The following is a 115,343-nucleotide window of genomic DNA, read 5'->3' as shown; positions in this document are numbered from 1 at the left end:
TTAGTGATTAGCAACCTACCTACAACCCTCAATGCATCATTAACACAGGTACACTTAAACAATACAGTATTTGATTGGCATGGCACTATTGAGGTTGGCTTGTAAAGCTACTTGATCATTGCTTTTTTCTATCCATTTTTTCAGTTTAATTGTAACCACTTTTCGCCAATAGTTTTTGTAATAGTACTAATCGTGGACTGTGACACCCCTACACTCTGAAATAATGATTTGGCATGAGTCAGTTGATCCATAATTTCTTCAACCATGATTACTGTTTCTTTTGGGTTTATGCCCGCATGTTTCGCCATTAAAGCTAATGAGGATTTTTTTGGGGCAATACCATCCCCATTAAATGAGGTCATATGCTCACCAAAAGGTGTAGGGGAATAAACAACATCATAAAATGGTGACAACTTCCAATTATTAAAGTCATCACATAGATAAGAAAAATTCTTTGCATGATCGTCTTGATTACAGATCAGGTAATTAAAAAGCGCTCGTTGAATAAGGTTTTTTGCATCTTTCACTCCACACATAGCGCGTGTTGCTTTAACAAGGTCAACGTAATCAAGTGAAGGTTCGCGAAACGAAGCGTCAAGAAGGCCACTGGCGGATATCATATGAAGCCTTCCTTTGGTACCTACGCAATCAAATCTATTTTGGCGTAACCAAAATCTATCTTCATTTCCATTCAATAACTCAAACTTTGCAGTTTCAATACCACACCTGTTTGCTAATGTCATACAACAGAATTCAACAAGGCTTTCTTCATGTTTTAAGTAAAAATTATCTGAAGTGAGTTTTATCAAACAAGGCGTACCACTTACTCCTCGCTTAGTAGAATATGATCCATCTGACAACAATATGGCATTTATTTTAGGTCTTGCTCCACCAGAGCCGGCTGTATCCATTAAATGGTCAATTAACGCACTTTCAGTTCCTTCAAACTCTTCTACTGCCTGCTTACCAAGTTCCTGTATTGAAATATCGTCCTGCTTTTTGATATCGTCAAAATTGGTAGATGGTAGTAATATAAGGCACCTAGACAATTATCTCCAATAAAGGCAAGTCTTTCTAGTTGAGAGACAGTTTTAGGATCATACCCTCTTTGTCTAAAAATTCGGTCCATTAAGTAAAGTCCCCATCCGTCTGGCAAACTATCAGCAAATACACCGTGTAATTTTTTGTGTGGGGTAGATGGAGCCAGTTGCAGTCTTGTGGACTCGTCTAAAGTAAATGGGGCAATGTTTGAGTATTTTGCCAAGTAGTGTTCATCATACTGAAAATATATACCCGTATTATTTTCAGCGAGTTCGCCAACAGAAATTGTGCTTCCATTAGCAAGTCGTCGTTTGACGATAAGTTTATCTTTAAGCATTTTTGATCACTTCATCAATACTCTTTGGCATATCTATTTTTTGGGTGAGTTTTTGTAAATCAGATAACTTACCTAACGCAGCATACATCATTAAAAATTGTCGCAAAGACACCTCTCCCGTATTTTCAAATTTTCGAATAGTGCTATTAGGTACGCCTGTTTTTTCTGAGAAAGATCGAACACTATATCCTTTAGCTTGACGAGTTGCTTTCACAAAATGGCTAAGCTCTAATTGGAGTTCAAAAGGGGAAAGTAATGACAACATAATAAGTTCACTCACTTAAATTGGTCATTATTGTAGCAAATATAGGTTATAAAGCAAGATATTTGCTATTATTGTAGCAATATGGTCGATTTATTTTCTATCAGCTTTCGACATTTACCTATTTAATTATACACTTGGTTTTTGTGCAATAAGGTTTATCAGCGTTTCTTCTCTATCCTTTGGTGGTGCTATACCAAACCAGTTTTCTTTTATGGCGAGATCTTCCCGACTCCACCATAAAAAGGGATAAGATATTTTATCATCAGGTACATTAAACCCGCGTCACGCACTAAGGCTAAATATTCACTTGCTGTTTTTTGTACTTTCATTGGATGACGAAACAATAACTTAATGATAAATGAGTGAATATAGCGTTTTGTTGACTCAGCAAACAATAAAACCCCACCTGGTTTTAATATACGAAAAAACTCGCTGATGGCTTGTTCTTGATAGATTAAATGATGAAATGTTTGATGACAGAGTAACATATCAACTGAATTGTCTTCCAAATTTATCATTGAGCTTGAACAACAAACGTAGTCAACATTATGTAATTGCGCTATTTCAACTTCTTTTTTGGTTGCCTCAATCATCTCGGGATCAATGTCGATGGCAATAAGTTTATTTGGATTGAATCGATCATTTAACTTTTTAAGTGAGCGTCCATAACCTACACCTACATCCGCAATAACGTTATAGGTTGCAGTATCGTTATTCAACAAGGCAAGGTTAAATCGTCCATGGCAACTTCAAGCACGTAATTGGTCCAAGTATTACTACGTAAAAACCACTTACCAAAACTAGATTCAGGCACATGAGCTTGTGCTAAAACATTTTTCAATTGATTAATCCATTCGTTTGAATATTATTGATGTATTTATGCCGCCAAAGGCAAAGTTGTTGCTCATCACATATTGCGTATCAATCGTGCGACCATCACCGGTAATATAATCGAGTTCAGCACATTCTGGATCAATATTACTTAGGTTGATAGTGGGTAAAAACCAACCGTTGTTCATCATTGAAATACATGCCCAAGATTCTATCGCTCCGCAAGCACCTAAGGTATGACCTAAGTAACTTTTTAACGAACTAATAGGGGTATGACTTGATACAGCCATTGCCGTTGCATGAGTTTCGGCAATATCCCCCCTGTCTGTTGCGGTACCATGGGCATTAACGTAACCAATATCTTCAGCACTTACGTTAGCATCATTCATGGCTTCGGTAATTGCTTTAGCCATAGTTTCCTTAGTCGGTTGTGTTACATGTACTCCATCTGAATTTGTGCCGTAACCCACTATTTCAGCATAAATGTGAGCACCTCTGGCAACCGCATGTTCATATTCTTCAAGAATCAGTGTGCCGGCTCCTTCACCAATGACCAAACCATCACGATCCTTATCAAAAGGGCGAGGTGTTTCTTTCGGTTGAGAATTTTTTGTTGAGGTAGCGTAAAGGGTATCAAAAACAGCAACTTCACTTGGGCAAAGTTCTTCTCCTCCGCCGCCAATCATAATATCTTGTTTGCCAAATTTTATCGCCTCGTAAGCATAGCCTATGGCTTGAGAAGCTGAAGTACACGCAGAGCTTGTGGTGTAAACACGGCCTGATATGCCAAAAAACACCCCAATGTTAACGGCGGTAGTGTGGCTCATCATGCGAATATAACTGGTTGCGGTAACCCCTTGCATGTTGCCTGATTTTAGCAGGTCGCCAAAGGCCATAATAGGGTCGGTTGAACCAGTTGATGAGCCGTAAGCTACCCCCATTCGTCCTGATTTAAAAAACTCGCCCCCTAATAAATCGGCATCTTCAAGGGCAACTTCAGTCGCACGCGTGGCCATTAACGCAACGCGCCCCATTGAACGAACTTGTTTTCGGCTATAATGCGCAGGTTTAGTAAAATCTAAAATAGGCGCCGACAAGTGAGTATTTAACCCTTCGATGCTTTTTAGTTTTTCATCAATTTGAATGGCATTATTCTTTTTTCGTAAGTTATTTTCGAAATCTTGCCAATTATGTCCTAATGCCGTTATAGCCGACATTCCTGTTACAACAACACGTCTCATTTGTACAATAAGCCTCTTAGGAAATTAAATTTAATCACGTTAAACTTGAGCTATTTATAACTGCTCAGCTAAAAATTCTGCGGGATTTTCGGGTTGAAATACATTCACCCGTGCCGAAGCCACCTCTTGTTCATTAATGAATATAGCACAATCAAAGGCACTTAACCCCGATTCATCTTTATAGAGTAGCTTTACCTTTATTTGTAAAGCCATACCTAACTTAAAAATGGAATAGTCACATTTATACTTACGCGTACTCACTAAGAAGCCGATCTCTACAGGTCGGTTATTTACCAATTCATTTGCGTTTGCGTAAGCGGCAATACTTTGTGCCATATACTCTATACCAACATAGGCGGGTATACCTTGTAGTGCGGTATCAAACAGCAAACTTTGCTCTGTAATTAGCTGACAACAAGTCGCGCTGTTATCATCGTACTCAACTAATGAATCAAGTAATATCATCGGATGATCGTGAGGTAGTACCTGCTCTATGGTAAATTTTGTCATACCTTGTTTCGCCGTAGAAAGGTTTGTCATATTAGGCTCCAATGATAATACTGACATTATTGCCGCCAAAGGCAAATGAGTTTGATAAACAATATTTAAACGGCTTTGTACTCTGTTGACCTATCTGTGTCAATGCTATTTCTGCCAATGAAGGGTCTTTAGCATCATCCCAACAATGGGGGATAAAGTGTAAATTATTATCTTGCATCATCAGCCAACATAAGCCAATTTCCGTTGCGCCTGCTGCGCCTAACGTATGACCTATCATCCCTTTTACTGAGCTACAGGGTGTATCGCTACCAAAGAGTGCTTTAACGGCAATTGCTTCCATCGCATCATTTTTCGGGGTTGCTGTACCATGTAAGTTAATGTAATCAACATCATCTGGTTGAATACCCGCACTTTCAACGGCTTTACGCATTGCCATAATTGCCCCTTCACCTTCAGGGTGAGGCGCTGACATATGATGAGCATCACTTGATTCACCACAGCCTAACAGTTTTATACTGCCTTTATCTTTTCTTAAAACACACAAGGCAGCGGCTTCACCTAGATTAATACCATCTCGGTTTATACTTGATGGCTGACATATACCACTAGACGTTGAGTCAAGTGCGGCAAAACCATTTACTGTCATACCACATAAAGCATCAACGCCGCCGACTATGGCAGCATCAATAACACCAGAATGAATCAATTCTTTTGCTGTAACAAAGGCTTTAGCACTTGAAGAACATGCTGTTGAAATTGTAAAAGCAGGACCTTCAATTCCTAAGTCATCTGCAATAAATTCTGCTAAATTAAACATTTCTTGCATACGGTAATCATAATCATCAGGAAAATGTCCTGTTTCTAATTCGCCTTTTACCGCATTTTCACCTTCATAAATGCCAGAAGTACTGGTACCGACAATGACCCCTATTCGGTCAGAAGATAGCGTTGTTTTTAGATCCCTCACTTCTTCTTCAAGCGACTGCAAAGCAAGTTTAGCTAATTGATTATTACGTGTGTTAAAGTGTTTAGCTTTATCCGTAAGTATGGGTAGTTTATCTACCACAGCCCCCACAAATAGGGCTTCATCATTAGGAAGCGATGTGTTTTTAATAAGCCCACTGCGTTTACCTAACAACATATTTTGTTTAATGTCTTTTAAGTTACTGCCTAGCGGATTGACTAAGGCGAAGTCACTTAAATAAATATCAAGAGAATTGGTTTTATTCATTAACTTGCTCGATCGTTAATTGATAATGCTCAATCGCATTTATTAAGATTATTTTGTTTTCTAAATAGGTAACTTTAACAATAGTTTGCTCTGAATCTCGTATTTCTCTTACCCGTTCATTGGCACTGGTTTGGATAGTATGCAAACGATAATTTGGCAAAAGTCCTGCGTTAATCGATTCTTCAGGCCATTTAACTAACTGAATATCTCGTATTATACGCATTATCATGCTTTTATCGAATGCCATACTCGAAAAGCCCACTAATCCTTCTCTACTATGCCATTTTGCTTGAATAATAGGTAGGCCGCTAAAGGTCATAGCACCTAAGCTCAAGCTTTGCTCACTGGTTTCTATTTGCGTGAGTAACGTACGCTGTTCGTCTTGTTGAAACGTTAAGGTTTCTAAAAAAACTTTATTTTGTAATGATCTTGGTAATGCTTGCAGCTGATAAAACGACTGGTTTTGCGCATTAATATAAGTTGAAGAACACGAAAGCATACTAGCAAACGTTATTATTAATACAGCCCAACGGCAAACATTCAACAAAAACATCACTGATTTTCGTCACTTTCTTGGCAAATATCCACTAACGCCGCCGACCTACGCTCTGTTTTATTAACATAGGGGTTTTCTTGATCCCATGCATAACCTGCTAAAATAGAACAAATCATGGCTTTAACATCATTGTCATCTTTCTGGAAAAAAATCACATTCTGTAATTCAGTATCATACCAAGACATAACAAAGTGTTTAAAAACATCAACACCCGCTTTTAAATTATCCGCATACTCTTCCTGCCAAGAAACATCCTCACCTAACAATTGTTTATCTAATAAATTAGCCGCTAATGATGCAGAGTACATTGCAATCGTCACCCCTGACGAAAAAACAGGATCTAAAAATTCTCCCGCATTACCTAATAAAGCAAATCGGTCACCATATAACTGGGTAACATCAGATGAATAACCTTGCAGGGATCTTACTGGTGTTGTTTTCTTGGCTTTACTAAGTAACTTCGCTAAATAGGGCTCTTGTGCTAAAAAGTGATCAAATACTGCTTCGTTTGTTTGAGATTCGTCAAAATATTTAACATCACCCACTACCCCAAAACTTACGGTGCCATCTGAGAAGGGAATTAACCAATACCAAATATCGTCCATTTCAGGATGCACTGTTATTAGTATTTTATCCCTATCATAGCTTTCATCGCATATGCCATCTTCTAAGTGACAAAACACAGCGCGTCTGTCAGAGAGAGTACTCGGTAATTCTAATGATAATAATCTCGGAAGCACACGACCATAGCCACTGGCATCAAGTATGAATTTTGCTAAGAATTGACTAGTGCCTGCTTCATTTTTCACAGAAACTATCGCTGCTGCGTCGTTAAAATCAACCGCTGTGACTTCATGCTTATAACGAACATCTGCACCTAATTCTTTGGTTCTATCGGCAAGCAGTTTATCAAAATTAGCGCGTTTTACTTGAAACGTTGTACCTGCTCCTGAACTGAACTTTTTGCTAAAATCGAAATTTGAATGTTCGCCATTTCGATAAAAAGCTGCACCATCTTTGTATTGAAAGCCGAGGGCTTCAGCTTGCGATTGCACCGCATCTAGCATATTGGCTTCTTCAATAAACTGCATACATTGTGGTAATAAGCTTTCACCAATAGAAAAACGAGGGAATTCTTCTTTTTCTATAACAAGTACTTTCCAACCTTTTTGAACCAAAATACTAGCAGCAACGGCACCCGAAGGTCCTGCGCCAATGACAATTACATCAAACGATTCATTTACTGGCATTGTAACCTCTCTTTCCTGAAATTTTAGTCATGATGGGAGCAAATAGGAATGTGATCACTATTCCCAAGAATACGGTTTTTCCAAAGCTTGCTATAGCAGGGGTCGAACTAAAACTTAATACTGCAAACACAAAAATAGAACTTAAAGCTGACATTAGGGTGGTTTTTGTAATCAACACAGAAAACCCATGTTCCGCATAAAAAATTGAATAATCAAGTCCTAAAGCCAAAATAACCAATCCTGCTGCCAGGTTAAATAAGGTTAAGTTCCCTTGAGATATCGCGCTAATAGCCAATGCGATAGCAAAGGCACTTCTTTGTACTGCAACGCCATAACACGCTTTTTTAAACCCATAACGAAAATAAAAAATTGCCAAACCGGCTAAACAAGCGGCAATAAATATTGTGGCAAGTACCAATCTAAAGGTGCCTAATTCTGCTTCAGTGTCTGCAAGTTTATCGACAAAAGTTACATTTTCTAGCCCACTAAGCACATGCGATAACGTTTTTACATCGCGAATGCCTGCAAACTTAATGGTTGAATAAAAAGAGCCGTTATCCTGCCACCATAAAGGCTTAAATACTTTACCTATTGGGCTATCAAACCATTGGCTAGGTAATAAATATTGCTCTGTCGGTTTCACCACACCATGATGTTGACCAAGCATGTTATTTAACGCACTGAATTGGCCTTGTTGCTCGGCACTGTGTAGTAAGTCATTATTGCTTCGTTGCTGTTTAACAGAAGGCAACCACTTGCCACCGCTTGATAACTAGAGAATACATTATTAGCTTGTAATTCATTCAGTAAGATTATTGCCTTTTCTTCACTTTCGAGTAACTTTTGTTGAGTTGGCGCGCGTAACAGCAGGTATTGATTATCTAATTTTTGGCCAAGCATTTTTTTTACTTTTTGTTCATTTTTCATTAATTTTTCAGGTACTTGGTAAAAAGATTTCGCGTCATCTGAAAAGTGTGTATTAAACAATATAGCAATTGATATTAACAATAAAATCAATATGAACAATGAATAAGCTTGCCAGTTTTTCAACATGGCTTGATGTTTTTTATTGAGCAGTAAAAATAGGTTGTTCTGCTGTTTCTTCGAGTTATTTTGATTCTGTTGAAAATTAACGCGTTGATGCAAATAAGGGAATACTAACAACACCGTAATAAGTGCGCCAAATAAGCCAAAAATAGTAAACACCGCGATTTGCTTGAAAATTACAATAGGCACCACAACGAGTAACAAATACCCCAAAGCTGTTGTGACAAAGCTCAGAATCAATGATGAGGTAATATTTTTTAATGGCTTGGCAGCAACCGACGAAACATGTTGTAACTCAGTCAGACTGTGAAAACTATAGTCTGCCGCAATACCAATTAAGGTAACAGCAAACACCAGTGATAAAACATTCACTTCATCAAAAAATAAATTTAATCCTAAAAATCCATAAACAATACTGATAGCAATAAGAAAAACTGTACAAAATAAGGTGACAAACCGTCGGTAGGCAAAATAAATAAGTAACAAGGTTGCCAACACAGACAATCCCCCTAGCCATGTCATTTCAAACTGTGCTTGTTCGCTTGCCTCATAACTATAAAAAATGGCGCCTGTGCGAATATAATCTATTGCTTTATCGACAGTGACACCTTCAAATATATGATCAAGTTGCGAAACGATACTTTTAACCGTATTGAGGTTAAATGCCCCATCTGCCGTTTTCATCGTTACCAAAACATAGTGACTATTTTGATAACTCAACGTTAAATAGCCATCTGGTGTAATGGTGAGCTTGTTAGAAGGAAAAGGTGAGCGATTTAAAAAATTAGCTAAGGCCAAGGTAGGATCTTTATCGATAGTTTTAGCGACAATTTGGTCACCTAGTTGATTTAACAACTGAAATTGCAAATCAAAAATTTGCTTCTGCTCTTGTATCAAATAGTCTCTAAATACTGGGGTTAGCAGCTGTTGTTCAAAACCAAGATAACTGTCAATCAAGCTTTGCTGAGTCGGCACATTTTTTAATTGGGCGGAAACATTTTCAATTCCTTCAACATTTTCTAATTGTGTTACTAACTGTTCTGCGGCTTTAATTGCCTTGCTTTGGTCTGCATGACCGACAAGATAAAACAGACTGGTTGTTAAGTTTGACTCTATTTTTTTTGGATTGCTTGCCATTGATTGTCGTGATTAACAGAAAATAATGCAGTTAAGTTGGCATTAAAAACGATCGGCTTTTCAATGATGATGAACACCAAAAGCAATGCCAATACTAGACATTGCGCAAACCAAATATAGAGTTTATGGATTGATGACAAATTCACGGATATCATCATCTGAAAGTAGTTCAGTGGTTATCGTCAACTCAATTTCAGTCACATTATTCTGTGCATCCTTAATGCTAACAAAACGCTGTGCTTCGTCTTCATCAACACAAACACTCAGCTGAGTGATAGCTTGTGATAAAATCAAATCGTTTGGCGATAACTGCAAGCAGTTTTTTTCATCTAGTGAACTATGCCATTGTGATTGGCTAATGTCGCCCGTAAATACAGCACGTATTAACGTTTCTACACTGGCATGGCTTACCACTACTTGGTAATTAGAGGCATTTTTATCGGTTAGTTGCCAAATTTGGTCATCAACAATCACCAATTTGGAAAATACAGGTGATTGAACGTGCCAAATAACGCTGTTTTGATAAATTTTTAGTAAGCCTTTTGACACTATGGGGTTAGCAAGAAAGCTGAGATGTTTTTTTTGAGTAAAACGCGCAATCCCCTGCTTTATTTTTAACCTTGCAAGAAAACGTTCTAACCGAACATTTGATTCAATATCTGTTTGCTTATCACTGTGACTATTTATACTGGTTGTTTTTTCATTATGGCGGATTTCACTGCTTTCATTTGCCCATGGTGTTACTGAGAAAACAAATAGTGCAAACAATAAAATACGCAATAATAGTGTCATGATTATTGGCTTACATCAGTTAAGAAGGGTGCTAATTTTTCCAAAGAATATTGTCGATTCAAATTGCATTTCATTACTTTCAATGTTCACCGCTACTTGCACAGTATAGGCTTTTGTTAAAATTTGATTTGTTTCCGCATTAAAAATTCTATAAGAAATTTTTAATCGTGTTTCATATTCAACCGCGTTGCTTCAACACGAATTTTATTGCCAAATTCTGCTGATTGTACATATTTCAGTCGCATATCAACGATAGGCCACACATAACCCGAGTCTTCCATATCGTTATAATCGTAATTAAATTTGCGTAATAATTGGCAGCGAGCATCCTCAATATATTTAACATAGTTGCCATGCCACACAACACGCATAGCATCCACATCGTAAAATTGCACATCTATTTCATGGGCAACGGTTAATATACCTTTAACTTTCCTCATAAAGAGTCCGCGTTCGTTCTGAATATAATCAATTGTTTGACGTAAAATCATGTCGGTTGGGCGATCTTCTTCTAACAAATCAAAAAAGCTTGCTATGTCATCAATCATACACTGAACCTCTTGGGTTAATGAATCACGACAAAGTTCAGCATTGAGTATTCTGATACGGATACCTTGCACTGCGGCTAATAACGTTGCCGCTAATACTTGTTCTGTTAATTGCAATATTCTTAAACAATCTCTAGCCGCGATAGTACCCATACTTACTTTGTCTTGATTATGACATTCAGTTGAGCGCGAAAAAACACTTGCAGGCATCGTTAACTTTAATGCTTCTGCCGTCCATGCAGAACAGCCAATTTGAATCGCTTTAAAACCATGATTAATGTGCCTTCTTCCTCCTTGTGATGCGGTTAAGTTAGGTGGCAAACCATTATTCATTTTAATATCAACCAAGGTCGCTATTTGTCTATCCGCTAAATCAGCTAAATTAGCCACACAGTTTTTCATTGAGTCCATTGCCATGGCAATATGACCACCATAAAAATGCCCGCCATGGAGGATATGTTCACCAATGCCATCAATAATCGGATTGTCGTTAGCACTGTTTAATTCATTTTCAATCATACTTCTCAGCCAAGGTAGGCTGTCGGCTAAAACCCCGATAACATGCGGTGCACAACGAATTGAATATCTGTCTTGTAAGCGATGTGAGTTTCTTGGATGTTCATGATGATTCAAATCACCTTGAATCCACTTAGCAATTTGATTTTGCCCAGGGTGAGGTTTCACACTAAATAGAATATCATCAAAATGATTACTATTACCTTTTAAGGCTAAACTTGATAACGCGGTAATTCTCGCCATTAATTTAGTCGAGTATTCTGCACGTTTATAAGCTGTACAGGCCAGTGCAGTCATCACAGCTGTACCATTCATGATAGCTAAGCCTTCTTTTGGGCGTAGCTTAATTGGCGTTAAACCTTCTTGTTCAAACGCTTTAGCTGCAAGTACAATTTCACCTTTATAATAAGTATCACGTTCACCAATCAGTGTGCCGAAACATATGACAAAGGAGTTAGATCACCGCTTGCTCCTACCGAGCCTTCTTGTGGGATAACCGGTAAAATATTACGGTTAAGCAATTCAACTAATAGGTCTAATAAATTCCAACTGACTCCTGAATAACCGCGAGTTAAGGAGGCTAGTCGAGCGGCTAAAATAGCGCGAGATTGTTCAGGTGTAAAAAATTCACCTAGGCCACAACCATGAAAGCGTGTCAGGTGCATAGGTAATTCTTCAATCAGATCATAAGGTACTTCAAACATAACAGAATCACCATAACCTGTGGTTACTCCGTATATGTGCCCTTCTTCACTTAATATTTTTTCTAAAAACTTCACGCCCGAGTCGATGCGCTGTCTAAAGTCTCCTGCTTCAACCATGCAAGAAGGTGTTATCAGACAAAGATAATAAAATTAGCTTGTAGCCCTTGTCAAATATAGGTTTCATTATTTAACTTTATGCTTAATTGTTTCTTTATTTTTGTTTAGGTCACCACATAGGTCACACATTTATAGACTTTAGGTATTTAAATATAAAATATATTGAACATTGTTCTTATGCTTATTTAATCTAAAGAAAGAAGGTAAGTATCATTCTGTCAGAGCTAAAAGAGCGAAGAAACTCATTTAAATGATACAAGGGTGGACTGATTACCTTAATAGATTAAAAAGCAATAATCCAAAGTGTTAAATATCAAACAGCACCACTCGTAAAGTTTGGTGCTTTTTTGTATCTACTGCTCAATAGTTATGTGTAGGTGTATGTACTCATAAAAACCAGTAGATATGACTTTTAGTTGTACTTAACACTATTTTACTATCAGCTTATATAAAACTACGGGGGGATGGTGAACCACCTATGTGGCTTAAAGGAAGTACTTGTGTGGTAAAAAATGCAGACATACTTTTACATAGCGGTCTGTGTATGGTTATGCACTTAATTGGGAATGTGCCTAATTAGCCGTTATATAAAGTTTAAATTTGTGAGATTTCATAATAACTATGAGTATATTTCTTAGCTTTATTCTGTGTTAGTAATCAAGTCAGTGGTTGCTATAACGCCCACATGTTCTTCCTGAGTAGATAACAAAACAAGGGCAGGAGTAACCGTTGATTACCACTTAATAATTTTGGATTAATCGTAATTATTATTTGATAGCCGGCCTTTATTATTTCGACTTTAATACCCGCATAACCGACTTTGCATACATTACCGTCAAGGAATGCTTTATGACTTCAATTAGCCATAAGTCGGAAGTTACGGCTTAGTTTGAAAAGGAAAACTACTACCACGTAGAACGATATTTAGACAGAAAATCATCTTAATAGATAGTCCTTTCAGCCAACAAAAAAGACTTAAAGTGATACCCTAAGAATATAATAGTTAGTAGAAATATACCTAGTATCCACTAACTATTATAAAAAATCGCATGATTCCTTCATTATTTTGGGGTTATCATTCATCCACTTTTATAGGACAAATTTCTAAATAACCATTTTTTGCATATGGATTAGGTTGTAGTCTTTGGAGCAGCACCTTCTGGACAAACTAATGTTTGTTGATCTTTAAGGTATAACGGATGGTATGGACCAAAAGGAATTGGACTAACAAAGCGATAATTAGCTTGTCTTGCATATTCAGTGTAATCAGCTACCGCTGATTGAATTGCTGTAGAAATTAAGCTTACAACTGCCCCTAACGGACTTCCTCCTCCATCACCACCGCTCAGGTCAATCCTTACATCTCCACTAGATTCCCATAACGTCTTAGATGTCTTCGTTGACTTTATTTCAAACTCAATTGATACAGTTAGGTATGAAGTAAAAACCATATAGTTAATGTCCCATTTTACAATCTGGGTGAATAAAACAGCATCTGCCCCAAAATACTCATGAAATTTATCCAAAGGCATATCGTAAACTAGCTCTGTATCATAAACACCTTCTTGTTTTAATATTTCAGAAACTAGCTCATACGGAAAAGTATAGTACCCCTTAAATGCGATAGGCATCTCTATCGTTGTAGCATAATAATCTTTAGCATCAGCAGCTGTACTTAAATTGATCGGAGGCATGATCAATAATGAACGAGGTTTCTCATTGTACATTTCTGGGAATACTTCAATTTTAGGTAACTTTTTTGGGGGGCTCACACAACCAGACACCATAACAACAATCAAAGTAACCAATGCTATTTTTATCTTGTTAATCATCATCACTTCCCTGCACTTTAATTTTACTAATCAAATTATTCATAAATATAACAGATTCAGGGTATATACTCTTTTCTAGCTCAAAATAGCTAATTGCAGTCCTTGAATCATTTACCTTTAAATAAAGATAACCTAAATTGGCATACACTCCCGGAGGAACTCTAAGACTTTGTTCACCTGAACGCTGAATAACATCCTCTAATGTTACTTTCCATTCTTTCAAAGAGTTTTCTCCCACATCTCTTTTCATAGTATAGAATGTTTCAGAATACTCCCCGTATTCATACATTGGCTTAACTTTATTGGCACAGCCTGTAGCTAGTAAAGCTGCACACACAACCATCAATAATTTAGTTTTCATTATTTCTCCTTTATCTCTATTGTGAGATATTAAATTCTTTAGACTGACCATCACCCAGTAGCACAATCCTATCTACAACGATAACACCTGCCTTACGAACAACAACTCGCTGCTTGCCTGATGCGACCTTATATACATTACGCTCACCTAACTTATTAACTACAAAGGGTTCTCCACCCCCTACGGTAGCAGAAACACCTTGTGCGTTACCCGTAAAATAGACAAAAGAAGACTGTTCTGAGCTACGAACACCTTCGGTATAACCACAGGCCAAAAGAGTAGAAGCCAATAGAAGAGCTAAAGAGAATTTTAAAATTTTCATACAATAATCCTTTATTTACTTTCTTGAATGTAGAGTGATGTGAAATCACCAGAAGTAACATACTCACTAAAATCACCAGAAACTACCTCTGCTATGGAAACTTCACTTTGGGGGGTATCTCCCATAGACATTAACACTTCGATGTCACCAATGGATTTCCCTGGTAAAGTTATATACATGCCTGTTTGAGGATTTTTAACTTTCTTTCCTGACTTATACACAGTGAACTTAGAGCCCTGCGAAATATTCTGAGACTTACCACCAGAAATAATAAGGTTACCTTCGTCCTCTGATAATACATATGAACGCCAAGGCTTATCTAACATGTTCTCTATTACATTAGAAGCCAAGTCAGTAATCGCAGCATCAAGTACTTTATCGTTCAAAGAGCTATCGTAACCGACTTTATCCCCAACCCCCATGACAGTCCCTGCCTCTGAGAAGGCTACACCTTTACCTGACTCCGAATAAATTATTTGACCTGACGACACATCAATCAATCGGATATGAACTGTAGCATTTGCTTCCTGTTTTTTTACTCTCGAGAAAACACCAACATTACTTGTATTCTTACGCCCAAACTCAGAAATAGACCCAACAATCAAAAAGTCAGCCGCATTTTTCATGCTAGAAGTCTCACCCATCGATAATTCTTTTTCTATTTGTGCTAAATCTGCTCGCTCAAGCATAATGAAACGCTCAGTATCAAACAATTTAGCAGATAGGATATCCATCGCCTGCTTACCAATTCGGTCATTATTTTTGTCAACGAAAAAACTTTGACCATACTTAGTTTCATTAGTAAAACGACCGATAGCCACTTTACGCTTTAAATATTTTTTATTGATAACTTCCTGTTGTAACGTCTTGCTTACAGCAGAGTTATTATTCTCTGTATTGCTTACACTTGAATCTTTTACGGTTGCGCACCCCGTAAAGAGTAATACAGAAGATATTATTAAGAGTTTATTCATACATACATTCCTTAGTCTGCTTCAAATTAGTTCCATAATTAGAACTAATGATATATTCTGCCTAAATAAAAGTAATAAGTATAATGGATTCGTACTTAAGTTGATGTAAATCATTAAAATAAATGCTTTATCTGGTTCTTATTACAAGCTCAATATTAGTATGGGCATAGACCACTTTATGCTTTAGCAATGTATGACATAGCGGCTTATATACAATGCTAATATCTGCACCAAATTACACTACAGATTGGCTTGTAATGAAACTAGACACATAGTTATGTTTGGTAATACCATAGATCCCCTAGTTCAAATAAGTACCTACAGTGATCATCCAAGGCTGTACTCATAACTACGTACAATATCCACCACTCACCCGTAAACTCTTAACACTGACCGTCGCACCATGAGCAGAAATTGAGCAAACAAAAATACGAATAAGTGAGCTTGCGCAGCAAGTGAACGTAATGAGTATTGTAGTGAAGCGAAATGTTCTGTGAAATGGATGCGTAAGGTACAGTGTTAAAAAAGCCAAATGCTAATGAATAAAAATAAAAAACTTATACTTACTACTCTGTATATCAGCTGCTAACGGTATACATAACTACGGATATATCGAAAGAATGGATTACTATATTAGACGTCAACTAACTTGTCCGGTCGGCGTCAATTAACTTGGGCGGTATTTGAGTTTATTTTCATTGCTTGTTTTTTACGGTAGCTTTCTCCTTGTATTTGGTAGATATCACTGTGATGTACAAGTCGGTCTATAGCTGCAACAGTCATCATGTTGTCACCGAATATACTATCCCACTCACTGAAAGCTTGATTTGATGTGATCAACATACTGCCTCGTTCATATCGATGAGCAATCAATTCAAATAATACCTGACTTTCACTATCATTCTTCTTCACATAGCCAATATCATCCAAGATCAATAGCTCATATTTATCGAGTTTTCTTAAGGCATCATTCAAACCTAGTGTTTCTTTAGCACGTTGTAATTCTTGTACTATCGTCGTGCTAGTACTGAACTTAACTCGCACCGACTTTTCCAGTAATGAGTAACCTATCGCACACGCTAAGTGAGTTTTCCCTAAGCCACTTGCCCCAAACAGTAATACATTATGACCTTGTCTAACCCAATCTATTTGATTCGTTTTTTGTTTGATTTGTAGCGATGTTACCCCTTCGATTTCGTCAAAATCATATTGATGAAGCTGCTTACCTACGGGTAATTTACTCTCTTTAAGAAGCCGCTTTAAGCGACTCTCATGGCGATGATTCGCTTCAAGTTCGCATAACTCAGCAAGAAACAACTCAGGCTCCCATTGCTCTGACACGGCCTTTTGAGCGATAACTTCCCATTCTTTGGCTATCGCACTTAAGCGCAGCTCTTTCAACAATATTGGTAAGCTTTGAATGTTAGCCATGCATACCTCCAAGCAAGCTATCATAATCACTTATGTGATGTTGATGGCTGACAATATTAGGTACTGTAACCATACTAGGGCCAAACAATTTACGACACATATCAATCGATATACGTTTGCCTTGCTCATGGTTTTTCAGTACATAGCGGCCAAGGGCGTCTTCGCAATGATAGTTATGAGCGAGTAATAATAGATCAACCATATATCGGCAGTCTTTGTCACTAACGTGCTGCGCGGTTAACTGCTGCCACAATAAACTGAAATCACCTTCTGGTATTAAGTCTTCTCGTAACTGTGAATATTTGAAGGCATTGGGCTTTTTCGCCAGTGAGTGGATCACATGTTTATAGTCTACCGCGCGTGCTCGGTGCCCTTGGGCATAAATTCTGGGCAGTGATAAAGTCTCTTCATGACCAAGAAATAAAGCGAGCCGGGTATCATAAATATGAACCAGTAAACGATGACCAATAAGCCTGGAAGGTACGGTATATGTCACTCGTTTGATGCTGATAGTGCTACTGGATGTGACCTTAACATATTGCTCACTAAAATCGTTAGTACGGCGTTTTGGTAGCGCGGTTAAGTGCTTGCGCTCCTCATCAAAGCGTGTTTTACATTGACGATTGATTTTGGCGACAATTAGATCTACAAACGATTGATACTCGGTAATTGTCGCGAAGTCACGACTACCGCGTAAACGCAATTGCTGATCTACTTTTTGTTTTAAATGGCTATGAGCCACTTCAATCGCACCATTTTCATGCGCCACACCTTTATTATTGCGAGTCGCTATAACGCCATAATGTTTGCATAGTTTTTGATAACGTTCGGTTAAGGTTTCTTGTTCATAATGGTTATTGAATGCGGCACTTAAGCTATCCGTTCGATGTGTCTGTGGTACGCCACCACTGCGCCAAAAAGCATTTTGTAAGCCTGTGGAAAGTGACTCAAAGCTTTCTCCACTAAAGACAACCTGAGCATACGACCAACCACTAAACACTAACTTGTAATGAAAAAGTTTATGCTCAAAGGCTTCACCGGCAATGCTAATATTGAGCTTATTCATCCAGGTGTAATCCGATATCCCCATAAATCCTGGCATATACTTTTGACGAAAGATGACTTCTTGATCTGGCCCTTCAGTGGCTAGCCATTTTTTGACTCGACGTTGCAACGTGCGTAAATGGTTACGGCCGAACTTACCCGGCATAACGTTATCTAGCTGATCTAATAACGTTACAGGTTGAAGCTTAGGATCTGCTTTAAGTAGTGGAATAAGATGTAGTTCAAAGGCACCATCAAGGGGATCTTTTCGGGTTCGATATGCTCTAGGTTGCTTTGTTGTTGAATGTTGCCCTGTATCAATGCGACTGGCTGTGCGCTCTGACATCCCCGCTTGGGCGGCAGCTGTTGTTTGTTTATGGTCCTTACGATAAGACATATATAAATTAACCTGTTGTTTGGTTATGGGTTTTCCAGACATATCTTTCTCTGTTGAATTTGATATATCTGAAGTGTACCAAAACCAGACAAGCTAATTGTCGTGAACCGGCCAAGCTAATTGTCGCCTAATATTACTAGAAGCAAATCTACTAGTGTATTGAGTGACAACTCACACAACAAGCTTAAGCCCCATATTTACCCGTAGATTTGATGATAGGTAATCATTGATACTAACTACTGATAGTTAGCTACTGGTTATCAGCTTATCTAAAGATATTCTTATGGTTATTGTTCAGCAGACCCAAAACTACAGTTTCCTATTGGTTATTGAGTATCAGTAGCTATGGGTAAAGTAGGTAATAATATTGATAGCACCACACATACACGTAGTTAAGCTGATACACGCTTAGCAGACCCAAAACTACTGTTTCCTATTGATTATCGTTAGCGGCTCTTATAACTACTGCGGGGTATCTCTTAGTCCTGTATTAAATGCATGATTACTATCTTGTATAATATGTAATTAGTAGGGTTATGATTTTGATGATAGTTCTTTCCAGATGCTTACAACTTCTTGAAAGTCGTTATGAGGAATAAAAATGTATGGGTTAAGCATATAAATCCCTGGTTTAATTTGTTTCAAAATGCCTTTGGTCTCAAGCATTTTTCTATTTCGATTTTGGCTCATCTTAGTTTTTATGTTTTGATGCACTAAGTTACTCCTGCTCCTGTCTAAGATAATTAGATTTGGATTTTCGACTTTTCGTTTGTTATAGTGATTGTGCATACTTTGAGCTACTAGAATATCTTTTAAATCAACAAATAAGTCTTGTTGAGCTTTTGATAATTCACTGAACACTTTAAAAGCATCAACTACTACTTCCTCAGAGAATTTTGTTGTTGAAAGCCCATTACCTACTGTAATATAAGGCGGAGTTTTGCTAATTTTCTTTTTTTGATAAGTTGTAACAAGTTGCTCTCCGCGCTTTAAACTACTCACATTTTCTTTTAACTCGTTGTCCATAGACCCTCCAAATTATATAAAAATTATAGACTTACACACAAAAAACCTATAACCCTCATATACAAAAACATTATAAGTCACTGATTTAATAGTAATTATTATATTTATTTAAATAGTTAAAGAGATAAGGTAGTTAAACAATAGGTGTCTTTCTGTTTATTAAGGACAATAATTATTTTTTTCCCTTCTTTAATTCTTAATTTAATAACTTTAAAAATTTCTTTATATATATATATCTTTCTTTCTTTATATATCTCTTTTTTTATTAATATAGACTCTAATAAATTACTTTATTCTTTGTATACAAGTAGTTAATATAAATACCACCTATACAATTAATAGTTTATATAATTATTTACTATCAATAATATAGTTTTCATCAGTTTAAACACGAGATTAAATATGGTAAAAAAGCCTATTTATATATATTAAAAACACTTTTACTATATATTAGATAGCTTTTAAGAGATGAGGTTTGCTATATGAGTCAACAAAATAAGAATAAAAACGCTACTACATCAAAAAATGAGTACTGGAGAGACCCTAAACCTGCATACACAATGATTGGTACAGGGCAAACGACTAAAATGTTTCCTTCTGGAACAATTGATACTCTTTCTGTCATTGGCAGCCTAAATGAATCTCAACTTAAAATTTTTTTATATTTTAGAGATATGATAAAAATTAATAATCAGTTGGAATCAAAGTACCCTGATTCAAGAAGAAATTTAAATGAAGTCAGCCTTATATTGGACGACTCTTACACCAAAATGATAAAATCTCTAATGCAGCGTAATAACAACGTAAAGACACTAGTTGACAAGAATATTTTAAAAAAAGGGAAAAAGAAAAGTTACATGATTAACCCCTTCCTTTTAATCCCAAATAGAGAGTTCAAAAGGCATCTTGGTTTATGGCAATATTACCAATCAATAGACGTAGCTAAAGGAAAAACCTTAGATAATTTATTAGTTTACTTCGAATTAACTCTTGATGAATCAATCAAAAATATGGATGTGATAAATTTGTAAGCTACTTAGATCACGATGATATCAACTCCCTACGTGCTTTAAGCCACTTATAATCATCATAAGCGGCTTTTTCCTTGTTACTAACAATATGGTCCTAGTTGAAATTTTATTAGTTTAATATCTAACCTACAGAGCTCTATAGCAAGTACTTAAAAACTAGAACGAAATCCATTAGATAATTTAACCGCCAATGTTTAAATCACTGTTACAAACATTAAGCTATCAATGGAGTATTTTTATATCGTGGTTCAGCCTTTAGGGTTAATATAACGATGATTTAAAGCCATAAAACCTTTGAGTAATACCAATCTTCACCAAGACTTTAAATCACTCCTTTTCAACGAAATAACCTATACGATCTACAGTAGATTTAATAACTTCTCACTAACGGCTTTACCTGTAACCTTAAATAAAATTATGGGGTTCTGATCAGTATGATCAGGTTCGATTAATTTTATATGAGGTATTTTTTAATGTAACCTGAACATTTAACTGTCTTCTTGATACCTCACAAACAAAACAATAAACCAAACAAAACAATATGTTACTTATAATACACCTCGATGAAAGTGAAATTAGATTTATTAATATTCAGTAGATAAATTGCCTTACATAGTGGCTTTAAACTTACAATGCGTTTAAGTAGGTTTCATCAGCTGTCTCTTGTTGTTTCCCGATGAATCCTCTCACTAAAGCTTGTGTGCATTCACTGGCTTTATTAGGTGCTAGATGTGCATAGTTATCAATGGTTGTACTTATTTTTGAATGGGCCATCAATTTACTAACTGTGAATAGGTCAACGCCATTCATTACTAGCCGGCTAGCAAAGTTGTGACGAAGGGCATATATATGGAGCTTACTATCTACTCCACCAAGTTCTTTTATTCTTTTCCAATGCAGTGCAAACGCTTCTGTAGACATTCTGCCACCTTCATTTTGCTTAGATGGTGATGGAAAAACTAAACCACGACCTTTACCTTTTGATTGTTTTTTCCATTGAATTAAAACTTCTTCTAACTCGTTACTTATAGGAAAAGACCTTGGTTTAGTGTATTTATCACTGGTTTTCTCTATAACCTTTGTTATTGAGTGAGAAAACTGTAGATCAACTTCATTCCACCTTAAGCCATATACATCACCTGAACGAAATCCTGTAGTAAGTAACACCATCAAAAAAGGGCGCATCCAGTGAATATCGTCACACTCGTTCATCAGCTCAGCTTCTCTAAGCTCAACTCCATTAAGTAACCCTTGTATCTCTTCTTGGTGAAGGAATCGCCTTTTTCTTTAATATCATCATTATTTTCTTCAAAGGGCTTATTGAGGTGTTTGTCTATAATAGGATTTACTTTGATGATTTTTTGTTTCACTGCTAGATTAAGTAATGCTTTAAATGCAGCATAATTTCTTTGTATACCTGAGAATTTCGCGCCTTGCTTCTTTGCATTGCGAAACCATAGATCAACATCGTTGGGTGTTATTTCGCTCATAGGTTTATGAAACCAGTAGTTAAAGTGCTTTTTGATTCTTAGTAATGAACCTTGGCCATCTTTTTTACTATGTTGAACGTCTGTGTAGTAGCCATAATAAAAGTTCCCAACCGTACTACTCTCAAGTCTCGCTAACTCTAGTTTTCGTTTTCGTCTTTCCTCTAAAGGGTCTTTCTTATCTAAACCTTCACTAGCAATTAATAGGGCTTTATTCTTTGCTTGTTCAAGAGACATTACGCCATATTTACCTAATGTAATATCCTTACGCTTTCCTGTTGGAGAGCGAAACCTAACAACAAAAGCACAGCCTTTAGCTTTTTTCTTTAGGTGTAAACCATTTTCACCCCACAGCCTTTCATCACGAGTAGCTTTGTTGTTAAAGTCCTCAGCATTTTTCTGATTTAGTTTTTTATCTCGTGAATGGGTCACCATATGGGTCACCTAAATAGGTTTATTTAGGTGCTATTTGAGCATATACATAATAACGTGTAAATATGGTGATTCTGCTGTATCCCACGGCAAGTAACGGTCGTGGTTTGGTTCGTGGACAAATATATAATCGTAAAGGCGAGCTTGTCGCTTCAGATAAAGCAACAGGGTCTGATGATTTCGAGACATTAACAATATCTTCAATCGTTAAATTACCTTCACCAAATAAAATCTTTTTATTTTTAGGGGGGTCACTGATTGCTCTCCAAAGCTATTTCAACTTTTGTTCTAATATGCTGTTTATACTATGGTCATTTTTATTTTTTGGTATTATGCCAAAAATTAAAAAAGTTAAACCATTGGTATGGGGACTTTTGACAATAATATTCTAATCGTTGGGCATACTTTATTGCAAGCCCAGTAAAATATTCATTGCGTTCTTTTCTCTTCACTTTCTTCGGTTGCGCGAACTCTTCAATACAGGCTTTAAAACGGCCTTCTTCTTTCACACAAAACATTAAAAATACTGGGCATTCCATAATAGCAGCGAGTGCAAAAGGTCCTTTAGCAAAAGGGGCATCTTCACCCATAAAGGGGACTTGATAAACACTGTCAGGATTATTTACTGAAGTTCTATCGGCAAAGATAACTATTGCTTCACCGTCTTCAATTTTTTGTTTTAATTGAATAGAGTCTGCAGGACCAAAATTATTAATATGAATAAAGTTTATTGCCGCGTCTTTATTCACCTTCTTTAAAAAATTATTAAACGTTGGAGTATGCTCATTGTAGGTGATGACATTGAGTTTTCGCTTATGCTCACCTGAACTAAAAATAGCACGACAAACTTCCATATTGCCCAAATGCGCACTGAAAATAACCGCACCATTGGCGTTAAGTAAAGATTGATAAGCGTCTTTATTGACGATATCAATATCGTCAATATTCACTTTACCTAACCACGCATCAAATTTGTCCACAATGGCTAAACCAAAGTTATAGAAAACGCGAAAGCCTTTTCTAAACAGCTGCCCTTGCGTAAGGGTTATATTATGTTGGTGTTTATTAAGGTTACTTAAATAATGATGAATACTGTTTCGCGCAATACTGCCCGACAAGTAAAAATACACCATAACGGGAAACAAAATCACTTTAAATACCCAGTTTCCCAAGTATTTATGAATGAACACCAAAACCTCAATACCGAGCATTGAACCGCGTTCTTTAAATTTTGACCAATGTAGATCTTCTTTCTGACTCATAAACCTACCTTGATTATTTTTTTGATTGTTTTGATGATTGACTTGAAAATAATTTTCTTAAGACTAATTTGGGTAAACGCCACAGCATGCCAAAAAATAAACGTGTATGCATTTTACTAATCAGTACATTGTCTTTAAATGCATGAAAATGTGATGAACCAAATTCTGGGTAGTGTACTTTGGTTTTTACAAAACGCACGTTAACCCCTTGCCAAATCAATTTCACCATCACTTCAATATCAAAATCCATGCGCTTACCTAATGTTGCTGTGCTGATTAATGTTTTATATTCAGCAAGAGGATACACTCGATAGCCACACATGGTATCAATCACTTTAAACGACAAGGTTTCTAACGCTACCCAAAAATGGGTAATATAACGACCATAAAATCGGCCTTTAGAGATGGAGCTATCGTAGACGGGTTGACCACTGATAAGATCGTTAGGATGCTGCTCTGCTGCTTGAATAAACGCCTGTAAGTCGGTTAAATCATGTTGACCGTCGGCATCAACCTGCAAAGCATGGGTCATTTTTTTTTCGATAGCAGCAGCTAGGCCTGTTTGCATAGCAGCCCCCTTACCACCGTTGTCAACATGTTGAATTAACTGTACGTTGTCAAATTCTTGCGCTACTTGCTCTAATATCTCTTTTGTTGACGGTTGGCTACCATCATCAATAATAATAATAGGAAATGAATACTGAGTTAAGGCAATGACTGTGTCTCTAATAACAAGATCATGATTATAGCAGGGAATAACAAAGCAGCATTTCATTATTGATAAACAACCCGGCCAGACGAATGACTGCCATTTTCAGAACGATAACTAAAACTGAATTTGTGATCGTTTATTTTTTTAAGGCACAAATTAACTTGACTGTTAGGGGCGATAATCACTTGAAATTTTAAGGCATCAATAGCCTTATAGTCGCTCACTTGCATGTTAAAGTATTCATTTAAGTAATGTAAAGCCCAATGTACTTGTACTACGCCCGCTAAAATAGGTGCGTTAGGAAAATGACCAAAAATAATAAACATCCTCAGAAATACTTAACGACAAGGTTAATGTATCTTCATTGCGCTCTATGTGATCTACTTCTGGAAACATCACTTTGCTATTCAAAAACCTTCTCCATCACTAACTTGTTTAATTTACCCGATGAATTATAAGGTAAAGCAGGCAAATAACGAAATTTTTTTGGTATAGCGATAACTTCTAAATCATTCATTAAATGAGATTTTATTCGGCGATTAAAAACAAGATTTCGACTCTGATCTAACTCATTTTGAGCTTCTTCAGTTAAAACGACAGCAGCAACAATTTGCAAGCCTCGTTTAGTTAACAACGTTAAGCAGAAAGCATCGTCAATGAAATCAAGGGCTTTTAAGCAGTGTTGCACATGATCTAGTGATACCCTTTTCTCTTCAATTTTGATGATACGATCAACTCGTCCTAATAAATCAAAACTACCATCAGCGGCTATCTTTATTTGATCATCAGTGATATACCAACCGTCATGGTCAAAATAAGGCGACTTAAGCATTAAGCACTGACTGGTGTTTTGACAAGACAATTCAATATCGCCAAAAGGTAACCAACGATTACTTTGTCCTAGACATCGTTGTCGCCATGCGATACCACCTGTTTCGGTACTTCCATAAATTTCATTTGGGCTTTGCCCTAACTGTACGGCAAGTTGTCGACTTGCGTCATCACTTAACGGACCACCAGAAGAAAACAAGGTACTAATATTGTCACGCATCTCCATGTAAACATTGTCTTTGATTAACCGATGATAATGGGGCGGGCTACTCACTATTGCAATATTTTTCAGCTTATATTTATGATGGTCATAGCACAAATGTTCAGGATATTCATAAGGTTGTAGTAAAACATCGCGACTGAACCAAATAGGCCACATCAATTTGAATAAAAGCCCATAAATATGTTGATGAGATACCGTAGAAACAATGGTAGCGTTGCCAAGTTTATCGCCAAAACAATGTTCTAACTGCATTATTTCGTTCAGTAAATGTTGAAAAGTTTTGTTAATAGCTTTTGCATCACCGGTTGATCCAGAGGTGAAAAGCGTTATGTCAGTATTACTGGCAATACGTAACGGTGACGCTATGGGTAAGGTGCTTTGAGGGCAATAAGACACAACATTATCAGCAGCTAACGTGGGGATCAGTTCGGCTGCACCCGCAAAACCATCAGCCAATTCCATACACAGCTGTAACTGGTTAACAGTACCATTTTGCGGCAGAATAATTTTTTTATTCGCCGTTAATAAGCCAAAAAAAAGTACGGAAAATTGGTAGGCATTATCGCAATACAATAACCACGTTACCGCATCATTATTGGCAAAACATTGCCGATGATAATTAACTGAATTTAGCCATTGTGGAAAGTGAATATTTTGTTCAACAAAAAAGGTACTGGAATTAGGTAATGTAATTTGATTGGTCATTTTTCTTGAATTTTCGTCTAACTAGCCATTCGCACGCAAATATAACGCCCATAAGTAAATAAGAGATAATACCGTTATATAACGCCCAATATTCATCACTTTGAAATACGGTCCATAAAGCGATAAATCCATTTAGCATGAAAAAAGCGCACCACACCAAAGTAACCTTACGCGTATAAATAACGGCATTTTCAGTTAATTTGTCTGTAACACTCGCAATAAGTGTAATGACAGTGGCGGTTTAAAAAACGAGTATATAAAAACACTGAAAAAACTAAAATTAATAACAACAGGATACAATTTCAGCAACAAAGTTGAATTCGCAAACACATTAAAACTAAGAAGCAAAATAGCGTTAATGCCAACTATTTTAATTAATGGTATTGCCGTTTTCTTCTTAGAAAAAAATACTCTTATTAAGGTTAAAGACACTAAGAATAACGCAAGTATTGACGGTTCAAACCAGTTTAGCCCAACATAAACAATGAATGGGTATAAAAGAAAAACCAGTCCTAGCGCTATATTTTTTATCACTATTAGTTTTTCATCAACTATTTATTCATTCGTTGTGATTTTTTCAACAGCATCAATAATGTCTTTGACAGTTCTTACCTGTTTAAAATCTTCTGGTTCAATTTTTTTACCGGTAATTTCACGCAGTTTTACGACTAAGTCTACAGCATCGATACTATCTAGATCCATGTCTTCATATAAGTGTGCATCCATTGAAATATCATCTTCATCTATTTCAAACATGGTTACTAAAATATCACTTACCATTTTGTAAATATCGTTTCTATCTTTCATTTAAAATATATACCTAATTATCGGTTTTCAGCTATAAATTGACATAATGACGTCACGGAGTAAAAATGCTTTTTACTGTCTGCTGAGTCACCATCAATTTTAACATTGTACGCTTTTTTAATGGCAACACCCAACTCTAACGCATCAATTGAATCAAGACCTAATCCGTCAACAAATAAAGCTTCATCATCTGCTATATCTTCAGGTTCAATATCTTCTAGTTCTAAGGTTTCAATAATCAATTGTTTTACTTGGTTAATTAACTCTTTCATAAAAACTGAGTTCCTCATTATAATAGTTAAGTAAGTCTCTGGTAAGTGCTCTTACCGAATTTGAAACAACATCTGTGGCTACATATTTTTTAATTGATATTTCAGGTTTTACCACTAATTTAAACGTAAAACGACTTTCTGGCACCTGATACCAAGCCGGCTCTTTACTTAACGTTGTTGGCGTTACAAATAATAGTATAGGTGTCACGTCTGTATTAGTACGCAGTGCAATATTAGCAGCACCACGTTTAAATTTCATTTTCTCTCCGGGCGTGGTTCTCGTTCCTTCAGGAAAAACGATTAAATTATTTCCGTCATTAAAGGTGTTTTGGCAATCTTGCATGAACTTATCAGGATCAGCCTCGTTGTTAATATAACCCGTGTTACTAACAACCCCTCTTAAAAAAGGGTTTTTCCATAAGTCTGCCTTTACCACACAATCGGCATTTTCTATAATAGAAATCAGTACAACTACATCAATCAACGAAGGATGATTGGCAATAACAATAGTGCCCTTACTTGCTTTGAGTAACTCGCCATTTTCAATTTCTAACTTCATAATGCCCATTAACTGCATATACGCGATGAACATTTTAAAGGTTTTATGTACTACTTTCCGAGCACTTGCTCGACGCTGTTGCTCTTTACCTAGATAGATTAACCTTACTATTGGAAAAACCAGTAACGAAAGAATAACGCCACCAAAACCAAACAAAAAAAACGCAGATCCTGTTGCAAAAATACGCCAATAGCGATTGATCATACCTTACTCAAGTGCCACTGATAACGAGAAGAGTCAATGGCAACTTGCGACTCTGTACCGTATAGAAACGATAAAAAAACTAATGGTTGAAAAATACTTGAGCTAATCTTATTTTTTTGCGGTTTAAAGTTCAGAGTAAAAACGTACTCACTTTTTTGTCGTGTCAAAAGTAAAGCAACTGACATTGTTTTTTCTGCATCAGAGACATAAGAACTATATTTTTCTGGTACTATTTCATCGGTATAAACTACTAAAATTTTATCCAATTGCCGGCTTTCTAATTTTGCATAACCATCGACAAGTGCCATTAATAATGAGTCTTCACCGGCAGAGGTAGCCGTCATTGGTTGTTTATTATTAGAAAAAATACTATAAAGCCCCGCCACAGCATTATGAACAGACAAACCAAAATGTGTTGGAGATAAATCACTCTTTTTAGCAACATCTTCGATTAGTTTTGATGTTTTATGTAAATCACCATGCCTAGATGAAAAAACGCAAGGTAGCGTCTCTTTTTCATCGGCAAGCGTTTCAAGTACACACTGCATTGTTAATTTTGCAAATTTACTCAAACGCCGACGTTGCATCGCAGGAATTTCTTTAAGCCCGGGTAAGTCATCTTCATCTTTATACTGCATTTCACCTAATGCCCACTGCTGCCAGTCTTGACTTGTGCGTAAATTACCACACCAAGCAGAACATTTTTCAATATGAATTTCCACAGAGGCTGTCCTTGATGAGAATGAGATGCGAGTACATTGCAAGTATGAATGGTGCGAATTCTACCTAAGCCCCCAAGGCAATTCAACTAAATAGTGTTTTTCTTAAATAAAATTGTAAATTTTGCCACTAACGTCGGACATAATGACGTTAGCTGAGCATAAATGATAGATCTGACACTACGCTATTAAACCAGAGCAGATATTATCGATGGGCTAGAAGAACTTACCTATTCTATTTCTTCTTCACTAGGAAATGGCACTAAAAGTACCCGCATTGCAGGGCGCAATGCTAATAATATTGTTTCTTTATCAATGCTTGGATTAACTATTTTGCGTAGTAACAACCCGCTCATCATCGCAAAAATGACTTCAATACGGCTATTTATTTCTTTTATTTCAGCCATTTTAATTAAGCTACGTTCACCAACTAACAAACTGTACATTTTTTGACGAGCCTGAATATCTGATTCGCGTAACAAAGTAGCAACCTTGTCATTACGTGCTGCCTCTGCAAGCATTTCTATATCAAGCGCACCTTGGTTTATATCAAAATGATGATCAACGCCTTCATCTAAACCGTCAAGTAAAACAGTTACCAAATCACCGGGGGTATTTTCGAACTCTTGAAATATCGTAAATAATTCATCCATATCACGTTTTATAATTGACTCAATTATTGCTTCTTTACTGGCAAAATAATTATAAATATGTCCCGCACTCATTCCTGCCGTTCTAGAGATTTCAGCCATTCCTGCGCCATGGTATCCTTTGCGTCTAAAACAATCGGCCGCAGCACAAAGCACTTGCTCACGTCGAGCTTGAGCAACCGTTGGATCTGATTGTCTTTTAGATTTCTCTCTCATCATAACTCCGAAAAGGATAACTTTTCTATTGAACCTAAATATTATCACTAGCTTACCAAATTTTAACTTCTGATCTTATGTGTTAAATCAAAGAACTTAAGCTAGTGATACACTACTAATGTCATAACCTAATAGCTATTCACTTTGATGAATAGGTTGTTGCCAACCACCGCCAACTGCTTTATATAAACTAATTAGGCTAGTGATATAAGCTTGTTTACCACTAATGAGTTGTTGCCCAACACTATACCAATTACGTTGTGCATCTAGTACCTGCAAATAGCTGTCAACCCCTTTTTCAAAGCGCGCTTCAGAGAGCGCAAACGACTCTTGATTGCTTCGATATAAATCTTCAAGCGCACTTAATCGCTGCCTATAACCTTCTCTATCAACAAGCGCATCAGAAACCTCTTTAAACGCCTGTTGAATAACATGCTCATAAGTTGTTAAGGCAACTTCTTGTTTGGTTTGTGTAACCTCTAAATTTGCTTGATTACGACCCATATTAAATATAGGTATTGTAATTGACGGAATAAAACTCCATGTGCCAGTCCCGCCTGAAAACAAATTATCAAACTCAGCCGATGCAGTTCCTGCATTTGCAGTCAAAGTAATACTTGGAAAAAATGCAGCTTTAGCCACACCAATATTCGCATTGGCAGCTAACAAACGAAACTCTGCCGCTTTAATATCAGGACGTTGCTCAAGTAGCTCTGACGGTAATCCAACAGGCACATTAGGTAGGTTTAACACTTCATCTAAACTTTCAACGGGCAATAGCTCCGCTGAAACTGGCTTACCCACTAATAAATCAAGGGCATTTTTATCACGTTTTAATAAACGTTGATAATTAGCTATATCAACTTTTGCAGCGGCCACTGTGCTTTGAATTTGCGCTAACGTTAACTTTGATGCAGCACCAAGAGCATAGGTTTTTTCGGTTAAAGCCAATGAAGCCTGCTGACTTTCTAAGGTTTGCATCACAAGTGCTAACTGCGCTTTATCAGCAGCGTAATTTAACCAAGCACTTGCCAATTCAGAAATTAAACTAATTTTCACACTCATTTGAGTTTGTTCAGAGGCATACAAGGTTTGCAAGGCTTGATCTGATTGATTACGAATTTTACCCCATAAATCTAGCTCATATGCCGTCATTCCAACTGTAGCCGAATAACTCTCGTTGATTTGAGCATTACCCGTTGACGATAAATCAGCCGGTAAGCGTTGACGTGTACCCGATGCTGCAAAATCTATTGATGGATATAAGGCCGAGTCTTCAATTTGATAAAGCGCACGCACTTGCTGCACATTAAGTGCGGCCAATTGAATATCTTTATTATGAATCAAAGTTTGCTCGATTAGCTTTTGCAGTTTTTCATTAACAAAAAACTGCTGCCATTTTAAATCCGCTGTGTTTCCTTGTTCACTCTGTATGGCATAACTATCAGGTACTGGTAACACTAAATCTTCACGCTGTGGTGCCATTTGACAAGCACTCAGCATCATGACACTTAGGCTAGCTAAACTTAACACTTTTAATGTCATTTTGATTACTCCTGCGTCACAGTTTTATGTTTACCGGGGAAAACACGACGTACTAATACAAAAAATAATGGCACAAATACCACCACAATAATTGACGAAGCAAGTGTGCCACCAATCACTGAAATACCTAGCGCATTTTGTGCACCAGATCCAAGACTTGATGCAATAGCCAACGGTAATACACCACAAATAAAGGCCATCGAAGTCATCAAAATCGGGCGTAAGCGTAACTTAACAGCAGCAATGGCTGATTCAACTAATGGCATACCTTCATCCATTTTATGAATGGCAAATTCAACAATTAAAATAGCATTTTTAGATGCCAAACCTATGGTAGTTAAAAGGCCAACTTGTAGATAAATATCGTTCGATAAATTCCCGACAAAGGCTGCCATTGCCGCGCCGAAAACACCTAAAGGTACAATCATCATTACTGCTGCCGGCACCGACCAACTTTCATACAATGCTGCTAAACATAAAAACACCACTAATAACGATAACGCATATAACAATGGTGCTTGGCCACCACTTAAACGCTCTTCATACGAAATACCTGTCCATTCATAGGAAATTCCATTAGGTAACTGCTTAACCAACCTTTTTCCATTTCATCCATCGCTTGACCCGTACTGTAACCTGGCGCTGATGCTCCTTGAATTTCCATTGATGAAAAACTGTTATAGCGTTCAAGACGTGGCGAGCCATAAGTCCAATAAGAGTGAGCAAAGGCAGTAAACGGCACCATATCGCCATTACTATTACGTACATACCACTTATCTAAGTCTTCTGGCACCATACGAGACTCAGGCGTACCTTGTAAGTACACTTTTTTCACTCGACCACGGTCGATAAAGTCATTTACATAGCTACTACCCCATGCAGTAGACAAGGTATTATTAATGTCTTCTTGTGTCAGACCCAACGCTTGCGCTTTAGCTAAATCAATATCTAATTCAAGTTCTGGTTTATCCTCTTGGCCATTAGGACGAACGCCGCCTAATACAGGACTTTGTGAAGCCATGCCTAGTAGCATATTACGAGCCTGAAGTAGTTTGTCGTGACCCACCCTACACGGTCTTGCAAAAATAATGTGAAACCATTAGCTGTACCAAGTTCTACAACAGCAGGGGGTGGAAAGGCAAATACAAAAGCTTCTTTAATAGTAGAAAAATATCCCATCGCTTTACCCGCAACCGCACCTACAGATAAATCATCACGTTGACGTTCATCCCAGTGCTTTAATCCGACAAAACCAATAGCTGAATTTTGCCCAGAGCCTGCGAAACTAAACCCAATAACACTAAAAACAGATCGTACCGCTTCAGATTGATCTTCTAAGAAATGCTTTTCCATTTTCTTAACAACCTTTAATGTCTGTTCTGTCGTAGATCCTGCAGGTAAACTCACTTGGTTAAATAAAATACCTTGGTCTTCGTCTGGTAAGAATGCAGATGGCAGTTGTGAGAATATATAAATCATGCCACCAACGATTAAGCCATAACACAATAAATAACGTTTACTGTGTTTGATCATACGGCTTACAAAACTTTGAGCACCGCTATTGGTCTTATCAAAGCCGTTGTTAAAACCTATAAAAAATCGACCAATAAATGATGAATCATTATGAACATGACTTGGCTTTAACATTGTTGCACACAATGCCGGCGTTAAAATAAGTGCCACTAAAACAGACAAACTCATCGCGGTTACTAAGGTCACAGAAAACTGACGATAAATAACACCAGTAGAGCCGGCAAAGAACGCCATAGGTATAAATACCGCCGACAACACCATAGCAATACCAACTAGTGCACCCTTGATCTCATCCATCGACTTACGTGTTGCCTCAAGCGGTGACAGTTTTTCCTCTGTCATTACACGTTCAACATTTTCAACCACAACGATTGCATCATCAACTAACAAACCAATGGCTAATACCATAGCAAACATAGTTAAAGTATTAATTGAATAACCCAAAACATGCAATACAGCAAACGTACCTAAAAGTACCACAGGTACTGCAATAGTAGGAATTAGCGTTGCACGGAAATTTTGTAAAAATAAATACATGACTAAAAATACTAACACGACCGCTTCAATTAAAGTGCTTACTACTTTTTCAATGGATAATGAGACAAATGGTGTCGTGTCATAAGGTACAACCGAGGCTAATCCCTCAGGAAAAAAAGGCTCTAATTCAACTAAAGCTGCTTTTACCCCAAAGAGCGGTATCTAGCGCGTTTGCTCCACTGGCAAGCTTGATACCTAAACCTGACGCCGGTTTGCCATTATAGCGTGCCACAACCCCATAGCTTTCACCGCCAAGCTCAACTTTTGCAACATCACCTAAGCGAACAACTGAACCGTCTGCATTCGTTTTCACAAAAATATCTCTAAATTGCTCAGGCGTTTGTAAACGACTTTGCGCAGTGACTGTCGCATTGAGCTGTTGACCATCAATAGCAGGTAAAGCACCTAGCCGGCCTGCCGACACTTGAGCATTTTGCGCACTAATAGAGGCGCTAATATCGGAAGGTGTCAGTTTATATTTTTGCAGCATATTTGGATCTAACCAAATACGCATCGCATATTGCGAACCAAATAATTGTACTTCACCTACGCCATTCACCCGTGAGATGATATCTTGCACATTGGATGCAACATAATCACCAATGTCGATATTATTCATGCTGCCATTTTCTGAAACAAAACCAACAACCATTAAAAAGTTACGTGCTGATTTAGCCACAGCCACACCTTGGCGCTGTACTTCTAGAGGTAATAATGGCGTTGCTAATGCTAGTTTATTTTGTACTTGAACTTGCGCAATATCTGGATCGGTATCGGCATTAAAAGTCAGCGTTAACGTGGTTGAACCATTTGATTCAGACGTTGATGACATATACAACAAGCCATCTAACCCTTTCATTTTTTGCTCAATAACTTGTGTAACAGTGTCTTCTAAGGTACGTGCTGATGCACCAGGATAAGTCGCTTGAATACTGATTCTTTGGTGGTGCAATAGACGGATACTGAGCAATAGGTAAACCTTTAATTGCCAGTATTCCTGCTAGCATAACCACAATGGCCAGTACCCATGCAAAAATAGGTCGGTCGATAAAAAATCGTGACATTACAATGCTCCGTTATTGAATTTTAGCAATTGATTCGGTCAAGCACAGCATTAACAGTTGCACCTGGTGCTATTTTTTGTAAACCTTCAACAATCACTTGATCGCCATCGTTTAAACCACTTGTCACCAACCAATTAGCACCCACTGTTCGGTCAATTTCTAATACACGAGCTTCAACGGTATTGTTTTTACTAACCACCATAGCAGTAGGTTCACCTTTCGTATTGCGACTAACACCTCGCTGCGGCACTAAAATCGCATTCGCTTTAACCCCCTCAACAATCACAGCCCTAACATACATGCCTGGCAGTAATAGATTTTCTGGGTTTGGAAATTCGGCTCGCAAGGTAACAGAGCCAGTACTTGGATCAACAGTCACTTCAGAAAACTGTAATGTGCCTTTATGCGGATACGCAGAACCGTCTTCCATCGTTAATTCAACAGCAGAGTGAATTGCTAGATCCTTATCCGGCTCACCATTCGCAATGGCTTTTTTCAAACGCGTTAATTCACTGCTCGACTGGGTTAGGTCAATATAAATAGGATCAAGCTGAGTAACCGTTGCTAATGCGGTTGCTTGATTTGCATTTACTAAAGCCCCCGCTGTTACGCTAGACTTGCCAATTTGACCACTAATAGGCGACACAACCTTACTGTAGTTAAGGTTGATTTGTGCGGTTTTAAGCTGTGCTTTTGCTGTTAACAAATCCGCTTGTGTACTTTTATAATTGGCATTCGCTTCATCAAAGTCTTGTTGACTAACGGCTTTTATTGCTAATAAATCAGCATAACGTTCTGCTTTTGCTTTGGCATTAGCAATACTCGCTTGGGCTTTAGCTATAGCAGCTTCGCTAGTTGCTATTTGTGCTTCGAAAACCTCAGAGGCAATTTGATATAACGCTTGGCCCTTTTTAACCTCAGTACCTTCAGTAAATAAGCGAGTTTTTATAATGCCATTCACTTGTGGACGAATTTGCGCTACCTGTGATGCTGTCACTCGACCTGGCAGCTCCTTTGTTAGCATTAATGGTTGATTCGTTAATGTAATAACACCAACGGGGGTAGGTTGCGAAGCAGGGGCTTTTACCTGCTGATTTTGATCGCAACCAGATAAAAAAACTGCGCTTGCCAAAACGATGACAGTAAAAATATTCACGCGAGTACGTTGCATATAAACCAATCTCTTTTATTAAGTATGAACGTTCATTCTAATTTAATTGTTCAAATTTTCCAATACCGATCGACATTTTTTTTCAATAGGCTATTGCTACAAAATGTTTCAGTATTAATCAGCTAATTACGTTTTATATTAACCTGAATCTTGTTTAAGAAAATTGAACTAATTGCCTGTTCCGTGATCAGATCTTTCGACCAAAAAACATTCAATCACACAAGGAACAGGCATGAAGAATTTAGTTGAATTGTATTGCGATGTCGATGACTTTTGCAAAATATTTATTCCGCAATGGCAAAAACAATTACTGGAAGACGGAACCAAAAAACGTCAACGAACAGGGCAAATGACCACCAGTGAAGTTATGACAATAGTGGTTGGTTTTCACATGTCACATTATCGTGATTTTAAAAATTATTACCTCGGCCATGTATCCGCTTTTTATAAAGACGCCTTTCCAAACTTACTGAGTTATACACGTTTCCTAGCGGTCATGCCCCGGATTATTGCGCCAATGTGTGCTTACTTTTCAACACTTAAAGGAAAGCCTACAGGCATTGAATTTATTGATTCAACATCAATAAAAGTCTGTCACAATATTCGTATTCCAAGACATAAAACATTCAAAGGTGTTGCCCAACGAGGTAAAGGTACTATGGGGTGGTTCTATGGCTTCAAACTCCATTTAGTAGTAAACCACCTCGGTGAAATAGTGGCAGCTAAAGTGACTAGTGGCAATGTTCATGATACTCAACCAGTTAGTGAGTTAGCAGAACATTTACCAGATAAATTATATGGTGATAAAGGATATTTAAGTAAAGCTTTAGCGGCCGATTTGTTTGATAAAGGTGTGACACTGATCACCACTGTTAGGAAGAATATGAAAGCAAAAGCGATGTCATTATGGGATAGAGCCATGCTTTCAAAACGATTTATTATTGAGACCATAAATGACCAATTAAAGAATATTTCGTTCATCGAACACTCAAGACATCGTAGTGTTAATGGTTTTATGCTCAATTTACTCGCGGGATTAGTGGCTTATTGCTTAAAGAAAGATAAGCCATCCCTTAATATCAGTGATGTAGAGCTAAACTCTGTGGTCGTTGCTTAAGCAGATCTGGGGTTATATTAGAAAGTGTTAGTAGAGTTATATCTGTTTAAGTAGCACTTTCTCTTTTGAATCTATCACGATGGCAATTTTATAGCCCTGAAGATTAAGGCAAGTGACTGTATAGATAACACCATGCCAATGAATACTAGTTCGATCATGCATAAGCACAGCCGAGCAGTCGCATTGATATAAATCCGTTAATGGCCTTAGACTTGCTTTTGCTAAAGACTCTTTAACTGTCCATAGTTGATAAAAATCAGCCTCAATATTTTTTCTGGTTTTGATCAACGCCAATTCTGTCTTTGTACATATTTCTTTAGCTAATTCAGCAAAATTACGCTTTTTTATTTGCTCAATATCTATCCCTAATCTTAAGGGTTGATCACTTAAAATAATCGCCGCCATATCACCACTGTGCGTGATAGAAATTGCAAAAGTTTGTGACTTGTTATCTAAGATTAAGGTGGTGTAGTTAAAAATTTCATAAGCACGATTAAGTGTGCAATCAAAATGAGCCAATGCTTTGGAAAGTAAAGCCCTGCTTAATAACATTTGTTGTTGCTTGCGTTTACTTTTCATCAAAACATAGCGATGTGCTTCTTGCTCATTAAGCTGCGCCGCCAATAGGAAAATTGTTCATTAAACCACGGTGCTTCAATATTCGCTGAGAGTGCAATTATTGTCATTTAGACCCGACCATGCATTGGATAAAAAGGTAATTAAAAACTAGCATAAATTTTCCTATGAACATGCAATGAACAAATATACTAACTCAAATTCAACAAAAGTGGATATTGTACTTCTTTCTCTAATACAGATAACTCTTGAGGTGTGCCAATAAAATGATGCCATGTTTTAAGGGCTGCATCTGTATCTGATACCTTTTCAACCAACAATGCATGACATCGCCGCTCTTTATCATCAGTTTGCCAAATCACAATTATTGCTTGTTGGCAATGTCCCTGTAACATATCTGTTTCTGCCAACAAACTAGCTTTTAACAATGTGTTATGACTCGCGCCAATGAAGATATTAGGCCCTTGAATATTAAATTCTTTTGACAAATAAAAATTAGCAGCATTACCAACGGTAGCAATAAAATCATAAGGGCGAATAGCTTCTTTATTTTCCATAGCAAGTATTACTGACTGAAAAAGTTCAACCGACATATACTCTGCGCCACTGTACAAAGCTAATTGGGGTAACGTTTTGTTATTAGCCATTAACCGATACACAGCCGTTAAAGAAATCAACGTAACATTGTCTAAACGCCGTACTGAAAACCCTGTCTCATTTTTAACAACGTTTCTGACTTCTTTGTCTGACATTATTGTAGGAAAGCACACAACCTCATGGGCTTTTAGTATTAGTTTGCACATACTTAGCTTGGCTCCACTTTTTTAACAATCAACGCGGCATTATTGCCTCCAAAACCAAAATGATTAAATAACATAATTTTTGATTGTATTAATTCAGCAGCAGACTCAATAAAGGGTAACAACAGAGGGGCTGATTTATCCTCTTGATAAGTTAATTGTGGCAAGTAAGCATGGCGAATGCAGTGATCAAATAAAGCTAATTCAATGACACCACAAGCGCCTAATGTATGACCAATCAAGGATTTGAATCCGTATGATTTAGGTAACTGCGTGAATAATTTATTCAATGCATTACATTCTGCTAAATCACTTTTAATCGATGCGGTGCCATGAACTTTTATTAAATCAACATCATTTTGTACAATACTTGCATTTTGTAATGCTTGTTTTATCACCTCAACGATATGAGTACCTTCTTCTTCAGTGATTGTTAAACTGTGATCATCACAAGAAGAATAACCGCCAAGTATTTCCAATTGGGTATGTTCAGTGCAATGTTTCGACAGTAAAACCGCGCCAATTCCTTCACCTAAAATCAAGCCGTCTCGTGTAGCAGAAAAAGGCTTTACGCTTGTTTTACTAATTAAATCAAGTGAATCAAATCCATTAAGTGAAAGTCGGTTAAAAAATTCAAAGCCAATAACAATGACATTATCAATTTTACCTTGTTTGATAAAATTTGTTGCATAAAGCAAGGCATTAGCGCCAGAGGTACAAGCGGTATTAAAGGTGAAGTGCAATGAATGCAACGCATAGTGTTCAGCTAACAATTGCCCTATTTTATCTGTTTGAGACAACCATATCGCTTGGCTGCTATCAGGTTTTATACAGCCTATATCTAATGAAGTTGAACCAATAAATAACATGGTTTTGTTTAATTGTTTTGGCGTAAGAGCCGTTTGCGCTAATAATAAGTCGACCTGCTCAATGAGTAACCCCATCATTTTCTCAAATGTTTTATTCAAAGAGGGTTGTTCCTGCATTGCATAATACAATACTTGATGGTCGCCTACTGGGGCACTACAGCGCTGTATTCCTCCATTTTTTGTAGAAGAAAACATTGAAGAAGGTAAATATTGCTGTTTTCCTAAAGCACTATTTGAGGTTGAAGCATTTATAAATACACGTTCAGGCTTTGCTATCACTTGTTTTGCTCAAAAGTACTTTGTTCAACAATAAGGGCTGCAATACTATTAATGGTTGTTAAATGCTTACGGCTTTCTTTAGAACCTTCTATTTTTACGCCAAAAGTACGTTTTAAAACTAGTGATAGTTGTAATCCATCCAGTGAATCTAAATTTATACGCGAGTCAGAGCCAAATAATTGTTCGTCGTCTAATATTTCCTGCCAAGCGAAATCATCTTCTTTTTCACATTCTTCTACAATAAGCTTTTTAAGATCATCTTTTAATTGGGCTAGCTTGGATTGAATCGGTTGTGTTAATTCCACATTAATTTCCTAATTTTCATTACAAACAAGTATCTCGCCATAGTAAAACTTACTACACTAAAAAGTAATAAATTAGTTAGGTAAGTATAAATTAAGCTTGTATTGTTTCCTATAAACGATGCGCGAATGATCTCTGCAGACCAATATAACGGAGAGTAACTTGCAATCGTAGCCATTATTTCAGGCATGATGTTCATCGGCACCATAAACCCACTAACCGCTGCTAATAAAATATTAATACCACCACCTAATACAATGGCTTGTTCATAACTATTGACTACAGCTGCAATAATAAAGGCTAGTGCATTGGCTGATACAACAATAACAAGCCCTGACAACAAATAAATAGGCCAATAACTAACCGTAATAGTCAAGGTTGCGCAGTAAGCACTGGTACAGCAAAAATGCCAATAAGGGTTAATATGACAAACTGTATTGAGCTCAATAAACAAAAAGCACTAACCTTAGTAAAAAAATAATGTGACGTACTAATTGGAAATGTTTTCAGTCGAATAAGCGTGCCATTTTTCTGCTCGTTTATTACCGTAATAGACACGGGTAAAACAATAAAATAGATACCAAAAATTATCCATGACGGTACGCTATAAAGCGTTGCCGATGTAAGCGGTTGATCGAGTTCATCAATTAAAAAAAACTGTTCAACATTAGTATTTTTATCTATTTCACTTATTTGATCTTGTAAAGGCGCTTGATCATTCAAGTCGCCTATATCTAACATGTATGCATGTAATCGTAGTTTTGAAAAAGCCCCGTGCACTAGTTGAATAACCATAGGTTGCATTGATGGGGTGATCGTTTCTTTTATTGTCAAAACAATAGATTTAGCTGTTAATCCCGTTAATATTTTTTTCAAAATCATTGGGTAACGATATTAACAAATCTGCAGCATTATTCTTGTCTGATATTATAAAGCCTTGCTGTTGTAAATACTGTTGATAAGCAGTCACATAGAGATGATTCTCTGTGCTACTTACCTTTACCGTAATTTTGCCTATGGCATCTTGTGATTGACCACTCATTGCAAATGTCATTATCAACATAAACGCAACTGGCAAAATTAATAATACGCCAATACTATGAATATCACTTAATATAATCAGCGCTTCTTTTTTTAAACTGTTTAATATCATTTAGGCGCCTGCGTGTGATTGTAAATGCGCTCTACAGAATTAGCTGAATAATTTATGTTAATTATTTGATGGGCAACTTGCGTTAGCTGTTGTAATTGAGCCGCTAACGCTTCAGGTGAATTAAGTACAATTTGGTATGTGTTGTTCGCACTTTGCTCATATATAGTTAAAAAATCAAGATTATCAGGTGATTGATTAAAACGCACAGTAAGTAAAATATTCTCTTGCTGATGTTTTTCGTTCATTTGCGCCTTACCATCACGAAAAACAATAATATCATCACAAATTTTCTCTACTTCATCTAACATATGAGAAGTAAATAATAACGTTTTCCCTTGTAATTTAAATGATTCGAGTAATCTAATAATTACAGCTCTTGATTCAGGATCAATACCCACGGTAGGTTCATCTAAAAACAATACTTCAGGCTTTTTTACCAACGCAATGGCTATATTTAGCCGACGTTTATAACCACCCGATAAATTTTTAGCTTTGTGATTTTTTACTTCGTTTAACTCACATTGAGCAAGAATATCCGCCGAATATTTTCCATTCACTGTTATGAATACAACAAAGCGATAAAAAATAATGTAAGTTTTGTAAAACAGTTAACTGCGGATAAAAAGCATATTCTTGTGGAACCAAGGACACTTTATCTTTCACACAATCAATTAATGCTTTAGATTTACCAGACATACTTGGGTATTCAATACTTCCTTCAAAGCTAGGTATTAAACCGCATAAAGCAGAAATAAATGTAGATTTACCCGCCCCATTAGGTCCTATAATGCCTGTACAACATTGGGCTCTAATATTGAGAGAAACATCATGCAAAGAATAATAATTATTTTGAGGGTATTTATAGCTTAATTGGCTAATTTCAATAGCATTCAACAGCGTTACTTGGTCAGTTTTTTTAATTTTATTAAGTATATACCTAAAGAGGGAACAATTGCGAGAGGGCCTAATTACTCCATTGAAATTAAAATCACACTTTATATTAAGTACAAAAAAATTATGTCAGTGTGTACTATGAAGGAAAACATGAAGAGGAAAACCAAGCTTTAATACAACTTAAAAAAATAATGCACTGGATTATTTGATTCTTTACCATTAATATATTTTTTGCATCTAACATCTTTAGCATTTTTACTACTATCAAGGAAATGAAATAAAATGAAAAAACTAATTTTAGCAGCAGTACTCGCAACCCTAGCTGCTTCAGCCTCTGCGCGTGATGATGTGGGTAAATACTCAGTATCTCAGCTGCTTGAATCATCAAAAGCCAAAGAAGTACTATTGGATATCCCTTTGTACTTTGCAACGCAAAAACACAAAGCCGTCGCTAAAAAATATGGCGAAGTGTCCACCAATAAAAAAACGAATGCTTTCATGAAATCAGACACTGAAGCTTGTGAATGGGTTATGTTAAGCGCATTAAAAGCGTTACAAGAACGTGCAGTACGTGAAGGTATGGACGCAGTAGTGAATATTGAATCTAATTATAAAAATAGACACTTTGCTAGTGAAACTGAATTTGAATGTGGTGTTGGCTCGGTAATGGTCGGTGTGGCATTGAAAGGCACATTAGTTAAATTTAAATAATTAAGACACATTTAATAGAAGTAACACATACAAGGTGTTACTTCTTATTTCATCTTTACTACTAAAGCAACAAGCTTGCTTCTATTTTATAATACTCATCTGCCGCATTAATCAATGAATTAGCGGTCAAATCAGACACACCATACACGATAGTTTTCACACCAAATTCAGCTTTAACGTGATTTAATAATAAATCAAAATCACCGTCACCCGACAACAGCACGATAGTGTCAATATTCCCCTGAGCCGCCGCGGTTAATACATCAATTGTAATCCCTACATCCCAATCACCTTTTGCTGAACCATCACTACGTTGAATAAAAGGCTTCAATTTAACATTAAAACCAATATGTTTTAGTGCTTTTTGGAACTTATGCTGTTGATCATCACTACGCTGAATTGCATAAGCATTGGCTTGAACAATGTCCCCCTGAGCCATTAATTCTTGCCACAATAACCGATAGTTGAATTGCCGATGAAAGGCATCTCTGGTGGTGTAATAAATATTTTGTACGTCAACAAAAACCGCGATTTTTTGCATAAAATTTCCTTTTTAGAATGGTGTGACATCTAAGCCACGATACAATTATTCCACCTAATATCGTCACGTATTATGTATAATCACTTGTTACTACATTGAGATAGGGTTAGAGTATTCTATACTAAATTGATTAATTTATTGTGCTGAGTTGAATTAAGAATAAATTTAATCAAATAGATCTTTCTACAAATAACAACTTAGCGCGTGGTTTGGGGGTTAATAATGTCTTTCGAACATAACTATCAGGTGTCTTCTAATTTTAGTGAGTTAACTCACGACTTTCTTTCTAGCCATTCTATACCACCGACTCCGGTTAATTATTCTGTTATTTATCTTTATATAAGTAATGAAAATAAGTTATTGAGTGCAGCCATTGACAAGCAACTTAAACAAAAAACGGTAATAACCGCTGACTTTATAGCCGATTTATTTAAACGTTATGTGTCTTTTAGTGAACAAATTGAAAACAATGTTATTTCCCCTTTTGAAAAAACGTTAACAAATATGTTAAGTCACATTAATCAACAAGTAGGCAATGAACAAAAGGTCTCAAAAAGTTTACAAAAGTTAAACACTATATTGAAAAATAAAGAACATAATCAATCACTTAAACATGTTGTATCTTTTCTTTCCGAAACTATAAATTATTCTACAACTCAACACCAAGCTTTATCTAAAGAGCTATCGACAACGCAACAAGAGATTAATCAATTAAAAAGTAAACTTGCTTCTTCACGACAAGAAGCATTGGTTGATTCATTAACAGGATTACTAAACCGCCGTGGTTGTGATGAGAAGTTACAAGCATTACCCTTTTCACAAACCCACTCTTCGCCGGCCATTGATATTGATCACTTTAAAACAATCAATGATGATTTTGGTCATTTTGTTGGTGATCAAGTCATACAGCGTATTGCTAAAATTATAACCAACCATATTAGCGAGCAAGACCTAGCGGTGCGTTTTGGAGGTGAGGAGTTTGTTGTAGTGATTGCGAATAAATCAACATCTGAAGCTACCTTAATCGCCGAAAAAATACGTCTTGCCATTGAAAAAATGAGGCTAATTAGAAAAGAGACAAATGCCTACTTACCCTCTATTTCTGTTTCCATTGGCATTGCAGATAATAAAAATGTATCTGACTGGAACAACCTCTTTAAACAAGCTGACGATGCGCTTTATCAAGCTAAAAATTCTGGACGAAATCGTTGTATTTGTGCCTAGCATAATTGACATCAAAGCCGAATAGAATTGGTATAAATCAACTTATTCATTGTTAAACTATGTAATTTTGCAATAACAACACTTATAATGATGAACTTTCTCTTTTGAGTTTCTCACACGGTTAATATTAGTTATCATGACATCTGTACTGCGTTCTTCTTTTTACTTTTTATTGAAACTTCCTCTACGTTTATTTGTTCGTAGCAAAATAGTGCTAGATGCACAAACGCCCGTTGAAACAGCATCAAAACCCATTTTTTATGTTATCAGCCATCAGTCAGCTAGTGATTTGCTTGCCTTGCAAAAGGCATGTAAACAACAAAAACTGCCTGATCCGTTAAGCAAGGTAAAAATAAACAACACGCTATTTGATCGCACTTTATGTTTAGCCAAACCTACATCGATTCTTGGCTTAAAACGCGGTAAAACTAAAGCACTACAGCAAGGGTTAGAAATTCTCAATCAACATCACAATAACAAAACCCTTGATGCACAACTTATCCCCGTTAATCTTATTTGGGGGCGCATACCAACACAAGAAAAAAACAACGCTAATGTTTCCTCTTTATTAGCCGAGCAAGCTTCCCCTACTTGGCTAAGAAAATTCTTTATAGTTCTCTTTCTCGGTCGCGATAACTTAATTCGTTATAGCGAAGCACTCTCATTAAGAATAATGTCTGATAATCACGGAAATAACGAAGCAACCGCTCACAAGTTACTGCGTGTGGCGCGTTTTCATTTTCATCGTCAAAACATTGCAGCCAAGGGGCCGCGACTACTTCATCGCCAACAAATGTTTACCGCTTTATTCGCTAACCCACGGTAAAACGCATTATTAAAGATGAAGCCAAAAATAAAAATATCAGTACTGATAAAGTCAAAAAACAAGCCTTTGCTATGATGGATGAAATAGCGGGCGATTATAGCGTTTCATTAGTTCGTTTAGGGGAACGCTTTTTAAGGCGGCTATGGGGGCGTTTATATACCAATATAAAAGTCAACAATTCACAAGTATTAAGAAAATTAGCACAAGACGGTCACGAAATTATCTATGTACCTTGCCATAGAAGCCACATGGATTACTTATTACTTTCTTATGTCATTATTCAAGAAGGTTTAGTTATGCCACGTATAGCCGGTATTAACCTAAATTTCTGGCCGGCAGGCACCATTTTTAGAAAAGGTGGTGCCTTTTTTATCCGCCGAAGCTTTGCTTGGCAACCGTTTATATTCTACTATTTTTCGTGAATACCTAAGCTTATTATTTGAACGTGGTTATTCCGTTAAATATTATACCGAAGGTGGAAGAAGTCGCACAGGTAGGTTATTACCGCCAAAAACAGGCATGTTAGTAATGACCATTCAAAGCCTTCTGCGCGGAATAGATCGCCCATTAACCTTAGTTCCTGTGTATTTAGGCTATGAACATGTCATGGAAGTAGGCACCTATCATAAAGAGTTAAGCGGTAGCGCCAAGAAAAACGAATCTATTTTTGGCGTGTTAAAAGCAATTAAAAGCTTACGAAATTATGGTAATGGCTATGTAAACTTCGGCGACCCTATCAATATTAATAGTTATTTAAACGAGAAAGTACCAAGTGGAAAGAAGCCATAGACCCATTTGATCCACAAAAGCCGAATTGGTTAACACCTACCGTTAACGAAATATCAAATCAGTTAATGACCCGCATTAACCAATGCGCTGCATTGAACGGTGTGGCGTTGGTTGCCTTAATTTTACATGCTTGCGAAAACAAAGCGCTAGCTAAGGCTGACCTTGAAAAACACTTAGATTTTTTCCTGACTATTCAGCGTGAAGCACCCTACAGTGAACATTTAACTATACCAGAAGAAAACGGAGCTGAATTACTTGAACATGTTATTTCTCTCAACAAGGTAACCCTGTGTCAAGACAGTTTTGGTACCATTATTTCACTTGATGATTCTGCTAGTTTAGAAATGCGTTATTACCGTAATAATATATTGCACACTTACGCATTAAGTTCTTTAGTATGTAGGTTATTGACACATAACAGCAAAATATCTCATGAGAAAATAATTTCCCAAACAATTAGTTTATTGAAAACCCTAAAAACAGACTTATTTCTGTGGCAAACACCTCAGCAAATTACACAGCAAGTTGAAAGTTTACTGATAGCATTAGAAGGCAACGGTGTCATTAAGCAAACCAAAGCAAATTTTTGGTCTTTAATCGATAATACTCCTCAGCTTAATCAAGTACATTTACTCGCGGAATGTATTGATGAAAGCCTACAAAGGTTAGCAATCATCACCTCATTAGCGACACGTTTAGCACCGCTTTCAAGACGAGAATTAGAGGAGAAAGTTGTGGCTATTGCTAAGCGCTTAGCCGTATTAAACAATATTACTGCGCCAGAATTTATTGATAAAAAAGCACAGGCCACGTTAATTAATACACTACGAGAGCAGGGTTATATGACCTTGAATGACGAAGGTTTACTTGTTGTTTGTTCTACAATGGATGAACTGAAATCGTCTGTCACTAACTTAGTGTCAATTGAAGTTTTACAGAGTATCGCTAGATAAAGACAAAAGCGATAATATAAATGGTAGGCAAGACTTAAGCCGCGCTTAATAAATGCCTACACTATTTTGCAATTGACGCTAACTCAACAGACACTTGTTCAATACCTTGTTTAGCAATTCGGGTACTCAATTCAGCTTCTTTGCTACTTAGTAAAGAAATACCTTCAACTACCATATCAAAAGCTTTCCATTCCCCAGTTTTTTTATTTTTTCTCATTTTAAAAATAACATCTATTGTGGGGTTATTGAGCTCAACAATTTGCATTTTTATCCCGACAATCTTCTTGTTAGCTACCGATTTTTCAGGCTCAAAAATAACTTGTTGATTTTTATACTTCGTCAATGCTGTTGCATAGGTTCTTGACAAATAATTACGCATAGAGCTAACAAACTGCTCGCGTTGTGCTGCGCTAGTTTTTCTTAAATGCTTACCTAAAATGCGATATGACGCATATTGATAATCTATTGAAGGCATCAGTTCTTCTTCAACTATGTCTTGCATCAATGATGGAAATTTATTTATTTCTTGGCGGCTTGCTGCAATACGATTAAATAGCTTATTACCAACATTCTCTAAAACGGCATAAGGTGAAGGCGCTGATGGTTCAGACGAAAAGGCAGACAGTGAAAATGATAATACAAATATCATCAAAATATTGGTTAGGCGTAGCATATTATTACTCCCTGAAGGCGTTAATCGGTCAGCTACTATTGTTACCCAACAACAAACCGACCGCTCGGTATATTCAATATAAGAATAATAACACCGACCGTTCGGTTTGTAACCCATTTTTATAAAAAATATTTTTTAATAACAATAATTGATAGTGCGTTACTGTTTTAACGCACGAATATATAAACAAAGTTCTAAAATAACTTGTTGATATAACTCTTTATTACGTGAACTTTTACTTAACGAGGTAGCACCATGAAAAGTTGAAACAATAAAATAAGCAACCTGAGAAAATTTTAACCCCTCACGAAGTTCACCTTCTACACGAGTTAAAGCCTCAACAATCAGTGTATTGAGCTTCTCTTGCATTGACAAAACCTTCAACCGAAAACCTTCATCAACATTCGCCATTTCTTCACAAAGATTATTTAACGGACAACCGCAAACAGCCTCACTACACACCATAGACTCGCACATTGATGTGAAAAATTCACATAAACCTTCTATAGGATCAGTTTGACTCAAAGCAGGCTGCCAGGTAGCTAGAAAGCTAGGTACATAAATCTCTTCAAATACCGCATACCCTAGTTCTAACTTATTAGTAAAATGATAATACAGCGCACCTTTAGAAATACCACAACGATTCAGTGTGGTAGACAAACTAGTTGCTTGAAAGCCATGCTGATGAATTTCATCGGCAGCTACTTCAAGAATTTTTTGGCGTGTTTGTTCTGCATCACTCATGATTTAAGACTCTTAGAATTAACAATATTTTACGTTTGAATATTAACAAACCGATTGGTCGGTTGCAAGAAAGGGCTATTATTATGTGATTATTTCGGGTTTATCATTCCAATATTGAGCGAGAGCGCTTCTAATGAAGTCGATCAATTTTGTGACGGTTATTTAGCTGAAAGCCTTGTATGGCATATGATACAAAGATATTCATCATATTATTATCAGAAATTGCATCTGTATTCATTTAAGAGATGCACCCTTTGGAGCAATTCATCTAACCAAGTAAAGTGCAAACTCTAAAATCGTTAATCAATATTTTTTTATTTATTATTGGTTAATCTTATCGGTAATGTGAATATTCTCAGAATTCTCATCTGGGGCAAATTCTCATTTGTAATTAGGAACCTCATATAAGGATATTTCAGCTATAGGTCAGCGTGGCTATTTATTTCCTTATATGTATCAACAACTTCTTTTGGAAACTGTATGTACTTGTTTAGTTCTTCGAAATACTCAGGGTGTAAAGTTTGCGTTGGGTTTATTGCATGAAGTGGCGTGTGAACTTCTTCAGAGAAGTCACCAAAGTGTCTATTACAAGTTAAAAGTATTGAATGATGAATATGATTATCATTATTAATTATCTTCTCTAAAATACCATTTGTTATAAACTGCACTTTCTGATCTGATGTTGCCTTTTGAGCCTGTTCTAGTTCAAGCTTGTAGCTTTCATAGTTCTTATTAAAATATTTGCAATAACGCCTAATTTCCCAAACGGCTTCATCTAGTTTATCCAGTCTATTGCATGGGGAGATGAAATGAGCTTTTTCGAAATACCTATTCTCCCCCCAAGTGTCCAAATACTGAATATACTTAACTGTCGTGTCAGATAATTCCATTCCAAGCTTTGGTATAAGTTCAGTTATTCTTTCATATGCTTTTTCAAGATTGTGGCGTAATTTTCTTGTTGATTGCATGTTAAACAGCAATATCGCCTTTAAATATTTTTCAACGCTTTGTTGTGAATACCAAATATATTGTGGGTATAAACGATTGATGTAACATAAACGGGCAGTAATATAGTCATTATCTGCTACATCTCGAAATGAACGTGTTGCAATATCATTCAAAATTGGCCGAAACTTTTTCTGATTAATCATTGTCGTTACCAGAAGTATTTAGGGCTTTAACATCATTAAATAATTTATATAGATGAATTGCTGACATATCCAAAATCGGTTCGTACATAAAAGAGTTAAGATGTATGTTTTCAGGCGTCATTAAGTTTACTTGGTCAAGTGCTATTATGCTTTCTTGCTCATCGCCAAAATCATTACAAAAACGTTCATAGAGCTTTTGTGTTTGATTAGTCCTAATATCATTTACAAAGCCTTGATCGTTAATTTTTCGTATCATAAACTTTTCTGCTTCAAGTCTTATGGCTATCGAAAGAACTATTTTATCTTCGAGTTGAGCTTCATCACTGGCCTCTGCAACAATAGCTTCACTTACCTGCATTAATTGTTCAGTTATCAGATTTTGAGGTGCAGGTAATTCAACATTACTTTTATCTGTGAATACATTTTGATAAATTGTTTGGAGATCAGAAATCCTTAAATCATCAGTATTTGGCTTAAGGTGAAGGAGAGCTGTTAACAAATTATACTCGCCTGTGTTTCCACAATATTCAGATAGGTTTCTAGCAAATGGTATGCAGGCCAAAACACATTTCATATCTATATGAAGTTGTGTTTTCCAGTGATTCAATACATCTCTTTGATATTTTTCTTGAGTAAATTTAATTCTACTGTCAGATTTAATCGTAAATAAACGCTTATTTCCATAAATTCCAATACGACCGCAAATAGTTCTATGAAAATCAAAATTATGAGTTAAGAAAATAACCTTAAAATAACTTGTCTCTGCTATAACTTTTAAATACTCGACAATAGAATATTTATTTTTATAGTCAAATGAATCTGCAATATCATCAACAATAAATAGTGTTGGCGTTGTGTGCCGTAATCTCACTTCAATTTCGAATAACAAATTAAGTATATATAAAGCCCTTCTCTCTCCCTGACTTAAAACATCCATTAAATCTGTTTTATTAATATCCCTTTTTTCTCGTCCATCATCAAATTCAAAAGCAATTGTAGGAGAAGCACTCTGTAAAATAACATCATCTTGATTCTCAATTGTTAAATTGAAAGGCACATTAAATCGTTTATTAAAAGTAGAAACGACTGATTGCCAAATTGTTTGTTCATCTTTCGCGACTTGAGTTATATCTATAATCAATTGTTTATTGGTTTGGTAGGTTGCTACAAACTCTCTCAAGAATTCGGGTTGCTTTTGCAAATATGCAATCCAGAGTTTTTTCTCAAATTTTCTGTATTCTTTCAACTCAGGTAATAAATCTTTATGATCAGTAATATACTCTCTGAATTTTTTAGTTTCAGCATTACTTAATTTTTTATCAATAGCAGTAAATTTCTTCAATAAATCAGGATCAGTAATTACTTTATCCTGCTCTTCTTTGATTAACTGGGTCAATTTTTCCTGAGAAGATACTTCATGCTTTCCTGTAGGCAATGTTAAATTTACTGTATGTTCTGCTCCAAAGAAACCAGTATCTTTTAGGCTTTTTGATATGATTACCGCATTTTGATGATTAAACTCCCTTGTTAATACAGGTGATTTTTCAATAAGGGTGTCATAAGTTTGAATATAGTCCTCAAGCTCTTTACTTAAATCGCCTGACTCAAGAAATTTGATAACTTTATCGTTAAATATATCGCCATACTTTATTCCTGAGAAATGAGAGAAGTCATCTGTCAATTCGAGCAATTCTGAAAACAAATCAGAGAGATCCTTTTCACTTTTTTCGAATGATTTACATAGTATTGATTCAACGGAAACCGTTCTGGATTTTATCCCTGATTGTTCTTTTAACGACTTGATTAAACCTGCTTTCTTTTGCTCTATCTCTTTTAATGCAATATCATATTTTTTTTTCAATTCCTCATTAACAAGAAGTAATGAGGTTTTCTCTGAGCTATAACTTTCACTGTAGGGTTTAATGACAAAAATACTTTCAGGCTCTATATTCTCAGCATCAATAATTATTTCCCTTTTTGTCTCTCGTTCTGGAAAAACAATATCTCGACTTAACTTCCCAAACTGTACATCTTCAAATGCTCTGGCGAATGAACTTTTCATGAAACCATTAGGTGCGTATATGGAATAGACCCCTTTACTGCTACCACTTTCTTCTGAATCAAATTCATATTCAAGTTTGTTAATACCGTAACAATTTTCAAAGTTAATGCTTAGTTTGTTCATTTTTCAATTCCTTTTAACAGAGCCTAAATATGCGCAATGAATTTTTTTATTAAAAACCTAAATTTTACTAACCAATTTCAACCACATTTCTGCATTTAGGAAATGCACTACATCCCTAAAAACTCATTGCCTGCGTTTTTACCTTTAGTGGCTTTTCGCAATACCATGTCTGAATTGCATCTTGAACAAGATTTAGTATCAGAGTTTTCCTTTACTATTCCTTTGAGCAATAAAAATAATGACGGAAAAAATACAACCATTCTTTGCTTTAAAACAAGCTTCTACTGTTGCTATCTTAATTAATAGCAAATGTTTAATAGTATCTTTATGCCATACACACATGAAATAGCAATATTTTTTATCTAAAAATATTGCTATTAATCAGGTTTTCACAGGGATAAATTCACCTAATATTTACAATTATTTTGATTTGATCATTAAGATTTGATTGCCTTTTACGCCAGTACTGGCAGACAATGTGGCAATATCAATACTTCTAGGAATATTTATGGAAGCTAATAGTGTCATCGTTCGTCATTTAACCTTACAAGACATGACTGAACTACGTAAAGCAAGCGAGTCGGTTTACCTTAACAAAGAATTGTCAACGTGGGATGAACCCACAGTGAAAGCGTTATTAACTAAGTTTCCTGATGGTCAAATTTGTGTAGAGGTTGATGGTATCGTTGTCGGCTGTGCTTTCTCACTCATTATTGAATATGCTAATTTTGGTGATGAGCATACGTATGCCGAAATTACCAGTAATATGACCTTTGACAATCATGACCCGAAAGGAGATTCCTTGTATGGCATTGAAGTTTTCATTCATCCTGAATATCGAGGCTTGCGTTTAGCAAGACGTTTATATGATGCTCGCAAAGAGCTGTGTGAAAATTTGAATTTACGCGCCATTATCGCGGGTGGACGCATGCCAAATTACGCAAAGCATGCGAGTACAATGTCAGCCAAACAATACATAGAAAAAGTAAAAATTAAAGAGTTGTATGATCCCGTTTTAAGTTTTCAACTCGCTAATGACTTTTATGTACGTAAGTTACTCACAGGGTATTTATCTGGCGATACAGAATCATTAGAGTATGCCACCCTACTTGAATGGCCCAATATTTTTTACACTAAGAATGTCAAACTAATCAATGCACCACGCTCAGAAGTTAGGTTAGGTTTAGTGCAATGGCAAATGCGGTCGATGAAAGGCATTAATGATTTATTTGATCAAATGGAGTTTTATGTTGATGCTGTTTCAGATTACAAAAGTGATTTTGTCATGTTTCCTGAATTATTCAACGCCCCGTTAATGGCCGCATTTAATCATTTACGGTTAACAGAAAGTATTCGCCGATTAGCTGAGTATACTGAACAAATTAGAGATAAATTTATTGAATTAGCCATCACTTATAATATTAATATTATTACTGGTAGTATGCCGTTTTTCGTTGATGAAAGCCTGTATAACTCTGGTTTTTTATGTCGTCGTGATGGCTCATGGGAACGTTACGACAAGATTCACCTTACGCCGACTGAAGTGAGTAGTTGGTCGATGGTGGGGGGAAACAACCTTAAAGTATTTGACACCGATTGTGGAAAAATAGGCATTGTTATTTGCTATGATGTGGAATTTCCAGAGTACGCAAGAATTTTAGCTGATCAAGGTATGAATATTTTATTTGTGCCGTTTTTAACTGATACACAAAACGGTTATACACGAGTACGGCATTGTGCCATGGCAAGGGCCATTGAAAATGAATGTTACGTGGCCATTGCCGGTGCAGTAGGAAACTTACCCAAAGTAAACAATATGGATATTCAGTATGCGCAGTCTGCTGTATTTACGCCCGCTGATTTTGCCTTTCCAACTACGGGTATTAAAGCCGAGGCAACGCCAAATTCAGAAATGACAGTTATTGTGGATGTGAATATTGATTTGCTCAAACAACTACATAATCACGGTGCAGTACATACCATGCGCGATAGACGCCATGACTTATATAGTATTCAGGTTCATAAAAAGGACTAAGAAAGTAAATATAGCAGGGTAAAATCGTACCCTGCTATTTTAAAAGTTGTTAAGCACTTTATTGTTTTTTAAAAGATACAGTGTTTAGTGAAATCTTTAGCTTCTGTCGCTGTCCATTCGCCTTTATCTTTTTCTTTCATCGAAGCACACCATTCTTCACTGCCGATTTTTGGTGAACAAGCGCTAAGCACTGCAATAGTTAAAGCTAAACCAATTAATTTTTTCATGAAATCTCCTAATTAAAATTATAAATAATGTAAACAGACCATAATGGTTTTATCTAAGCTACTCCAAGCTTATGTCAACATCATTAAGATTAATATCCCATAGTATGAATAAAATTAAAACCAAAAATCATCACTTAATTACAATTTCATCTGAGTTATCTTCTGTTTTCTCTTCGGTATTAGTTGTTAGTACTTTATTCGATTTACTTGCCTTAGACGAATCAGTATTGGAACTTATGTCTGTGTCACTGGAGCCTATCTCCATATTCTGTAACGTATTAACCAACGCCAAAGACAACACTTTTATTACTTTGCAGTACGGTTACAAGTGGCGTTAAAAATGAGTCGACATGTTCAGAAAATGAAGACATTGCTTGCTCTAAAGCTGAGTGGTCAGGTTTTTCAACATTAACTTGTAGCTTGAGGCTCGCTAGGGTTTCATTTAACGCGGCTAATCCCTCAGATTGAGGCTGTTGTAACGCCTGTCCAATTTGATTCAACCCTTGTTGCAGTAACGATATTTGGTTAGCAATTGTCGCTATAGGGTTGTCATTATCACCCAGATTTTTATGACGTACATAGTCTGCTTTTATTTGTTGCCAACGCGTCAACTGTTCTGCGGTTTGATTGCCTCTGATTTCTGCCAATTTCAATAGGTTCTCTTCCGCGCCAACAGTAAGTGTTTGCGCCTCACCACGGTAATGATCAGCAATAAGTTGTTCCACTTCTTCATCGGTCATTACTGGCACAACTTTTTCGGCCATTTTATTCATGTTTCGATAACTACCTTGCAACTTAAACGGTGGCTCTGTTCGGTATTTATCGTCTTGTGCAGCAGAAGCTATATATTGGGCATTAGCTTTTAATACTGTTTCTTGAATCTTACGAATTCGCTTAATTACGGCAACTATTTCGTTTACTTCAGCTTGTGAATAACCATGTTGCAATTCTGTTGTTGCTATTGGGTTTCCGTCAGCTATTTGAACCAATTTATACAGATCATCCATATCTCGGGTAGCTAAAGGCGCGATATAACGGTTACTGGTTAAACTGTTTTCAATAAAGCTCAAGGAGAATTCGTGCTCACGACCACTTAAGGTATCACCCAGGTTATAAATGTCTGCGCGGTTGGCTAACATATCAGGAATAGAAAAGGCTTCGCCCGATTCGGTATATGGGTTACCTGCCATCACCACAGCAAATTTTTTGCCACGCATATCATAGGTTTTGCTTTTACCATTAAATACGCCATCAACCTTTCTTGAACCATCACATAGGGAAATGAATTTTTGTAAAAATTCAGGATTAGTATGTTGAATATCATCAAGATAAAGCATGACATTGTTGCCCATTTCAAACGCTAAATTGATTTTTTTCACCTCATTTTCTGCGGTTGAATTACTAGCTTGTGCTTGGGTCAAGTGACAATTGATCATGACCGATAGAGGGACAATTAATTTTTACGAAAGTCATGCCTAACTTACTGGCAACATATTCAATTAAGGTTGTTTTACCATAACCTGGCGGTGAAATAAGTAATAATAATCCCATTAAATCGGAGCGCTTTTTATTACCTGCTGCACCAATTTGTTTCGCTAAATTGGTACCTATAATTGGAAAATATACATCATTAATCAGCTTATTTCGAACAAACGAAGACAGTGCTCTCGGTTTGAATTCTTCTAAACGTAATCGTTTACGCTGTGCGTCCAATACACTTTGTTTCTTTTGATGAAATTTCTTAAAGGCAGTAACACGTTCGTTACTAAATTGACGTAACTTTGAAATAAATGCTTGATAGTTAATTGCAATTTTTCTATCTACAATTTGCGTGTGCTGTCCGAGTAGTCCTTCCACCACACAATCAGTATTCGCGTTAGAAGTATAAAACTCACATTTATCTGACATCATTAAAAACAGTGATGCTTCAATAATGACATCTAATTGGTTGCTAATATGCTGATAATTAACAAATGATTGCACCCAAGCAAGATGTAGTTGATATTTTTGCTCTATGGAAGAACAACCGGACTAACGCACTACTAATTTGCTTTTCTATGCTTTTTTGTTTCAGCTGACTGGTTAACTGTTCAGCTAATTCAACACTCGCTTCTTTAATAACAAATTTTTCGCCTAATGCCAATTCGTACACTAAATAGGTTGCCGATAATAATGGGTCAGAAACTAACCACGGTTGACTGGTAAGATAATTATCCAATTTGGCGGCGAGTTCTTTGGTTAATTGTTGTCGTAATTGACCACTACCAAATGTTTCTTCCATTAAGTGCAGGTTTTGACAACGATGTATTAAGTCATTTCGCTCAGTTGTTGTGAGTGCTGTTGTAAAAAACAGCACGGCTAACCTTCGTTCTTGAGCGGGATAAGCTAATAGTCCTATTGATTCTTTCAAGGATAATAATTGCGTTAAGATTAGTGCGGCATCAGCATCGTGCACGCCTTTGTCGTAACCTTCTTGGTATAATGGTTCTGCCGTTTTTCTTACCAAATCAACTAACGTATTTTGCTGTACTGCCGCTTTGAGGCTATCTAACTTTGCTTTACCTGACACTTCAGCTTCAAATAAAATAGTAGCAGCAAGGTATTCTGCGCGATACACATTCTCACATTCAGACACCAATTCTTGTTGCCATAAGTGTTCAGTATTGGCAAATAACTCAGGTGCAAGGGTTTCAAAATATTCACTGCCGCTAATATGCAATACCATGGTGTGATCACGCGGTAACAGTGTTAATTCTAATTTTTGTTTATTCACTGAAAATTGATGTTCACCAATTTTGACTAAGCTACCATCAGCCGAATAGATATCAGTTTTATCTCTTAGGGAACGGATCCCTTGCTCTTTGGCATTTTTCAATTGAGCGTCAATGTCATCAGCGCGCACATTATCATCAAGCGTTCGTAACTGCTCAATAAGTTGTCTGAGCTTGGCAACCATTGGGTCACCAAAAAATAACTGTTTAATTTATCTCGGTCATTAAATGATTGACTACGACGAATAACCCCTTCGATGATACGTGTTGCTGCCGTCATCAAATTTAAACAACGGCGCTGCTTGGGCGTCCATTAACTGTTGTTTATGTTGCTCAAAGTTATCGTATATTTCATCTCGTTTAGCGAGAATCTCCTGATAAAACTCATCATAATCGCTAAATTGGCTTTCTAACTCTTCTAATTGAATAAGTAGTTGAGACAGCTGCTGATCACACGCTTGCGGGCTATCGCTAGCATTTAAACCACTTGTAACACTCTGGCTTAATAGTTTAAACCTTGCACCAAATTCAGCCCGCGCTTCTTTACTGCCGACGTTTTTAGCCGCAATATCTGCACTTGCTTTAACACGGTTTATTTGACTAAAAACCGTTGAAATATCTTCTAAAATACGCGTTCTTTGTCTACTGTCTTCAATATCTAACGTCAGCATAGTGTGGTTTAGTAGATCTAACCCTGCCACCAATGACTCTATGGACGTACGAATAGGTTTTAAAGCCGTAATCGATTCACTTGCTTCTACTGCTTTATCTAACTCATTAATGGTCTCGTGATAAGGTGTTAGCGCTTTGTCTTTTTGTAAAAAGTCTGCGGTTGCTTGGCTAAGGCGCTTAGTTAACTCATCTACATTAATTTCCATTGTGTGGATTTCGTCTACATCCACATAACGCAGTTCTTTATGAGAAATCAATTCACCTTTAAATTGCGCTAGCTCAGCTAAATTATCGACATATTCTTTAGCTGTGTTAAAGCTTGGGTGTTTCAAGTGCAAGCTAAGTTTTGCTAACTTTTCTTTTGCGCCAGACATCACATTATCGGCATTTGCTTTAATGCTAGATACTTTTTCAAACTCATCTAACACTAATTCAGCCGTGGTCACTACTTGCTTTATAAGCCCATGAAGTGATACCAATGATTTATCATTAAGCCAGTGATATTTATCAAACAGCTGAGCCGCTTCTTTGACTAAGTCATTAAAATGTTGCGCACTAGGTTGTTCCACGGTGATCAGTTTAACAACGCCGTATAAGTCAGAAACACCACGAACCACTCAGGATTACCAATTTTGCCAAAAAAACTATTATCCACTGGTTGCGTACTGGCATGCTCTTCGCTACAAAAAGGGGTTTGCCATATTTGCATGGCATGAACACGCGATGGCTCAGATTCAGCACTAAAAACAACGGCTCGACCATTGTTATATATACTTTGCCCATGACCATAAATTGGATTTTGCAGTGTTCTGGTAATTAAGTTATAGCCAAATAAGGCATATTGACCTTCATTGGGCTCATAAAAAATATACAGAAAATCTTCGCCGTTAGGAGATTTTGCCACACGATGTAATTGCAGATCCTCTGCGCTGTCTTCAAAACTCTTATGCTCACCACTTTGCAGATAATAACCACCCGGAAAAATAATACCGTGATCTTCGGGTAATTGAATACAGGCATGGGCGATGGCATCTTGTCTAAGCACTTGTTGCGTTTTACAATTAAATATTAAATGGCGTGTTTTGTCTTCGCGGTAAGGCTTTATTTTTAATAGAATAAGTTCGCCAACTTTGGCATAACGAATATCGGCATCATCTAAAGATTGGTGTGGGTCATCAACAGGCTCTGAATAAATGCCTTGCCCTTCTGCGGTATTATTTTCAACTTTTAAAGTAATCGAACCACCAATTGTTTCGACAAACAGGGTATCAAATAAATTAAAGTGCGGATATTTTCCCTGCTCTTGTTGCTCTCGAGTCACTTTATGCCATTGAAAATCAAAGTTCTCAGGTTGTTTTATATCTCGTTCACCACGATTATCAATATAGGTAACCTGCTGATTAGCATCAATTGCCCATCGAAACACTCGTATATCATCAAGTCGTTCGCCAATACGGAATATTGCGTAAACCTTGCTGCCTTGCCGATAGACATGTGCTAAAAAAGTTTTGTTATAGTAAGTGTACAGTTCATCAAAATCGCGTACAAAATTAGGGTGTTCTAGAAAACTCCCCTGCATTGGCACGTCAACAATATCAACTTCACCCTCCTGTTCTTGAATTTGATGTAGACTGAAAACATCTGCAACGGTGATGTTACGTTTTAAGCCTAAAAAAACGTTGTATCCAAATAATAAAGTATCGCCTATCGCCACGATATCTCTAGCAACACAATTATGTTCAGTTCGCACCCTAACTCGCGCATCAACCTTCATATCAGTTGAGCCAAACGTGTTAACACGTTCGTTATTCAACTGTTTAATTTGTGTATTTAAATCACTACCTAAGGTGGATAGCCGGCGTTTAATAAGCTCATATGAGCCCCCTTCTGCGACCGCTTGATTGGCGACACTTTCCTTATCTGTCATGTAAGTCTCCATGATGCTGTTACGTTGCTTTCGCCGAGGATAAGCAACGTATTAACTACTTTTAATATTCTTGGCTTCGTTATTTAACCAACACTGACTTAGTTATTACTGAGTCAGTGTTGGTTATGCACGTCTTAGGTTTTTTTATTACCCAAATTTAATAAACTCGCCAGTGCACCTTTTTGTGTGTCATCTGCCTCATTCAAGGTTGACAGTAGTTTAGCCATATTGAAGTTTTTCATTGTTTCTGTGGCTACTGAAGCGCCAGACATAACACCAGGGAGATCGTCCATAATATTGCGCTCACCATTTAAGTGTTCTTTAAATAAAGCTTTTACCGTCTCACTTTCATTTACTAATCCGTCAAGTGACTTACCCACAGTGATTGACTTCATAAATTGATGTAAGAATTCTCCATCTCCACCCATGATGTTGATATTGGCTTCACTTAAGGCCGTTGCTAATACATCTGCTTGTTTCTCAGCTAAATCAACACTGTTATTTAATTTGGCTAGTGTTAATTCACGCTCTTGATTTAAACGCAGGCCAAATGTTTCGAATTCACGGGCTTGCTCAGACATGGCATTTAATACTTCTTGCTTCTCTCTTAAGCCAGTTGCTTCCGCCAACGCTTTTTCTTGAATACCTTTTGCCTCAGCTGTCAATTTAAGTTCAAGTGCTTTGGCTTCGGCTTCACCTTGTCTTTCATGTGCATCTGCTTGCGCTAAGGTAATTTGTGCTTCTGCTAATCCTTGAGATGCTGCTGCGGCTTGATTACCTTCAGCCAAAATTTTCTTAGACTCTGATTGCTTACTCGCCGCTTTTAATTCTGCTTCGGCAATAGTTTGCATTTTTCTGGCTGTATGTTCTGCCGCTTGTTCTTGTGCTTTCGCGGATTCAATGTCTTTAACAAGCAATTCTTCAGCTTCACCTTTAGCCTTGATAACCTGTTCGTCTTTTTGACGATTAGCTTCAGACACAACACGTAAGTCTTTAATTCGTTCTTCCTCTTCTGCCACTCCTTTTTCAACGATAATACGTTCTCGTTGTACTTCAGCAATATTTTTGCGTTCTACTTCAAGCGCTTTTTCTTTATCGATACGTAAGGTTTCTACTTCTTTCTCACGATCAATGGCTTCCACTTGGCGTGCACGAATCACTTTCTCTTCTTCAATGGCAACGGCACGTAAACGGTTTTGACATGCGATATCAGCTTCACGCTGTTTGTTTTCTTCGGCTACCGCAACTACTTGCTCGGTTGCTATTCTAGCTTGCTCAGATTTACAGCGCTCTTCTTCAACAATTTTTGCCGTTTCTGCTTCTTCACGGGCTTGCACTGAAGCAATTTCTCGCTCTTGTTTCGCTTTGGCATCAGCTAATTGGCGTTCAAGTTCTAAGGTTTTTTCTTCTGCATCTATGTTTTGACGTTTAATACGGATTTCTTCTTGTCGTTTTAAATCATTGGTTTCAACGCTTTGTTGCGTTGTTAATTCAGTGATTCTTCTGATCCCTTCTGAATCCATAATATTACTTGGATCGAGATCATTTATTGATGTTTGTTCTAGAAAATCAATCGCAACATCTTCAAGCACGTAGCCAGAAAGATCTTGACCTATCACTTCTTTAATTTTGTCTCTAAATCTGTCTCGTTGTGTGAATAGTTCAGTAAAATTTAACTGCTTGCCGACTGTTTTAAGTGCTTCTGAAAATTTGGCTTCAAAAAGCTCTTGTAATGTTTCTGGGAATGACGAACGTTCACAACCCACTTGCTTAGCAACACGTAAAATGTCTTCTTTAGTTTCGTTCACGCGAATATAAAAGGTGATAATAATATCGGCTCGAATATTGTCTTGGCAGATAAGTCCTGAACGGCCTTTACGCTCTAACATCATGCGTTTAGTAGAAATATCCATAACTTCTTTTTTATGGATTATTGGAATAACCATTCCGCCTGTTGTACTGATTTCTGGTTCAGCTCTAAGTTTATTAATGATTAGCGCTTGGCCTTGCTCTACTTTGTTGTAAAACTTAGCGAACATAATTAAAAGTGAAAAGACGAACAGTACGCCAATTCCTATAGCTAAATAAAGTGGTTCCATTACCATGTTTTTTTCCTCTTATGTAAAACAGCAGCCACGCCAAAGTGACCAAAAAATTATTCTTTATAAATCAGTAGTTAAAGTGGGTATGGTGCAACAAAATAAGTATGTTTTTCTCGAAGATACTCTATTACCAAAACTCTATCACCTTTTTTAAAATGTGTTCCGGAGCACAGCGCACATCCAGTAAAATTTCGGCTCCATCATTAAACAAACGCGCTTGACCAAAGGTTTCACTTACCGTCCCTGTAGCAATAGTTGCCTCTTTACCGACTAAGTTATTACTTAGTGTTGTTTCGACACTTTTAAACAAGCCTTTTAATGGATGTACTGCAATGGCGGTAAGTGGTAAAGACAGTATAAACACAAGAATACTACTGACAGTACCGGCAAGATAAAATAACCAACCGTCAGGTAACCACGCTAATAAATAAAATTGCAAATATACGCTTATTAACCGGCAGATTAATATAATAATGCTGATCACCAAGCTAAAGGGGATACCCGCAAATCCAAACGTAAGCATTAACCCTGTAAGTCCACCAACAGACATATCAACATCACTGTCAACATCAATATCGATATCACCTGCAAAATCTAAATCAACCAAACCAAGCATACCAATCAACCAATAAATAATGATGATGCCGAGCAATGTAGAATAAATTACCGTAGGGAATTGTGAAGCGACTTCTAGCAGTTGTTCCATATTTCGTCCTTAAAACAAATAGTTAATCTAAACTATTTTAATCATTATACTTTTGACTAAGTTATTACTATACGCCTTTGACATAATATGTCAAAGGCGTATAGTAACTAATATGACAGGCAAATTAGCATAATCAATAATAGAAAGCATTATATTAAATTTTAGCTAGCATCATAATTTCATAGCGTTTTCTAGTGACATTTATAAACTAATAATTATATGATACTTACAAATAGTAACGCTTTTAATCAATATTTAAGGATTTAATCAATATGAAGGGAGCAGGTGGAACATCAGGCGGATTAGGGCAGTTTTTTATTGGCCTGATCATGATGTGTGGTGGATTTTATATGTTACTCAATGCCATTCAAGTTAGCTCAAGCTTTGGTATGGGCATGCGCCTATACGGATTTTCGGCAATGGGTGGTCAGTATAATATAACCGCCGGTATGGTGATGATACCTTTTATGTTTGGTGTGGGTCTGATTTTTTATAACGGTAGAAGCATCCTAGGTCCGGATATTATCAATTGGTTCTATTACCGGCCTAATTTTTGGTGTGATTTCTTCAATTCGTTTCTCATTTAGATCCATGACCTCGTTTGATTTAATCGTTATTTTAATTTTGGCTATGGGAGGATTAGGCCTATTCCTCCGTTCTTTGAAAACCTTAGACGAAAAACTGCCTGATCAATAGTCTTTAATTGATATTGATTTACCATTTTCAATAACAATTCTGGCATGATTTTTATTCAGCTCTCTTGGATCATCAACACCACAAGAATGAGCAATCATGCCAACAGCATGCATCATATTATGAGCATAATGCGCCACCCGTTCAGACTTATCTTTTGCAACAAGACCTCTTTGTAGTTTTTTGTTGTGTGTTGTAACACCTGTGGGACAGGTATTTTGATGGCATTGTAATGCTTGAATACAACCTAATGAAAACATAAAGCCTCTCGCTGAATTACAAAAATCGGCCCCAACACAAAGCGCCCAAGCAACATCTGCGGGATTAACTAATTTACCAGAAGCGAAAACCTTTATTTGATCTTTTAAACCGTGCTTAATCAAGGTATCAACTAACACGGGTAATGATTCTTTAATGCTCATTCCTACATCATCCATTAATGTCATTGGTGCAGCACCTGAACCACCGTCGCAACTGTCTAATGTGATAAAATCAGGTGCAAACTCATCCCCCTTACTTTTGATTAAAAGACACAATTCTTCTATCCAATCAGGAGAACCAAAAACAGCTTTAAATCCCACGGGTTTACCAGTAACCGTGCGAATATGATGAATTTTTTCTAACAAGGAATCATTGTCATGAACATCAACTCGTCGGTTAGGACTTATAGAATCATGCCCTTCAGGAATCCCTCGTATTTCAGCAATCTCTTTACTCACTTTGCTGCCAGGTAAAATACCCCCTTTACCCGGTTTAGCACCTTGAGATAATTTTAATTCAAATAATTTTACCTGTGAATAGGCGGCTATTTTTAATAATTTTTCATCATCTAAATTACCGTCGCTATCTCTAACGCCATAATTTGCGGTGCCTATTTGAAAAATAATATCGGCATTGCCTTGCAAGTGATAAGGGGATAATCCGCCTTCCCCAGTGTTTAACCATATTCCTGCTTTTGCTGCACCATATGAAAGTGCTTGAACCGCAGGTTTAGAGATTGCGCCATAACTCATAGCCGAGATTCCAAAAAAAGCTGAAGTACTCCAAGGTGACTCACATCGGCTACCAACAGTGATTGTTTTTGGAACTTCAACATTTTTATCTAAACTGGGAAACGGGCAATTAACAAACGAAATATAACCGAGTTTTTTTATATCTCTACTCGAACCAAAGGCAATGGTGCTATTAATATTTTTTGCTGCTTTATAGATCCAAGTGCGCTGAGCACGATTAAAAGGTAATTCTTCTCTGTCCATTGAAAAGAAATATTGTCTAAAAAAACCACCTAAATGTTCAAAAAAATACCTAAAACGCCCCACAACAGGGTAGTTCCGTCTAATGGCATGTTTAGTTTGAAATTTATCGATGATATACATTGCGACAATGACCACAACGACAAGGGCGATTAGCCAAATAAACAAAAAAGCTAACCATTCGTATAAAGACTGCGTGAAGTGTATCCATGAATTAGGCATGTTATTCCTTGAAGCCGGTAAATATTAATCCGGTCTATTAATACGCCTTTTGCACTGTTTTTCAACCCGACGAATAAAATAGTTGTTAATAATATTGGAGCGCTATTTGTTTGAAAAGTCAATAAAATAAACTCGGTACACAAAACTAATGAAGCAAGAATAAAGCAACCGATCTCCTCCAAATATGTGAGCGTTTAAAAATAACTTGCATTTAATTAGACGATCGGTCTATTATATAAAAATGAATTTACCTATATCAAAACCACGCCGTGGTAGACCACCAAAAGTAATACGTGAAAATCACGATACTAAAGCCGAATTAATTCGCAGTGGTCTTGAACAACTTACTGAATGCGGCTTTGCTTCATCAGGTATTGATCAGATTTTAAAAAAGGTTAAGGTGCCAAAGGGCTCTTTTTATCATTACTTTGCAAGTAAAGAAGCCTTTGGTCAGGCGGTTATTGAAAGTTATGCCAATTATTTTGCCCGTAAATTAGATAATTGTTTATTAGATGAATCCTATACGCCACTAACCCGTCTACATAATTTTGTGGAAGGCGCCAAAATAGGTATGGCTCGTCATCAATTTAAACGTGGTTGTTTAGTGGGAAATCTAGGGCAAGAAATCGATTTATTGCCCGAAAGTTTTAGACAACAATTAATCGATATATTTCATAATTGGCAACACCGTTTAGCTAATTGCCTTAAAGCAGCACAAAAGCAGAATGAGATTTCAAACACTGCCGATTGCGATCTATTAGCTGAGATTTTTTGGGTTGTTTGGGAAGGCGCGGTAAGTCGTGCAAAATTACAACAAGACAACAAACCTTTAGACAATTTCTTTACTCACTTTGTAACGACATTGCCTAAATAAAATTTCCACCATTTATAGACGATCAGTCTAAATTAGAGAGTATAATGTTCCAAGGTATACTAATCGAAAAAGATGACCAAGGTTATCGATCAACAGTCACAAATATTAATGAAAGCATATTGCCAGAAGGTGATGTTACCGTTAATGTTTCTCATAGCACACTTAATTATAAAGATGCACTAGCAATTACTGGCAAAGGACCTGTTGTGCGTTCTTTCCCTATGATTCCAGGGATTGATCTCGTGGGTACAGTTGAACACAGCGATTGCGATAAGTTCAAGGTAGGTGATAGTGTTTTACTTAATGGTTTCGGTGTAGGTGAAACACACTGCGGCGGTTTGGCTCAAAAAGCGCGTTTAAAAAGTGAATGGTTAATTCCACTGCCAAAAGCCTTTTCACCACGTCAAGCTATGGCTATCGGTACTGCTTGTTACACAGCCATGTTATGCGTTATTGCCCTAGAAAAAAATGGAATTACGCCAGACAAAGGTGATATTTTGGTTACTGGTGCTAATGGTGGCGTGGGGAGCTTTTCAATCGCTATCTTAGCAAAATTAGGCTACAAGGTTGTTGCTTCTACTGGTAGGCTTGATGAAGCTGACTATCTAAAAAAACTAGGGGCAACTGAAGTAATCGATCGTAACACATTATCAGAGCCAGGTAGACCATTAGGCAAAGAACGTTGGGCCGGAGCAATAGATTCGGTCGGTAGCCATACACTAGCTAATGTCTGCGCTAGCACACAATACGGCGGCGTGGTCGCAGCATGTGGTTTAGCGCAAGGTATGGACTTCCCTGCGACAGTAGCCCCTTTTATTTTACGTGGTGTCACATTAGCAGGTATTGACAGTGTAATGCGCCCACTAGCAGATAGAATAGAAGCATGGAAACGCCTTGCCCTTATTCTTGACCCTAGCGTATTAGAAGATATTTCTAGCGACATTAAATTAAGTGAGGTGGTTAACGTTGCCGACGACTTAATATCGGGTAAAGTACGTGGTCGTGTCGTTGTAGAAATTAATCAATAAGCACTATTTTTATGTAGCTGTTTCAATTAAAAAATAGCTACATAAAATCCGCTAAAAACCATGCGGCAAATTCATGTCTACCTTCAACATTCGCTTTACTATAGATAATGGAGCCCTGTTGTCGTACGGTTTTTTCTTTAGTATTTCTAACACTGCTAATTTCTCTAAAACTCAAGCCTTTAAGCAATAACATCGCCACTTCTTGCTCACTTGGGGTAAGTGACCATTGCTTGAATTGATTTTGAATAACTGTGCTGTATTCTGAACGTGCATTTTTCATTTCATCTGAAATATGTCTTAAATTATCATCTGAGATCAATAATGCTTGCTTTAGTTTTGAAATATCAGCTGTTCTGGCTCTAATATCTTTTATTAAAAATAATGCACCTATACCGGCCCCAACAATCACTAAACTTTCAAATATTATATGCCAACTAGGAACACCCAAAGAAATATCTGTTAGTACATCTAGCAAATTTAAAGTCATCATACCGAGTAATATTATCGCGATGATTTTGTCTCTCATAAAATACCAAATATCAAAAAGTTACCAACTCATGGTACAAGTGTACCCTGATAAAAATGAATTAAAAACAATAAACCCTGCGTTTGTCTAATGCTGCTACTCAAATAAACAAGTACACTAACATTATACGCTATGTTATTTTTTAAAGCGTTGTTCTATTTCACTATCAGTCATAAAAAAGGGGCTTAAAATGGCCGAAAACGTAAACAAGTTTTCGTGTGGAGTGCTAAAGTACGATTATTTCACTGGATAAATGTAACCGCAATTATGCTTCTCCTTTTCGTGGGGATCATCATTTTAAATGCTAAATCATTTGGCGTTAGCACTGATGGTAAAATTTTATTAAAAACGATCCATGTAATCATAGGATATGTCTTTGCTGTCAACTTGTTTATTAGATTTGTCATCGGTTTTACAGGTAAAGACCACGAACGTTGGAAAAATATTTTACCCTTTAATAAAGGTTTCAAACAGGAGTTAGTTGATTTCAAGCAGCATAAACAATCAACCTATAAAGGCCATAATCCGGCCGGTAAATTAATGGTTTTTGCTTTATTCTTTTTGATGTTAACACAAGCAATTTCTGGATTAGTTATTGCGGGTACAGACATATATTACCCCCTTTTGGAAATTATTTTGCCCAAAGTATCGCTGCAGATAAGCAGAATGTGGATGCCATTAAACCTTACTCAAAAGTGAATGTGGATGAAGCAGCTTATAAAACAATGCGCGATATTCGCAAACCCTTTATTACCGCGCATGTTTATGCCTTTTATGGGCTTATTTTTCTGATTCCATTACATATTTTGGGTGTACTAATTGCAGAAAGAAGGGAAAAAACCGCTTTGGTTTCTGCCATGATTACTGGCTATAAATATCTACCAGATGATCACCAAGAAAAATTATAATTCTCTTCATACAAAGCAAGGTTAATTTAGGATATACCTCCCTAAATTAACCTTGCCTAAATCAAGCAATAATCAAGTACTCAGGGAAGAGAACAACCAACAACAACACTAATATTTGCATCGCTATAAAGGGAATAACGCCTTTATATATCGTAGTTGTTTTCATCCATTTGGGCGCAACGCCTTTTAAATAGAATAAACTAAACCCGAAAGGTGGTGTTAAGAAGGAGGTTTGTAAATTCATTGATATTAAAATCGCAAACCATACCAAGTTAATATCTAACGCAATAGCAACAGGTAGCAAAATAGGAACAACTAAAAAAGCAATTTCAATAAAATCAATGAAGAAACCTAATACTAATATAGCCAACATCGATAATGCTATAAATGTCCATTTCCCACCAGGTAAATCCATAAAGAAGTCTTCAATGAGGTATTCGCTACCAGAATAACTAAATACCATTGAAAATGCGGTTGCACCAATTAACACAGCAAAAACCATTGATGTTACTTTAACTGTCTCTTTCGACACTTCATGCATTTTAGGAAAAGTGAAACTTCCGTAAAATATAGAAAGTATGATGGCACCAACAGCGCCAATGGCTGATGATTCAGTCGGTGTAGCTATACCGGCGAATATTGAGCCAAGTACAATCAGAATTAGCACTAACGGGGGCACAATATCTTTTAAGGCTTGTAGCATTAATTCTCGTTTGCTTTCAGTAACCTCAATAGGGGGCATGAATTCAGGCTTAATCTTTCCTAATATTATAATATATAAGGTATAAAAGCCGACTAACATTAATCCAGGCAGCATAGCAGCACGGAATAAGTCACCAACAGGTACCCCCATAACATCACCCAAAATAATTAAGATGATAGAAGGTGGGATAATTTGTCCTAACGTACCCGAGGCACAAATAACCCCTGCAGCCGTTGGTTGATGGTAATTATTTTTTAACATTACAGGTAAAGAAATAACACCCATGGCAACAACACTTGCCCCTACCACACCCGTTGATGCAGCTAACAAAGCACCAACAATAATAGTAGACACAGCAACACCACCCGCTATACCACCAAATAGTTTAGCTGACGATTCTAATAATCGTTCTGCCAAACCTGTTTTTTGCAAAACAATGCCCATAAAAATAAACATGGGCACAGCCATCAGAATGGTATTTTCCATAATTGCCATAATGCGATATGGCATAAATTCAAATAAATCTACACCGAGGACAGCAACCCCAACAAGAAGTGAGACACCAAAGAAACGTAAACGCAACAGAATAACCGAAGAATAAAAATACTAGCGCGATACCAAAAAGTACTAAACCTGTCATTATACTTCTCCCTGATGATGCTTCTCAGGCACTATAATGCCACGTAATATAAGAATATTACTCAGGACTACATGAAAAATAGATAACACTAATAAAAAAGAAGACAAAGGAATTACCGCGCGAACAATCCAACGGTGAGGTAATCCTCCTGGGTCACCACTACCTTCACCGATAGTATAAGCTTCTAACGCATAGCCATAACCATAGTAAAGTATTAATAACGTTATAGGTAAGGCAAACAAGAGCGAGCCAAAAATATTAATTAATGCCTGTTTTTTAGGTGTCATAGCATCATAAAATATATCGACTCTTACATGTGCATCTTCTTTTAATGTATAAGCAATACCAAACATAAACATTGCCGCAAATAAATGCCACTCTAGCTCCTGCATTCCTATATTTACGTCATTAAAAAAGTAACGCATGATTACGTCATAAAAAACATTGGCGATCATCAGCAGCATTAAAAGGCTACAGAGGTTCCCTAATGCATCGATAATTTTTGTGATTAGTTTCAGGCTAGCATTCATGTTTGACTCATATTTTCTAAAAAAAGCGCGGTTAAAAACCGCGCCTAGGTTACTTAGTAAAACAACTTAAGCGATTAACTCAAGTACTTATATTACTTAAGTGATTAGCTACTTAGCATCAAAGTTATCAAGGTAAGCTCTATCAGATAAGTTGGTCCATGCGCGTACTTTGTCTTTATAGTCGTTTAATGATTTTAAAATCTTCGCTGTCATTGGATCTTTAGCAGCAAACTCAGCTAACAACTCATCGTTAGTTTGTTTAATTTTATTCATTAGCGGTTTTGGAAAAGAACGCATTTTCACATTGGGGTAGTCTTTTTGTAGTGTGTCTAGATTCACCGCACTTTCATGCATCGATTGAGCATACATATCATAGGCTGCAGCTTTCATAGCAACGGTTAGAATTTGTTGTAGATCTTTAGGTAAAGAGTTAAACGCTTTTTCATTAACCATAAATTGTAATTCAGTACCAGGCTCATGCCAACCAGTGTAGTAGTAAGGTGCAATTTTATGGAAACCCATGCGTAGATCTAACGAAGGTCCAACCCATTCTAACGCGTCAATTGTATTACGCTCTAGTGCTGTGTATAGCTCACCAGATGGTATATTCGTTGGTTTTGCACCTAATTTTGCTAATACTTCACCAAAGAAACCTGGAATACGCATTTTTAACCCTTGAAGATCTTCAACACTATTGATTTCTTTTTTGAACCAACCGCCCATTTGGTTACCCGTGTTGCCACCAGGGAATGATAAGATACCGTATTGATCATAAACTTCTTTCATTAATTCCATGCCGCCACCGTAGTAGAACCAAGCATATTGCTCAGAAGCAATCATGCCAAAAGGCACCGTGGTAAAAAACATAGTATTGAAATTTTTACCTTTCCAATAATACGAGGCAGAGTGACCCATTTGATACTGACCACTTTTAACAAAGTCAAAAATACCTAAAGCAGATTTGTGTTTATTTGATGAGTCAATGCGAATATCTAAACGGCCATTTGACATTTCTTTGACCATTTTCACCATGTTTTTTGTGGTATCACCAAATACAGGAAAGTTTGGCCCCCAAGTTTCGGCCAGTTTCCAACGATATTTCTTACCATCATCAGCCATCGCCGCACTTGACAGTCCTAATGCAGACAACCCAAGCGACACGATAAGTGCTGCCTTTAAAAAAATTGATTTTTTCATCTGTTTTTCCTTTAACTTGTTGTAATTTAATTATTTATTATATTCAAACTGTTTTATATTACCCTAATCATGCTTAGTAGCATTTAACCACAATAATATAATTATCAAAGGATGGCTATCCGTGCAAACACGTAAGACTAAAGTCGTAGTTCTAAAAATCCGCTGTTCTACTAGTGATTTAAAGCGAAATTTGTAATGATAAATAATGCTATTTTTTGGTGACTATTCGAATGATTTTACCTTTACGCCTCTTTTATATTACGGTTATTCAAGTGATATTAACGTCTATTGTCATCTTTTTTTTCGTCAGTAGTGAGTATCGCGCACTCTCTAATTATAACTTACAGACATTAAAAACTTTTTTAATGAACCAGAAAAAACAAGAATTACAAAATTATACTTCCCTCGCCCGTGCCGCAATAAAACACATTCACCCTGCTGATAAAAATGAAAATAACATTCAACAAGTGGCCATTCAAAAATTACTAAATCAATTATTATACAATGGTGATGACGGTTACTTTTTTGCGTATGACGATCAGGGAATCAATATCGCACATCCCAAGGAGCCCTATAGAATAGGAAAAAGTTGGTGGGATTTAGAAGATGATAGCGGAAACAAGATTATTCAACAGTTAATTAGTAATGCGAAAGTCGGCGGCGGCTTTCTACAATACCAATGGAGCAAACCGTCCAATCAAAGCACATCAAATAAAATGAGCTATTCAACTTACTTAGAAGAATGGCAATGGATCTTGGGGACAGGGGTGTATCTTGATGATGTTAACCAACAGTTAGCCTCACTGCAGCAAAAAATTGATCAACACATTAATAAAACTAAACAAATTATTCTGATCATCTCTCTCAGTTCGATATTTATTATATTTTTGTTAGGTTTGGTGATCAATTTAAGTAATAAGAAAAAAGCAGACAAAAAAATTAATGAATTAGGGCAAAAAATTGTCAACCTACAAGAAGAGCAACATCGACATATTTCCCGTGAATTACACGACGGTATAGTACAAATACTCGTCTCAATACAATATTCTATTGAAGCCACCACAATATTTTTAAGCCAATCTAAACAGGAAAAACCTAAACCTCTCGCTGACGCTGAAAAAAACCTCAAAATTGCCATACAAGAAGTAAGACGCATTTCTCACAATTTGCACCCTAGAATACTTGATGAGTTAGGCTTATCTGCCGGCATTGCCGCACTGGCCAAAGAGTTTTCAAAACAAACCCACATTGAAATTAGCTTTACCAAGCCTAAGTTGAGAAAATTATTGCCCGACAATATTAATATTAGCCTTTATCGTGTTGTACAAGAGTCGTTAATTAATATTGAAAAGCATGCTAAAGCAACACATATTACTATTGACTTGGCCATTGAGAATAAGTGGCTAACGTTAACCATAACAGACAATGGTATTGGTTTTAGTGGTAGCAAAAAAATAAAACGGGGGCGCCTCTCGAGTCTTTTGGTATAGGTTTACGAAACTTAACTGAACGTATTGAATATCATTGTGGGCAGCTCAAAGTGTGTACGTCAAATAAAGGGACAAGTATTAGTGCTAATATACCTACCCATGTATTTGCTTATTACTTTAATAGTAGTGCGCAAAAAAACAGTAATAGAAAGGCAATACTTTAAAAACTAATCCTATAAACCATTTGATCTCAAGATAACTAGAAAGGAAATAGCATGCCAAATTCAGTCACGAATACACAAGTAACATCAGTGCTACTTGTTGATGATCATCCTATGGTTCAGGATGGATTAACGGCCTGTTTATCTTATTATCATGACATTAATATTATTGGCACAACACAAGATGGTAAAAGTGCCCTTGCGAAAGCATTAACATTAAAACCTGATGTTATTTTAATGGACATTAGTATGCCCGATATGAATGGCATAGATGCTACTGAGATTATTACTGAGCAATTAACGTCTACCAAAGTCCTGATTTTTAGCATGCATGACAGTTTGGAGTTTGTTAACAGTGCCATGCAAGCCGGCGCTTCCGGTTATATTTTAAAAGATACTGGCTCAGCAGAAGTGTATACCGCAATTAAAGCCGTTGCATCGGGAAAAACTTATTTTAGCCCATCCATTGCAGCTGCATTGGCTGAAAATCCACAAGAAGAAGAAGAAGAAAAAACAAAATTAACTACTCGAGAACAAGTGATATTAGCTTATATAGCCCAGGGATTATCTAACAAAGCTGTAGCAAAAATGCTTTGGAATAAGTTTTCGGACAGTTGAAGCACATCGCCGTAATATCAAAGCCAAATTACAAATAGAATGTTTGGCTGATTTAATTAGATATGCCGTTAATCATGGTTTAATTGATAGTTAACTTGAGCTAGATACGGCTTAACAAATCTTCTGTAGTGGCTATTTTTACTAACTTCTTCGTTAAGTTCCTAACGGTACAACGCACGAATCAATACTATTATAAATACTCAACAAATATACCAATAAATACAACCATACCTACCCAATGGTTATGTAAAAAAGCTTGAAAGCACTTATCTCGCTCTCGGTTACTAATCAATAGTTGTTGATAACTAAACAAACCTGCTGTCACAACCAAGCTTAATTGATAAGGCCGCCAAACGCCAATATATCACCGACAGTAAACAATATAGCCAACACAAGTAACTGGATAAAACCGATAATTCGTTTGTCATTTTCCCCAAATAAAATTGCGGTTGATTTCACACCTATTTTTATATCATCATCTCTGTCAACCATGGCATACATAGTATCGTAAGCAATAGTCCATAATACATTGGCTGAAAACAACAACCAAGCGATCGTAGGTATTTCCCCTTGAGCCTCCGAAAAAGCCATTATCATCCCCCAACTAAAAGCAGCACCAAGTACAACTTGAGGCAACTGGGTATAACGCTTCATAAAGGGGTATGATGCGGCTAGCAGTAGTGCAACCACAGACAAATAAATGGTCGGCCAACTTAATGTCAACACTAGTCCTAAAGCAATACCGATCAGCAACCCAAAGAGGCTAACAGCTTCATCTTTACTCATTAATCCCGAAACTAATGGTCTATTTTTAGTACGCTCAACCTTACCGTCAACCTTTATGTCGGCTATATCATTAACGACACAACCAACACTACGCATAACAAAAACGCCCAAACTGAAGATAATAAATAAGTAAAGTTGCGGCCAACCATCACTAGCAATCCATAAGGCCCAATACGTTGGCCATAACAATAAGTAAGTCCCTATTGGCTTATCCATGCGTGTAATGAGCTTAATTGCCTGCCATTTTTGCGTGAACATATTAAGCATGTTTAGCCTCTGAGTTTTCTGCTATTTGATAGGCAAAGGCACCGGGTAAAAACACTTCTGCCACCATTAACGGCTTACCTTCTAAAACAAATATGGAACGTCGTCCCCAAAGGTTTTCTGCTACCGGAGTTAAATTGTCAGTACAGGCTAATTTTTTAACCATTTTTACCACTGTGCTAGTAGCGTCGAATTCGGCAACCTCAATCACTTGCCTTTTTAACGAGGGATTATTAAACAGCACTTGTCCTAATGACTGTGTGCCTAAATTAGCCAAAGCTTGCTCTTTTCCTGTTAAGCTAGCTATAGGCAATAAGCTTCGCGCAAAAACTTGCGGTTTATCATCACAATAAAGCAACACTTCTCTAACTAATACGTCTGCATCCTGAGGAATAAGTGGCACTGCTTCGCTTTCTTGACAGGACTCAATACGTTGTCCCGGCAATTCAATTCTAAATTGCTCGCAATTAGATTTTAATCGCGCGGTAAGTGATTTGGGATCAAGAAGCCAACGCTTTAGATTCTCATCTAGAGAGAACTTATCTGCGTCGTGCCATTGGGTAGACAAAGTAACAGGAAACAATGATTGCAAATTCATAAACTAAAAGCCAAATTAAAACCGAGGTGATGATAACATTGTTTTTACAGGAACTCATTTCACCCTATAAGTAAAATGTTAAAAAAAGTAATATTTTTTCAAGCAAATGATTACTTTCAGGTTATGATAAGAGGTGTACCTGTTTATTGCTTTAATTCAAGAAGTAACCTTATGTTTAAATATTTATTAATGATAACTTGTTTGTTGATGCCTTTAACCTCGAAAAGCTCTGATTATGCTTACTTTGGTTTTGAGCCTGATATAGTCACTAACTATATAACCACCAAGAAAAAAATGGGTTTTGTGCGCTTAACTGTTGAGTTAATGGTACCCAGTGAAAGCATCGAAATAGTCGAACACCATTCACCTTTATTACGTGATGCTATTATTGATATTATTGGTAAACAGCCTGAAGAAACGATTAAATCAATCAAAGGGCGTTCTGAAATACAGTTAAAATGCGAAGAGAAAATCAAAGCTTTGCTTATTAAAGAAACTGGGCAGCCCTTAATCAAAAAACTCTTATTTACTCAATGGTTAGATAATTAATCTGAGATCTAAGGTGGGAATAAATTTAATAGAATGGGTATATCTAAATCTAAATCTAAAAAATAATAAAGCCAAAGAGATTTCTTTGGCTTTATATAACGAAAGTCTTGATAAGTATTGGCGATAACACCAATACTTATTCTAAATAAAATAAATGATTACTATCTAGCAACCGGTACTTTTTTAGTTAACTCTACTTTCGCTTCTATTCTACGGTTTACAGCATGAGCAGCGGTATCGCCTAAATCAATTAAACGTTCTTCACCATAACCTACCGCAGATAAACGGTCGCTAGCAATGTTAAATTTATTTACTAACACATCAACCACTGCTTCTGCACGTTGTTGAGATATTTTTTGGTTATAAGCAGAACTACCTACTTTTGAGGTATGCCCTTCAATAACTAATGATAGTTCAGGATAATTCTTTAACACTTCAGCCATTTTTTGAATTTCTGGTATATATTGCGCTTTGATAACGGCTTTATTGTTATCAAAGTTAACAAGAAGCTCTACTCTGTCTGACTCTTCGCTAAAGATAGTACAGCCATTTTCATCGACTTTATCTGTGATTGGCGTATCAGCACACTGATCATTTTTATCTGATACACCATCATTGTCGCTATCTTTATCTGAAGACGTAACTGCTGCGACAAGTGAAGCACCTACAGCTGCTGCTTTATCAAATACTGAACGTTCTTTTTTAACTGGAGATGCGTCTGCTTCATCACCAAAAAAGTATATAAAACCTAAACGTAGGGCAGTATCTTTATAATGGCCAGAAAATTCGTAATGCCCTTTACCTTCGAAATAAATTGCAGTACGTTCGTTAAGATAATGACGGTAGCCAAGACACCCAAATTTAGTGATGGGTCTTCTTGACCAATATCTAAGTAACCTAGACCTCCAAGTACGTAGAAGTTTTGTTTTTTCGGAAAATATAAGGCATCTACGCCGGCCACATAAGGTTTATCAAAAAAACTATAATGTTTATCTAAGTTAATTTGGCTTGCAGAGAATCTAAATTCTGTTGATTCGGTAATACGATAACCTAATTCAGCACCAAAACCACTACCATGGCTAGAAGTAGCATAAGGGTCTGTTGCTTTATAAGGGTCTGAAGGTTTACGATCATTGTCTGTGTTGATACGAAGTAAATGCGCACCACCGTAGAATTTACCCACAAGATCTTCGGCTAAAGGTTGTTCATTAGCAAACGCAGATGAGATTAGAAGAGGTGTAGATAAAAGTAAAGTTGTTAAACCTAATAGCTTTTTCATGAGTTAATTTCCATTTTAAATGTTACAAAGATATAAGTTAGGCATATTTTAACAGCTTATTAATGTTTGCGTACTGTTTTTTTGTCACTTTTAACATGAAATACTGCTAATAAGCAGCCTGAAATCAATCCCAGTAAATGGGCGGTATTGGCAACATTGACGGGTAATAAATCAGCAAAACCCAAGATTAACCAAAAAAGTAAGAAAACAATAATGGGTTTTGATAAAAACAAACCTTTTTCAGGCGCTAAATAACCATACCACCACACAAAACCAACTAACGCATAAACAACCCCAGACAAACCGCCAAAATTGGCACCTGAAACAAAAAATTGCCCAAAATTTGAGACAATAGCAGAAATTAACAACAAGTTAATAAGTATTCCTTTTCCTAATGTTTTTTCAATACTGCCCCCTAATTGCCACCACCACATGGTATTAAAAACAATATGTAATAAAGAGAAATGGAGAAAAATAGGGCTAAGAATACGCCAAGGTTCTGTTGTAAGAGTTCCTAAAGATAAAGAAGGATAAAACTGTAATAACGTAAATAATGGGCGTGCTCCGCCTAAATTACTACCGATAAAAACCAACCAACAAAAAGCAAACACCAACAAAGTGATTATACCTGCATGAGCGAGAAAATTATCTTTAAAGCTAGATAACAGCGTAGAATCTTGCTGATTAAGCGTAACGGTTTCACCATGTTGCCAAGCTGCTTGTTGATATTTTGCATCAAATGGGCTTTTAATAAAATGTTCAAACTCAATTTTAGCTTGCTCCATTTTATCTTGCTGACAATAAACCGTATGTCCCTGTTTACTTTGCACCACATCCTTATCTACTGGCTCAGTTACAACATAAGCCTCAATATCCAACGTGAGCAAATAATTTGCAAAAAGTAACGCAATATTATGTTGTTCTAGCTGCACTAAAGGCTGCAAGTGTTTAGGTTCAGACATTAGGGCTCAATTTTTAACGTGAAACTTGATCAGGGTATTGCAATTGCCATTGAGTAAAACCACCATCTAGCGAGTATACTTGAGTGAAGTCTTGGCTAACAAGAAATTGTGCCGCTTGCTGACTAGAATGCCCATGGTAGCAACAAACAACTACAGGTACATCAGGATCGGCTTCACGTAAAAAATCAGCTAAATTTTCATTAGTTAAATGCAATGCATTACTTATACGGCCATTAGCAAATGAAGTTTCATCACGTATATCCACTACCACATGCGTATTGTCATTAAGTACATCATGCAAATCAACGACTTGCATGTGCTTAAACGTTTCTTGGTTATCTGACACTATTTCTCCCAATTTAAAATAACTTTACCTGATTGTCCTGACCGCATCACATCAAATCCTTGTTGGAAATCATCAATAGCGTAATGATGAGTGATTATAGGTGATAAATCTAAGCCCGATTGTATAAGACTAGCCATTTTATACCAAGTTTCAAACATTTCGCGACCATAAATACCTTTTATGGTTAAACCTTTAAAGATTATTTGACTCCAATCTATGGCCATATCTTTACCCGGAATACCGAGCATAGCGATTTTACCACCATTATTCATATTGTCTAACATGCTAGTGAATGCCATTGGTACACCTGACATTTCCATCCCAACATCAAACCCTTCTGTCATGCCTAATTCGCTCATTACATCAGTTAAATTTTCTTTTGAAACGTCAACAGCACGTGTTACACCCATTTTTTTAGCTAAAGCTAGACGGTATTCATTAATATCAGTGATCACTACATGACGAGCTCCCACGTGCTTTGCAACGGCGGCGGCCATAATACCAATAGGCCCGGACCGGTGATTAATACATCTTCACCCACTAAATCAAATGATAAGGCTGTATGAACCGCATTACCGAACGGATCAAAAACGGCGGCTAAATCATCAGAAATTTCATCAGGCAATTTAAAGGCATTATAAGCAGGAATAACAAGGTATTCAGCAAAAGCACCAGCTCTATTCACACCTACCCCAACCGTATTTCGGCATAAATGCGTACGTCCACCACGACAATTACGACAATGACCACAAGTAATATGGCCCTCGCCTGAAACACGATCGCCCAAGGCAAAACCTCTAACTTCTTGGCCAATACCAACCACTTCACCAAGATATTCATGCCCAACAACCATAGGTACAGGTATCGTGGTTTTCGCCCACTCATCCCAATTGTAAATATGAATATCGGTACCACAAATGGCGGTTTTCTTAATTTTAATTAACAGATCATTATGCCCCATTTCAGGCTTATCTGTTTCAGTTAGCCAAATCCCTTGCTCTGGTTTTAGTTTTGATAATGATTTCATAATATTTTCTCGTCTTAGCTAATCACATTCATTTCTTTGCCTATACGGATAAAGGCTGAAATAGCTTGATCTAATTGTTCTTTTGTATGTGCAGCTGAAATTTGAGTACGAATACGCGCTTGTCCTTTAGGTACGACAGGAAATGAAAAACCAATCACATAAATTCCTTCGGCTAACAATTTGTTTGCCATATCGCTAGCCACTTTTGCATCACCTAACATCACCGGCACGATGGCATGATCTGCCCCTGCACAAGTAAAACCGGCAGTTTCCATGTTTTCACGAAAGTAAGCCGTGTTTGCTTTCAGCGTTTTGCGTAACTCACCACCTTGCGCTAATAATGTTAAAACTTGCAATGACGCATTTACAATTGGCGGCGCAAGTGAGTTAGAAAATAAATAAGGACGTGAGCGTTGGCGCAACCACTCAATCACTTCTTTTTTAGCTGACGTATAACCACCTGAAGCACCCCCCATAGCTTTGCCTAAAGTGCCTGTTAAAATATCAACTCGACCCATCACCCGACAATATTCATGGCTACCACGGCCGTTTTCACCTACAAAACCGACAGCATGCGAGTCATCTACCATTACCATCGCATTATATTTATCGGCTAAATCACATACCCCTTTTAAATTAGCAATAACACCATCCATTGAAAATACGCCATCAGTCGCAATCAATTTAAAACGCGCTCCGGCCGGCATCAGCTTCAATTAAACACTGCTCTAATGCAGCCATATCATTGTTAGCATAACGAAAACGTTTTGCTTTACATAATCGAACACCATCAATAATTGAAGCATGATTAAGGGCATCACTGATAATCGCATCTTCAGCACCTAATAAGGTTTCAAACAAGCCTGCATTCGCATCAAAACAAGATGAATACAAAATAGTATCTTCCATGCCTAAAAACTCACTGATTCCTTGCTCTAAGGTTTTATGGATATCTTGTGTGCCACAAATAAAGCGGACAGAAGCCATACCAAAACCATGTTCATCTAATCCTTTTTTCGCTGCAGCAATAAGATCAGGATGATTTGCTAAACCTAAATAATTATTAGCACAAAAGTTAATGACTTGTTCTCCAGTGCTTACTGCTATTTTTGCTTGTTGGGCCGTGGTAATAACACGCTCTGCTTTATACAAGCCTTCCGCTTGAACTTGAGCGATTTGTTGCTTGGATATGATGATAGAAATTGACAGAATTATTTTTTGACATGTAAAAGCCTCAACACTAATAAATGAAAGAAAGATTAATAAATAATATGTGACGATTGTACGCTTAAACACTAATTTAAAAAAGACTACAATCGAACACGATTTGGTATAAAGCAAAATATACGTAACATTATTCTTACTATATACTATATATTTGTTTTTAATTCATCAATTAAGATTATCTTTTACCCAAATTGCGATCGCATTAGCAAGGTATTTTTTTCTATGAATGAGTTGATAATTATGAGATGTCCCTTTAAATATTTCCATTTTAGAATGTTTTTCCCCATTCCAAGTAAATAGCTCATCTGCCGTTTCATAGCTGTCTAAATGATTAACTGAGGTAATGAAATAAACAGGAATGTCGATGAGATTTTTATAACGTTCTTTATCACCATAAGTCATTTGTGGTGTGATCATTACCATTGAATTAAGTTGTACATTTTCCGCCAAAGCAACTGTGTATGCGGCACTACAACCACTTGAAACCACTGAGATCCCTTTACTTTTATCAATTTTTTTCACTAAAAATTGATAAGCCACCATTAAATCTTTGCTCCAGTGCGCTGTTATTCGTGCCATTTCACCTTGAAAACTCACGATATCTACCGCTTTATTTTTTGCCTTAATTCGTGAATAAGTTTGAGAAACACTTTCACCGTAGCCTCGAAGATCAACTAATAAAATATGTAATCCTTGTTCCGCTAGTTTATCCGCTACAACACTGTATGCACCGCGTTTATTTTCGCAATCATGTAATACTAGAACCCCACCTGAGCGATTATCTCCTGCATAATAGTCAGCAGAGAGTATAAATTCATCATTTGCACTAAGTTTTACTGGTAATACTTTAGGTGAAACTATTTCAGTAATATTGACCAATGGCTCAGTCGCTGCACTGTAAAAACTCACACTCAACATCATACTTGCTAGTACAATAATTGACCGTAAAAAGATCAACGAATTTAAACTAGCTTTAATATATTTTGAAATTACGCTGTTCATATGCATAGGTATTTGATCAAACTTAGGTATAATCTACCACAACCTTATCATAGAGCAATTAAAGCAGAATAATTTATGTTAGCACTACTCATATACCGAGTAATATTTTTCTTGCTGATGCCTTTTTTATTACTGGCTTTGTTATTTAGATCGCTCAATAATCCACACTATCGTTATCGTTTCAATGAACGTTTAGGGATGCTCCCTAAAGCTAATATTCCAAAGGCCTTTGGCAAAGGTGGTATTGTTGTGCATGCTGCCAGTGTTGGTGAAGTGATTGCTATCTCGCCTTTGGTAGAACAGCTCATACTGCAATATCCACATTTACCCATTACGGTCACTACTTTTACTCCAACGGGATCAGCACAAGTTAGCAAACAATTTGGAACACGCGTGCAACACACCTATTTACCCTTAGATGTAATGCCCTGTACTCTGTTGTTTTTAAATCGCTTACAGCCACAACTGATGATTTTTATGGAAACAGAATTATGGCCAAATTTGATTAATCAATGTGCCACAAAAAAGATAAAATTATTGCTTATCAATGGTCGTTTATCAGCCAAATCCATGAAAAGTTATCAAAAAATCAATGCGTTAATAAAACCAACAATAAATTGTTTCAACAAAATTTTATGCCAAAGCCATGATAACTTATATCATTTCTTGCAATTGGGTGCTGACGCTGACAAATGTAGCGTATCAGGCAACCTCAAATTTGATATGAGTATTAATGACACGGTTCTTGATAAACAAGCTAAATTAATGTCTATATTACCTAAAAATAGACTTATTTGGTTAGTTGCTAGCACCCATCCTGGCGACGAAGAAATCACATTAGCAGCCTTTAAACTAATCAAGAAAGTATTCCCCCCATTATTACTTGTGCTTGTGCCAAGACACCCTGAGCGTTTTAGTTCAGTCGCAAAACTCTGCGTGAACCAAGGTTATTCTCTTGCCAAGCGTAGTGACAACACCGTAGTAACCGAGCAAGATATTTGGTTACTAGATACCTTAGGTGAATTAATGGCTGCATATGCCTTAGCCGATATTATTACAATGGGTGGAAGTTTTAGCCATATTGGAGGGCATAATCCATTAGAGCCCGCTTTATTTAAAAAACCGATTATTGTCGGTCATGATATGCATAACTTCACCGAAATTTTAAGCCAATTGAAACAAAAGAATGCTGTGATACAGTTGCCAGATTCAGCTAATACTATTGACATTACATTAGCCCAAACGGTCATTAGCTTATTTGAAGATAAAGACGCAGCATATGAACTGGGATCTCTAGCACATAACGTGGTACTCAGTAACCAAGGTGCGACTAATAAAACGCTAACACAAGTGCATGAATTACTAAAGTGAATCAAACTATGTTACTACAAACACTAGAAATGGGGCCACATTACTGTCTATTTGATCACGATGAAATAGAAGAATTCAGTGCTAACATGTTATCCGAAACATATTGGCAAGAAGCAGATGCCATCACAGGCTCGGCCCAAGGTAGGGGCACTACATGGTTTGTACGATATAAAAATATTAAAAGCAAACAATCAAAGCACTGGGTATTACGCCATTATTACCGTGGAGGTCTTATTGGCAAAGTAATTCACGATAGCTACCTGTTTACTTCTCAAAGAAAAACCCGAGCAGCGCAAGAGTTTGCCCTGTTAGCACACATGCAAACGTTAGCATTGCCGCCCCAAAACCTATTGCATATCGCGTTACACGCCAGGGTTTATTCTATCAAGCAGATTTACTTAGTAGCCGTATTGAAAACGCGCAAGATTTGGTTGCTATATTATCAAAGCAAACCATATCAAGTACGTTATGGAAAAAAATTGGCAGGACAATTAAGCGTTTTCATGATCATAATATTTATCATCATGACTTAAATGCCCACAATATATTAATTGATGCAGATGAAAATGTTTTTTTAATCGACTTCGATCGCGGCGAAATCAGAACATCGAACCAAAGCCAGTGGCAAAAAAGTAATATGGCTAGACTGCAACGATCATTTTTAAAAGAAAAAAACAATTACCTAAATTCTACTGGACGCAAGAAAATTGGCCATTGTTACTTGAAGCATACCTTAAATAAAAACCAAAGCGTTTAGGACAAACACGCTTCTTGTTGGGCATCTTTGCAACGTTGTTGGTACATATCTCTCGCTTTTAACAATTCAGGCATAGCCGCTTCTGTTGTATAAGGGCGTAAAATAACCAATATTTTTAATACTCCCTGATAAAACACGGAATCATTAATTTCATTATCAATATTTTGTGTTTGATAAAAACTCACCCAAAACGTATTAATTATACGTAAGATACTTACCATATCAGGCAATTCTTCATCCTGGAAATTAATAATATTTGCATTTCTAAGTGAAATTAATAATTGACTAACACGCTCAGCAATTGAGTGCTGAACTTCAACATATTTTTCACGCAAACTTGGGTTTTTATCTAATAAAACAGGTAAATTGCTATAAAAGAATCTGAATTTTAATAGCATTTGGAATACCGCATCCATATAAAGGATGATAGCATCAAGGGGTTTTACGTCACTACTTACTTTAGGGAAAGTATCCGGTAATAAATTACGCGCATACTCTTCGTATATAGACAAAATAATGTCTTCTTTATTACGAAAATGATAATACAAATTACCTGGGCTTATACCTAAATGTGCAGCGATATGATTGGTGGTGACATTTCGCTCTCCTTGCTCATTAAATAACGCAATGCTCGCCTGGATTATTTTATCACGGGTTTTCATAAAAGTTACTTCTTTCTTTTAATGTGAAATAGTTTAAATTGCCTACTATGATTTCTATCATACTATCAAAATTCACTAAACTTAAAGTTTTTTGAGTAAATACTTTAACATTTATTCAATATTAACCTGATCACTCAATTTTATTTGATTATTACGAATATATATCCATTTTATTATGTTTTTCACGTTAACACTTGTCACAAACTTAACTAAAACATTACAATGCCTTGGAATTCACCAATAAATGAAACCTAAAATATGAGCATAAGAGCAATTTACCCTGGCACATTCGATCCTGTCACAAATGGTCATTCTGATTTAATTGTTCGTGCTAGCCGCCTATTTGGCGAAGTGATTATTGGTGTCGCTTCCGCCCAAGTAAAAGACCTCGCTTTACACTGGAACAACGTGTCGACATGATTAAAGAAATAACCAAGCATTTAGATAATGTTACTGTCGTCGGGTTTAGTGGTTTATTGGTAGATTTTGCCAAACAGCACCAAGCCAAAGTACTGATACGAGGATTGCGCGCAGTATCCGATTTTGAATATGAATTTCAATTAGCAAATATGAATAGACGCTTGTCTCCAGATTTAGAAAGCGTATTTTTAACCCCGGCAGAAGGTAACTCATTCATTTCTTCAACGCTCGTCAAAGAAGTTGCCCTACATAAAGGCGATGTCAGTCAATTTGTCCACCCAACAGTGAAAGCGGCGCTTGAAAAGTTGTCTTAAGGATTGACCGCGCTTCAACGCCACAATACGTTCAAGCTTCACTGTTTTTTATAGCATTAATTACAGCATTTATTTCAATAACTAGAAAAATTGTTCTAATTAACGATGTAGTTGGTGATTTTAGCAAGTAGGAATGTTCACATAGTTACTGCGATTGGTATTATTCGCGGATTACGCTTGTCGGCAATTGGGGCAATAAACAGAGCTGCGGTTTGATTGCCTAATTTCAAGCAACGTTTCTTTGCATGTTAAACAGGCTTGTCCTGCACGACCGTAAACATAGAGAGATTGAGCAAAGTAACCTGGACGTCCATCCGCTTGAGTGAAGTCCTTTAATGTCGTACCACCTTGCTCAATTGCAGCACTAAGTACCTGCTTAATAATGTCAGTTAAGCGGTTATAGCGCTTTTTGCTCAGTTCACCTGCTTGCGTTGTGGGTAAAATACCAAGAAGAAATAAAGCTTCATTGGCATAAATATTTCCAACACCTACCACATTGTGGTTATTCATTAAAAAAGTCTTGATTGGCACTTTTCTATTTTGTGCTTTTTGATACAGTAGATCGTAACAAAAATCGTCACTTAACGGCTCTGGTCCTAGCTTACTTAGCAACCCTTGTTGGTCTTCGTGCTTATCTAGCCAAAGTACTGCTCCAAACCGCCTAGGATCATTTAAACGCATCACCGTCCCATTAATAAAGACCAGTTCAAAATGATCATGCTTAGCAACGGGAACTGTGTTATCAATAACACGAATCGTACCTGACATACCCAAATGTAAAAGCAACGTTCCGATATCAAAGCGCAATAATAAATACTTGGCCCGCCTATCGACCTCCAAAACTTTTGAACCAACAAGCTTTTGAACATCAACAGGGATAGGCCAACGTAATTGGGCGTTGCGCACAATTACTTTAGCGACTTCATTATTGACAACGTGAGGGCTTATGCCCAAACGACAAACTTCTACTTCTGGTAGTTCAGGCATTATTCAACCTCAATTGATAGGTATAAGCTGATGACTCGTTGCTGCAGGTAATGCTAGCCATAATTTTTTCTGTTGATTATACACAAGTAGCTGATCCGTTAAGGGGTAAAGCGTAAATTTTTGCTCTTGCGTATTACCTGCTAAACCAAGGGTAACATCAACACCAAAGAAGTCCCTCAACAACAATCTCCGCCGCTTGCACTAAACCACTACTTTGTTGCCAAGCAAACATTATTTGCTCTATTTGTTGATTAGTTAAGTCAAGTAAAACGCCTTGACTCGTCATTTGCCATGCCCTGCCTATACGTTCAAAAACTATTTTTTTATCGTCAGACGGCATGATTGTCAGCGTTAAAATAACACTATGCTCAGGTAACAGTAAGGTATCATTAGTATTATTATCATCTGGAAACAACCGATCATTCGTTGCATTGATTAACAAGATAATAATCATCACCGAAAATATAATGACATTATTCCATGCAGTTTTAGAGAGTTTCACCATTACTTTCTTTCATTAACAAATCAATGTCACCATCATACTTAAATTTTGATATAAAAAACATCAAGTCGGCGTTTTAACAAAGCAGAATTCCTCAGGAATTACGCACATAAAAAAACCCAGTAGAAACTGGGTTTTTTATTTTGATAAAGAAAATTAATTACTTAATTTTAGCTTCTTTATAAATCACGTGCTTACGAGCTTTTGGATCAAATTTTTTGATTTCCATTTTCTCTGGCATAGTCTTTTTATTTTTATCAGTAGTATAAAAATGACCTGTACCGGCACTAGATACTAAACGAATTTTATCGCGCATAATATTCTCCTAGAAAAGTTTTAAACTTTTTCGCCACGGGCACGGATATCAGTTAATACTGCATCAATACCTTTTTTATCGATAATACGCATTCCTTTCGGAGTTAAACGTAATTTAACGAAACGATTTTCACTCTCTACCCAAAAACGGTGAGATTGAAGGTTAGGTAAAAAACGACGACGAGTCGCGTTTCTTGCGTGAGAACGGTTGTTCCCTACGACTGGTTTCTTGCCTGTTACTTGGCAGACTTTAGACATTTGAGTCACTCCAAAATTAATATAGCTCGAGCTTGTTTCTTCTAAGGGTATTCCCCAAGACCGTCGCCTCAGGATCCTGAAAAAGGTGGCATATTATAGAGAAACTGAATAATGAATACTAGCCCTAAAAGGAAAAAGCTATAAAAAAGGCATCAACAAAAACAAAAGCATTTAAAATCAATCAATTAAAACTAAATCAAGCTTTAAAAGCACACTTATTGGCTAGTTTATGTCTGTTTTTTAAGTTGTTATTGGTCATTCTATTAACAAATAAGTCAATTTAACTGACATCTGATTCAAATAATTTTTTAATTTGCTCTTCTTGTTCTTTGTTTGATAGTTCGTCAATTAAAATACGAAGAATATGAGATTTAGCTAAATCCGCCTCCTCAGACAATTGTTGCAACTGTTCAATGGTCTTTTCACTTAAGGTAAAAGTCGCCCTCCGAAAAGGCTTTCCTTGCATATTTACCGCTTTTTTACGTTCAATTAGCTGTTTAGCATCATGAATAGCTTGCTTAAGGTTCATTTTTCCATGATTTTCATTACTGACAATTTGCGGCGAACCTTTAGCGTAATTATCGGCATCAGCAATAAATTCATCAATAGTGAACTGTTCTTTTACATTTTCCTTTGAATTTGATCTATCCTTGCTTTTTTTTAGATCAGATAAACTCATGAGCGTTGTCCGGTTTCATTGCCATTAACTCTTCTGCAATCGCTATCATCTCCGTTGCAGCTTTGCCTTCAGGATCGATTTCAATAACTGATGAGCCCTGCTCCTCACTGTCATCATAGATGTTACGGCTATAGGTTACTGCATTCAGTACGTTAATACCGTAGGAGCTACACACTTCTTTGGCTTCTAAAATTCGACTCGCTTGGTTGGGTAAAGATGGACATTGTGTAATAACGAAAGAAGCCATCATTTTCGGATTAACCATTTTACAGGTACTCAACATATCTTCCATATGGGGTACTGTTTTTAAATCACGTCGTTTGGGTCTTAGTGGGATAATAACATGATCAGCAACTGACATGGCTGCACGTAACGCCAAATTATCTTGCCCACCACAATCTACAATTACGTAATCATAATGCTGAGCTAAGCTAAGTAAGTCATTACGTATTTTACCGTAAAGTTGAATACAATTAATAGCAGGCAGAGAGGGGTCGCTATTGCGTGCTTGTATCCAGTCTGATGTGGTGCGCTGAGGGTCACAATCAACCATTAATACAATTGCATTTTTATTTCGAGCAAAATATACCGCTAAATTCTGCGCCAAACAGCTTTTTCCACTACCACCTTTTTCGCCACCCACTAATATCATCATATCTATTTCTTCCTAATACGACCAAGTAACCTAGCTGAGCCAGTATTGCTTGATTAATTTTTTATTATAGTACAAATATATAAAAATTCTTTTTGAGTCTATTTATCCAAGATTAACGCTATCTCAAACCAACCATTTTCTTGTTTATTACAACGTAAAACTTTGCAATATAACTTGTGGCTGTCGTCATTTCTATTCGGCGACTTAAACACTACATTTACGGCTGTTTTAAGAGGGATAGCAATATCACAATCAAGCTTTAAACCACCGCGAGCAAAGTCTATGCAGATTATTTTTTTGGTTCTTTCCTGACCATTTTCGTCAGTCCAAATGATATCAACTAGTTCTTTTTCCATATCAAGACGAAAAGAACTACGACGTTCCACGCCTCCATCACCTTTATCTTTCATCAGAAGATCCTATTGCTATGCGTAATACCTTAAACCTAACTGGCATTGCAATTTTTATCAAGTTAAATCATATCGTTTGATAGTGATTAACCAGACACTATTTCACCATGTTCGGCAAATGAATAACATTGATGCCCTGCAATAATCATATGATCAAGCACGCGCACATCAATAAGCTGTAATGCTTGCTCAAGCTTTTGGGTAATATGTTTATCAGCAATACTGGCCTCAGCAATACCTGAAGGGTGATTATGCGCCAAAATCACAGCCGCAGCATGATGTGTTAGCGCCTGTTCAACTACGACTCTTGGATAAACTGCAGCCGCATTTAATGTACCGAAGAACAGACGTTCGAATTTCAATACTTGGTGCTGATTATCTAAAAAAAGTACCGCAAAGACTTCTCTCGTTTCATTTCTCAATTCACTGATTAAATAATCACGTGTCGCTTGAGATGAAGTAAGCGCACTTCCTTGTTGGATGAGCTGTTCAGCCAAATAACGTTTCGACATTTCTAAACACGCTTGAAGCTGTACAAATTTAGCACTACCTAAACCATGGTGACGACAAAATTCATGTTGATTAGCGCGAAACACATTGGCTAGACTGCCAAAAGCCATTAATAAATTCCTCGATAAATCAACTACATTACAACCTTTTACACCTGTTCTTAAAAAAATAGCTAAAAGCTCGGCATCGCTTAAGCTCGCGGGCCCCAGACTTAGTAATTTTTCTCTGGGTCGCTCTTCGCTTGGCCAGTTTTTTAACGTTTGAACCTGCGGTTTACTTTGCAGTGCTAGATCTTCTTTACACATTGTCGGCTTCCTTGCTGTTTTTGTTAGTAATTATTTTTCAACTCTTTTTTCAAATAGTGTAAATAAATGCTATCGTATTCACCCTAATGATAAGTTTAAGATTAGCAGATTATGCAAATTTTACAGGATAAAAAAATTGTCCTTGGTATGAGTGGCGGAATCGCCGCGTATAAAATCCCAGAACTAGTCCGCAGACTAAAAGATCAAGGTGCTGATGTTCGAGTAGTTATGACCGAGGGAGCCAAAGCCTTTATAACGCCACTGACTTTACAAGCTGTGTCAGGCAATGCCGTTGCAGACAGCCTGCTTGATACCCAAGCAGAGCTAGCCATGGGCCATATCGAATTAGCGAAATGGGCTGATTTAATCATTATTGCCCCCGCCACTGCAGATATAATTGCCCGTATTACTGCCGGCATGGCAAATGATTTACTTTCCACCATTTGTTTAGCAACTAGCGCACCTATTGCCCTTGCCCCGGCAATGAATCAACAAATGTGGCATGCAACGGCAACACAAACTAATATAACCACGTTAACGGAACGCAATATCAAAATTTGGGGCCCCGGTAGTGGTGAGCAAGCTTGCGGTGATATTGGTTTAGGACGTATGTTAAACGTTGATGAATTAGTCTCTTTAAGTCATGATTTTTTTTGTGATAAATACTTACAGGGCCAACACTGGGTAATTACTGCCGGACCAACACGCGAAGCAATAGACCCTGTTCGTTATATTTCTAATCACAGTTCAGGGAAAATGGGCTATGCAATAGCACACGCAGCCATACGGGCGGGAGCAAAAGTTACCTTGATTTCTGGTCCCGTAAATATTAGCGCCCCCGTTGGCTGTCAACTAATCTCGGTTATCAGTGCAGAAGACATGCATCAACAAGCATTGAAGTTTGCGCCTGAAAGTACAACGTTTATTGCATGTGCAGCGGTTGCCGATTACCGAGTTGCCAATATAGCGAGTCAAAAAATTAAAAAAACGAACGATGCTATGCACCTTGAACTAGTTAAAAATCACGACATCGTCGCCGATGTTGCTTGTTTGCCAAACAAACCTTTTATGGTTGGCTTTGCGGCAGAAACTCAAAACATAGAAGCCTATGCACGTGGTAAATTAGTGAGAAAAAATTTAGACTTAATTGCCGCGAATGACGTAGCAAAATCAGGCCAAGGCTTTAACAGTGATGATAATGCCTTAATGCTATATAGCGCTATTGATAAAACTGAAATCCCCTTAGCAAATAAACAAATCGTTGCACAAAAGTTGGTTTCCTTAATTAATCAACACTACCTAGCTAAGCAAATCTAAGCAAACAACACCTAATAAAAACAAATAATAGAGAACATCTTACTATGTCAGTTAGCCCTAAGAGCAAACAGAAAATTAGTCGAAAACAACAGATACTAGAATGCTTAGCATTGATGTTACAATCAAGCCCAGGACAGCGTATTACTACTGCAAAATTAGCGGCAGAAGTTGGCGTTTCTGAAGCAGCGTTATATCGTCACTTCCCTTCGAAAGCCCGTATGTTTGAAGGTTTAATCGATTTTATCGAAGAATCTATTTTTTCTCGCATTAATCTTATTTTATCTGATCACAAAGAAACCCTAGTACGTTGTCATCATGTGTTACATGTGCTGTTAGTTTTTGCCGAGCGAAATCCTGGCATGTGTCGTATATTATCTGGCGATGCTCTGATGGGTGAAAACGAACGATTACGCAGTAGAGTACATCAATTTTTTGAAAAACTTGAATCACAATTCAAACAAATATTACGTGAACGAAAGTTACGTGAAGGCAAAACATTTACCATTAATGAACAAGCATTAGCCAATATTTTAGTGGCATTCGCTGAAGGAAAAATCAGCCAATATGTACGTTCTGGTTTTGATAAAAAGCCAAGTAGCGACTTTAATGAGCAATGGCAATTTTTAATGGCAAGCAAATAAGTACACAAGGAAAAACATGGGCACATTATCACAGCTTAAACCAACACGTTTATGGCAATTATTCGAAAAAATTTGTAGCATTCCTCGGCCTTCAAAGCATGAGCAAAAAATATCACAATGGATTCAGTCTTGGGCAACCGAATTAGGTCTTGAGATAAAAGAAGACAATGTAGGTAATTTAATCATTAAAAAACCTGCGACGCAGGGTATGGAAGGTCGACAGGGTATTATTTTGCAAGCGCATATGGATATGGTGCCTCAAAAAAACAATGATACTGAACACGACTTTTTAACGGATCCTATTCGCCCATATATTGTTCATGAGAGTGATGGTGACTGGGTAACGGCAGACGGCACAACATTAGGTGCAGATAACGGCGTAGGGTTAGCGTCAGCGTTAGCGGTTTTAGCCAGTGATGATCTTGCTCATGGTCCATTAGAAGTGCTTGTCACCATTGATGAAGAAGCCGGCATGACGGGCGCTTTTGGCTTAGAATCAGGTCAGTTTGCTCGACGGTGATATTCTCATTAACACTGATTCAGAACAAGAAGGTGAAATTTACATGGGCTGTCTTGGTGGTATTGACGGCTTAGCTAAATTTGACCTAGCGTTTGAAAAGACACCAGAAAACACCCAAGCGTTTAATTTGTCAATATCCGGTTTAAAAGGTGGTCATTCAGGTGTTGATATTCATACGGGTAGAGCCAATGCAAATAAGCTGTTAGTACGTTTTTTACTGGATGCTAGCAATGAATTTGATTTACGCTTAACAGAATTAAATGGCGGTAGTTTACGTAATGCCATACCACGTGAAGCCAATGCCGGCTTTGTTATTCCAACTAACCAAGTAGCTGCACTTAAAACACAATTAACACAATATTTAACCACAATTCAAGGTAACTTGGATGCGATTGAACCGACTATTGATATGTTATTAATATCGCCTGAAGATTTTGACCAATCTTTGGACTATTACAACACAAAGTCAAATTTTACGTGCTCTCAATGCTTGCCCTAACGGCGTTATTCGTATGAGCAATGACATTGAAGGTATCGTTGAAACTTCTTTAAATTTGGGCGTCATTCAAACTCGCGGCAAAAAATTAAATGCCTTAGTGTTAATTCGTAGCTTACACGACGATGGTCGATTAGAAACGCAACGTACTGTACAGTCTGTGTTTGAACTAGCGGGGGTTGACATGTCATTTAGTAATGCCTATCCAGGATGGAAACCTAATCCAGATTCAGCCATTATGAAAACAGTTAGCGACACCTATCAAACATTGTTTAATAAAGCTCCTGCGGTTATGGTTATCCATGCGGGTTTAGAGTGTGGTTTATTTAAAAGTGCTTACCCTCACTGGGATATGGTATCCATTGGCCCAACAATTAAGTTTCCACATTCTCCTGATGAAAAAATTGAAGTTGCAACCGTTGCTCAATACTGGCAGTTATTAACTGCAGTACTAGAGCAAGCCCCAAAAAAACAATAGCCCAAACGATGTGATTGCTGATGTTTAGATGACTCAGCAATCATAACTTTCGCTTTCAGCTATATTTTGAAGGCTACTGCATTAAGAAAATATATCTCTTGAATATGGCTCATTTAGAGACGATGAACAACACATCCCGCTCTATCGTTTCTACAAGGTACTAAAAAGTAAAATTTGTCATTACTCATTTTTCCGTTAGAATAGAATACTTACTTGTTTAGGAAGTTTTCTATGTTTCAGCCTCAAAAAATAATAATTGCTGACGACCACCCTTTGTTTAGACAGGCACTACTGGGTACTTTAAAAAATAAACTAAGCCAAACACAATGGCTTGAAGCGCAAACAATTGCCGAACTTGAACAACAACTACAAGACAATAATGATAGTGATCTATTGTTATTAGATTTAAATATTCCAGGCGCTCATGGTTTTAGTACGCTTATTCATGTGAGAAATCATTTTCCACAAATTCCGGTTGTCATCGTTTCTGCACACGAAGAACACAATACTATTAGTAAAGCGATGGGTTATGGTGCCGGCGGCTTTGTACCCAAATCAACACCGGTAGAAGATATTTTTACCGCCATAGTCACCGTTTTATCAGGTGAAATTTGGCTACCAAAATCATTTCAAGACACGCCAAAAAATGGCGAAAGTTGTGATATTGCTGAACGTGTTGCTAGCTTAACCCAACAACAATACAAAATATTAATGATGTTTGCGCAAGGCCTACTAAATAAGCAAATTGCCTATGATCTTAATGTGTCTGAAGCAACTATCAAAGCCCATGCCACGGCAATTTTTCGAAAACTAAATGTTCGAAACCGTACGCAAGCGGTTATTGCAATAGCTCAACTAGACTTAACTGAAAAAGGCTTCGAGCAAAGTTAATCACCATAATCTACCTGCAACTTCTGCGCTAACTTAGCACTCATCAAGGCTCTTAGCGCTGCAGGTTTTACTAATTTTCGCATAAAACCTACATCAGCATTTTTTGCTTTGGCTTCAATACCAAGCTCTGTTGTTGCCGTAATCAGTATTGCAGGAATGTAATGATTACAGTCTTTACGCATATCAGCGATTAACGTTAAACCATCAATTTGTTCTCCTGTAGGTAAGTCAGCATGATAACCTAATTGATAATCCACCAAGAGAATATCAATATCACGTTGGTGGTTAGCAAACTCAATCAAAGCCGTTTCTCTTGAATCAGCGGCTAAAATATTACATTGCCATGCGGACAATAATTCAACCATACCACTTAATACATCAGGATCATTATCAATACACAATACGGTAATATCCTTAAATCCCATATTCGCTAATGGGGTAACAGCTTTAGGCTTAGATATTAATGGGCTTGCTTTCTCAACTGAAATAGAAAATTTACAACCTTGCATTTCACGCGATTGTAGACTTAAAGAATGACCCAATAGATCCACTAATGATTGCGTAATATTCAAACCTAAACCTAAACCACGACACGACTGGCTTGTAGGCGTATCTAATTGTATAAATTGTTCAAATACTAATACTTGTTTTTCTAACGGAATACCTGGCCCGTTATCAAGCACCTGTATAATCACTTGATTGTCATACATCCTTGCGCCTAAGAGTACTTTACCAGGGCTCGCATATCTAAAAGCATTACCCACTAGGTTTTGGATAATACGTCGGAGAAGATGTTGATCTGATTTTACCCACGCTTTTGTTGCAACAAGTCTGAATTCGATATCTTGCTCAACGGCTAAAGCAGCAAATTCTTGCTCTAAATCCTCAAATAATTCATTTAATGCAAACACCGTTATATGGGGTTTAATGTTGCCACTTTCCAAACGCGCAATCTGTGCTAAATCTTCCAATAAATCATTCGCAGCTCTAAGAGATTTATCAATATTATCAACTTGACGTTGTTGTTCTGACGTTAAATCTTTTTGCTCCGTTAGGGCTGATGTAAATAAGCGCGCAGCTTCTAAAGGTTGCATTAAATCATGACTACAAGCTTTTAAATATTGACTCTTTTTAATATGCGCTTGTTCAGCCTTTTCATGAGCTTTAGCCAGTGCTTCATTGGTTTTTGCTAGGGTTAATGTCCGTTCGTAGACCCGTGTTTCCAGATCTAAATTAGCCTCTTTTAATACTTGCTCAGCTTGGCGATACGCGGTGATGTCTGAAAACAACATAACAAAACCGCCGCCAGGTAATGGGTTACCTTCAATAAGAATAGTTTGCCCATTGGCTTGCTGTCTTTCAGAGCTGTGCGGACTACCTTTACGTAAATACTCTAGGCGTCTAAAAACCTGATTATCAATATCACCCGCACCGCATAAGCCTCGTTTAACATTGTGCCGAATCAAAGCTTCTATAGGGCAACCAACGCAAACAAGCTCTGGTGGATAATCAAACAAATCCAAATATTTTTTATTCCAGGCCACCAAATTTAAATTTTCATCTACAATAGAAATCCCTTCACTGGCATTTTCTATCGCGCTCTGTAATAAATTTTGTGAGAATTCTTGTTTTTGACTTGAAGCATCTTCAACTAATACTGCTAATTCGTCTAAAGCGATGTCTCGACCATCTAGGGCTGAAGATAAGACTAAACGTGCAGATGAGGCGCCCATCACTAGCGCTAATGTATTTTCTGTGTGCTGCAGTAACAATTGATTATAAGTAGCATTCCCCAACTGTTTTCTGTCGTGCGAAGATTGAAATAGACTGAAACTTGACTTTGCCTTAGGCTCACCAACAAAACGTGAAGCAAGTAGCTCTAATTCACTCACATCTAACTGACGTTTCTTTTCAACTTTCAATAGCTTGGGTGATTGCCACTCCAAAAACAATGAAGCTTGAACTCGCTCTTGTACACTTTGACGGCTAATTTGTGATAACGCCCACATCACAATAATATTGGCTAATAAACTAAAGAGTGTCGCTGTGGTTTTAGCAGGTAACACCCCTTCAGCAAAAGGAGAGGGATACAAGCCAAATTGCGGCAAGAAATTCAAAGTTAGCCATAGAATAAAGCCAACTAATATACCTGCATAAACGCCAACTAAACTCGCACGACGCCAGTAAAAAGCAACAATAAGTGCAGGTGTTAACTGCGCAAAAGCGCCAAATGCAACTTCGCCTGATGACGATAAGGTATCTGGAGCTGCTAAAATAAAAACGGCATAACCACACATAATAACAAACAATATCAATAATTTGCGTATATTTAACAAACGTTGCCTAAAACTATCGTAATTAGACTCAGCTACTTTTTGTCGACGATAAAGTAATGGAAAAACAATTTCATTACTGAGCATGGTGCTCAAAGCGATAGCTGAAATAATAACCATAGAACTTGCCGCAGAAACTGCACCAAGAAAAGTAAACAAAGTTAACCAAGTTTGCCCCCCAATACTGGGTAAAAATAAAACATACACATCAGAGGCAACACTATTACCTAATAATAACTGCCCCGCGAGTCCTAAAGGTGCTGCAAAAAAAGCAAAAATTAACACATAAATAGGAAATACTCGTCGACCTAACCAAGTATCTTTCTGATCTTTCAACTCAACAACCATCACTTGAAATTGTCTAGGTAAAGACAAAAATGCTGCCATAACAATCACTAACATGGCTAGCATTGAGCTAACGTTACCGACATTCATTTGCTGTTCTAATTTTAAACTGGCGTTTGACTGCTGCCAAATATCAGCGGGTGAATCAAATAAAGAGAAACACACAAACAAGCTTACCGCTAAAAAGGCAATAATTTTCACCAATGACTCAAAGGCGATAGCCAACATGACACCGGGGTGTCGTTCTGTTACATCAATATTACGGATACCAAATAAAATAGAGAATCCTGATAAAACCAAACTAACTACTAAGCCAATATGCCAACTACTGAGACTTTGATCTTCTTGTAATTGTTGAAAAGTGTATACCATTGCTTTTAACTGTAGAGCGATATAAGGCATAGTGCCGACAAAAGAAACAACCGTAACAATAATGGCTAGATTATGTGATTTACCAAAACGCGAAGCTAATAAATCAGCAATAGAAGTTAAATTGAGTTTTAAGCTAATTCGGATAATACGTTGTATAAATGGCCAAGCAAAAACAAAAAGGATGATTGGCCCAAGGTAAATCGGAATATGAGATAAAAAATTAGTGGAGGCTTGCCCTGCCGTACCTAAAAAACTCCACGAAGTACAATATACCCCTAAAGTCAGAGCATAAATAATCCCTTGTCCTTTTTTAGCTAACTGATTTCGGTACTTATCCCCTAAATAGGCTATTAAAAATAATAGACCGATGTAGACTAAACTAAGACTAACTAACTGCCAGTTGGGGAACATTCTGCTTCTCTACTCTTGATGGATAGTGTTGATTCTATCTCAAATTAAATTAATACCCAATCTACCTATGCAATATAACTAAAGAGTTGTCTCTGGATAAATACGACCTTTAGCTAATTAACTGATTAGTTAGTACTAATTTTTACCAAAAAGTTGGGTATTACACTTCAAACTTTGCTACACTGCGCGCGAACCAAGGAGTGCGGTTTTGTTTATTCGCTTAAATTAATGCGAAAACAAATAACTGCTGAGATGTTGATGATATCAACAAACCCTTTGAACCTGGACGGGAACTTATACTCATTTTAAATGTTGATAAGTAGCCGGCGTAGGAATGGTTAGTGAGTCAATCACAATGTCAACACAATAACCTCCCAGTGCCGGATCCCATAGTATCAATTTACACAGTATCAATTGATTTAATACTTATGAGATCTATATGAATTTTGCCCAATCACCACTTACAAAAGTAATCTCTTCATGCTTACTTTCTACAACCATATTAAGTTTACAAGCAAACGCTAGTGAAGCACAAAGTGACGAACCATCCACCACAGAAACTATTACAGTCACCAGTGATTTTAGACAACAAAATTTGCTAAAAACACCGAGTGCTTTATCCGTATTAACTGCTGTTGAAGTACAGCAACGAAATGCCCAAAACCTTGAAGAGTTAGTAGCCGTTATTCCTAATGTTAATTTTGCTAGTGGTTCACAGCGTGCGCGTTATTATCAAATTCGTGGTATTGGCGAAAGAAGTCAATTTAATGAACCCATTAATCCCTCCGTAGGTATGATTATTGACGGTATTGATTTTACTGGTATTGGCAGCATTGCAAACCTTTTTGATGCTCAGCAAGTAGAAGTTTTCAGAGGGCCTCAAGGCACACGTTTTGGCGCTAATGCCCTAGCCGGTATGTTTAATATCACAACCAATGCCCCTACCGACCAGTTTGAAGGTGCTATAAAATTAGATGCAGGCAACTACAACAGCTATGGTTTGGGTGTTGCATTGTCAGGCCCACTTCAGATGAAATAAATTATCGCTTTGCTGCAAATCACTACCAAAGTGACGGTTTTATTGAAAACACTTATTTAAATAAAAATGACACCAATAACCGTGATGAAACAACCGTTAGAGGTAAAGTATCAATACAAGCAACAAACGATTTAACAATTGATTTATCGGCGTTTTATTTTGACTTTGATAATGGTTATGATGCCTTTTCATTAGACAATAATCGTCAAACCCTGTCAGATCAACCTGGTTTAGATGAACAAAAAACGCAGGCTATTGCTGCTAAACTAACTTACCAAGGTTTTGAACAATTTACGTTAATCACTTTATTAAGCCTTGCAGATTCTGATTTAGCTTATGGGTACGACGAAGATTGGGCTTACGAAGGCATTTCAGCTCCAGAAATAATTGAAAACCCTGACTATGCTTATTGGGAATATTCTTCGACTGACTATTACTTCCGGGATAAATCGACTCAAACTATTGAACTTAGAGCGTTATCTAACAAAGGTAATGAATTATTCAATGGGTCAACTTCTTGGGTAGCCGGTGTGTATTTCAAACAAGATGATGAAAATCTGGAACGCCAATATACCTATTTAGCAAGCGATTTCACTTCAACCTTTGATAGTCAGTCAATGGCTATTTATGGTCAACTTGACAGCCAATTAAATTCAACATTAACATTAACCACAGGCTTAAGGATTGAGCAACGTAGCGCGGACTATATTAATTCTGATGGTTTTAGTGATAGTCCTGACGATACAATGATCGGCGGTAAGTTAGTGCTTAGTTATCAACAAAATGATAATGCCTTTTGGTATGGTTCAATTAATCGAGGTTATAAAGCGGGTGGCGCAAATACCGACGGTAGTTTACCGGATGATTTACGTACCTTTGACCCTGAATATCTAGTTAACTATGAACTCGGTTATAAAGTTTCCTTATTTGATAACACCGCTTTTATTCGTGCTGCTGCTTTTTATATGGACAGAAGTGACATTCAAGTAAAAAGTTCAAAAACCATTGTTCGTGATGATGGTAGCTCAGAATTTATTGCCTACCTCGGCAATGCCGCAACGGGCTCTAACGTCGGGGTAGAGATTGAAGCGAATTGGCAATTTAACGAATCAATTGAATTTTACGGCGCATTAGGTTTACTTGATACTGAATTCAAGGGGTTTATCAATGCCGAAGGCGCATCTTTAGATGGCAGGCAGCAAGCTCACGCACCTAATTATCAATTTAATCTTGGTGTAAATATTCGCCCAAGTGAAGATTGGTTGATTAACTTCTCCGTAGATGGAAAAGATGGATTTTATTACTCTGATAGCCATAACGAACGATCTAAGTCGGTAGAATTAATCAATGCTTCACTGAGTTACTTACAAGATGAGTACCAAGTAAAACTGTGGGCTCGAAATTTAACTGATGAAGTGTACGCTAACCGTGGTTTTTATTTTGGTAATGACCCTAGAGATGGGTATACTGACAAACAATATTCTCAATTATCAGAGCCATTAGTTTTCGGTATCACGCTAGACTATCAGTTCTAAAACCCATACAAGTACACACTGATACTTTATTATTAGTGTGTACTAATTAAAGGATATATTATGCAAATATCGATCGAATTAAGTTTATACCCGCTTGCAGAAACACAGTATAAAAGTGAAATATGGGCTTTCATCAAACGCCTTCGCAAGGTAGAAGGGTTAGACGTAGTAACTAACGGTATGAGTACCCAAGTTTTTGGTGATTATGACTTAGCGGTAACCAATGTCATGGCAGAAATCAAGCACGTTCATAGTACCGTGGGTGCTGCTGTGTTTGTGTGTAAATTTATTAGTGGCCATCATGCGCAACCAGAGCCTGAAAGTTAATGTCTGAGTTGTTTGCTAACTTTCTGGACTATTCTGCCAATTTACCTTGGCTTGAGCTCATCGCAATGTTACTAGCACTTGCTTATGTTTTATGGGCTGCTATTGGCTCAATTTGGTGTTGGCCGACTGCATTTTTTAGTACAGCTATCTACACATATATTTTTTATGATGTATCGTTACTCATGGACAGTGCCCTCAATATTTATTATTTGATCATGGCTGTTTATGGTTACTTGATTTGGCAAAAAGATAGCAATCAAAAAAATAATCAACACAGTAAGTCGCCTTTAACCATTGTTTCATGGCAACTAAATTTTCATATTAAAGCCTGCCTAATTTTAACGATAGTCTCTTTTATTTTAGGCTATCTTATGGCAAATTTCTCTTCGGCTCATTTCCCATATTTTGATACATTCACGACGGTATTTGCCATATTTGCCACTTATTTAGTCACTCAAAAAGTACTCGAAAATTGGATTTACTGGATTGTGATTGATGCGGTTTCTATCTATCTTTATCTCGCTAAAGACTTAATACCAACGGTTGTTTTGTTTGGTATTTATATCATTATTGCAACTTGGGGTTACTTTAAATGGTTAGGTTTGTATAAGCAACGGCAGATCAATATGCACAGGACGGCATAGGGTTAATTGTTATGGTTCCTCCCTTAAGTTCATTACCTTGCTTCACTCAGGTTAATCTAATTGAAACCATAACAACTGGCCTCAGTAGCCTTTGCTACCGAGTTCATGCTGATAATACCATTTTTTTTGCTAAGCAAGTCACCGAAAATGAGTCCATTGTTAGCCTCCTCTCGGCTAAAAGCAACATAAGCCCTACTGTTATTTACCATGATCAACACTGGCTCATTTCCCAATTTATTGAGGGAGACAACTTATCTTTAGAGCAACACCCCCTCAATGAAAAAATATCCATCGCCATGAAGTTAATGTCGCTATGTCATAAGTTGTCGACAAAAACTATCATGCTCGATCCAAGCTTATCACTTCACCCCAAAATGCTTGTTTATAATCTGATTGATAAAATATACCTCTCAACAAAACAATTAATAGCAATTCCTGCCCTCCAGGAAAGTACACTAATCGATATTGCCAATCACATACTCACACTGATACCTCCTATGACTAACAAGGTTTGCTGTCATGGCGATATCAATTTCAGCAATATATTATTATCCGCTGAAAAACGAGCTTACTTAATTGATTATGAATGTGCATGCATAGCACCAAGAGAATATGATTTAGCTATGTTTATAGCTGTAAATAATCTAGAAAAAGAACATATTTTACCTAGTGTCCAACAATATACAGCACATGCGTTAGTTAATATAAACCTACCTTTGTTAAAGCACTACCTAACGTATTGCTATTTCCTTAATGGCTTATGGTATATAGATGCATACCAAAAATCCGCTTTACCATCATTCCTCTGTTTAGCCAAACAACAATGGCAAAATATACACACTGTCGCACTTGTCAATGTAGCAATAAATCACCTTCCTTGATTTTAGCTATGAACTTATTGCAAAGCGCCAATAGTTCTAGTAGTTTAACCTTAACCATATCATCACAAAAACAATAATTGTTGGATTTTATTTATGTCTGTAGAAACTATTTACAAAGTCACTTTACATCCTTTTATCAATGAGTCGATTGCTAGTCTTAAAGCAATGACCCACCTTACAGGTACTTCTGGCGATGCCTTTATGGATCAAGTGGATGATTTTCGTTTCAAGGGCTATGCCGTATGTTCTGAAGTAACAGGATGCATAAATGGCGTAATCATGATGCATCATTACCCAGAAACGGCTATTGCTATTGGTAATTCAGTTTGTGAAACCATGTTTGACGAAAAATATAATCACACAGAAATGAATGATGAGCTAAGCAATGCCTTAGCTGAGTGGGGCAATACAATTGTTGGTCGTTCTACTGATTTATTGAGCCGACATAATCTGGAATTTAATTTTTCTAGTCCCTATTTTGTTCATAATTTTGATGACATGGAAAAATATTTAGTAGGCGTTAAAGAAATTGTTACCGTTCCTATTACTGTTGAAGGTGTTGGACGTTATTACTTTAACTTATTAGTACGTGATGTGAATTTCCAGACCAGTGGAGCGAAACGTGAAGAAAGCTCTGGTATCGCCAACCCACATAGCAAACCATTGCCAACAAGTAGTAAAATATTGTTAGTTGATGACAGTGCTATGATCCGTAAAGCATTAAAGCGTTTCTTAAATAATTTAGGTTACGAAAATATTATTGAGGCAGATGATGGCTCTGTCGCTGTAGCCATGGTAGAAAGTGAAGCCCCTGACTTTATGTTTATGGATGTTGTTATGGGTGAAATGAATGGTGATGAGGCCTTGAGTAAAATTCGAGCTAATGGGCATAATGTACCTGTAGTGATGCTGTCATCTGTTACGGATAACGCGCTAGTTAAACAATGTGAAGCAAGCGGTGTTTCTGGCTTTATCTTTAAACCGATTCAAGCAAATAACGGTGCTGAAATTATCAAATCTTACCTTAAAATAGCGTAATATTTGACAAAAGATACCTAGTTTATTAATTAGGTATCTTTAAGTTGCTTTGTATGCCGATAGCCATTGATACGCTTCATCACTGCTTGAAATAAGGCTTTCGGGGCTTATATTGTATGCCTGACTAAACGTATTGATCACATCCCAGTTTCCTTCTGAGTAGGCAATAACAAAATCAAGACACTCAGCTAAAACACCGGTATGGTTAAGTAAGGCGTTATTAATTTCTTCCGCTAAAGGAAGTGCCTGTAATACCTTCGCCATTGGTCTATCTAAAATGGCATCAAGTGTAGAAAACAACCCCGTTAAAAACGCGTATTCAGAGAGTTGATTTAACCCCATTAATTTGGCAAACTTTTCGCAAAGTCGCGCTCTTAAAATAGTATTATGAATCAGTACAGTTGGTTTTTCTGGGTTTAGCTTAGCCATCACTATCAAACACACAAATTTACGCAGTTGAATCTCACCTAAATAGGCAATTGCTTGCTTAATCGACTTAATTTCTTTAGTGTGAGAGAACCATACCGAGTTAACAAAACGCAATAATTTATAGGTTAAATCCATATCATATTCAAAATAACGTTCTAACTTTTTATAGCTATAGTCTTCCTTTATCACTTCACTATAAATAGACATTAAAAAAGGATGCGAAGAACCTATCTCAATACCAATAAAAATTTCAGGCTTATAAAAGAAATACCCTTGATAATAGTCAAAACCAAGTGCTTGAGCTTCTAAAAAATCTTGGTAGGTTTCTACTTTTTCCGCTAGAAGTTTAATTTTATACTGCCGAAAAAGCGGTATTAAATACGCCATAGAAGCAAGAGGAGTGGCAATAATGTCAACTTTTATCAACTTAATTAATGGAAAAAAACGTTCCCATGCAGGGCTGTAGATAAAATCATCAAGCGCTAATGAAAACCCTTGACGAGAAAGTTTAGCTAAAACTTGATAATTTTCATCCGTTGGTTCTACCGATTCAAGTACTTCCACTATAATATTCTTATAGGGAGCCATATTCACTAAATGTTCAGCAAGAATGTTCATCGGAAAATTAATTAAGGCCGGCTTTCCTTCAGTCATCGTTTCAAGACCGATATTAAGGTAACTATTAATTAATAATTTTGCTGTGGCTATATCAGGGGCAACATCTGAGGGAAAACAATTTTTTGTGCTATCCCTAAATAATAATTCGTAAGCAACAACATGTTTTCTATTATTTAGAATAGGCTGCCTTGCGGTATAGACCTTCATAAAATCCCCTTATAACCTCACTGTACAAAAATAAGGATAGCCTATCTCACGTAAACATCTATGAAACACCTTAAAATACTCGAAAAACAATCCACAACAAAAAACACTATTATTTAACAGTTTGCGTATAAAACTCTGAAATGTACTGCCCCCCTTTAATTTTGGTAATCAAACGCAGTTTATAACTATCCCCTTTATTACCCACTAGTTCTCGTAACTCCGTGTGATTACGCCAGTAATACGGACTTTCTTTCATTCCCAAGGGGTAAGGTGTCATTTTATCTGTCTTATCCACCAAAAAAAGTGTAGCGCTATCTAACGGAAAAGTTGAGTTTATTTCGGTTACTCCCGCTTTATCAGAAATATTCACTTTAAATTCACCAGACACAAGCACACAACTGTGATTAATAATATCGCAATGCCCTTCAGGAACTAATTGAATAATTTTAGTTTTAGAGGCTTCATTTTCATTATAGTAATCAGCACCAATATACCCTAGCACAGCAAGGAAAGGGGCAACCATAAAAGCAACTTTAAGGTGTCTATTCATATTTACGTCTTCTTAATTCATCTTATTTAACAAAGCAATATAACAGAAAAGGCTGAACGACTCTTAAAAAATTGTCGTCCGGCCTTTATTCTATTCTATTTCGAGACTCAAAAGTTATCTCTCTATACTTAATGCTCGAACTTTACTGTTTAGTGAGCGTGTGCTGCACTAGCTTTTCCTGGTAAACGCATATGGTCAACCATATCTTGAATATGCGCCGGCAAGCCGACCTGTTACTTTAAGTAGAGCAAAGGCTACTGCAAAGTTAACTAAAGCACCCACTGCACCAAAAGCATTAGGTGAAATACCAAAGAACCAATCAGGACCCATATCACCTAAGAATGAAGTACCAGGAATGAACATAATACCTTTGTGTTGGAACACATACAGCATAGTCACACCGATACCCGAAACCATACCCCAAACGGCAGCAGTACCACTCATTTTTTTAGAGAATATGCCCATCATTAATGCAGGGAAGATACTTGATGCCGCCAAACCAAAGGCTAAGGCCACAGTACCTGCCGCAAATCCAGGAGGATGTAGACCCAAGTAACCTGAAATCAGTATGGCAATGGTCATAACAATACGCCCACCAACAGCTCATTTTTCTCTGATAGATCTGGCGTTAACACCCCTTTCATTAAATCATGAGATATTGAGGAAGATATAGCTAACAGTAAACCTGCCGCTGTTGATAGTGCTGCAGCCAAACCACCCGCGGCAACTAACGCAATTACCCAGTTAGGTAAATTTGCAATGGCAGGGTTAGCTAATACCATAATGTCACGGTCAACTTTAACCATTTCATTCGTTGTTTTATCAGCTGTGTACTGTATTTTACCATCGCCATTTTTATCTTCAAATTTTAATAAACCTGTTAGTTCCCAATCTTTAAACCATTGTGGACGCTCAGAGTATTCTAAATTTTGACCTGCTGCCGGTTCAATAGTATGCATCAAGTTTAAACGCGCCATTGCACCTACTGCAGGAGCTACAGTGTAAAGTAAACCGATGAAAATTAGTGCATAACCTGCCGATGAACGTGCTGCTTGCACTGAAGGAACCGTAAAGAAGCGCATAATTACATGAGGTAGACCCGCAGTACCAATCATAAGTGACATGGTATAAGCGAACATATTTAACGTGCTACCTAAATTACTCGTAGTGTATTCTTTAAAGCCTAAATCTGTAACAACCATATCTAATTTATCTAGTAAATAAATACCGCTACCATCGGCCAATGTGCTACCTAAACCTAATTGTGGAATAGGATTACCGGTTAATTGTAATGAAATGAATATGGCCGGAATTGTATATGCAAAAATCATAACAACATATTGCGCGATTTGTGTATAAGTAATACCTTTCATACCACCTAGTACTGCATACACCCAAACTACAGCCATACCTATGCCTAAACCTAAGCCGTAATCTACTTCAAGGAAACGAGAGAAGGCAACGCCAACACCTTTCATTTGACCAATAATATAAGTTAATGACGCGATAATTAAACAAACAACCGCAACAATACGCGCTGTTTTAGAATAATATCTATCAAAGATAAATTCAGGTACGGTAAATTTACCGTGTTTACGCATATAAGGAGCGAGTAACATGGCTAGTAAAACATAACCACCTGTCCAACCCATTAAGAAAACTGAACCACCGTAACCCATAAAGGCAATCATACCCGCCATTGAAATGAATGACGCTGCACTCATCCAATCGGCACCAATTGCCATACCATTTTGCATTGGTGTTATACCGCCACCTGCAACATAGAAGTCACTAGTTGAGCCTGCACGCGCCCACCAAGCAATACCAAAATATAAGGCGAATGTGCCGAATACAGCAATGTAAGTATATAGTTTTAACTCATCCATACTTATTCCTCCACTTTATATTTTTGATCAAGTTTATTCATTTTGGCGCCATACCAAAAGATTAAACCAAGAAATGAGTAAATAGAACCTTGCTGTGCAAACCAAAAACCAAGTTTGTACCCACCTAGACGAATCGCATTTAGTGGCTCTACAAGAAGTAAGCCTAAACCAAATGAAACTGCAAACCAGATTGCAAGACATATAAAGATTAGGCGAAGATTCTCCGACCAATAAGTTTCTTTATTTTCCACAATAGTCTCCTAGCGACGTTATAGCCTATGTTTCAAATTAATATGAGCTCACATTAATATGTGTATTTTTATTAGGCTTTTTATTAGTAATAATTTTAGTAAAAGCGTGAACATGTATTTTTGTCCGTAGTCTTTTTATGAACAAAGGCAAAAATCCATATTCAACTTCAACAGTATTAAATCTAACAACCTTTTTTTTCTGATATTAAACTTTAGTCTAGATCAAAGTTTTGGCAGATAAATAAGCCTAACAATATGACAAGTTTACTAGAATTATAAAGGTCTCTAGGGCAATTCATAAAACAAGTGCAACTTTAGTCTACATTGCAACTTCAATGGTTGACTACCTATACTCAGCACTCTAAATTATCCTTATCACCAGATGAGCATAAAAGCATTTTTCTAATTGTCTATGGTATTTCTTAGGTACATCACAGGCTTTCCGTTCAGCAAAACAGGTACATTCCGGAACCATAATGGAGACGAAACATGGACACCGAACTTTCAGAAATCTACAGCTTCATTCAGAGTATTCCGCCTTTTGATAGCTTGCCAAAAACAGCATTAGGCCGATTAATTAAAGAGCTAACAATCCATTACGTACGTAAAGATGAATACCTACCGCCGAAAGGAATGACAGAGCCTTGTTTATATATTGTGCGTAAAGGGGCATTAAGCTGCCTTGTCAACGATAACGAATTAGTTTCACGCCTTAGTGAGGGTGATTTATGTACTGAGTTTTGTAAGCAGGCCTTACAGCTGTCAACTAATTTAGAAAAATTACCAAGTAGACAAGTAAAAACCGACGAAGATTGCTTAGTTTATAGTCTTGACGCTAAAATTTTACATGATCTTGGCGAAAGCTATCCAAGTATTAGCGATTACTTCAGTAATAATTCTGCCGAACGCCTCAAGCAAAGAATGTCTAAAGCAAATGAAGAAGCTATCATATCCTCTTCCTTAATGAACACTCCTGTAAGTAACTTTTATCACAGCCCAGTTATTGGTATTAATATTACTCACACAATTCAAGAAGCCGCAATACAAATGACTGAGCAAGGCTTTTCTTGCTTAGTTGTGCTTAATAACAAACAGTGTGTTGGCATTATCACTGATAAAGATATACGCCGTCGTTGTGTCGCTGAAGGCTTACCTATTACGACTAACATTTGTGAAATTATGACAAAAGAGATGAGCACTATCGATATTAAAGATAATGCTTACGACGCACTCATGACTATGACGGCTAAACGCATTCATCATTTACCTGTGACTAAACAGGGTGAAGTGGTTGGTATGGTTACTGTCACAGACTTAATGAATAATGAAGGACATAATGCCGTTAATTTTTCGAGCATCATTCACAAAGCAAAAAGTTTAGTTGAATTAAAAGAAATAAGCGGTTTGTTACCTAAATTACAAATTCGATTAGCAAAGCTTGGTGCAAGTGCTGATCATATCGGTAAAAGTATTAGCGCTATTACCATGGCATTCACTAAACGCTTAATTGAAATGGCAGAAGAAAAATATGGCCAATCGCCAGTTCCTTACGCTTGGTTAGCTGCGGGTTCGCAAGCAAGACAAGAACAACTTGCCCATTCAGATCAAGACAATGCCATTATTATCTGTGATTCAATGAAACCTTATGATGATGCTTGGTTTGAAAGCCTAGCCCACTTTGTTTGTGATGGTTTAGCTGACTGTGGTTTTATTTATTGTCCCGGTAATATTATGGCCACTAATCCCAAATGGCGCCAACCTGCAAAAGTTTGGCAGCAATATTTTGATGATTGGGTTGATACGCCAAAACCAAAAGCATTATTAAACTCCGTATTTTTTGATTTAGACACCATTTGTGGTGACGCTAATTTACTTGATAAAGTGCGAGAAAAGTTACTGAGAAAAACACAAAACAATAGTTTATTTATCGCGCATTTATCTAAAAATGCCCTAGGTTTACGCCCACCCCTTGGATTTTTTAGAGACTTTGTACTGAAACAAAACGGCAAACACAAAGCCACGTTAGATCTAAAGCATAATGGTATTGCCCCCATTGTCGACCTTGCCCGTATTTATGCCTTATCTCAGGGTATTAGCGCCGTGAACACTATTGAGCGTATCAAGCAAGCTGCAGGTACTGCTGCAATTACCAAATCATCCGCAGATAATTTGATAGATGCATATGAATTTTTAGGAATGTTACGTGTTAAACACCAAGCAAATAAATTAATGAAAGGGCTTGATGCTGATAATTACCTATCCCCCAAAGAATTATCAAAGTTAGAGCGTGAACACTTAAAAGATGCATTTAAAGTAATCAAAACATTGCAAGATTCAAGACAGGCAACTTACTAATGGTAATGCTATCTTTTATTAACTATCTAGCGGGATATGAAGCAAAACGTAAACGATTATTGAAAAAAGCGCCAGAGGGGCCGCTTAAACAATTTTTGACCGTGCCTTTTCCAAAGACTTGAAACCTCAATAAATGATCTACCTATTTTAGCCGTAGACTTCGAAACGACGGGCCTTGACGCGAAAGCAGACAAGCTACTAAGTGTCGGTTTTGTTGCCATGGAACATGAACAAATAAAACTAAAATCCTGCTATCATCAAATCATCCAAGCGCAAACGACACTTGAAGAAAGCAATGTAATAATCCATCAAATCACTGACACCCAAAAAGAACAAGGGCAACCATTACACATCGTTGTGGAAAAACTTTTAAAAGCATTAGCCGGTAAAGTGATGTTAGTCCATTTTGCTCGCATTGAACGCCAGTTTTTACAACAAGCTTGTTTTGAATTATATGGATTAGTACCCGATTTCCCTATCATTGATACCTTAGTTATAGCCAAACGACAACTGGACAAGCGGGATATTTCTTATGACCCATCAGAATTACGATTATCAAAATTACGTCATAAGTATCAACTACCTGAGCACCATGGCCATAATGCCCTTAATGACGCCATTGCTACGGCCGAACTACTCCTTGCTCAAGTAAATAACAAACCCAAGGCCGAAAAAATACAACTCAAAGATCTTATTTTATAAAATTTATTAACCACAACCCGTTTAGCTGTAAATTTCTAGTTGCGAACACCCTACCCCTAGGTTAAGTTATAATCTACCTATTGATATAGCTTAGGCTTCAACCTAACATTTTCCAATAAACGACCAAAACCTAAGAAGCAAGCTTTCTTAGGTATTACGCTTTAAGACCAAATTACAGGCACCTTATGATTTCATTACTTACCGTTGGCAATACTGGCACTCCACTTACTATCATAGAGAAAGCAAACTATACACAATGGTTATCAAACCAAAATCCATCAGATCTGCGCCGTTAGAACAAATAAACTATTCAGGTGAAGGTTTAGCGTTATTACCTTGCTTCTGTGCGGAAAACAATGGGGCATTATGCCAAGCAATTTTTGTAGTGGATGATGCAAGCCATTATTTTTCATGTGGAAATTTAATCAATTTGCTGCCACCAGGACAATATTTACTACACGCAGCACCAGAACATCAACAAGCGATTTGTTTTTCATGGTTGATGGGTGCTTATGAGTTTTCCAACTATAAAACACAGCACAAGCAAAAGTCTCTTCCTAGTTTAATTGTTAGTAAACAATCTCTTGTCGACAGCGCTATTAATCATGCAAAAGCAACCGCCTTAGTACGTGACTTAGTCAATACACCTGCTGCCGATATGATGCCACAAAACCTTGGTGATACAGCGCAAAAATTAGCTAAGGACTTTGGAGGTCAAGTATCGCAAATTATTGGTGATGATTTACTTACTCATAACTACCCTACTATTCATGCAGTTGGCCGTGCAAGTGTTCACCAACCGCGGCTCATCGACTTTACTTGGGGGATAAATCACACCCTCAAATAACTCTTGTTGGTAAAGGGGTATGTTTTGACAGTGGGGGCTTAGATCTAAAACCTTCCGCCGGTATGCGTTTTATGAAGAAAGATATGGGTGGGGCTGCACATGTTTTGGGTTTAGCACACCTAATTATGTCTCATAAATTACCTATTTTTTTACGTGTATTAATCCCTGCCGTTGAAAATTCCGTTTCAAGCAATGCAATGAGACCTGGTGATGTAATAACCACACGTAAAGGACTCACTGTTGAAATTGATAATACTGACGCAGAGGGGCGCCTAGTACTGTGTGATGCATTGGCTGAAGCAGATAATGATGAAAATGAATTAATCATCGATTTCGCCACGTTAACTGGCGCTATGCGTGTTGCTTTAGGCACTGAAGTAGGCGGTTTTTTTGCTACAAATGACCACGTAGCAGAGGAAATAACCAAAGCCGGCAATAAAATCAATGATCCTGCTTGGCGCATGCCATTATATCAACCTTATACTGACTTATTTTCAAGCACTATAGCGGATATGACTAACTGCTCTTCGGGTCCTTTTGGTGGAGCAATTACCGCCGCATTATATTTAGAAAAATTTATCAGTAAAGAAACGAACTGGGTGCATTTTGATGTGATGGCTTTTAATGTCCGCGCCCTATCTGGACGTCCCTTAGGTGGAGAGGCTTTCGGCATTAGAGCAGTATTTGACTATTTACAAACAAAATATAATACTCAAAACTAAAACAAGCGGGGGGATAATTTGATTGGTTAATCGCGCTTTTCATGCGCGATATCAAGTTTTCCCCAACTAAATATATCAACTAAAGTATGATAGTCAAGCTGTGCTAAACTAATATAATCTATTGTGGTAATTGAATGAATTAAAAACATCTTAAACCAAGTTCTGGTTAAATACATACGCTACATAAAGGTAATTATAATGAATAATAAATTAATACCTAGTACATTATTAGCGCTTATTTTCGCGCTACTGGTCGCTATTTTTCACTACTTTAGTACCCGCATCTTCCCGTCAATTTTTTTGTCAACCTTGGTATTAACTACCCTCACTTTTATTGCTGTTTTTTTTATAACAAGTAAAAAACATTCTGATCACGATGGGTCTACTAAAAATACGTTACAAGAATCTTCAGATCACTTTGCCGAAGTGGGCGAAAAGATTGGGGTTCAAGCCAGTGAATTGGCTATCAATTCGGCAGAAATAAGCTTCTTTTTAACCCAATTAAGTGAAGCAATAGAGAAATCTAGCAACGATGTTGATAGGCTAGCCACGGCTGCCGAGCAAATGTCGATGAACAGCAAGCAAATTAATGACAATGCCGAGCATGCATCAAATCAAGCAAACCAAGCAATGAGTGCAAGCGCTTCTAGTTCGCATCAATTGCATGATAATATTACTGTCGTAAATTTACTGAATGAATCCGTTATCAATGCGTCTAATATGATTCAGTCGCTTGAGAAAAAAGCATTAGAAATACAAAGTATTACTGATGTTATTGATGGTATTTCCTCGCAAACAAACTTGTTAGCATTAAATGCTGCTATTGAAGCCGCTAGAGCAGGAGAGCAAGGGCGAGGGTTTGCCGTTGTCGCCGACGAGGTAAGAGCTTTAGCAGCAAAAACCGCCGACGCAACCCATCAAATTGGTGAAATGCTGAACCAAATTGGTAAAGAGACAAACGAAACAACCACGGTCATGAATACAATAGTGCAGCAGACAGATAGCGTAGTAGGCACTTTGACAACCTTATCCCACTCCTTTACCGAAATAGATCATCTAATGGCAGACTCATCAGAAGCCAAGACTCAGATTAGCCATGCATTACAAGAACAAGATATGGCCGCCGCTGAAATCTCAACATCTGTTGTCAGTTTACACGACTTTCTTGTGGATAAGAGTAACGAAACGCAGCGCATCTCAAGCCAGGCACAAACCTTATCTAATAATAGTGAATCAATTTTTGTTCACCTTTCAGAATTTGATAACGATACATTTATTAACACCATGTGCAAACAGGCACAGTTGGCAGCGAAAAAAGTAAGTGAACTGTTTGAAGAGAGTATTGCAAGTAACCAAATAACACAGCAAAAACTTTTTGATTTCAATTATAAACCTCTAGGTACAAGTGTACCGCCCAAATTCACCTCAGGTTTTGATGGCTTTACAGATCAATACTTACCAAAAATTCAAGAGCCTCTGTTAGACGAGTTCAGCGAAATGATCTATGCAGGCGCAGTTGATATCAATGGCTATTTTCCAACGCATAACAAACGCTATTCAAAACCTTTAACAGGTAATCCTGAAGTTGATATGGTTAATAACCGTACCAAACGTATGTTTAACGACCCAACAGGCATACGTTCTGCCCAACATACCAACAAATTTTTATTACAAACATACAAGCGTGATACAGGTGAAATAATGCATGATATATCAGTGCCTATTTTTGTTAAAGGTAAGCATTGGGGCGCATTTAGAATAGGATTCAAAGCAAAATAAACTATCCTAACGACACCATTTAGCATTATCCACTTGTATAAATTTTACACCACTTCAGACAAAACATGCTATTTCAGATGTTAGTCATCAGCAAAATAATACCAGTTTCATTAATTAAGTGATCTATTTTATACGTAGAAAAAATTACCAAATACAAAGCATTTATTCATAACGAGTTATTCTAATGATTAAATAAATAACGATGTAGTTGGAGGTTTTAGCCAGTAGAAATGATCACATAGTTAGTGAGATTGGTATAAGAAACATTGCGCTTAAAATCACATTATCATTCACTAGATTCTGTCTTTTTTCAACGTACAAGCCCTTTTATAACAGCAACTTTTACTTCTTCAATGTTTCGATAGACTAAAGTCTAAGGCTAAAAATCTCTTTTTTAGACTTAGGTCTAATTTCTTTAAGTGCGCTTTAATCTTACCTTAATACCTGAACAAAAATTCAACATCATTTTGATTTAATCATCGAAATGATGGTGTTAAATAAAAACAAAAAGAGACGCAGATCTTAATTTTATAAAAAAGTAATTATCACAACAAAGAACACAATTAATAAAACAATTGCCAGTAGGCAAACAAAGTGGGGAAACACAATGTTTAAACTTAATAAATGCAAATTACTATTAGCAGCAGGTCTTTTAACCATGGTCCGGTGCGGCTAATGCCGGTTACACATTTGACTTAACAGACAATGATAAAATCACATTCGGTGGGTACATCAAAGCAGACCTACGTACGATTAACGGGGACGTAAGCTCAACTGTAACAAATAATGATTACTGGATTGGTCACGGTGCAGTGACAGAAGACCTGTCAACAACCAAATTTTCTGTCAACGAAACGCGCTTTAATGCTAAATATGTTCATGGTGATGTTACTGGCTTTATTGAAATGGATTTTTATGGTGGTGGTGGCAACCAAATTGTTTCTAACTCAGAACATCCAAGATTACGTCACGCATTTATCAAATATAAAAACATCACTGTAGGTCAAACTTGGACTACCTTTATGAACACCAGTGCTTTAGCTGAAGGCGCTGATTTCGGTGGCCCTTTAGTAGCATCTGCGTTTATTCGTCAAGGTCAAATCCGTTATACTAACGGTGGTTTACAACTTGCTTTAGAAAACCCAAATTCAGATAAAGGGGATGGCTCTCAGGATTCAGTGCCAGATGTTATTGCTAAGTACACTTTTTCAGGTGATTGGGGTAACGTTTCTGTTGCCGGTGTAGCCCGTCAATTGAATACTGTTGGTGGTGACACAGAATCGGCTTTTGGTTTTGGTGTTGCAGGTCGCATTAAAACCTTTGGAAAAGATGATTTCCGTTTCCAAGCACATAGCGGTAATACCGGTCGCTATGTTGGTGTTGTTGCTGCCCGTGATTTAGTGGGTGAAAAAGCAGAAGATACTACCTCATTCATGGTTGCTTATCGTCATTTTTGGTCTGAAGATATGCGATCAACAATATACTACGGTAGTACAGATGCTGACTTAGCTGACACTAAACGTAACCATGTCGCTGTTAATCTATTTAAAGACTATACTAAACAATTATCTTTTGGTGTTGAAGTGGGTAATTTTGAAATGGATGAAGTAAGTAAATCTTCTGATTACTTTCAATTGTCAGCTAAATACGTTTTATAGTGTTTAATCGAAAAGATTAAGCCAATAAAACACTAACCAACTTGCGTTAGTTAACCTCTTAATGAGGTTATTTTATGGGGAAGCTTTTGCTTCCCCTTTTTTTACGTCAAATATAAACAAAAAAACCAGTATTTGTTAAAACAAATACTGGTTAAACCATCAAAAATTTTTAATCGACTTGACTCAAAGGAATAAGTTGAATCAATTCACAAAGAAGGCACTTGGTGACCATGTGTCCTGGGTCATAATCACCAAGTAACAAGCCTTGCTATTAGTTAAAACGCCTGAGAGAGCATTCACTTGCCTTAACCAATAATCAAATGATAATCATTATCATTTGTGTTGTCAATCTGTTTTTTAAAATAAATTTTAACCTTGTGAATTATACCAATCTCAGTAACTATGTAATCATTTCTACTGGCTAAAATCTCCGCCTACATCGTTATTTATTTAATCATTAAAACAACTCGTTATTGAAAGAAACGCCTTGTATTTGGCATTTTTTTCTATGCATAAAATAGATTACTTAATTAATGAAACTGGTATTACTCGAAAAATTCAATAAAAAACAGGATTCCCCTAAAAGAAAAATCCTGCTGACATAAACTAACCAACGATGACGATGAAAATATTTATTTTTTCAACTTTGCAAAAGCATCTGCAAAGGCATTTCCCATCGCTGCATTCTCAACTTTTTTAACTTTAGCTTTAACTGGTTTGCTATTCGTAGCGACACGAGATTTGTCATGTGACTCTTTTTTAACTTTTTTATGCTGTGGTGGTGGCGGTGAACTTTTACTTACGCTGTCATCTAGGCGCATGCTGAGGCTAATTCGTTTTCGAGCAGGATCAACCTCAATCACTTTTACTTTAACAATTTCACCTGCTTTTATTATCTCGCGCGGATCACTAATAAATTTATCGGTTATCGCTGAAATATGTACAAGGCCATCTTGATGCACACCAATATCAACAAACGCACCAAAATTTGCCACATTAGAAACAACCCCCTCAAGTACCATACCAACGTCTAAATCGGCTATTGTATTGACACCCTCAGCAAAGGTAGCAGTTTTAAATTCAGGTCGAGGATCGCGGCTTGGTTTTATAAGCTCTTGTATAATATCATTAATAGTAATTTCACCAAATTGCTCTGTTGTTAAATCACTGACATTCACTTGTTGTAATTGAGATGCACTATTTAACAAATCTGCACTATCAATATTAAGTTTCTTAATAATATTTTCAACAACAGGGTACGTTTCTGGATGAACGGCACATTGATCTAGCGGGTTATCGCCACCACTAATACGTAAAAAGCCGCCCGCTTGTTCAAAAGCTTTAGGCCCTAACC

The 115,343-nt window shown here is 37.0% G+C and carries 114 protein-coding genes and 14 pseudogenes (2 of these 128 cut by a window edge); 38 read left to right on the top strand and 90 right to left on the bottom strand.

Features of this window, described 5'->3' with window-relative positions; translation table 11 throughout:
- Positions 1–105, top strand: the 3' portion of a protein-coding gene (locus L3081_RS03460; RefSeq protein ID WP_242283509.1) for an alpha/beta fold hydrolase. It extends 1,185 nt beyond the left edge of the window; 105 of the gene's 1,290 nt are visible here — the last part of the coding sequence; its start codon lies beyond the left edge, outside the window; the stop codon is at positions 103–105.
- 35 nt (positions 106–140) lie between these two features.
- On the opposite strand, the gene L3081_RS03455 is transcribed toward L3081_RS03460, so the two are convergent.
- The 22 genes and pseudogenes from L3081_RS03455 to L3081_RS03360 form a co-directional block, all read right to left on the bottom strand.
- The gene (locus tag L3081_RS03455; RefSeq protein ID WP_242283507.1) at positions 141–1,049 is read right to left on the bottom strand and encodes a type II toxin-antitoxin system HipA family toxin; all 909 of its coding nucleotides are present in this window, start codon (positions 1,047–1,049) and stop codon (positions 141–143) included.
- Positions 953–1,378 (bottom strand): HipA N-terminal domain-containing protein, encoded by a 426-nt coding sequence (locus tag L3081_RS28890; RefSeq protein ID WP_420839692.1) that lies wholly within the window; start codon positions 1,376–1,378, stop codon positions 953–955. The genes L3081_RS03455 and L3081_RS28890 overlap by 97 nt, the downstream gene beginning before the upstream one ends.
- Entirely contained in the window at positions 1,371–1,658 is a 288-nt protein-coding gene (locus L3081_RS03450) for a helix-turn-helix domain-containing protein (protein WP_242283506.1), read from the bottom strand. Before L3081_RS03450 ends, L3081_RS28890 begins: the two co-directional genes overlap by 8 nt.
- A gap of 194 nt (positions 1,659–1,852) precedes the next feature.
- Entirely contained in the window at positions 1,853–2,362 is a 510-nt protein-coding gene (locus tag L3081_RS03445) for a class I SAM-dependent methyltransferase (RefSeq protein WP_242283504.1), read from the bottom strand.
- Positions 2,359–2,484, bottom strand: coding sequence for a hypothetical protein (locus L3081_RS26305; protein WP_274620304.1), 126 nt, complete (start codon positions 2,482–2,484; stop codon positions 2,359–2,361). Before L3081_RS26305 ends, L3081_RS03445 begins: the two co-directional genes overlap by 4 nt.
- 4 nt (positions 2,485–2,488) lie before the next feature.
- Positions 2,489–3,715, bottom strand: coding sequence for a beta-ketoacyl-ACP synthase (locus L3081_RS03440; protein ID WP_242283502.1), 1,227 nt, complete (start codon positions 3,713–3,715; stop codon positions 2,489–2,491).
- A 54-nt stretch (positions 3,716–3,769) separates the two neighbouring features.
- Positions 3,770–4,255 carry a hotdog family protein gene (locus L3081_RS03435; RefSeq protein WP_242283500.1) on the bottom strand — a complete coding sequence of 162 codons (486 nt, stop codon included), beginning with the start codon at positions 4,253–4,255 and terminating at the stop codon, positions 3,770–3,772.
- 1 nt (position 4,256) lies between these two features.
- Positions 4,257–5,447, bottom strand: coding sequence for a beta-ketoacyl-[acyl-carrier-protein] synthase family protein (locus L3081_RS03430; protein ID WP_242283498.1), 1,191 nt, complete (start codon positions 5,445–5,447; stop codon positions 4,257–4,259).
- Positions 5,440–5,946, bottom strand: coding sequence for a DUF3261 domain-containing protein (locus L3081_RS03425; protein ID WP_242283496.1), 507 nt, complete (start codon positions 5,944–5,946; stop codon positions 5,440–5,442). Before L3081_RS03425 ends, L3081_RS03430 begins: the two co-directional genes overlap by 8 nt.
- Before the next feature lie 53 nt (positions 5,947–5,999).
- Positions 6,000–7,253: an NAD(P)/FAD-dependent oxidoreductase gene (locus L3081_RS03420; protein ID WP_242283488.1), complete on the bottom strand. Its 1,254-nt coding sequence runs from the start codon at positions 7,251–7,253 to the stop codon at positions 6,000–6,002.
- Positions 7,240–8,004: an MMPL family transporter gene (locus tag L3081_RS03415; RefSeq protein ID WP_242283486.1), complete on the bottom strand. Its 765-nt coding sequence runs from the start codon at positions 8,002–8,004 to the stop codon at positions 7,240–7,242. The genes L3081_RS03420 and L3081_RS03415 overlap by 14 nt, the downstream gene beginning before the upstream one ends.
- On the bottom strand, positions 7,926–9,437 hold the full coding sequence (locus L3081_RS03410; RefSeq protein WP_242283485.1) for an MMPL family transporter: 1,512 nt from the start codon (positions 9,435–9,437) through the stop codon (positions 7,926–7,928). The genes L3081_RS03415 and L3081_RS03410 overlap by 79 nt, the downstream gene beginning before the upstream one ends.
- Before the next feature lie 123 nt (positions 9,438–9,560).
- Positions 9,561–10,229 carry an outer membrane lipoprotein carrier protein LolA gene (locus tag L3081_RS03405; RefSeq protein WP_242283483.1) on the bottom strand — a complete coding sequence of 223 codons (669 nt, stop codon included), beginning with the start codon at positions 10,227–10,229 and terminating at the stop codon, positions 9,561–9,563.
- Between the two features lie 161 nt (positions 10,230–10,390).
- Positions 10,391–10,600: an acyl-CoA thioesterase gene (locus L3081_RS28885; protein WP_420839712.1), complete on the bottom strand. Its 210-nt coding sequence runs from the start codon at positions 10,598–10,600 to the stop codon at positions 10,391–10,393.
- Positions 10,601–10,678: 78 nt separating this feature from the next.
- Positions 10,679–12,096: pseudogene (locus tag L3081_RS03395) on the bottom strand (HAL/PAL/TAL family ammonia-lyase); the annotation flags it as partial.
- Between the two features lie 1,148 nt (positions 12,097–13,244).
- Complete coding sequence (locus L3081_RS03390; RefSeq protein ID WP_242283482.1) at positions 13,245–13,946, bottom strand: GNA1162 family protein; 702 nt, start codon at positions 13,944–13,946, stop codon at positions 13,245–13,247.
- The gene (locus L3081_RS03385; protein WP_242283480.1) at positions 13,939–14,307 is read right to left on the bottom strand and encodes a DUF4810 domain-containing protein; all 369 of its coding nucleotides are present in this window, start codon (positions 14,305–14,307) and stop codon (positions 13,939–13,941) included. Before L3081_RS03385 ends, L3081_RS03390 begins: the two co-directional genes overlap by 8 nt.
- Before the next feature lie 16 nt (positions 14,308–14,323).
- Positions 14,324–14,629, bottom strand: a complete 306-nt coding sequence (locus tag L3081_RS03380) for a hypothetical protein (RefSeq protein ID WP_242283478.1) — start codon at positions 14,627–14,629, stop codon at positions 14,324–14,326.
- Between the two features lie 11 nt (positions 14,630–14,640).
- Positions 14,641–15,603, bottom strand: a complete 963-nt coding sequence (locus L3081_RS03375; protein WP_242283476.1) for a CsgG/HfaB family protein — start codon at positions 15,601–15,603, stop codon at positions 14,641–14,643.
- Between the two features lie 663 nt (positions 15,604–16,266).
- Positions 16,267–17,034, bottom strand: coding sequence for an IS21-like element helper ATPase IstB (gene istB / locus L3081_RS03370; protein WP_242283474.1), 768 nt, complete (start codon positions 17,032–17,034; stop codon positions 16,267–16,269).
- Entirely contained in the window at positions 17,027–18,517 is a 1,491-nt protein-coding gene (gene istA, locus L3081_RS03365; RefSeq protein ID WP_242283473.1) for an IS21 family transposase, read from the bottom strand. The genes istB and istA overlap by 8 nt, the downstream gene beginning before the upstream one ends.
- A gap of 492 nt (positions 18,518–19,009) precedes the next feature.
- Positions 19,010–19,501 (bottom strand): hypothetical protein, encoded by a 492-nt coding sequence (locus L3081_RS03360; RefSeq protein ID WP_242283471.1) that lies wholly within the window; start codon positions 19,499–19,501, stop codon positions 19,010–19,012.
- Positions 19,502–19,983: 482 nt separating this feature from the next.
- Here L3081_RS03360 and L3081_RS03355 point away from each other — a divergent pair, with 482 nt between their 5' ends.
- Positions 19,984–20,532, top strand: coding sequence for a hypothetical protein (locus L3081_RS03355; RefSeq protein ID WP_242283470.1), 549 nt, complete (start codon positions 19,984–19,986; stop codon positions 20,530–20,532).
- 627 nt (positions 20,533–21,159) lie between these two features.
- Here the strand turns inward: L3081_RS03355 and L3081_RS03350 are convergent.
- The 6 genes from L3081_RS03350 to L3081_RS03325 form a co-directional block, all read right to left on the bottom strand.
- Positions 21,160–21,744, bottom strand: coding sequence for a tyrosine-type recombinase/integrase (locus tag L3081_RS03350; RefSeq protein ID WP_242283468.1), 585 nt, complete (start codon positions 21,742–21,744; stop codon positions 21,160–21,162).
- Positions 21,744–22,454, bottom strand: a complete 711-nt coding sequence (locus L3081_RS03345; protein ID WP_242283466.1) for an Arm DNA-binding domain-containing protein — start codon at positions 22,452–22,454, stop codon at positions 21,744–21,746. The genes L3081_RS03350 and L3081_RS03345 overlap by 1 nt, the downstream gene beginning before the upstream one ends.
- Before the next feature lie 314 nt (positions 22,455–22,768).
- On the bottom strand, positions 22,769–23,713 hold the full coding sequence (locus L3081_RS03340) for an LpxL/LpxP family acyltransferase (RefSeq protein WP_242283465.1): 945 nt from the start codon (positions 23,711–23,713) through the stop codon (positions 22,769–22,771).
- 13 nt (positions 23,714–23,726) lie between these two features.
- Positions 23,727–24,488, bottom strand: coding sequence for a glycosyltransferase family 2 protein (locus L3081_RS03335; protein ID WP_242283462.1), 762 nt, complete (start codon positions 24,486–24,488; stop codon positions 23,727–23,729).
- A complete protein-coding gene (locus L3081_RS03330) occupies positions 24,488–24,751 on the bottom strand; it encodes an ApeI family dehydratase (RefSeq protein ID WP_242283461.1) in 264 nt (87 codons plus the stop codon). The genes L3081_RS03335 and L3081_RS03330 overlap by 1 nt, the downstream gene beginning before the upstream one ends.
- A 77-nt stretch (positions 24,752–24,828) precedes the next feature.
- The gene (locus L3081_RS03325) at positions 24,829–26,184 is read right to left on the bottom strand and encodes an AMP-binding protein (protein ID WP_242283459.1); all 1,356 of its coding nucleotides are present in this window, start codon (positions 26,182–26,184) and stop codon (positions 24,829–24,831) included.
- A gap of 358 nt (positions 26,185–26,542) precedes the next feature.
- Here L3081_RS03325 and L3081_RS26300 point away from each other — a divergent pair, with 358 nt between their 5' ends.
- A complete protein-coding gene (locus L3081_RS26300) occupies positions 26,543–26,665 on the top strand; it encodes a hypothetical protein (RefSeq protein WP_274620303.1) in 123 nt (40 codons plus the stop codon).
- Between the two features lie 74 nt (positions 26,666–26,739).
- On the opposite strand, the gene L3081_RS03320 is transcribed toward L3081_RS26300, so the two are convergent.
- The 8 genes and pseudogenes from L3081_RS03320 to L3081_RS03285 form a co-directional block, all read right to left on the bottom strand.
- Positions 26,740–26,991 carry an acyl carrier protein gene (locus L3081_RS03320; protein ID WP_242283458.1) on the bottom strand — a complete coding sequence of 84 codons (252 nt, stop codon included), beginning with the start codon at positions 26,989–26,991 and terminating at the stop codon, positions 26,740–26,742.
- A 17-nt stretch (positions 26,992–27,008) separates the two neighbouring features.
- The gene (locus L3081_RS03315; RefSeq protein WP_242283457.1) at positions 27,009–27,263 is read right to left on the bottom strand and encodes a phosphopantetheine-binding protein; all 255 of its coding nucleotides are present in this window, start codon (positions 27,261–27,263) and stop codon (positions 27,009–27,011) included.
- Positions 27,247–28,026: a lysophospholipid acyltransferase family protein gene (locus L3081_RS03310; RefSeq protein ID WP_242283455.1), complete on the bottom strand. Its 780-nt coding sequence runs from the start codon at positions 28,024–28,026 to the stop codon at positions 27,247–27,249. The genes L3081_RS03315 and L3081_RS03310 overlap by 17 nt, the downstream gene beginning before the upstream one ends.
- On the bottom strand, positions 28,023–28,748 hold the full coding sequence (locus tag L3081_RS03305; RefSeq protein WP_242283453.1) for a beta-ketoacyl synthase chain length factor: 726 nt from the start codon (positions 28,746–28,748) through the stop codon (positions 28,023–28,025). Before L3081_RS03305 ends, L3081_RS03310 begins: the two co-directional genes overlap by 4 nt.
- 227 nt (positions 28,749–28,975) lie before the next feature.
- Entirely contained in the window at positions 28,976–29,611 is a 636-nt protein-coding gene (locus L3081_RS03300) for a TetR/AcrR family transcriptional regulator (RefSeq protein WP_242283451.1), read from the bottom strand.
- Between the two features lie 135 nt (positions 29,612–29,746).
- A complete protein-coding gene (locus L3081_RS03295; protein WP_242283449.1) occupies positions 29,747–31,156 on the bottom strand; it encodes an efflux transporter outer membrane subunit in 1,410 nt (469 codons plus the stop codon).
- Between the two features lie 5 nt (positions 31,157–31,161).
- Positions 31,162–34,290: pseudogene (locus L3081_RS03290) on the bottom strand (efflux RND transporter permease subunit).
- 22 nt (positions 34,291–34,312) lie between these two features.
- Positions 34,313–35,461: an efflux RND transporter periplasmic adaptor subunit gene (locus L3081_RS03285; RefSeq protein WP_242283447.1), complete on the bottom strand. Its 1,149-nt coding sequence runs from the start codon at positions 35,459–35,461 to the stop codon at positions 34,313–34,315.
- 232 nt (positions 35,462–35,693) lie between these two features.
- Here L3081_RS03285 and L3081_RS03280 point away from each other — a divergent pair, with 232 nt between their 5' ends.
- Positions 35,694–36,578 carry an IS982 family transposase gene (locus tag L3081_RS03280; protein ID WP_242283445.1) on the top strand — a complete coding sequence of 295 codons (885 nt, stop codon included), beginning with the start codon at positions 35,694–35,696 and terminating at the stop codon, positions 36,576–36,578.
- 36 nt (positions 36,579–36,614) lie between these two features.
- Here L3081_RS03280 and L3081_RS03275 read toward each other — a convergent pair whose 3' ends face one another.
- From L3081_RS03275 to L3081_RS03240, 9 genes are all read right to left on the bottom strand, one after another.
- Positions 36,615–37,202, bottom strand: coding sequence for a 4'-phosphopantetheinyl transferase family protein (locus L3081_RS03275; protein WP_242283442.1), 588 nt, complete (start codon positions 37,200–37,202; stop codon positions 36,615–36,617).
- A 143-nt stretch (positions 37,203–37,345) separates the two neighbouring features.
- Complete coding sequence (locus L3081_RS03270) at positions 37,346–37,957, bottom strand: hypothetical protein (RefSeq protein ID WP_242283434.1); 612 nt, start codon at positions 37,955–37,957, stop codon at positions 37,346–37,348.
- A gap of 2 nt (positions 37,958–37,959) precedes the next feature.
- A complete protein-coding gene (locus L3081_RS03265) occupies positions 37,960–39,102 on the bottom strand; it encodes a beta-ketoacyl synthase N-terminal-like domain-containing protein (RefSeq protein WP_242283432.1) in 1,143 nt (380 codons plus the stop codon).
- Positions 39,099–39,407, bottom strand: coding sequence for an acyl carrier protein (locus L3081_RS03260; RefSeq protein WP_242283431.1), 309 nt, complete (start codon positions 39,405–39,407; stop codon positions 39,099–39,101). The genes L3081_RS03265 and L3081_RS03260 overlap by 4 nt, the downstream gene beginning before the upstream one ends.
- Positions 39,398–39,781 (bottom strand): ABC transporter permease, encoded by a 384-nt coding sequence (locus L3081_RS03255; protein ID WP_242283429.1) that lies wholly within the window; start codon positions 39,779–39,781, stop codon positions 39,398–39,400. The genes L3081_RS03260 and L3081_RS03255 overlap by 10 nt, the downstream gene beginning before the upstream one ends.
- Positions 39,778–40,281 (bottom strand): ABC transporter permease, encoded by a 504-nt coding sequence (locus L3081_RS03250; RefSeq protein WP_242283427.1) that lies wholly within the window; start codon positions 40,279–40,281, stop codon positions 39,778–39,780. The genes L3081_RS03255 and L3081_RS03250 overlap by 4 nt, the downstream gene beginning before the upstream one ends.
- Entirely contained in the window at positions 40,250–40,558 is a 309-nt protein-coding gene (locus L3081_RS03245; protein WP_242283425.1) for a hypothetical protein, read from the bottom strand. Before L3081_RS03245 ends, L3081_RS03250 begins: the two co-directional genes overlap by 32 nt.
- On the bottom strand, positions 40,555–41,115 hold the full coding sequence (locus L3081_RS26295) for an ATP-binding cassette domain-containing protein (protein WP_338027089.1): 561 nt from the start codon (positions 41,113–41,115) through the stop codon (positions 40,555–40,557). Before L3081_RS26295 ends, L3081_RS03245 begins: the two co-directional genes overlap by 4 nt.
- Entirely contained in the window at positions 41,075–41,452 is a 378-nt protein-coding gene (locus tag L3081_RS03240) for an ATP-binding cassette domain-containing protein (RefSeq protein WP_274620302.1), read from the bottom strand. The genes L3081_RS26295 and L3081_RS03240 overlap by 41 nt, the downstream gene beginning before the upstream one ends.
- A 282-nt stretch (positions 41,453–41,734) precedes the next feature.
- Between L3081_RS03240 and L3081_RS03235 the strand changes: the two genes are divergently transcribed.
- Positions 41,735–42,163: an excinuclease ABC subunit A gene (locus tag L3081_RS03235; protein ID WP_242283423.1), complete on the top strand. Its 429-nt coding sequence runs from the start codon at positions 41,735–41,737 to the stop codon at positions 42,161–42,163.
- Positions 42,164–42,224: 61 nt separating this feature from the next.
- Here the strand turns inward: L3081_RS03235 and L3081_RS03230 are convergent, their stop codons facing one another.
- A complete protein-coding gene (locus L3081_RS03230; RefSeq protein ID WP_242283421.1) occupies positions 42,225–42,704 on the bottom strand; it encodes an NYN domain-containing protein in 480 nt (159 codons plus the stop codon).
- A gap of 222 nt (positions 42,705–42,926) precedes the next feature.
- On the opposite strand from L3081_RS03230, the gene L3081_RS03225 reads away from it, so the two are divergent.
- From L3081_RS03225 to L3081_RS03210, 4 genes and pseudogenes are all read left to right on the top strand, one after another.
- Positions 42,927–43,928 carry a GGDEF domain-containing protein gene (locus tag L3081_RS03225; protein ID WP_242283419.1) on the top strand — a complete coding sequence of 334 codons (1,002 nt, stop codon included), beginning with the start codon at positions 42,927–42,929 and terminating at the stop codon, positions 43,926–43,928.
- 136 nt (positions 43,929–44,064) lie between these two features.
- Entirely contained in the window at positions 44,065–44,754 is a 690-nt protein-coding gene (locus L3081_RS03220) for a lysophospholipid acyltransferase family protein (RefSeq protein ID WP_242283417.1), read from the top strand.
- A 71-nt stretch (positions 44,755–44,825) separates the two neighbouring features.
- Entirely contained in the window at positions 44,826–45,176 is a 351-nt protein-coding gene (locus tag L3081_RS26290; protein WP_274620301.1) for a 1-acyl-sn-glycerol-3-phosphate acyltransferase, read from the top strand.
- Positions 45,112–46,496: pseudogene (locus L3081_RS03210) on the top strand (1-acyl-sn-glycerol-3-phosphate acyltransferase). The gene L3081_RS26290 and the pseudogene L3081_RS03210 overlap by 65 nt, the downstream one beginning before the upstream one ends.
- Before the next feature lie 61 nt (positions 46,497–46,557).
- Here the strand turns inward: L3081_RS03210 and L3081_RS03205 are convergent.
- From L3081_RS03205 to L3081_RS03190, 4 genes are all read right to left on the bottom strand, one after another.
- The gene (locus L3081_RS03205) at positions 46,558–47,169 is read right to left on the bottom strand and encodes an MlaC/ttg2D family ABC transporter substrate-binding protein (protein WP_242283414.1); all 612 of its coding nucleotides are present in this window, start codon (positions 47,167–47,169) and stop codon (positions 46,558–46,560) included.
- A 159-nt stretch (positions 47,170–47,328) separates the two neighbouring features.
- A complete protein-coding gene (locus tag L3081_RS03200) occupies positions 47,329–47,913 on the bottom strand; it encodes a TetR/AcrR family transcriptional regulator (protein ID WP_242283412.1) in 585 nt (194 codons plus the stop codon).
- 419 nt (positions 47,914–48,332) lie between these two features.
- Positions 48,333–49,064, bottom strand: coding sequence for a HEPN domain-containing protein (locus tag L3081_RS03195; protein WP_242283408.1), 732 nt, complete (start codon positions 49,062–49,064; stop codon positions 48,333–48,335).
- Entirely contained in the window at positions 49,057–51,249 is a 2,193-nt protein-coding gene (locus L3081_RS03190; RefSeq protein WP_242283407.1) for an ATP-binding protein, read from the bottom strand. Before L3081_RS03190 ends, L3081_RS03195 begins: the two co-directional genes overlap by 8 nt.
- 508 nt (positions 51,250–51,757) lie before the next feature.
- On the opposite strand from L3081_RS03190, the gene L3081_RS03185 reads away from it, so the two are divergent.
- On the top strand, positions 51,758–53,284 hold the full coding sequence (locus tag L3081_RS03185) for a carbon-nitrogen hydrolase family protein (RefSeq protein ID WP_242283406.1): 1,527 nt from the start codon (positions 51,758–51,760) through the stop codon (positions 53,282–53,284).
- 68 nt (positions 53,285–53,352) lie between these two features.
- On the opposite strand, the gene L3081_RS03180 is transcribed toward L3081_RS03185, so the two are convergent.
- From L3081_RS03180 to L3081_RS03140, 9 genes are all read right to left on the bottom strand, one after another.
- A complete protein-coding gene (locus L3081_RS03180; RefSeq protein WP_242283404.1) occupies positions 53,353–53,511 on the bottom strand; it encodes a DUF3012 domain-containing protein in 159 nt (52 codons plus the stop codon).
- 130 nt (positions 53,512–53,641) lie between these two features.
- Positions 53,642–53,803 (bottom strand): hypothetical protein, encoded by a 162-nt coding sequence (locus L3081_RS03175; protein ID WP_242283402.1) that lies wholly within the window; start codon positions 53,801–53,803, stop codon positions 53,642–53,644.
- Positions 53,790–54,947: a hypothetical protein gene (locus tag L3081_RS03170; protein ID WP_242283400.1), complete on the bottom strand. Its 1,158-nt coding sequence runs from the start codon at positions 54,945–54,947 to the stop codon at positions 53,790–53,792. The genes L3081_RS03175 and L3081_RS03170 overlap by 14 nt, the downstream gene beginning before the upstream one ends.
- A complete protein-coding gene (locus L3081_RS27895; protein WP_242283371.1) occupies positions 54,913–55,494 on the bottom strand; it encodes an AAA family ATPase in 582 nt (193 codons plus the stop codon). Before L3081_RS27895 ends, L3081_RS03170 begins: the two co-directional genes overlap by 35 nt.
- Entirely contained in the window at positions 55,478–56,467 is a 990-nt protein-coding gene (locus L3081_RS03160) for a hypothetical protein (RefSeq protein WP_242283370.1), read from the bottom strand. Before L3081_RS03160 ends, L3081_RS27895 begins: the two co-directional genes overlap by 17 nt.
- A gap of 51 nt (positions 56,468–56,518) precedes the next feature.
- Positions 56,519–57,571, bottom strand: coding sequence for a DUF7902 domain-containing protein (locus L3081_RS03155; protein WP_242283369.1), 1,053 nt, complete (start codon positions 57,569–57,571; stop codon positions 56,519–56,521).
- Complete coding sequence (locus tag L3081_RS03150) at positions 57,529–58,881, bottom strand: DNA repair ATPase (protein WP_242283368.1); 1,353 nt, start codon at positions 58,879–58,881, stop codon at positions 57,529–57,531. The genes L3081_RS03155 and L3081_RS03150 overlap by 43 nt, the downstream gene beginning before the upstream one ends.
- Before the next feature lie 134 nt (positions 58,882–59,015).
- Positions 59,016–60,986, bottom strand: a complete 1,971-nt coding sequence (locus L3081_RS03145) for a flotillin family protein (protein ID WP_242283367.1) — start codon at positions 60,984–60,986, stop codon at positions 59,016–59,018.
- Between the two features lie 124 nt (positions 60,987–61,110).
- Positions 61,111–61,689 (bottom strand): OB-fold-containig protein, encoded by a 579-nt coding sequence (locus tag L3081_RS03140; protein WP_242283365.1) that lies wholly within the window; start codon positions 61,687–61,689, stop codon positions 61,111–61,113.
- A 272-nt stretch (positions 61,690–61,961) separates the two neighbouring features.
- On the opposite strand from L3081_RS03140, the pseudogene L3081_RS03135 reads away from it, so the two are divergent.
- A pseudogene (locus L3081_RS03135) lies at positions 61,962–62,385 on the top strand (hypothetical protein).
- Here the strand turns inward: L3081_RS03135 and L3081_RS03130 are convergent.
- Positions 62,379–63,857: an FMN-binding glutamate synthase family protein gene (locus L3081_RS03130; RefSeq protein WP_242283363.1), complete on the bottom strand. Its 1,479-nt coding sequence runs from the start codon at positions 63,855–63,857 to the stop codon at positions 62,379–62,381. The pseudogene L3081_RS03135 and the gene L3081_RS03130 sit on opposite strands and share 7 nt — an antisense overlap.
- 241 nt (positions 63,858–64,098) lie before the next feature.
- Between L3081_RS03130 and acuR the strand changes: the two genes are divergently transcribed.
- Positions 64,099–64,731 (top strand): acrylate utilization transcriptional regulator AcuR, encoded by a 633-nt coding sequence (acuR, locus tag L3081_RS03125; RefSeq protein WP_242283362.1) that lies wholly within the window; start codon positions 64,099–64,101, stop codon positions 64,729–64,731.
- A gap of 44 nt (positions 64,732–64,775) precedes the next feature.
- Complete coding sequence (gene acuI / locus L3081_RS03120; RefSeq protein WP_242283359.1) at positions 64,776–65,759, top strand: acrylyl-CoA reductase (NADPH); 984 nt, start codon at positions 64,776–64,778, stop codon at positions 65,757–65,759.
- Positions 65,760–65,796: 37 nt separating this feature from the next.
- On the opposite strand, the gene L3081_RS03115 is transcribed toward acuI, so the two are convergent.
- A complete protein-coding gene (locus tag L3081_RS03115) occupies positions 65,797–66,285 on the bottom strand; it encodes a helix-turn-helix transcriptional regulator (protein WP_242283358.1) in 489 nt (162 codons plus the stop codon).
- A 267-nt stretch (positions 66,286–66,552) separates the two neighbouring features.
- Between L3081_RS03115 and L3081_RS03110 the strand changes: the two genes are divergently transcribed.
- Together L3081_RS03110 and L3081_RS03105 are read left to right on the top strand one after the other, a co-directional pair.
- On the top strand, positions 66,553–66,984 hold the full coding sequence (locus L3081_RS03110) for a cytochrome b/b6 domain-containing protein (RefSeq protein ID WP_242283356.1): 432 nt from the start codon (positions 66,553–66,555) through the stop codon (positions 66,982–66,984).
- Positions 66,954–67,193, top strand: coding sequence for a hypothetical protein (locus L3081_RS03105; RefSeq protein ID WP_242283354.1), 240 nt, complete (start codon positions 66,954–66,956; stop codon positions 67,191–67,193). Before L3081_RS03110 ends, L3081_RS03105 begins: the two co-directional genes overlap by 31 nt.
- A 61-nt stretch (positions 67,194–67,254) precedes the next feature.
- On the opposite strand, the pseudogene L3081_RS03100 reads toward L3081_RS03105, so the two are convergent.
- The 3 genes and pseudogenes from L3081_RS03100 to L3081_RS03090 all read right to left on the bottom strand — a co-directional run bounded on the left by L3081_RS03100 (position 67,255) and on the right by L3081_RS03090 (position 70,263).
- A pseudogene (locus L3081_RS03100) lies at positions 67,255–68,536 on the bottom strand (TRAP transporter large permease).
- Positions 68,536–69,066 carry a TRAP transporter small permease subunit gene (locus L3081_RS03095; protein ID WP_242283352.1) on the bottom strand — a complete coding sequence of 177 codons (531 nt, stop codon included), beginning with the start codon at positions 69,064–69,066 and terminating at the stop codon, positions 68,536–68,538. Before L3081_RS03095 ends, L3081_RS03100 begins: the two are co-directional and overlap by 1 nt.
- A 108-nt stretch (positions 69,067–69,174) precedes the next feature.
- Complete coding sequence (locus L3081_RS03090) at positions 69,175–70,263, bottom strand: TRAP transporter substrate-binding protein (RefSeq protein ID WP_242283350.1); 1,089 nt, start codon at positions 70,261–70,263, stop codon at positions 69,175–69,177.
- A 365-nt stretch (positions 70,264–70,628) separates the two neighbouring features.
- Here L3081_RS03090 and L3081_RS03085 point away from each other — a divergent pair, with 365 nt between their 5' ends.
- From L3081_RS03085 to L3081_RS03075, 3 genes are all read left to right on the top strand, one after another.
- A complete protein-coding gene (locus L3081_RS03085; protein ID WP_242283349.1) occupies positions 70,629–71,753 on the top strand; it encodes a cache domain-containing protein in 1,125 nt (374 codons plus the stop codon).
- Between the two features lie 215 nt (positions 71,754–71,968).
- The gene (locus tag L3081_RS03080) at positions 71,969–72,532 is read left to right on the top strand and encodes a response regulator transcription factor (RefSeq protein ID WP_242283347.1); all 564 of its coding nucleotides are present in this window, start codon (positions 71,969–71,971) and stop codon (positions 72,530–72,532) included.
- The gene (locus tag L3081_RS03075; RefSeq protein ID WP_338027249.1) at positions 72,513–72,626 is read left to right on the top strand and encodes a LuxR C-terminal-related transcriptional regulator; all 114 of its coding nucleotides are present in this window, start codon (positions 72,513–72,515) and stop codon (positions 72,624–72,626) included. Before L3081_RS03080 ends, L3081_RS03075 begins: the two co-directional genes overlap by 20 nt.
- 96 nt (positions 72,627–72,722) lie before the next feature.
- On the opposite strand, the pseudogene ubiA reads toward L3081_RS03075, so the two are convergent.
- A pseudogene (gene ubiA / locus L3081_RS03070) lies at positions 72,723–73,585 on the bottom strand (4-hydroxybenzoate octaprenyltransferase).
- Positions 73,578–74,180 (bottom strand): chorismate--pyruvate lyase family protein, encoded by a 603-nt coding sequence (locus L3081_RS03065; protein WP_242283345.1) that lies wholly within the window; start codon positions 74,178–74,180, stop codon positions 73,578–73,580. The pseudogene ubiA and the gene L3081_RS03065 overlap by 8 nt, the downstream one beginning before the upstream one ends.
- Positions 74,181–74,351: 171 nt before the next feature.
- Here L3081_RS03065 and L3081_RS03060 point away from each other — a divergent pair, with 171 nt between their 5' ends.
- Positions 74,352–74,729 (top strand): flagellar basal body-associated protein FliL, encoded by a 378-nt coding sequence (locus tag L3081_RS03060; RefSeq protein ID WP_242283343.1) that lies wholly within the window; start codon positions 74,352–74,354, stop codon positions 74,727–74,729.
- 161 nt (positions 74,730–74,890) lie between these two features.
- Here the strand turns inward: L3081_RS03060 and L3081_RS03055 are convergent, their stop codons facing one another.
- Complete coding sequence (locus L3081_RS03055; RefSeq protein ID WP_338027248.1) at positions 74,891–75,268, bottom strand: OmpA family protein; 378 nt, start codon at positions 75,266–75,268, stop codon at positions 74,891–74,893.
- A 76-nt stretch (positions 75,269–75,344) separates the two neighbouring features.
- Here L3081_RS03055 and L3081_RS03050 point away from each other — a divergent pair, with 76 nt between their 5' ends.
- Entirely contained in the window at positions 75,345–75,503 is a 159-nt protein-coding gene (locus L3081_RS03050; RefSeq protein WP_242283338.1) for a hypothetical protein, read from the top strand.
- Here L3081_RS03050 and L3081_RS03045 read toward each other — a convergent pair.
- The 6 genes and pseudogenes from L3081_RS03045 to L3081_RS03020 form a co-directional block, all read right to left on the bottom strand.
- Positions 75,478–76,008 carry a hypothetical protein gene (locus L3081_RS03045; RefSeq protein WP_242283337.1) on the bottom strand — a complete coding sequence of 177 codons (531 nt, stop codon included), beginning with the start codon at positions 76,006–76,008 and terminating at the stop codon, positions 75,478–75,480. The genes L3081_RS03050 and L3081_RS03045 overlap by 26 nt on opposite strands.
- Before the next feature lie 59 nt (positions 76,009–76,067).
- Positions 76,068–76,970: a rhomboid family intramembrane serine protease GlpG gene (glpG, locus tag L3081_RS03040; RefSeq protein WP_242283336.1), complete on the bottom strand. Its 903-nt coding sequence runs from the start codon at positions 76,968–76,970 to the stop codon at positions 76,068–76,070.
- Positions 76,971–76,983: 13 nt separating this feature from the next.
- Complete coding sequence (glpE, locus tag L3081_RS03035; RefSeq protein ID WP_338027088.1) at positions 76,984–77,316, bottom strand: thiosulfate sulfurtransferase GlpE; 333 nt, start codon at positions 77,314–77,316, stop codon at positions 76,984–76,986.
- Positions 77,316–78,343 (bottom strand): annotated as a pseudogene (gene tdh, locus L3081_RS03030) (L-threonine 3-dehydrogenase). The gene glpE and the pseudogene tdh overlap by 1 nt, the downstream one beginning before the upstream one ends.
- 14 nt (positions 78,344–78,357) lie before the next feature.
- Positions 78,358–79,558: pseudogene (locus L3081_RS03025) on the bottom strand (glycine C-acetyltransferase).
- Between the two features lie 177 nt (positions 79,559–79,735).
- Positions 79,736–80,527 (bottom strand): alpha/beta hydrolase family protein, encoded by a 792-nt coding sequence (locus tag L3081_RS03020; protein WP_242283334.1) that lies wholly within the window; start codon positions 80,525–80,527, stop codon positions 79,736–79,738.
- A 120-nt stretch (positions 80,528–80,647) separates the two neighbouring features.
- Between L3081_RS03020 and waaA the strand changes: the two genes are divergently transcribed.
- Together waaA and L3081_RS28880 are read left to right on the top strand one after the other, a co-directional pair.
- Entirely contained in the window at positions 80,648–81,943 is a 1,296-nt protein-coding gene (waaA, locus tag L3081_RS03015) for a lipid IV(A) 3-deoxy-D-manno-octulosonic acid transferase (protein WP_242283332.1), read from the top strand.
- An 8-nt stretch (positions 81,944–81,951) separates the two neighbouring features.
- Positions 81,952–82,700: pseudogene (locus L3081_RS28880) on the top strand (3-deoxy-D-manno-octulosonic acid kinase).
- On the opposite strand, the gene L3081_RS03000 reads toward L3081_RS28880, so the two are convergent.
- A complete protein-coding gene (locus L3081_RS03000; protein ID WP_242283330.1) occupies positions 82,697–83,362 on the bottom strand; it encodes a TetR/AcrR family transcriptional regulator in 666 nt (221 codons plus the stop codon). The pseudogene L3081_RS28880 and the gene L3081_RS03000 overlap by 4 nt on opposite strands.
- A gap of 258 nt (positions 83,363–83,620) precedes the next feature.
- Here L3081_RS03000 and coaD point away from each other — a divergent pair.
- A pseudogene (gene coaD / locus L3081_RS02995) lies at positions 83,621–84,096 on the top strand (pantetheine-phosphate adenylyltransferase).
- A gap of 171 nt (positions 84,097–84,267) precedes the next feature.
- On the opposite strand, the gene mutM reads toward coaD, so the two are convergent.
- From mutM to radC, 9 genes are all read right to left on the bottom strand, one after another.
- Positions 84,268–85,083 carry a bifunctional DNA-formamidopyrimidine glycosylase/DNA-(apurinic or apyrimidinic site) lyase gene (gene mutM / locus L3081_RS02990; protein WP_242283328.1) on the bottom strand — a complete coding sequence of 272 codons (816 nt, stop codon included), beginning with the start codon at positions 85,081–85,083 and terminating at the stop codon, positions 84,268–84,270.
- Between the two features lie 9 nt (positions 85,084–85,092).
- Positions 85,093–85,263, bottom strand: coding sequence for a hypothetical protein (locus L3081_RS02985; protein WP_242283326.1), 171 nt, complete (start codon positions 85,261–85,263; stop codon positions 85,093–85,095).
- On the bottom strand, positions 85,241–85,588 hold the full coding sequence (locus L3081_RS02980) for a hypothetical protein (protein WP_242283325.1): 348 nt from the start codon (positions 85,586–85,588) through the stop codon (positions 85,241–85,243). Before L3081_RS02980 ends, L3081_RS02985 begins: the two co-directional genes overlap by 23 nt.
- 157 nt (positions 85,589–85,745) lie before the next feature.
- Positions 85,746–85,901 carry a 50S ribosomal protein L33 gene (gene rpmG / locus L3081_RS02975; protein WP_033078277.1) on the bottom strand — a complete coding sequence of 52 codons (156 nt, stop codon included), beginning with the start codon at positions 85,899–85,901 and terminating at the stop codon, positions 85,746–85,748.
- A 20-nt stretch (positions 85,902–85,921) separates the two neighbouring features.
- Entirely contained in the window at positions 85,922–86,158 is a 237-nt protein-coding gene (gene rpmB / locus L3081_RS02970; protein ID WP_159822134.1) for a 50S ribosomal protein L28, read from the bottom strand.
- Positions 86,159–86,438: 280 nt separating this feature from the next.
- Positions 86,439–86,837 (bottom strand): hypothetical protein, encoded by a 399-nt coding sequence (locus tag L3081_RS02965; RefSeq protein ID WP_242283323.1) that lies wholly within the window; start codon positions 86,835–86,837, stop codon positions 86,439–86,441.
- Positions 86,824–87,492, bottom strand: coding sequence for an AAA family ATPase (locus L3081_RS02960; protein WP_242283322.1), 669 nt, complete (start codon positions 87,490–87,492; stop codon positions 86,824–86,826). Before L3081_RS02960 ends, L3081_RS02965 begins: the two co-directional genes overlap by 14 nt.
- A gap of 98 nt (positions 87,493–87,590) precedes the next feature.
- Positions 87,591–87,902 (bottom strand): PilZ domain-containing protein, encoded by a 312-nt coding sequence (locus L3081_RS02955; RefSeq protein WP_242283320.1) that lies wholly within the window; start codon positions 87,900–87,902, stop codon positions 87,591–87,593.
- 86 nt (positions 87,903–87,988) lie between these two features.
- On the bottom strand, positions 87,989–88,717 hold the full coding sequence (radC, locus tag L3081_RS02950) for a RadC family protein (protein ID WP_242283319.1): 729 nt from the start codon (positions 88,715–88,717) through the stop codon (positions 87,989–87,991).
- Between the two features lie 111 nt (positions 88,718–88,828).
- On the opposite strand from radC, the gene coaBC reads away from it, so the two are divergent.
- The 4 genes and pseudogenes from coaBC (at position 88,829) to L3081_RS02930 (ending at position 93,060) form a co-directional block, all read left to right on the top strand.
- The gene (gene coaBC / locus L3081_RS02945) at positions 88,829–90,034 is read left to right on the top strand and encodes a bifunctional phosphopantothenoylcysteine decarboxylase/phosphopantothenate--cysteine ligase CoaBC (protein ID WP_242283318.1); all 1,206 of its coding nucleotides are present in this window, start codon (positions 88,829–88,831) and stop codon (positions 90,032–90,034) included.
- A 44-nt stretch (positions 90,035–90,078) separates the two neighbouring features.
- Positions 90,079–90,675, top strand: a complete 597-nt coding sequence (slmA, locus tag L3081_RS02940; RefSeq protein WP_242283317.1) for a nucleoid occlusion factor SlmA — start codon at positions 90,079–90,081, stop codon at positions 90,673–90,675.
- 16 nt (positions 90,676–90,691) lie between these two features.
- Positions 90,692–92,169 (top strand): annotated as a pseudogene (locus L3081_RS02935) (aminoacyl-histidine dipeptidase).
- Between the two features lie 231 nt (positions 92,170–92,400).
- Entirely contained in the window at positions 92,401–93,060 is a 660-nt protein-coding gene (locus L3081_RS02930; protein ID WP_242283316.1) for a response regulator, read from the top strand.
- On the opposite strand, the gene L3081_RS02925 is transcribed toward L3081_RS02930, so the two are convergent.
- On the bottom strand, positions 93,057–96,521 hold the full coding sequence (locus L3081_RS02925; protein ID WP_242283315.1) for a hybrid sensor histidine kinase/response regulator: 3,465 nt from the start codon (positions 96,519–96,521) through the stop codon (positions 93,057–93,059). The genes L3081_RS02930 and L3081_RS02925 overlap by 4 nt on opposite strands.
- A 439-nt stretch (positions 96,522–96,960) precedes the next feature.
- Here L3081_RS02925 and L3081_RS02920 point away from each other — a divergent pair, with 439 nt between their 5' ends.
- The 6 genes from L3081_RS02920 to L3081_RS02895 all read left to right on the top strand — a co-directional run bounded on the left by L3081_RS02920 (position 96,961) and on the right by L3081_RS02895 (position 101,985).
- A complete protein-coding gene (locus tag L3081_RS02920; RefSeq protein ID WP_242283314.1) occupies positions 96,961–97,560 on the top strand; it encodes a TonB-dependent receptor plug domain-containing protein in 600 nt (199 codons plus the stop codon).
- On the top strand, positions 97,491–99,095 hold the full coding sequence (locus L3081_RS02915) for a TonB-dependent receptor (protein ID WP_338027246.1): 1,605 nt from the start codon (positions 97,491–97,493) through the stop codon (positions 99,093–99,095). The genes L3081_RS02920 and L3081_RS02915 overlap by 70 nt, the downstream gene beginning before the upstream one ends.
- 60 nt (positions 99,096–99,155) lie before the next feature.
- Positions 99,156–99,422 (top strand): hypothetical protein, encoded by a 267-nt coding sequence (locus L3081_RS02910; RefSeq protein WP_242283313.1) that lies wholly within the window; start codon positions 99,156–99,158, stop codon positions 99,420–99,422.
- The gene (pnuC, locus tag L3081_RS02905) at positions 99,422–100,066 is read left to right on the top strand and encodes a nicotinamide riboside transporter PnuC (RefSeq protein WP_242283312.1); all 645 of its coding nucleotides are present in this window, start codon (positions 99,422–99,424) and stop codon (positions 100,064–100,066) included. The genes L3081_RS02910 and pnuC overlap by 1 nt, the downstream gene beginning before the upstream one ends.
- Positions 100,067–100,077: 11 nt before the next feature.
- Positions 100,078–100,947, top strand: coding sequence for a phosphotransferase (locus L3081_RS02900; protein ID WP_242283310.1), 870 nt, complete (start codon positions 100,078–100,080; stop codon positions 100,945–100,947).
- Between the two features lie 93 nt (positions 100,948–101,040).
- On the top strand, positions 101,041–101,985 hold the full coding sequence (locus tag L3081_RS02895) for a response regulator (protein WP_242283309.1): 945 nt from the start codon (positions 101,041–101,043) through the stop codon (positions 101,983–101,985).
- A 39-nt stretch (positions 101,986–102,024) separates the two neighbouring features.
- Here L3081_RS02895 and L3081_RS02890 read toward each other — a convergent pair whose 3' ends face one another.
- The 4 genes and pseudogenes from L3081_RS02890 to L3081_RS02875 form a co-directional block, all read right to left on the bottom strand.
- Complete coding sequence (locus L3081_RS02890) at positions 102,025–103,239, bottom strand: EAL and HDOD domain-containing protein (protein ID WP_242283307.1); 1,215 nt, start codon at positions 103,237–103,239, stop codon at positions 102,025–102,027.
- A 109-nt stretch (positions 103,240–103,348) separates the two neighbouring features.
- Positions 103,349–103,789 carry a hypothetical protein gene (locus L3081_RS02885; RefSeq protein ID WP_242283305.1) on the bottom strand — a complete coding sequence of 147 codons (441 nt, stop codon included), beginning with the start codon at positions 103,787–103,789 and terminating at the stop codon, positions 103,349–103,351.
- Positions 103,790–103,938: 149 nt separating this feature from the next.
- Positions 103,939–105,675, bottom strand: a pseudogene (locus tag L3081_RS02880) (sodium:solute symporter family protein).
- 2 nt (positions 105,676–105,677) lie between these two features.
- Positions 105,678–105,926 carry a DUF4212 domain-containing protein gene (locus L3081_RS02875; protein WP_242283304.1) on the bottom strand — a complete coding sequence of 83 codons (249 nt, stop codon included), beginning with the start codon at positions 105,924–105,926 and terminating at the stop codon, positions 105,678–105,680.
- A 489-nt stretch (positions 105,927–106,415) separates the two neighbouring features.
- Between L3081_RS02875 and L3081_RS02870 the strand changes: the two genes are divergently transcribed.
- From L3081_RS02870 to L3081_RS28875, 3 genes and pseudogenes are all read left to right on the top strand, one after another.
- Entirely contained in the window at positions 106,416–108,281 is a 1,866-nt protein-coding gene (locus tag L3081_RS02870; RefSeq protein ID WP_242283302.1) for a putative nucleotidyltransferase substrate binding domain-containing protein, read from the top strand.
- 129 nt (positions 108,282–108,410) lie between these two features.
- Complete coding sequence (locus L3081_RS02865; protein WP_338027245.1) at positions 108,411–108,983, top strand: exonuclease domain-containing protein; 573 nt, start codon at positions 108,411–108,413, stop codon at positions 108,981–108,983.
- 256 nt (positions 108,984–109,239) lie between these two features.
- Positions 109,240–110,552, top strand: a pseudogene (locus tag L3081_RS28875) (leucyl aminopeptidase family protein).
- A gap of 26 nt (positions 110,553–110,578) precedes the next feature.
- Here the strand turns inward: L3081_RS28875 and L3081_RS26275 are convergent.
- Positions 110,579–110,701 carry a hypothetical protein gene (locus L3081_RS26275; protein WP_274620298.1) on the bottom strand — a complete coding sequence of 41 codons (123 nt, stop codon included), beginning with the start codon at positions 110,699–110,701 and terminating at the stop codon, positions 110,579–110,581.
- A 49-nt stretch (positions 110,702–110,750) separates the two neighbouring features.
- On the opposite strand from L3081_RS26275, the gene L3081_RS02855 reads away from it, so the two are divergent.
- Positions 110,751–112,331, top strand: a complete 1,581-nt coding sequence (locus L3081_RS02855; protein WP_242283300.1) for a methyl-accepting chemotaxis protein — start codon at positions 110,751–110,753, stop codon at positions 112,329–112,331.
- A gap of 812 nt (positions 112,332–113,143) precedes the next feature.
- Complete coding sequence (locus tag L3081_RS02850; protein ID WP_338027083.1) at positions 113,144–113,989, top strand: DcaP family trimeric outer membrane transporter; 846 nt, start codon at positions 113,144–113,146, stop codon at positions 113,987–113,989.
- Between the two features lie 632 nt (positions 113,990–114,621).
- Here the strand turns inward: L3081_RS02850 and L3081_RS02845 are convergent.
- Positions 114,622–115,343, bottom strand: a pseudogene (locus L3081_RS02845) (Tex family protein); it runs 1,667 nt beyond the window's last position.

Source organism: Colwellia maritima (assembly GCF_022669015.1).
Lineage (GTDB): Bacteria > Pseudomonadota > Gammaproteobacteria > Enterobacterales > Alteromonadaceae > Colwellia > Colwellia maritima.
Note: the sequence above shows the minus strand (reverse complement) of the source record. Positions and strands in the feature narration are given on the sequence as shown.

Excerpts from the sequence above, each read along its gene's own strand:
- L3081_RS02910 (WP_242283313.1), top strand. The coding sequence starts at position 99,156 with ATGCAAATATCGATCGAATTAAGTTTATACCCGCTTGCAGAAACACAG.
- L3081_RS28890 (WP_420839692.1), bottom strand. The coding sequence starts at position 1,378 with ATGCTTAAAGATAAACTTATCGTCAAACGACGACTTGCTAATGGAAGC.
- glpG (WP_242283336.1), bottom strand. The coding sequence starts at position 76,970 with ATGTCTGAACCTAAACACTTGCAGCCTTTAGTGCAGCTAGAACAACAT.
- L3081_RS03060 (WP_242283343.1), top strand. The coding sequence starts at position 74,352 with ATGTTTAAATATTTATTAATGATAACTTGTTTGTTGATGCCTTTAACC.
- slmA (WP_242283317.1), top strand. The coding sequence starts at position 90,079 with ATGTCAGTTAGCCCTAAGAGCAAACAGAAAATTAGTCGAAAACAACAG.
- L3081_RS03385 (WP_242283480.1), bottom strand. The coding sequence starts at position 14,307 with ATGAAAACTAAATTATTGATGGTTGTGTGTGCAGCTTTACTAGCTACA.
- L3081_RS02870 (WP_242283302.1), top strand. The coding sequence starts at position 106,416 with ATGGACACCGAACTTTCAGAAATCTACAGCTTCATTCAGAGTATTCCG.
- L3081_RS03425 (WP_242283496.1), bottom strand. The coding sequence starts at position 5,946 with ATGCTTTCGTGTTCTTCAACTTATATTAATGCGCAAAACCAGTCGTTT.
- L3081_RS03130 (WP_242283363.1), bottom strand. The coding sequence starts at position 63,857 with ATGCCTAATTCATGGATACACTTCACGCAGTCTTTATACGAATGGTTA.
- L3081_RS03160 (WP_242283370.1), bottom strand. The coding sequence starts at position 56,467 with ATGGTTGCCAAGCTCAGACAACTTATTGAGCAGTTACGAACGCTTGAT.
- L3081_RS26300 (WP_274620303.1), top strand. The coding sequence starts at position 26,543 with ATGCCAACTATTTTAATTAATGGTATTGCCGTTTTCTTCTTAGAAAAA.
- L3081_RS02890 (WP_242283307.1), bottom strand. The coding sequence starts at position 103,239 with ATGAAGGTCTATACCGCAAGGCAGCCTATTCTAAATAATAGAAAACAT.
- L3081_RS02925 (WP_242283315.1), bottom strand. The coding sequence starts at position 96,521 with ATGTTCCCCAACTGGCAGTTAGTTAGTCTTAGTTTAGTCTACATCGGT.
- acuI (WP_242283359.1), top strand. The coding sequence starts at position 64,776 with ATGTTCCAAGGTATACTAATCGAAAAAGATGACCAAGGTTATCGATCA.
- L3081_RS03310 (WP_242283455.1), bottom strand. The coding sequence starts at position 28,026 with ATGATCAATCGCTATTGGCGTATTTTTGCAACAGGATCTGCGTTTTTT.
- L3081_RS03185 (WP_242283406.1), top strand. The coding sequence starts at position 51,758 with ATGGAAGCTAATAGTGTCATCGTTCGTCATTTAACCTTACAAGACATG.
- L3081_RS03430 (WP_242283498.1), bottom strand. The coding sequence starts at position 5,447 with ATGAATAAAACCAATTCTCTTGATATTTATTTAAGTGACTTCGCCTTA.
- radC (WP_242283319.1), bottom strand. The coding sequence starts at position 88,717 with ATGTGTAAAGAAGATCTAGCACTGCAAAGTAAACCGCAGGTTCAAACG.
- L3081_RS03435 (WP_242283500.1), bottom strand. The coding sequence starts at position 4,255 with ATGACAAACCTTTCTACGGCGAAACAAGGTATGACAAAATTTACCATA.
- rpmB (WP_159822134.1), bottom strand. The coding sequence starts at position 86,158 with ATGTCTAAAGTCTGCCAAGTAACAGGCAAGAAACCAGTCGTAGGGAAC.
- L3081_RS03315 (WP_242283457.1), bottom strand. The coding sequence starts at position 27,263 with ATGAAAGAGTTAATTAACCAAGTAAAACAATTGATTATTGAAACCTTA.
- L3081_RS03230 (WP_242283421.1), bottom strand. The coding sequence starts at position 42,704 with ATGCAAAAAATCGCGGTTTTTGTTGACGTACAAAATATTTATTACACC.
- waaA (WP_242283332.1), top strand. The coding sequence starts at position 80,648 with ATGTTAGCACTACTCATATACCGAGTAATATTTTTCTTGCTGATGCCT.
- L3081_RS02980 (WP_242283325.1), bottom strand. The coding sequence starts at position 85,588 with ATGGTGAAACTCTCTAAAACTGCATGGAATAATGTCATTATATTTTCG.
- L3081_RS02960 (WP_242283322.1), bottom strand. The coding sequence starts at position 87,492 with ATGATGATATTAGTGGGTGGCGAAAAAGGTGGTAGTGGAAAAAGCTGT.
- L3081_RS02920 (WP_242283314.1), top strand. The coding sequence starts at position 96,961 with ATGAATTTTGCCCAATCACCACTTACAAAAGTAATCTCTTCATGCTTA.
- L3081_RS03360 (WP_242283471.1), bottom strand. The coding sequence starts at position 19,501 with ATGGACAACGAGTTAAAAGAAAATGTGAGTAGTTTAAAGCGCGGAGAG.
- L3081_RS03190 (WP_242283407.1), bottom strand. The coding sequence starts at position 51,249 with ATGAACAAACTAAGCATTAACTTTGAAAATTGTTACGGTATTAACAAA.
- L3081_RS26290 (WP_274620301.1), top strand. The coding sequence starts at position 44,826 with ATGATGGATGAAATAGCGGGCGATTATAGCGTTTCATTAGTTCGTTTA.
- L3081_RS02955 (WP_242283320.1), bottom strand. The coding sequence starts at position 87,902 with ATGAAAGATAAAGGTGATGGAGGCGTGGAACGTCGTAGTTCTTTTCGT.
- L3081_RS26275 (WP_274620298.1), bottom strand. The coding sequence starts at position 110,701 with ATGTTTTTAATTCATTCAATTACCACAATAGATTATATTAGTTTAGCA.
- L3081_RS03390 (WP_242283482.1), bottom strand. The coding sequence starts at position 13,946 with ATGATTAACAAGATAAAAATAGCATTGGTTACTTTGATTGTTGTTATG.
- L3081_RS03090 (WP_242283350.1), bottom strand. The coding sequence starts at position 70,263 with ATGAAAAAATCAATTTTTTTAAAGGCAGCACTTATCGTGTCGCTTGGG.
- L3081_RS02965 (WP_242283323.1), bottom strand. The coding sequence starts at position 86,837 with ATGAGTTTATCTGATCTAAAAAAAAGCAAGGATAGATCAAATTCAAAG.
- L3081_RS03375 (WP_242283476.1), bottom strand. The coding sequence starts at position 15,603 with ATGAATAAACTCTTAATAATATCTTCTGTATTACTCTTTACGGGGTGC.
- L3081_RS03000 (WP_242283330.1), bottom strand. The coding sequence starts at position 83,362 with ATGAAAACCCGTGATAAAATAATCCAGGCGAGCATTGCGTTATTTAAT.
- L3081_RS03410 (WP_242283485.1), bottom strand. The coding sequence starts at position 9,437 with ATGGCAAGCAATCCAAAAAAAATAGAGTCAAACTTAACAACCAGTCTG.
- L3081_RS03150 (WP_242283368.1), bottom strand. The coding sequence starts at position 58,881 with ATGACAGATAAGGAAAGTGTCGCCAATCAAGCGGTCGCAGAAGGGGGC.
- L3081_RS02930 (WP_242283316.1), top strand. The coding sequence starts at position 92,401 with ATGTTTCAGCCTCAAAAAATAATAATTGCTGACGACCACCCTTTGTTT.
- L3081_RS02855 (WP_242283300.1), top strand. The coding sequence starts at position 110,751 with ATGAATAATAAATTAATACCTAGTACATTATTAGCGCTTATTTTCGCG.
- L3081_RS03420 (WP_242283488.1), bottom strand. The coding sequence starts at position 7,253 with ATGCCAGTAAATGAATCGTTTGATGTAATTGTCATTGGCGCAGGACCT.
- L3081_RS02900 (WP_242283310.1), top strand. The coding sequence starts at position 100,078 with ATGGTTCCTCCCTTAAGTTCATTACCTTGCTTCACTCAGGTTAATCTA.
- L3081_RS03325 (WP_242283459.1), bottom strand. The coding sequence starts at position 26,184 with ATGACCAATCAAATTACATTACCTAATTCCAGTACCTTTTTTGTTGAA.
- L3081_RS03245 (WP_242283425.1), bottom strand. The coding sequence starts at position 40,558 with ATGATATTAAACAGTTTAAAAAAAGAAGCGCTGATTATATTAAGTGAT.
- L3081_RS03355 (WP_242283470.1), top strand. The coding sequence starts at position 19,984 with ATGAGTCAACAAAATAAGAATAAAAACGCTACTACATCAAAAAATGAG.
- L3081_RS03345 (WP_242283466.1), bottom strand. The coding sequence starts at position 22,454 with ATGGTGACCCATTCACGAGATAAAAAACTAAATCAGAAAAATGCTGAG.
- L3081_RS03200 (WP_242283412.1), bottom strand. The coding sequence starts at position 47,913 with ATGAGTGATGCAGAACAAACACGCCAAAAAATTCTTGAAGTAGCTGCC.
- L3081_RS03110 (WP_242283356.1), top strand. The coding sequence starts at position 66,553 with ATGCTTCTCCTTTTCGTGGGGATCATCATTTTAAATGCTAAATCATTT.
- L3081_RS03170 (WP_242283400.1), bottom strand. The coding sequence starts at position 54,947 with ATGATCAATTGTCACTTGACCCAAGCACAAGCTAGTAATTCAACCGCA.
- istB (WP_242283474.1), bottom strand. The coding sequence starts at position 17,034 with ATGGCTAACATTCAAAGCTTACCAATATTGTTGAAAGAGCTGCGCTTA.
- rpmG (WP_033078277.1), bottom strand. The coding sequence starts at position 85,901 with ATGCGCGATAAAATTCGTTTAGTATCTAGTGCCGGTACAGGTCATTTT.
- L3081_RS03405 (WP_242283483.1), bottom strand. The coding sequence starts at position 10,229 with ATGACACTATTATTGCGTATTTTATTGTTTGCACTATTTGTTTTCTCA.
- coaBC (WP_242283318.1), top strand. The coding sequence starts at position 88,829 with ATGCAAATTTTACAGGATAAAAAAATTGTCCTTGGTATGAGTGGCGGA.
- L3081_RS03270 (WP_242283434.1), bottom strand. The coding sequence starts at position 37,957 with ATGTGCAAACTAATACTAAAAGCCCATGAGGTTGTGTGCTTTCCTACA.
- L3081_RS28885 (WP_420839712.1), bottom strand. The coding sequence starts at position 10,600 with ATGCGTGTTGTGTGGCATGGCAACTATGTTAAATATATTGAGGATGCT.
- L3081_RS03220 (WP_242283417.1), top strand. The coding sequence starts at position 44,065 with ATGACATCTGTACTGCGTTCTTCTTTTTACTTTTTATTGAAACTTCCT.
- L3081_RS03225 (WP_242283419.1), top strand. The coding sequence starts at position 42,927 with ATGTCTTTCGAACATAACTATCAGGTGTCTTCTAATTTTAGTGAGTTA.
- mutM (WP_242283328.1), bottom strand. The coding sequence starts at position 85,083 with ATGCCTGAACTACCAGAAGTAGAAGTTTGTCGTTTGGGCATAAGCCCT.
- pnuC (WP_242283312.1), top strand. The coding sequence starts at position 99,422 with ATGTCTGAGTTGTTTGCTAACTTTCTGGACTATTCTGCCAATTTACCT.
- L3081_RS03045 (WP_242283337.1), bottom strand. The coding sequence starts at position 76,008 with ATGAAAAAGCTATTAGGTTTAACAACTTTACTTTTATCTACACCTCTT.
- L3081_RS03380 (WP_242283478.1), bottom strand. The coding sequence starts at position 14,629 with ATGAAAATTTTAAAATTCTCTTTAGCTCTTCTATTGGCTTCTACTCTT.
- L3081_RS03180 (WP_242283404.1), bottom strand. The coding sequence starts at position 53,511 with ATGAAAAAATTAATTGGTTTAGCTTTAACTATTGCAGTGCTTAGCGCT.
- L3081_RS03095 (WP_242283352.1), bottom strand. The coding sequence starts at position 69,066 with ATGAATGCTAGCCTGAAACTAATCACAAAAATTATCGATGCATTAGGG.
- L3081_RS03300 (WP_242283451.1), bottom strand. The coding sequence starts at position 29,611 with ATGAGAGAGAAATCTAAAAGACAATCAGATCCAACGGTTGCTCAAGCT.
- acuR (WP_242283362.1), top strand. The coding sequence starts at position 64,099 with ATGAATTTACCTATATCAAAACCACGCCGTGGTAGACCACCAAAAGTA.
- L3081_RS03205 (WP_242283414.1), bottom strand. The coding sequence starts at position 47,169 with ATGCTACGCCTAACCAATATTTTGATGATATTTGTATTATCATTTTCA.
- L3081_RS03080 (WP_242283347.1), top strand. The coding sequence starts at position 71,969 with ATGCCAAATTCAGTCACGAATACACAAGTAACATCAGTGCTACTTGTT.
- L3081_RS03085 (WP_242283349.1), top strand. The coding sequence starts at position 70,629 with ATGAACCAGAAAAAACAAGAATTACAAAATTATACTTCCCTCGCCCGT.
- L3081_RS03335 (WP_242283462.1), bottom strand. The coding sequence starts at position 24,488 with ATGAAATGCTGCTTTGTTATTCCCTGCTATAATCATGATCTTGTTATT.
- L3081_RS03280 (WP_242283445.1), top strand. The coding sequence starts at position 35,694 with ATGAAGAATTTAGTTGAATTGTATTGCGATGTCGATGACTTTTGCAAA.
- L3081_RS03440 (WP_242283502.1), bottom strand. The coding sequence starts at position 3,715 with ATGAGACGTGTTGTTGTAACAGGAATGTCGGCTATAACGGCATTAGGA.
- L3081_RS03285 (WP_242283447.1), bottom strand. The coding sequence starts at position 35,461 with ATGCAACGTACTCGCGTGAATATTTTTACTGTCATCGTTTTGGCAAGC.
- L3081_RS03195 (WP_242283408.1), bottom strand. The coding sequence starts at position 49,064 with ATGATTAATCAGAAAAAGTTTCGGCCAATTTTGAATGATATTGCAACA.
- L3081_RS03350 (WP_242283468.1), bottom strand. The coding sequence starts at position 21,744 with ATGAACGAGTGTGACGATATTCACTGGATGCGCCCTTTTTTGATGGTG.
- istA (WP_242283473.1), bottom strand. The coding sequence starts at position 18,517 with ATGTCTGGAAAACCCATAACCAAACAACAGGTTAATTTATATATGTCT.
- L3081_RS02885 (WP_242283305.1), bottom strand. The coding sequence starts at position 103,789 with ATGAATAGACACCTTAAAGTTGCTTTTATGGTTGCCCCTTTCCTTGCT.
- L3081_RS03340 (WP_242283465.1), bottom strand. The coding sequence starts at position 23,713 with ATGAGTCAGAAAGAAGATCTACATTGGTCAAAATTTAAAGAACGCGGT.
- L3081_RS03065 (WP_242283345.1), bottom strand. The coding sequence starts at position 74,180 with ATGAATTTGCAATCATTGTTTCCTGTTACTTTGTCTACCCAATGGCAC.
- L3081_RS03140 (WP_242283365.1), bottom strand. The coding sequence starts at position 61,689 with ATGGAACAACTGCTAGAAGTCGCTTCACAATTCCCTACGGTAATTTAT.
- L3081_RS03235 (WP_242283423.1), top strand. The coding sequence starts at position 41,735 with ATGAAAAAACTAATTTTAGCAGCAGTACTCGCAACCCTAGCTGCTTCA.
- L3081_RS03330 (WP_242283461.1), bottom strand. The coding sequence starts at position 24,751 with ATGTTTATTATTTTTGGTCATTTTCCTAACGCACCTATTTTAGCGGGC.
- L3081_RS02895 (WP_242283309.1), top strand. The coding sequence starts at position 101,041 with ATGTCTGTAGAAACTATTTACAAAGTCACTTTACATCCTTTTATCAAT.
- L3081_RS03295 (WP_242283449.1), bottom strand. The coding sequence starts at position 31,156 with ATGACATTAAAAGTGTTAAGTTTAGCTAGCCTAAGTGTCATGATGCTG.
- L3081_RS03320 (WP_242283458.1), bottom strand. The coding sequence starts at position 26,991 with ATGAAAGATAGAAACGATATTTACAAAATGGTAAGTGATATTTTAGTA.
- L3081_RS03115 (WP_242283358.1), bottom strand. The coding sequence starts at position 66,285 with ATGAGAGACAAAATCATCGCGATAATATTACTCGGTATGATGACTTTA.
- L3081_RS03145 (WP_242283367.1), bottom strand. The coding sequence starts at position 60,986 with ATGGTAATGGAACCACTTTATTTAGCTATAGGAATTGGCGTACTGTTC.